This window comes from Geodermatophilus sp. CPCC 205761, from assembly GCF_051383655.1.
In the GTDB taxonomy this organism is placed as follows: Bacteria; Actinomycetota; Actinomycetes; order Mycobacteriales; family Geodermatophilaceae; genus Geodermatophilus.
This window is the reverse complement of the sequence record NZ_JALPKQ010000009.1, coordinates 57,672-145,454: the sequence shown is the minus strand read 5'-3', so window position 1 is coordinate 145,454 and position 87,783 is coordinate 57,672. Positions and strand designations below refer to the sequence as shown.

The 87,783-nt window shown below is 72.9% G+C and carries 85 protein-coding genes (1 of these 85 cut by a window edge); 37 read left to right on the top strand and 48 right to left on the bottom strand.

Translation table 11 applies throughout. From position 1 onward, the window contains the following. The first annotated feature begins 63 nt into the window (after positions 1 to 63). The 9 genes from MY526_RS07940 (at position 64) to MY526_RS07900 (ending at position 6,455) form a co-directional block, all read left to right on the top strand. Positions 64 to 663 carry an HNH endonuclease signature motif containing protein gene (locus MY526_RS07940; RefSeq protein ID WP_436703622.1) on the top strand — a complete coding sequence of 200 codons (600 nt, stop codon included), beginning with the start codon at positions 64 to 66 and terminating at the stop codon, positions 661 to 663. 140 nt (positions 664 to 803) lie between these two features. Next, a complete protein-coding gene (locus tag MY526_RS07935) occupies positions 804 to 2,069 on the top strand; it encodes a cytochrome P450 (protein WP_436703621.1) in 1,266 nt (421 codons plus the stop codon). Between the two features lie 147 nt (positions 2,070 to 2,216). Continuing rightward, positions 2,217 to 2,627 carry a nuclear transport factor 2 family protein gene (locus tag MY526_RS07930; RefSeq protein WP_436690905.1) on the top strand — a complete coding sequence of 137 codons (411 nt, stop codon included), beginning with the start codon at positions 2,217 to 2,219 and terminating at the stop codon, positions 2,625 to 2,627. A 28-nt stretch (positions 2,628 to 2,655) separates the two neighbouring features. Beyond that, positions 2,656 to 4,209: an AMP-binding protein gene (locus MY526_RS07925; protein WP_436690903.1), complete on the top strand. Its 1,554-nt coding sequence runs from the start codon at positions 2,656 to 2,658 to the stop codon at positions 4,207 to 4,209. Continuing rightward, positions 4,210 to 4,668 (top strand): hypothetical protein, encoded by a 459-nt coding sequence (locus tag MY526_RS07920; RefSeq protein WP_436690901.1) that lies wholly within the window; start codon positions 4,210 to 4,212, stop codon positions 4,666 to 4,668. Then, a complete protein-coding gene (locus tag MY526_RS07915) occupies positions 4,665 to 5,096 on the top strand; it encodes a MaoC family dehydratase (RefSeq protein WP_436690899.1) in 432 nt (143 codons plus the stop codon). The genes MY526_RS07920 and MY526_RS07915 overlap by 4 nt, the downstream gene beginning before the upstream one ends. Next, positions 5,093 to 5,515 (top strand): acyl-CoA thioesterase, encoded by a 423-nt coding sequence (locus MY526_RS07910; protein WP_436690897.1) that lies wholly within the window; start codon positions 5,093 to 5,095, stop codon positions 5,513 to 5,515. Before MY526_RS07915 ends, MY526_RS07910 begins: the two co-directional genes overlap by 4 nt. Then, a complete protein-coding gene (locus MY526_RS07905) occupies positions 5,512 to 6,108 on the top strand; it encodes a nuclear transport factor 2 family protein (protein ID WP_436690895.1) in 597 nt (198 codons plus the stop codon). Before MY526_RS07910 ends, MY526_RS07905 begins: the two co-directional genes overlap by 4 nt. A gap of 38 nt (positions 6,109 to 6,146) precedes the next feature. Next, positions 6,147 to 6,455 carry an EthD family reductase gene (locus MY526_RS07900; RefSeq protein ID WP_436690893.1) on the top strand — a complete coding sequence of 103 codons (309 nt, stop codon included), beginning with the start codon at positions 6,147 to 6,149 and terminating at the stop codon, positions 6,453 to 6,455. Positions 6,456 to 6,494: 39 nt separating this feature from the next. Here the strand turns inward: MY526_RS07900 and MY526_RS07895 are convergent, their stop codons facing one another. From MY526_RS07895 to MY526_RS07880, 4 genes are read right to left on the bottom strand one after another with little or no spacing between them, the layout of a single operon-like run. Next, on the bottom strand, positions 6,495 to 7,352 hold the full coding sequence (locus tag MY526_RS07895; RefSeq protein WP_436690892.1) for a mycofactocin-coupled SDR family oxidoreductase: 858 nt from the start codon (positions 7,350 to 7,352) through the stop codon (positions 6,495 to 6,497). 48 nt (positions 7,353 to 7,400) lie between these two features. Continuing rightward, a complete protein-coding gene (locus MY526_RS07890; protein WP_436690890.1) occupies positions 7,401 to 7,820 on the bottom strand; it encodes a nuclear transport factor 2 family protein in 420 nt (139 codons plus the stop codon). Next, on the bottom strand, positions 7,817 to 8,602 hold the full coding sequence (locus tag MY526_RS07885; protein ID WP_436703620.1) for an enoyl-CoA hydratase/isomerase family protein: 786 nt from the start codon (positions 8,600 to 8,602) through the stop codon (positions 7,817 to 7,819). Before MY526_RS07885 ends, MY526_RS07890 begins: the two co-directional genes overlap by 4 nt. Continuing rightward, positions 8,602 to 10,146 (bottom strand): AMP-binding protein, encoded by a 1,545-nt coding sequence (locus MY526_RS07880; RefSeq protein WP_436703619.1) that lies wholly within the window; start codon positions 10,144 to 10,146, stop codon positions 8,602 to 8,604. The genes MY526_RS07885 and MY526_RS07880 overlap by 1 nt, the downstream gene beginning before the upstream one ends. Before the next feature lie 94 nt (positions 10,147 to 10,240). On the opposite strand from MY526_RS07880, the gene MY526_RS07875 reads away from it, so the two are divergent. Next, on the top strand, positions 10,241 to 10,762 hold the full coding sequence (locus tag MY526_RS07875; protein ID WP_436703618.1) for a pyridoxamine 5'-phosphate oxidase family protein: 522 nt from the start codon (positions 10,241 to 10,243) through the stop codon (positions 10,760 to 10,762). A 30-nt stretch (positions 10,763 to 10,792) separates the two neighbouring features. Here the strand turns inward: MY526_RS07875 and MY526_RS07870 are convergent, their stop codons facing one another. The 17 genes from MY526_RS07870 to MY526_RS07790 all read right to left on the bottom strand — a co-directional run bounded on the left by MY526_RS07870 (position 10,793) and on the right by MY526_RS07790 (position 28,266). Beyond that, positions 10,793 to 11,578, bottom strand: coding sequence for an enoyl-CoA hydratase/isomerase family protein (locus MY526_RS07870; RefSeq protein ID WP_436690882.1), 786 nt, complete (start codon positions 11,576 to 11,578; stop codon positions 10,793 to 10,795). Continuing rightward, positions 11,571 to 12,407 (bottom strand): amidohydrolase family protein, encoded by an 837-nt coding sequence (locus MY526_RS07865; RefSeq protein ID WP_436690880.1) that lies wholly within the window; start codon positions 12,405 to 12,407, stop codon positions 11,571 to 11,573. Before MY526_RS07865 ends, MY526_RS07870 begins: the two co-directional genes overlap by 8 nt. Beyond that, positions 12,404 to 13,183, bottom strand: coding sequence for an SDR family NAD(P)-dependent oxidoreductase (locus MY526_RS07860; protein ID WP_436690878.1), 780 nt, complete (start codon positions 13,181 to 13,183; stop codon positions 12,404 to 12,406). The genes MY526_RS07865 and MY526_RS07860 overlap by 4 nt, the downstream gene beginning before the upstream one ends. Further along, entirely contained in the window at positions 13,180 to 14,409 is a 1,230-nt protein-coding gene (locus MY526_RS07855) for a CaiB/BaiF CoA transferase family protein (RefSeq protein WP_436690877.1), read from the bottom strand. The genes MY526_RS07860 and MY526_RS07855 overlap by 4 nt, the downstream gene beginning before the upstream one ends. 17 nt (positions 14,410 to 14,426) lie before the next feature. Continuing rightward, positions 14,427 to 15,899 (bottom strand): aldehyde dehydrogenase family protein, encoded by a 1,473-nt coding sequence (locus tag MY526_RS07850; RefSeq protein WP_436703617.1) that lies wholly within the window; start codon positions 15,897 to 15,899, stop codon positions 14,427 to 14,429. Next, a complete protein-coding gene (locus MY526_RS07845) occupies positions 15,896 to 16,426 on the bottom strand; it encodes a MaoC family dehydratase (RefSeq protein ID WP_436690873.1) in 531 nt (176 codons plus the stop codon). Before MY526_RS07845 ends, MY526_RS07850 begins: the two co-directional genes overlap by 4 nt. A gap of 2 nt (positions 16,427 to 16,428) precedes the next feature. Further along, positions 16,429 to 17,361: an HpcH/HpaI aldolase/citrate lyase family protein gene (locus MY526_RS07840; RefSeq protein WP_436703616.1), complete on the bottom strand. Its 933-nt coding sequence runs from the start codon at positions 17,359 to 17,361 to the stop codon at positions 16,429 to 16,431. Between the two features lie 2 nt (positions 17,362 to 17,363). Continuing rightward, positions 17,364 to 18,530, bottom strand: coding sequence for an acyl-CoA dehydrogenase family protein (locus MY526_RS07835; RefSeq protein ID WP_436690870.1), 1,167 nt, complete (start codon positions 18,528 to 18,530; stop codon positions 17,364 to 17,366). Positions 18,531 to 18,541: 11 nt separating this feature from the next. Beyond that, on the bottom strand, positions 18,542 to 20,260 hold the full coding sequence (locus MY526_RS07830; protein ID WP_436690868.1) for an AMP-binding protein: 1,719 nt from the start codon (positions 20,258 to 20,260) through the stop codon (positions 18,542 to 18,544). A 32-nt stretch (positions 20,261 to 20,292) separates the two neighbouring features. After that, the gene (locus tag MY526_RS07825; protein ID WP_436690866.1) at positions 20,293 to 21,009 is read right to left on the bottom strand and encodes an ABC transporter ATP-binding protein; all 717 of its coding nucleotides are present in this window, start codon (positions 21,007 to 21,009) and stop codon (positions 20,293 to 20,295) included. Then, on the bottom strand, positions 20,993 to 21,799 hold the full coding sequence (locus MY526_RS07820) for an ABC transporter ATP-binding protein (protein WP_436690864.1): 807 nt from the start codon (positions 21,797 to 21,799) through the stop codon (positions 20,993 to 20,995). The genes MY526_RS07825 and MY526_RS07820 overlap by 17 nt, the downstream gene beginning before the upstream one ends. Further along, complete coding sequence (locus tag MY526_RS07815; protein ID WP_436690862.1) at positions 21,796 to 22,749, bottom strand: branched-chain amino acid ABC transporter permease; 954 nt, start codon at positions 22,747 to 22,749, stop codon at positions 21,796 to 21,798. Before MY526_RS07815 ends, MY526_RS07820 begins: the two co-directional genes overlap by 4 nt. After that, on the bottom strand, positions 22,746 to 23,636 hold the full coding sequence (locus MY526_RS07810; protein WP_436690860.1) for a branched-chain amino acid ABC transporter permease: 891 nt from the start codon (positions 23,634 to 23,636) through the stop codon (positions 22,746 to 22,748). Before MY526_RS07810 ends, MY526_RS07815 begins: the two co-directional genes overlap by 4 nt. Before the next feature lie 64 nt (positions 23,637 to 23,700). Next, a complete protein-coding gene (locus MY526_RS07805) occupies positions 23,701 to 24,909 on the bottom strand; it encodes an ABC transporter substrate-binding protein (protein WP_436703615.1) in 1,209 nt (402 codons plus the stop codon). A 253-nt stretch (positions 24,910 to 25,162) separates the two neighbouring features. Continuing rightward, on the bottom strand, positions 25,163 to 26,623 hold the full coding sequence (locus MY526_RS07800) for an aldehyde dehydrogenase (RefSeq protein ID WP_436703614.1): 1,461 nt from the start codon (positions 26,621 to 26,623) through the stop codon (positions 25,163 to 25,165). A gap of 66 nt (positions 26,624 to 26,689) precedes the next feature. Continuing rightward, complete coding sequence (locus tag MY526_RS07795) at positions 26,690 to 27,133, bottom strand: nuclear transport factor 2 family protein (protein ID WP_436690852.1); 444 nt, start codon at positions 27,131 to 27,133, stop codon at positions 26,690 to 26,692. Positions 27,134 to 27,144: 11 nt separating this feature from the next. Continuing rightward, the gene (locus MY526_RS07790; protein WP_436690850.1) at positions 27,145 to 28,266 is read right to left on the bottom strand and encodes an NDMA-dependent alcohol dehydrogenase; all 1,122 of its coding nucleotides are present in this window, start codon (positions 28,264 to 28,266) and stop codon (positions 27,145 to 27,147) included. Between the two features lie 354 nt (positions 28,267 to 28,620). On the opposite strand from MY526_RS07790, the gene MY526_RS07785 reads away from it, so the two are divergent. The 3 genes from MY526_RS07785 to MY526_RS07775 all read left to right on the top strand — a co-directional run bounded on the left by MY526_RS07785 (position 28,621) and on the right by MY526_RS07775 (position 33,088). Then, positions 28,621 to 29,562: an alpha/beta hydrolase gene (locus MY526_RS07785; protein WP_436703613.1), complete on the top strand. Its 942-nt coding sequence runs from the start codon at positions 28,621 to 28,623 to the stop codon at positions 29,560 to 29,562. A 35-nt stretch (positions 29,563 to 29,597) separates the two neighbouring features. After that, the gene (locus MY526_RS07780; RefSeq protein ID WP_436690846.1) at positions 29,598 to 31,259 is read left to right on the top strand and encodes a flavin-containing monooxygenase; all 1,662 of its coding nucleotides are present in this window, start codon (positions 29,598 to 29,600) and stop codon (positions 31,257 to 31,259) included. 185 nt (positions 31,260 to 31,444) lie between these two features. Then, positions 31,445 to 33,088: a flavin-containing monooxygenase gene (locus MY526_RS07775; RefSeq protein ID WP_436703612.1), complete on the top strand. Its 1,644-nt coding sequence runs from the start codon at positions 31,445 to 31,447 to the stop codon at positions 33,086 to 33,088. 42 nt (positions 33,089 to 33,130) lie between these two features. Here the strand turns inward: MY526_RS07775 and MY526_RS07770 are convergent, their stop codons facing one another. The 3 genes from MY526_RS07770 to MY526_RS07760 are packed head-to-tail and all read right to left on the bottom strand — an operon-like array spanning position 33,131 to position 36,200. Next, positions 33,131 to 33,958, bottom strand: a complete 828-nt coding sequence (locus MY526_RS07770) for a mycofactocin-coupled SDR family oxidoreductase (RefSeq protein ID WP_436690842.1) — start codon at positions 33,956 to 33,958, stop codon at positions 33,131 to 33,133. Positions 33,959 to 33,986: 28 nt separating this feature from the next. Continuing rightward, a complete protein-coding gene (locus MY526_RS07765) occupies positions 33,987 to 35,033 on the bottom strand; it encodes an LLM class flavin-dependent oxidoreductase (protein WP_436690840.1) in 1,047 nt (348 codons plus the stop codon). A 33-nt stretch (positions 35,034 to 35,066) separates the two neighbouring features. Then, on the bottom strand, positions 35,067 to 36,200 hold the full coding sequence (locus tag MY526_RS07760) for an acyl-CoA dehydrogenase family protein (RefSeq protein ID WP_436703611.1): 1,134 nt from the start codon (positions 36,198 to 36,200) through the stop codon (positions 35,067 to 35,069). 143 nt (positions 36,201 to 36,343) lie between these two features. Between MY526_RS07760 and MY526_RS07755 the strand changes: the two genes are divergently transcribed. The 3 genes from MY526_RS07755 to MY526_RS07745 all read left to right on the top strand — a co-directional run bounded on the left by MY526_RS07755 (position 36,344) and on the right by MY526_RS07745 (position 39,139). Further along, on the top strand, positions 36,344 to 37,528 hold the full coding sequence (locus MY526_RS07755; RefSeq protein WP_436690836.1) for a thiolase family protein: 1,185 nt from the start codon (positions 36,344 to 36,346) through the stop codon (positions 37,526 to 37,528). 2 nt (positions 37,529 to 37,530) lie between these two features. Further along, on the top strand, positions 37,531 to 38,298 hold the full coding sequence (locus MY526_RS07750; RefSeq protein WP_436703610.1) for an SDR family NAD(P)-dependent oxidoreductase: 768 nt from the start codon (positions 37,531 to 37,533) through the stop codon (positions 38,296 to 38,298). Positions 38,299 to 38,368: 70 nt separating this feature from the next. Further along, positions 38,369 to 39,139 (top strand): crotonase/enoyl-CoA hydratase family protein, encoded by a 771-nt coding sequence (locus MY526_RS07745; RefSeq protein ID WP_436703609.1) that lies wholly within the window; start codon positions 38,369 to 38,371, stop codon positions 39,137 to 39,139. A gap of 91 nt (positions 39,140 to 39,230) precedes the next feature. Here the strand turns inward: MY526_RS07745 and MY526_RS07740 are convergent, their stop codons facing one another. Next, entirely contained in the window at positions 39,231 to 39,989 is a 759-nt protein-coding gene (locus MY526_RS07740; RefSeq protein ID WP_436690830.1) for a FadR/GntR family transcriptional regulator, read from the bottom strand. An 89-nt stretch (positions 39,990 to 40,078) separates the two neighbouring features. Here MY526_RS07740 and MY526_RS07735 point away from each other — a divergent pair, with 89 nt between their 5' ends. The 3 genes from MY526_RS07735 to MY526_RS07725 all read left to right on the top strand — a co-directional run bounded on the left by MY526_RS07735 (position 40,079) and on the right by MY526_RS07725 (position 42,765). Beyond that, positions 40,079 to 41,443, top strand: coding sequence for an amidase family protein (locus tag MY526_RS07735; RefSeq protein WP_436690828.1), 1,365 nt, complete (start codon positions 40,079 to 40,081; stop codon positions 41,441 to 41,443). A gap of 330 nt (positions 41,444 to 41,773) precedes the next feature. Then, positions 41,774 to 42,328: a hypothetical protein gene (locus tag MY526_RS07730; RefSeq protein WP_436690827.1), complete on the top strand. Its 555-nt coding sequence runs from the start codon at positions 41,774 to 41,776 to the stop codon at positions 42,326 to 42,328. A gap of 179 nt (positions 42,329 to 42,507) precedes the next feature. After that, positions 42,508 to 42,765, top strand: a complete 258-nt coding sequence (locus MY526_RS07725) for a hypothetical protein (RefSeq protein ID WP_436690825.1) — start codon at positions 42,508 to 42,510, stop codon at positions 42,763 to 42,765. A gap of 4 nt (positions 42,766 to 42,769) precedes the next feature. Here the strand turns inward: MY526_RS07725 and MY526_RS07720 are convergent, their stop codons facing one another. From MY526_RS07720 to MY526_RS07710, 3 genes are all read right to left on the bottom strand, one after another. Continuing rightward, a complete protein-coding gene (locus tag MY526_RS07720; protein ID WP_436690823.1) occupies positions 42,770 to 42,976 on the bottom strand; it encodes a hypothetical protein in 207 nt (68 codons plus the stop codon). Positions 42,977 to 43,094: 118 nt separating this feature from the next. Then, on the bottom strand, positions 43,095 to 44,444 hold the full coding sequence (locus MY526_RS07715) for an NAD(P)/FAD-dependent oxidoreductase (RefSeq protein WP_436703608.1): 1,350 nt from the start codon (positions 44,442 to 44,444) through the stop codon (positions 43,095 to 43,097). Positions 44,445 to 44,542: 98 nt separating this feature from the next. After that, entirely contained in the window at positions 44,543 to 45,280 is a 738-nt protein-coding gene (locus MY526_RS07710) for a GntR family transcriptional regulator (RefSeq protein ID WP_436690819.1), read from the bottom strand. Positions 45,281 to 45,491: 211 nt separating this feature from the next. Between MY526_RS07710 and iolC the strand changes: the two genes are divergently transcribed. The 9 genes from iolC (at position 45,492) to MY526_RS07665 (ending at position 55,956) form a co-directional block, all read left to right on the top strand. Continuing rightward, positions 45,492 to 46,454, top strand: coding sequence for a 5-dehydro-2-deoxygluconokinase (iolC, locus tag MY526_RS07705; RefSeq protein WP_436703607.1), 963 nt, complete (start codon positions 45,492 to 45,494; stop codon positions 46,452 to 46,454). Further along, positions 46,447 to 47,370 (top strand): class I fructose-bisphosphate aldolase, encoded by a 924-nt coding sequence (locus MY526_RS07700; RefSeq protein WP_436703606.1) that lies wholly within the window; start codon positions 46,447 to 46,449, stop codon positions 47,368 to 47,370. Before iolC ends, MY526_RS07700 begins: the two co-directional genes overlap by 8 nt. A 68-nt stretch (positions 47,371 to 47,438) precedes the next feature. Continuing rightward, positions 47,439 to 48,350 (top strand): 5-deoxy-glucuronate isomerase, encoded by a 912-nt coding sequence (iolB, locus tag MY526_RS07695; protein ID WP_436703605.1) that lies wholly within the window; start codon positions 47,439 to 47,441, stop codon positions 48,348 to 48,350. Then, a complete protein-coding gene (iolD, locus tag MY526_RS07690; RefSeq protein WP_436703604.1) occupies positions 48,347 to 50,296 on the top strand; it encodes a 3D-(3,5/4)-trihydroxycyclohexane-1,2-dione acylhydrolase (decyclizing) in 1,950 nt (649 codons plus the stop codon). Before iolB ends, iolD begins: the two co-directional genes overlap by 4 nt. 32 nt (positions 50,297 to 50,328) lie before the next feature. Then, positions 50,329 to 51,291 (top strand): sugar phosphate isomerase/epimerase family protein, encoded by a 963-nt coding sequence (locus MY526_RS07685; RefSeq protein WP_436690809.1) that lies wholly within the window; start codon positions 50,329 to 50,331, stop codon positions 51,289 to 51,291. Next, on the top strand, positions 51,288 to 52,376 hold the full coding sequence (locus tag MY526_RS07680; protein WP_436690807.1) for a Gfo/Idh/MocA family protein: 1,089 nt from the start codon (positions 51,288 to 51,290) through the stop codon (positions 52,374 to 52,376). Before MY526_RS07685 ends, MY526_RS07680 begins: the two co-directional genes overlap by 4 nt. Then, the gene (locus MY526_RS07675; RefSeq protein WP_436690805.1) at positions 52,373 to 53,311 is read left to right on the top strand and encodes a sugar phosphate isomerase/epimerase family protein; all 939 of its coding nucleotides are present in this window, start codon (positions 52,373 to 52,375) and stop codon (positions 53,309 to 53,311) included. The genes MY526_RS07680 and MY526_RS07675 overlap by 4 nt, the downstream gene beginning before the upstream one ends. Positions 53,312 to 53,329: 18 nt before the next feature. Continuing rightward, positions 53,330 to 54,823, top strand: a complete 1,494-nt coding sequence (locus MY526_RS07670) for a CoA-acylating methylmalonate-semialdehyde dehydrogenase (RefSeq protein ID WP_436703603.1) — start codon at positions 53,330 to 53,332, stop codon at positions 54,821 to 54,823. 131 nt (positions 54,824 to 54,954) lie between these two features. Next, the gene (locus MY526_RS07665) at positions 54,955 to 55,956 is read left to right on the top strand and encodes a DUF3500 domain-containing protein (RefSeq protein WP_436703602.1); all 1,002 of its coding nucleotides are present in this window, start codon (positions 54,955 to 54,957) and stop codon (positions 55,954 to 55,956) included. A gap of 56 nt (positions 55,957 to 56,012) precedes the next feature. On the opposite strand, the gene MY526_RS07660 is transcribed toward MY526_RS07665, so the two are convergent. Both MY526_RS07660 and MY526_RS07655 read right to left on the bottom strand, forming a co-directional pair. Continuing rightward, positions 56,013 to 56,798, bottom strand: a complete 786-nt coding sequence (locus MY526_RS07660; RefSeq protein ID WP_436690799.1) for a TIM barrel protein — start codon at positions 56,796 to 56,798, stop codon at positions 56,013 to 56,015. Beyond that, positions 56,795 to 57,814: a Gfo/Idh/MocA family oxidoreductase gene (locus MY526_RS07655; protein ID WP_436690797.1), complete on the bottom strand. Its 1,020-nt coding sequence runs from the start codon at positions 57,812 to 57,814 to the stop codon at positions 56,795 to 56,797. The genes MY526_RS07660 and MY526_RS07655 overlap by 4 nt, the downstream gene beginning before the upstream one ends. A 112-nt stretch (positions 57,815 to 57,926) precedes the next feature. On the opposite strand from MY526_RS07655, the gene MY526_RS07650 reads away from it, so the two are divergent. Next, on the top strand, positions 57,927 to 58,928 hold the full coding sequence (locus MY526_RS07650) for a LacI family DNA-binding transcriptional regulator (RefSeq protein WP_436703601.1): 1,002 nt from the start codon (positions 57,927 to 57,929) through the stop codon (positions 58,926 to 58,928). Between the two features lie 16 nt (positions 58,929 to 58,944). Here MY526_RS07650 and MY526_RS07645 read toward each other — a convergent pair whose 3' ends face one another. Continuing rightward, positions 58,945 to 61,200, bottom strand: coding sequence for a cytochrome P450 (locus MY526_RS07645; protein WP_436690793.1), 2,256 nt, complete (start codon positions 61,198 to 61,200; stop codon positions 58,945 to 58,947). A 114-nt stretch (positions 61,201 to 61,314) separates the two neighbouring features. Then, positions 61,315 to 62,304, bottom strand: coding sequence for a LacI family DNA-binding transcriptional regulator (locus MY526_RS07640; RefSeq protein WP_436690791.1), 990 nt, complete (start codon positions 62,302 to 62,304; stop codon positions 61,315 to 61,317). A gap of 247 nt (positions 62,305 to 62,551) precedes the next feature. On the opposite strand from MY526_RS07640, the gene MY526_RS07635 reads away from it, so the two are divergent. Together MY526_RS07635 and MY526_RS07630 are read left to right on the top strand one after the other, a co-directional pair. Beyond that, complete coding sequence (locus MY526_RS07635; RefSeq protein ID WP_436690789.1) at positions 62,552 to 63,529, top strand: substrate-binding domain-containing protein; 978 nt, start codon at positions 62,552 to 62,554, stop codon at positions 63,527 to 63,529. A 108-nt stretch (positions 63,530 to 63,637) separates the two neighbouring features. Continuing rightward, on the top strand, positions 63,638 to 65,917 hold the full coding sequence (locus MY526_RS07630) for a cytochrome P450/oxidoreductase (protein WP_436690787.1): 2,280 nt from the start codon (positions 63,638 to 63,640) through the stop codon (positions 65,915 to 65,917). A gap of 10 nt (positions 65,918 to 65,927) precedes the next feature. Here MY526_RS07630 and MY526_RS07625 read toward each other — a convergent pair whose 3' ends face one another. Then, on the bottom strand, positions 65,928 to 66,908 hold the full coding sequence (locus MY526_RS07625) for a LacI family DNA-binding transcriptional regulator (protein WP_436690910.1): 981 nt from the start codon (positions 66,906 to 66,908) through the stop codon (positions 65,928 to 65,930). Between the two features lie 188 nt (positions 66,909 to 67,096). On the opposite strand from MY526_RS07625, the gene MY526_RS07620 reads away from it, so the two are divergent. Beyond that, positions 67,097 to 68,329 (top strand): Gfo/Idh/MocA family protein, encoded by a 1,233-nt coding sequence (locus tag MY526_RS07620; RefSeq protein WP_436690785.1) that lies wholly within the window; start codon positions 67,097 to 67,099, stop codon positions 68,327 to 68,329. A 26-nt stretch (positions 68,330 to 68,355) separates the two neighbouring features. Then, positions 68,356 to 69,354, top strand: coding sequence for a sugar phosphate isomerase/epimerase family protein (locus tag MY526_RS07615; protein WP_436690783.1), 999 nt, complete (start codon positions 68,356 to 68,358; stop codon positions 69,352 to 69,354). 75 nt (positions 69,355 to 69,429) lie between these two features. Here MY526_RS07615 and MY526_RS07610 read toward each other — a convergent pair whose 3' ends face one another. From MY526_RS07610 to MY526_RS07585, 6 genes are all read right to left on the bottom strand, one after another. Continuing rightward, positions 69,430 to 70,245 carry an ATP-binding cassette domain-containing protein gene (locus MY526_RS07610; RefSeq protein WP_436690781.1) on the bottom strand — a complete coding sequence of 272 codons (816 nt, stop codon included), beginning with the start codon at positions 70,243 to 70,245 and terminating at the stop codon, positions 69,430 to 69,432. Between the two features lie 4 nt (positions 70,246 to 70,249). Continuing rightward, positions 70,250 to 71,311, bottom strand: a complete 1,062-nt coding sequence (locus tag MY526_RS07605) for an ABC transporter permease (protein ID WP_436690779.1) — start codon at positions 71,309 to 71,311, stop codon at positions 70,250 to 70,252. A gap of 68 nt (positions 71,312 to 71,379) precedes the next feature. After that, complete coding sequence (locus MY526_RS07600) at positions 71,380 to 72,354, bottom strand: substrate-binding domain-containing protein (RefSeq protein ID WP_436690777.1); 975 nt, start codon at positions 72,352 to 72,354, stop codon at positions 71,380 to 71,382. Between the two features lie 196 nt (positions 72,355 to 72,550). Beyond that, positions 72,551 to 73,615 carry a Gfo/Idh/MocA family oxidoreductase gene (locus MY526_RS07595; RefSeq protein ID WP_436690775.1) on the bottom strand — a complete coding sequence of 355 codons (1,065 nt, stop codon included), beginning with the start codon at positions 73,613 to 73,615 and terminating at the stop codon, positions 72,551 to 72,553. Between the two features lie 214 nt (positions 73,616 to 73,829). Continuing rightward, entirely contained in the window at positions 73,830 to 74,561 is a 732-nt protein-coding gene (locus MY526_RS07590) for an HAD-IA family hydrolase (protein WP_436690773.1), read from the bottom strand. A 29-nt stretch (positions 74,562 to 74,590) separates the two neighbouring features. Beyond that, positions 74,591 to 75,850, bottom strand: a complete 1,260-nt coding sequence (locus MY526_RS07585) for an aminotransferase family protein (RefSeq protein ID WP_436690771.1) — start codon at positions 75,848 to 75,850, stop codon at positions 74,591 to 74,593. 56 nt (positions 75,851 to 75,906) lie between these two features. On the opposite strand from MY526_RS07585, the gene MY526_RS07580 reads away from it, so the two are divergent. Continuing rightward, complete coding sequence (locus MY526_RS07580) at positions 75,907 to 76,596, top strand: GntR family transcriptional regulator (RefSeq protein ID WP_436690769.1); 690 nt, start codon at positions 75,907 to 75,909, stop codon at positions 76,594 to 76,596. Between the two features lie 58 nt (positions 76,597 to 76,654). After that, positions 76,655 to 77,053 (top strand): DUF6221 family protein, encoded by a 399-nt coding sequence (locus MY526_RS07575; RefSeq protein WP_436690767.1) that lies wholly within the window; start codon positions 76,655 to 76,657, stop codon positions 77,051 to 77,053. Positions 77,054 to 77,131: 78 nt separating this feature from the next. Here the strand turns inward: MY526_RS07575 and MY526_RS07570 are convergent, their stop codons facing one another. Next, the gene (locus MY526_RS07570) at positions 77,132 to 77,905 is read right to left on the bottom strand and encodes a DUF4386 domain-containing protein (protein ID WP_436690765.1); all 774 of its coding nucleotides are present in this window, start codon (positions 77,903 to 77,905) and stop codon (positions 77,132 to 77,134) included. Positions 77,906 to 78,095: 190 nt separating this feature from the next. Here MY526_RS07570 and MY526_RS07565 point away from each other — a divergent pair, with 190 nt between their 5' ends. Continuing rightward, entirely contained in the window at positions 78,096 to 79,418 is a 1,323-nt protein-coding gene (locus MY526_RS07565) for an MFS transporter (protein WP_436690763.1), read from the top strand. A 66-nt stretch (positions 79,419 to 79,484) separates the two neighbouring features. Here MY526_RS07565 and MY526_RS07560 read toward each other — a convergent pair whose 3' ends face one another. The 3 genes from MY526_RS07560 to MY526_RS07550 all read right to left on the bottom strand — a co-directional run bounded on the left by MY526_RS07560 (position 79,485) and on the right by MY526_RS07550 (position 84,056). Beyond that, positions 79,485 to 82,214: a LuxR C-terminal-related transcriptional regulator gene (locus tag MY526_RS07560; RefSeq protein WP_436690761.1), complete on the bottom strand. Its 2,730-nt coding sequence runs from the start codon at positions 82,212 to 82,214 to the stop codon at positions 79,485 to 79,487. Between the two features lie 133 nt (positions 82,215 to 82,347). Continuing rightward, positions 82,348 to 82,584 (bottom strand): hypothetical protein, encoded by a 237-nt coding sequence (locus MY526_RS07555; protein ID WP_436690759.1) that lies wholly within the window; start codon positions 82,582 to 82,584, stop codon positions 82,348 to 82,350. A gap of 248 nt (positions 82,585 to 82,832) precedes the next feature. Beyond that, a complete protein-coding gene (locus MY526_RS07550) occupies positions 82,833 to 84,056 on the bottom strand; it encodes a PucR family transcriptional regulator (RefSeq protein WP_436690757.1) in 1,224 nt (407 codons plus the stop codon). A 133-nt stretch (positions 84,057 to 84,189) separates the two neighbouring features. Between MY526_RS07550 and MY526_RS07545 the strand changes: the two genes are divergently transcribed. Next, on the top strand, positions 84,190 to 84,462 hold the full coding sequence (locus MY526_RS07545) for a DUF3040 domain-containing protein (RefSeq protein ID WP_436690756.1): 273 nt from the start codon (positions 84,190 to 84,192) through the stop codon (positions 84,460 to 84,462). An 88-nt stretch (positions 84,463 to 84,550) separates the two neighbouring features. Here MY526_RS07545 and MY526_RS07540 read toward each other — a convergent pair whose 3' ends face one another. The 5 genes from MY526_RS07540 to MY526_RS07520 all read right to left on the bottom strand — a co-directional run. Continuing rightward, complete coding sequence (locus MY526_RS07540) at positions 84,551 to 85,834, bottom strand: NAD(P)/FAD-dependent oxidoreductase (RefSeq protein WP_436690754.1); 1,284 nt, start codon at positions 85,832 to 85,834, stop codon at positions 84,551 to 84,553. Between the two features lie 30 nt (positions 85,835 to 85,864). After that, positions 85,865 to 86,200 carry a TraR/DksA C4-type zinc finger protein gene (locus MY526_RS07535; protein ID WP_436690752.1) on the bottom strand — a complete coding sequence of 112 codons (336 nt, stop codon included), beginning with the start codon at positions 86,198 to 86,200 and terminating at the stop codon, positions 85,865 to 85,867. Between the two features lie 74 nt (positions 86,201 to 86,274). Beyond that, a complete protein-coding gene (locus MY526_RS07530; RefSeq protein ID WP_436690750.1) occupies positions 86,275 to 86,472 on the bottom strand; it encodes a hypothetical protein in 198 nt (65 codons plus the stop codon). Between the two features lie 373 nt (positions 86,473 to 86,845). Beyond that, positions 86,846 to 87,286 (bottom strand): VOC family protein, encoded by a 441-nt coding sequence (locus tag MY526_RS07525; RefSeq protein WP_436690748.1) that lies wholly within the window; start codon positions 87,284 to 87,286, stop codon positions 86,846 to 86,848. Between the two features lie 64 nt (positions 87,287 to 87,350). Further along, on the bottom strand, positions 87,351 to 87,783 hold the end of the coding sequence (locus MY526_RS07520; RefSeq protein ID WP_436703600.1) for a trypsin-like serine peptidase. 710 nt of this gene lie beyond the right edge of the window; only the last 433 of its 1,143 coding nucleotides appear in the window; its start codon lies off the right edge, out of view; it ends in the stop codon at positions 87,351 to 87,353.

Below are 87,783 nucleotides of genomic sequence, written 5' to 3'. Positions count from 1 at the left end.
CTCTCCGAGCCATGAGGGCTCAGCTTCGGAGTCACGCACTTACACAGCAGACCTGACACGCCCGTGAGCGGGCTGCCGATCACCGCCGCCCACCTGCGCGAACTGGTGGCGCGGCTGGGCGCGCTGGGGCTGCGCGCGCCCGCCGGCGGATCGCTGACCCTGGCGCTCACCGACCCCGACGGGGCGCTGCGCGCCACCGCGACCGCGGCGGCGCTGGCCGGGCTGGCCCGCCGCGGCTGCCCGGAACACCGCGACGAACAGTGCCCGTGCCCGGTGCTGGACCGCCCCCGGGCGACGGACGGCTACCCGCCGACCGCGGCGCAGCGCGCCTTCGTCACGACCCGGGACCGAACGTGCCGGTTTCCCCACTGCGGGCAGCGGGCCGGCTGGGCCGATCTGGACCACGTGATCCCGCACGCCTGCGGCGGGAAGACCGACTGCGCCAATCTGTGCTGCCTGTGCCGCAGCCACCACCGGCTCAAGACCCACGCCCGCGGCTGGCGGTTCGTCATGGACGCCGACGGCACCCTGCACGTCACCACACCGTCGGGGGTCACCCGCAGCACCCGACCACCGGGCCTGGACCGCCGACCACCGGACCCGCCGACCACGGCCGAGACCCCGCCCACGGCCGACCCCGCCGACGACCCGCCACCGTTCTGACGCCGGACCGACCCCACGAGACGACCTGTCGACACGTCGACGTGCCGACGAGCCGACAAGTCGGCCCGTTGTGATCTGGACCACTCTCTGCGTAACGTGAGCATGGTTAGGCAGAGCCGCCTACCCCCGGGAGCGCTTCCATGAGCCAGCCCACCGTGGTCCCTTCGGCGCCGGACATCCTGTCCCCCGAGTTCGTCGCCGACCCGTATCCGTTCCACCGGGTGCTCCGCGACCACCACCCGGCCACCTACCACGAGGCCACCCAGAGCTGGCTGATCAGCCGGTACGCCGACGTCGCGCACGCGTTCCGCGACCCGGCGTTCTCCAGCCGCAACTACGACTGGCAGCTCGAGCCCATCCACGGCCGGACGATCCTGCAGATGGAGGGCAAGGAGCACGCCACCCACCGGTCGCTGCTCAACCCCTTCTTCCGCGGCAAGGGCCTCGAGGCCTTCCTGCCGGTCATCACGCAGAACGCCGCGCAGCTCATCGGCTCGACCGTCGAGCGGGCCGCCGGGGACCTCATCGACGGCATCGCCGCCGGCCGGGGCCGGGCCGACCTCGTCGCCGACTTCACGACGTGGTTCCCGATCAACGTCATGGTCGACATGCTCGGCCTGCCCAAGAGCGACCACGAGCGGTTCCACCGCTGGTACCACTCGATCATGGCCCACCTGAACAACCTGGCGGGCGACCCGGCGATCACCGCGCAGGCCGACCAGACCCGCGAGGAGCTGCGGGACTACATGTTGCCGATCATCCGCGAGCGCCGCGGCGGGGACGGCGAGGACCTGCTCTCCCGCCTCTGCCGGGCCGAGGTGGACGGCGAGCAGATGACCGACGAGGAGATCAAGGCGTTCGTCAGCCTGCTGCTGGTCGCCGGCGGCGAGACGACGGACAAGGCCATCGCCAGCATGGTGCGCAACCTCCTGGACAACCCCGACCAGATGGCCGAGGTGCGGGCCGACCGGTCACTGGTGGACGCCGTCATCGCCGAGACGCTCCGCTTCACCGGGCCGGTGCACATGATCATGCGCCAGACCGAGGCCGAGGTCCGGATCGAGGACACCACGCTCCCCGCCGGCGCCACCTGCATCCTCATGCTGGCCGCCGCCAACCGGGACGAGCGGCACTTCGCGAACCCCGACGTCTTCGACATCCACCGACCCGACCTCGACGTCGCGAAGGCCTTCAGCGGCGCGGCCAACCACGTGCAGTTCATCCTCGGCCGGCACTTCTGCGTGGGGTCGCTGCTGGCGCGCGAGGAGATGACCGTGGCGCTGAACCTGGTCCTGGACCGGCTGCCGAACCTGCGCTACCAGCCCGGCTTCACCCCGCAGGAGGCCGGCCTCTACACCCGCAGCGTCCCCAGCCTGCTCGTGGAGTTCGACATCCCCGCCACCTGAGGTCCGCCGCCCGACCGGCCCAGGTCGACACGCGGCCGAGGTCGATCATCGACCCCTAGGCAAACAGGCGAACCATGCATAGGGTAACCCCGGTCACACTCCCATCCCCGCCGACGCCGCCGTCGGCCTCTGATCAGGAGATCCGCCATGTCCGCTCGCGGTGCCATCGAGAACGTGCTCAACCGGTACTCCATCGCCTACGACGACAACGACATGACGGAGATGGCGGACACGTTCTGCGACAACGCCGTCCTGACCATGCGCATCGCCGGCGGCGACCTCATCGGCCCGTTCGAGGGCAAGGAGGCGGTCATGAAGCTGATGACCGACAGCCTGGCCAGCCAGACCGACCAGCGCCGGCACGTCACCACCAACATGGCCATCCGCAAGGAGACCGAGGACAGCGCCGTGGTCAGCTCCTACCTGACCCTCATCTCGGTCAAGGACGGCACGGCCACCCTGCTCTCCACCGCCCGCTACGACGACGAGCTGCACCGCGAGGCCGACGGCGCCTGGCGCTTCACCAAGCGGCACATCGAGCTCGACCTGCCGTACTGAGCGACCATCGCGAGCGAGGAGGACACCGGTGAACCAGGGCCTGATCCCGGCGAAGTGGGCGGCGCTGACGCCGCGCGGCGAGGCGATCGTCGACGTACCCAACAGCCGGCGGATGAACTGGACCGAGTTCGACGGCCTCGTCCGTCGCCTGGCCAACGGCCTTCGCGGGCTCGGCCTGGAGAAGGGCGACCGGTTCGCCGTCCTCTCCCGCAACTGCGCCGAGTACATGGCGCTCTACTTCGCCGCCGGCCGGGCGGGCCTGGTCCTGCAGCCGCTGAACTGGCGGCTGGCCGGCCAGGAGCTGGCCAGCATCGTCCGCGACGCCCTGCCCAAGGTCGTGATCAGCGCCGACGAGTGGTCCGACACGATCGAGCAGCTGCAGCGCGACGTCGACATCTCGCACTGGCTGGAGTTCGGCGACAAGAGCAACGGCAGCTTCGCCCGGTTCGTCGAGGCGGCCAGTGACGAGGAGCCGATCTGGTCGGCCTCGGTCGGCGACGACGACCCGTTCTTCATCCTCTACACCGGCGGCACCACGGGGAAGAGCAAGGGCGCCCAGCACACCCACCGCAGCGCGGGGGCGATGATGCTCGCGCAGACCGTGGCCGAGCGGATCGTGCCCAGCGACGTCTACATGCTGACCGGGCAGATGTACCACATCCCGATCGTGCTGGCGATGAACTACAACCGGCACGGCTGCCCGCTCGTGCTGGTCAACTTCGAGGCCCAGCAGGCGCTCGAGGTCATCCAGGAGGAGAAGGTCTCGGCCTTCCTCGGCATCACCACGATGATCAACTGGATGATGGCGGTCCCGAACTTCGCCAGTTACGACCTGTCCAGCCTGCGGAACTTCCAGTACGGCGGCGGCCCGATGCCCTCCTCCGTGGTCCGGGCGGCGATGGACAACTTCCCCTGCACGATGATCCAGGGCTACGGGCAGACCGAGGGCGCGGGGATGACCTTCCTGTCCCAGGAGGACCACATCCGCGCCGTGAACGGGGACCACCCCGAGCGGCTGCGCTCGTGCGGCCGGGAGGGCTTCACCGCCCAGTTGCGCGTCGTCGACGAGCACGGTCGCGACGTGCCGCAGGACGGCCGCACCGCCGGCCAGATCGTCGTCCGCGGCGAGCAGAACATGATCGGCTACCTCAACCAGCCCGAGCTCACCGCGCAGACGATCCGCGACGGCTGGATGTGGACCGGCGACATGGCCACCTGGGACGAGGACCGCTACGTGTTCATCGTCGACCGGGCCAAGGACATGATCATCTCCGGTGGCGAGAACATCTACTCGGTGCAGGTCGAGGAGGCCATCAACCAGCACCCCGCCGTCCTCGAGTGCGCGGTGTTCGGCGTCCCCGACGACGAGTGGGGCGAGTCGGTCAAGGCTGTCGTCGTCCTCAAGCCGGGCACGTCGGCGACCGAGCAGGAGATCATCGACGAGGCCAAGAAGCACCTGGCCAGCTACCAGAAGCCCCGCTCGGTCGACTTCGTCGGCGCGCTGCCCAAGGCGCCGACCGGCAAGATCCTCAAGCGCGAGCTGCGCCAGCCCTACTGGGCCGACCGCGACCGGGGGGTGTGAGTGCCCTCGGACGAGGCGGCACTGCAGGAGCAGGTGGGCCGCCGGTTCCCCGGCGGCCGGTACACCGTCTCCCCGTGGCGGGCCTGGCTGCTCGCCGACACCGTGCTGGCCGACCCGCCCTCGCTGCGGGACGGCGACCCGCAGGTCGCCCACCCGCTGTTCGCGTGGATGGCCGCGACCGGCGCCATGGGCATCACCTGGGACGAGCTGTTCTCCTGGTTCGGGGCCTCGGCCGCCGACGGCCCGGTGTTCGGCGAGCACGAGACGACGCTGCACCGGCCGCTGCTGGTGGGGGCCACCTACCGGGTGAGCGGTGGCATCGACTCCGCCGATCGCAAGGTCGGCCGGCGCACCGGCGTCTTCGACGTCGTGGGCTACTCGATGGACCTGCACGACGACGCCGGTGCGCACGTCGCCACCTGCTGGAACTCGATCGTCTTCCCCCGGAGGGACGCATGAGCGCCGCCACCGTCGAGGTCGGCACCGAACTCCCGGCCTACGAGGTGCCCGAGGTCAGCGCCGAGAAGATGAAGACGATGGCCGCCCTGCTGTCGGACCCCACGCCGATCCACTGGGACGTCGCGACGCTGCAGGCCCTCGGCATGGGCGACCGGCCGATCAACCAGGGCCCGCTGAACATGGGCTACGTCATGAACGCCCTGACCACCTGGGCCGGTGGCCCCGACAAACTGCGCCGGCTGCGGGTGCGCTTCCTCGGCAACGTGCTCGCCGGGCACCACCTGCGGGTGCGGGCCACGGTGACCGGCGTCCGGGACGAGGGCGGCGAACGGCTGGCCGACTGCGACGTCGTGCTGGAGGTCGTGGCCGCCGACGCGGACAGCGGGGGCAGCGTCCTGTCCGGGACCGCGACGGTGGTGCTGGCGTGAGCTACCAGCCGCTGTCCTTCCGGCTCGCGTACGGCGACTGCGACACCGTCGGCATCGCCTACTTCGCCATCTACTACCCGTGGATGGAGCGCGCGCAGACGCTGTGGCTGTACTCGCACGGCCTGCGCAGCGGCGAGCTGGTCGACCAGCTCGGCGTCGTCACCATGGGCGTGCACTCCGAGTGCACCTACGAGCAGATGGTCCGGGTGTTCGACGAGCTCACCATCGCACTCACCCTCGACCGGGTCGGGACGTCGTCCTACACCATCGGCTTCGACTTCCTCCGCGACGGCGAGGTCGTCACCCACGGCGCGATGACCTTCGTCTGCCGGACGCCGGAGGGCGGCAAGGCGGCGATCCCGGAGCGCCTGCTCGAGGTGCTGCGCACGCTGCCCGCCCCGGCGGAGGTGCCGGCGTGAGGCTGGACCTGCCGGCGGTCACCGCGGATCTCACCACCGTGGCCGAGCTCCCGGAGGGCGACTGGACCGCCCTGGCCGCCGCCGTCCGCGCCCAGGCCGACCTGCAGGCCATCCGCGACCTCGGCGTCCTGTACGCCCGCGCCGTCGACGACCACGACGTCGACGCCGTCGTGGCGATGTACACGCCCGACGGGGTCTTCGAGCGCCGCGGCGTCGCCGCCACCGGTGCGGCCGGGATCCGCGCCGCCTACGTGGCCAGCTTCGACACCTACCGGACGATGCTGCACACCCCGCACCCCGGCGTCACGCAGTTGCACGGCGACGGGACGGCGTCGGGCTGGTCGCACGGCCACGCCGAGCTGGCCACGAGGAGCACGCTGGTCCTCGCCTCCTTCCGGTACGAGGACGAGTACCGCTGCGTCGAGGGGCGGTGGCTGTTCGCCCGGCGCTCGCTGACGTTCATGTACGCGGTGCCGGCCGACCAGATGGCCACCGGTTTCGGCTCGATCGAGCGGATGCGGTGGCCGCGGACCGCGCCCGAGGCCGCGGACTACCCGGAGAGCTCCCCCACCTGGGACACCTACCGGGCTTGAGCACCGGGGCGCCGAGGCCCCGGAGGAGGAGGAGATCCGTGTACCGAGTGATCGTCAACTACCACCACCCGGAGGACCCGCAGGCCTTCCTCGAGCACTACCGCACCACCCACGCACCACTGGCGAAGAACCTGTCCAACGTGGCGTCCTACACCTGGGGCACCTGCGAGACCCCGGACGGGTCGCGGCCGGAGTACTTCGTGACCGCCGTCCTCGACTGGCCGTCGAAGGAGGACGCGCTGGCCGACCTGGGCTCCCCCCAGGGCCAGGCGGCCACCGCCGACATGGCGAACTTCGCGATGGCCGGCGCGTCGCTGGTGTCCTACGAGTCGGAGACGGTGATCTGAGCTGCGGCGGGGGCCCGGCCTGCGCCGGGCCCCCGCGTCTCACGCCTGGACCGGCGCCGGGTTGAACCCGGGCAGCGTCAGGTGGCCGGCGTCGATCACGATCGCCTGGCCGGTGACCGCGGCGGCGGCGTCGGAGGCCAGCCACGCGGCGGCCTCGGCGACCGTCTCCGGCGGCAGCGCACCCTGGCCGCCGAGGACGCCGAAGTGCAGCGCCGCCTGGTCGTAGCCCGCCCGGTCCCCACCGGGGTGGCCGACCATCTGGTCGTACATGCCCTGCCAGTTGGTCATGGGGGTGTCGATCAGACCGGGACACACGGCGTTGACCCGGACCCGGTGCGGCCCCAGCTCCAGCGCCGCGCTCTTCATGAGGCCGAGCACGCCGTGCTTGCTGGCCGCGTAGTGGGCCGCACCGGCGTTGCCGCGGAACCCGTTGACCGACGAGGTGAGCACGATCGAGCCGGCCCGGCGCTCGATCATGTGCGGAGCGACCGCCGACATCGTGCGCCACACGCCCTTGAGGTTGACGTCCATGACGTCGTCCCACGTCTGCTCGTCCATCTCCCAGAACGGCGCCTGGGAGAAGATGCCGGCGTTGGCCACCAGGACGTCGATCTGCCCGAAGGTGTCCAGCCCCTCCACGACGACGGCGGCCACGGCGTCGGCGGACCGCACGTCGGCGGTGCGCGCGACGATCCGGCGGTCCAGCCGCTCCACCTCGGCCACCGTCGCCCGCAGGTCCTCCTCGCGCGCGGTGCCGTAGGGCACCGTGTCGATCTGCCGGTCGATGTCGACGGCGATGATCGCCGCCCCCTCGCGCGCCAGGGTGACCGCGTGCGCCCTCCCCTGCCCCCGGGCCGCACCCGTCACCAGCGCGACCTTGCCCTCCAGACGTGTCACCTGGACTCCTCCTCCCGACGGCGCGAGGCCGTGTCCCCGGACGTGTGGTCAGGCCGGCATGGAGACGTCGCCGCCGAGGGCGACGACGAGCACCACCGGGTCGAAGAACTCCGCCAGGCGCACGATCCGGCCGTTCCGGATCGAGAACCGGGAGATGTAGGTGTTGCGGTACGGGCGGCCGGTCGGGATGACCGTGGTGTCGCTGGTGTACTCGGCGACCCACTCCCCCGGCCGGCCCTCCAGCGCGTCGATCCGGTAGTCGGCGAAGCGCATGGGCTCCATGACCCCCTCCGGGTACACCGCCATCGCCTCGCTGCGGCCGCGGGAGACCTTGGGGAAGCCGGGCGGCGCGTAGGGCAGCACGAGTTCGACGTCCTCGTCGAAGGTGGCCTCGATCGCGGGCAGGTCCAGGCGCCCGACGGCGTCCAGGTAGGCCACGACGACGGCGCGGTCGGCGTCACTGCTCATGCGGGGTCTCCTCCGGTGGGGTGGGTGTCCGCCCGGCCGCGGGCGGCGCGGAAGGCGGCGACGGCGGCCCGGTGCTCGGGCGTGCCGAAGAGCAGGGCGGTGGCCTCGACCGACTCGCTGAAGCCGCCCACGGCGTCGCGGTTGACGAACGCCTTGGCCACCTGGACGGCCATCGGTGGGCGGGCGGCCATGTCGGCGGCCAGCGCGACCGCCGCCGGGAGCAGCTCACCGTCGGGGTGGACCTCCTGCACGAGGCCGGCCCGCTCGGCGCGGGCGGCGTCCACCTCGCGGCCGGTGAGGGCCAGGTAGCGGGTCCAGTGCCGGCCCATCACCTCCGGCCCGCGGACCACGCCGTAGCCCGGCATCAGCCCGACGGTGGGCTCCTTGAACGCGAACCGCGCCGAGGCGGCGGCCAGGACCACGTCGCAGGCCAGCGCGAGCTCGGTGCCCCCGCCGTAGGCCAGGCCGTTGACCGCGGCGACCACCGGGACGGCGCACCGCTCCACCGAGCAGAACGCGTCGTAGACCAGCCGCAGGTGCGGGCGGACCCGTGCCACGTCGCCGGCCAGGCCCGCGAACATGTCGATGTCCCCGCCCGCGGAGAAGGCCCGCCCGCTCCCGGTGAGCACGACCGCGCGCACGCCGTCGTCTCCTCCGAGGCCGGTCATGAGCTCGCGCAGCTCGCGGAACCACAGCTGGTCCATCGCGTTGAGCTTCTCCGGCCGGCTCATGGTGAGGACGGCGACGCCCGGCTCGGGGTCGGTGCGGGTGAACCGCTGCATCAGGGCGCCTCCCGGTCGAACGTGCCCGGCGGCACGCCGTCGGCGCGCAGCTTGTACTTCTCCACCCGCTGGCTCGGGGTCAGGGGCAGCGCGTCGAGCACGCGCACGTAGCGGGGCACGGCGAAGGAGGTCAGCGCACCCCGGCAGTGCGCGACGAGGTCGGCCGGGTCGACCGTGGCGCCGTCGGCCGGGACGACGGCGATCGCGACGTCCTCCTCCGACAGCTCGGACGGCACGCCGTAGGCGGCGACCTGGCCGACCGACGGGTGCTCGGAGACGACCCGCTCGACCTCCCAGGAGGAGACGTTCTCCCCGCGGCGCCGGATGGTGTCCTTCACCCGGTCCAGGAAGGTGAGGAAGCCGTCGGCGTCGAGGACGCCGCGGTCGCCGGTGTGGAACCACAGGTTGCGCCAGCTGGCCGCGGTCGCCTCGGCGTTGCCGGCGTACCCGTCGAACATCCAGCCGGCCTTCTTCGGCCGGACGACGATCTCCCCGGGCGTGCCGGGCGGCACCGGGTCGTCCCGCTCGTCGACGACCGCGACCGTGTAGTTGACCGACTCGCGCCCCGCGGTGCCGACGCGGCGGACGCTCGGCGGCATGTCGGTGACGATCGAGACCTCGGTGCTGCCGTAGATCTCGGTGAGCCGGACGCCGAAGCGCGCCTCGAAGGACTCGAACACCTCCGGCGGGCAGGGCGCGCCGAAGGCCACCCGCACCGGGTTGTCGGCGTCGTCCGGCCGCGGGGGCTGCTTGTGCAGGATGCTCATCATCGCGCCCTGGTAGTTGAACGCGGTGATGCCGTGTGCCCGGCAGGTGTCCCAGAACCGGCTGGCCGAGAAGGTGCGGTCGAGCACGAGCCCCGCCCCGGCCTCGGCGGCGGTCATCACGCTGCAGTAGCGGGCGTTGGAGTGGAACAGCGGGAAGACGCTGTAGAGCCGGTCGGCCGCCGTGTAGCCCATGAGCCCGACCGTGTGCCGGGCGAGGTTGACGTTCGCGCGGTGGGAGAGGACGGCGCCCTTCGGCGGCCCGGTGGTGCCCGACGTGTAGAGGACGACGGCCGGCGCGGTCGGGTCGACCTCCGGCATCGGCTCGGGCGTCGCGGCGAGCACGTCGGCGAGGTCGGTGCGGTCCGGCCCGGCGGCCTGCCCGCTGCCGTGGACCACGACGCGGCGCACCCCCTCCGGCGCGCAGGCGCGCACCGCGCCCTCGAACTCGGCGTCGCAGACGACCACCGCGGCGCCGGAGTGCTCGAGCAGATAGCGGAGCAGGGTGCTGCCGCTCGCCGGGTTGAGCGGCACCTCGACCAGCCTGGCCCGGGCGAGGCCGAACCAGACCGCGAGGGTGGCGACGCTGCTGCGCATGAGCACGCAGACCGGGTCGCCGGCCCGCAGCCCCAGGGCGCGGAAGCCGGCGGCCGCCCGGTCGGCGCGGGCGTCGAGCTCACGCCAGGTCACCGGCTCCCCGGCCACGACCGCGCCCGCGTCCGGGCCGGCGCGGCCGGCGGCCTCGGCCAGCCACGTGCCGATCGACGGGGTCCCCGACATGCGAACCTCCCCAGCACCGGTGACGGCGGACGTGACCTGTGCCACCATCCAGTCAGAACATGCGCAGGATGACAAGAGTTTGCGGGAGGCCGCCGTGACCGGATCCGAGCCCGACCGCCAGCGGGTGGGTGTCCGGGACATCGAGGACCTGCGCGGCACGCACCTCGCCGCCGACGACCGGGACGAGCTGTTCACCGCACAGACCGAGTGCACCGTGGCCTACCTGTCCCGGGAGGGGTGGCCGGCCGCGGTCGTCATGAGCTTCCTGCGCCGGGACGGCCGGTTCTGGCTCACCGCGGTCGGCGGTCGCGACCACCTGGAGTCCCTGCGCGGAGACCCGCGGCTGACGATCGTCGTCGACAACCGCGGCACGGGGTTGCCCGGCCGCCGGATGGTCGCCGTCCAGGGCACCGTCGTCGTCCGCGAGGACCGCGCGACCAAGGACTGGTTCTACCCGGCGTTCGCGGAGCGGATGGCCGCCGACGACCCGGCCGCGTTCGTCCGGCTGCTGGACAGCCCGCGGCGGGCCGTGCTCGAGGTGACGCCGACCGGGAAGCAGGTCAGCCACGACAGCCGGAAGATCGCCGGTGACGGCCGCGGCGGCCCCCGCTCCTAGGGCAGAAATGGCCATTTCTGCCCCTCGCGGTCAGGCGTCCGGCGGGGGGAAGAGGGGACGGCGCTTCTCCAGGAAGGCCTGCGCGCCCTCGGCCATGTCCGGGCTCCCGATGGCCTGGACCAGCATGCCCAGCCCGGTGGTGAACGAGTCGCGGGCGGCGTTCCACCAGATGTTGGAGCTCACCTTGGCGATCTCGAGGTAGCGCGGGGACAGCACGGCCAGCTCCCCGACCAGCGCGTCGACGGCGCCGACGAGCTCGTCGTCGGGGACGACGGAGTTGACCAGCCCCAACTCCAGCGCCTGGGCCGCGGTGTAGCGCCGGCACAGGAAGGCCATCTCCTTGGCCCGCTTCTCCCCGATCTGCACGCCGAGCACGTTGGTGGCGCCGGTGACCGGGGCGCTGCCGACCCGGGGGCCGGTCTGGCCGAAGGTCGCCGACTCCCCCGCGATCGCCAGGTCGCAGGCGACGACCAGCTCGTTGCCCCCGCCGGCCGCCGGGCCGTTGACCGCGGCGATCACCGGCCGGGGGTGGGTGCGGATCGCGTCGAACAGCCGCAGCGAGGCCCGGTAGAGGCCGCGCATCGTCGTGACGTCGGGCTCCGAGAGGTTGCCCAGTGCGCCGCCGGCGCAGAAGCTGCCGGGCACGCCGGTGATGACCACCGCCCGGCTGCGGGTGCTGGCGTCGAGCGCCGCCACCACCGCCTCGGCCATGTCCGGGTCGTAGGCGTTGCGCCGGTCCGGCCGGTTGAGCGTGATCCAGGTGGCGTCGCCGCGCTGCTCGACCAGGACGCTGTCGCCGGCCCCGGGGTCAGCCACGCGGGGTCTCCTCCGCGACCAGCGGCCCCGGCGCCGGCTCGCCCTCGGCGATGCCCATGAGCCGGGCGAAGTTGCCGCCGAGGATGCCCGCGGTGGTGTCGTCGCCGTACCCGAGCGCCCGGATCGCGGCGATCTCCCGCGCCGGGTCGGCCATCGGCCAGTCCGAGCCGAAGACGATCCGGTCCGCGCCGTGCCGGTCGACGATCGCCCGCACCCGTTCCGGGGCCAGCTCGGCCATCGTGGGGGGCCAGGACGTCTCCAGGTACACGTCCTCCCCGAGCAGCTCGGCCTCGGCCTCCTCCAGCCGGTGGTAGCCGCCGAAGTGGCAGGCCACCATCCGCAGGTCGGGGAACTGCCGGACGATGTCGCGGACCATCCCGGGGGTGGCCCGGTCGTTGCTCGCCTGGTCGCCCCCGGCGCCGACGTGGGCGATGACGGCGATCTCCGAGCCGAACGCCTCGAGCAGGTCCCACACCCGCCGGTCGTCGTAGGCGAAGCCCTGGAAGAGCGAGTGCAGCTTCACCCCGGGGATGCCGTTGCGGCGCAGCGACGCCAGGTTCTCCTCGACCGGCAGGTCGGGGTGCACGGTGCCGAACCCCAGCAGCCGACCGCCGCGGGAGCGGGCCACGAAGCGGTTGACCCCGTCGACGTACTTGGCGGTGTCGGCGATGCCGAGCAGGACGCCGCGGTCGACGCCGGAGGACTCGAGCACCCCCGGCAGGGTCGAGATCTTCCCGTCGCCGACCCGCGGCAGCTGCGGCACCCGGGGCCCGAGCGCCTTCTCCGCGATGGCGTCGGGCCAGGCGTGGCAGTGGACGTCGATGATCACGGCTGACCTCCGTCGACGGTGAGAACCGAACCGGTGGTGAACGAGGACCAGTCGCTGGCCAGGTACAGCGCCGTCCCGACGATCTCGTCCGGCCGGCCGCCGCGGCCCAGCGCGAACGTCGCCGCGCGCCGGGCGAAGGCGTCCATGTCCCAGGCCGCGCTCACGTCGGTGAGGAAGGTGCCGCACATGATCGCGTTGACCCGCACCGTCGGCCCGAACGCGTGCGCCAGCCCGACGGTGACCGCGTTGAGCCCGGCCTTGGCTGCGGCGTAGGGCACGATGTCGGCCCGCGGTCGCACCGCGCCGGTGCTGGACACGTTGATGATCGACCCGCCGTTCCCGGCGGCCATCCGGGTGCCGACGAGCGCGGCGAGGCGGAACGGCCCCTTGAGGTTGACCCCGAGCACCTTGTCGAACAGCAGCTCGCTGACATCGGCCACGGTGTCGTAGCGCGGCGACATCCCGGCGTTGTTCACCAGGACGTCGACCGCGCCGAACTCCCCGTAGGCGGTCTCGACGAGCTCGTCGAGGGCGTCCCACCGGCCGACGTGCGCCGCGACCGGGAGCGCCCGGCGCCCGGTCAGCTCGCGCACCTCGGCCGCGGCCTTCTCGCAGCTGTCGAGGTCCCGGCTGGCGATGACCACGTCGGCGCCGGCCGCGGCCAGGCCGAGCACCATCTCCCGGCCCAGCCCGCGGCTCCCGCCCGTGACCAGGGCGGTCTTCCCGGTGAGGTCGACGGCCGGCCCGGGCCGGCCGGCCGGCCCGCCCTCGGTCACGCCGCGCGCACCGGCGTCGGCCCGACGACGTCGGCGCGGCCCAGTTCGTCGATCTCGGCGGCGGAGAGCCCGAGCAGGCCGGTCAGCCCGGTCAGGGTGTGCTCACCGATGCCCGGCACCCCGTCGTAGGTCGGCCCCGCGTAGCTGTCCATGTGCAGCACCGGACCCGGGACGAGCACCGTGCCCAGCGCGGTGCCGGCGAGCTCGACGAGGGTCCGCTCCCGGAAGTGCGGGTCCTCGACGATGTCCCGCGCGTCGTTGACCGCCGCGGCCACGACCTCGTGCGCGTCGAGGTCGGCGAGCACCTCGGCCCGCGGCCGCGCGGCCACCCACGCCTTGACGTGCTCCTGCAGCTCGTCGTTGTTGGCCATCCGCGCGACGTTGGTGGCGAACTTCGGGTCGTCGCGGAAGTCCTCCCGGCCCATCGCCTGGAACAGCCGCATCGCGATCGTCTGGTTCGACGCCGCGATCGACAGCCACTGCCCGTCGCCGGCCTGGTAGATGCCCCGGGGGGACGCCGACCCGGAGCCGTTGCCCACCCGCTCCTGGATGAAGCCGGTGGCGGTGTAGTTGAGGATCAGGTCGCCCAGGATGAACATGAGCGGCTCGTAGAGGGCGACGTCCACGACGTCCCCCCGGCCGGTGCGGGTCCGGTTGAACAGCGCGGTCGTCGTCCCGAAGGCCGCGGACAGCCCGGCGATCGAGTCGGCGAAGCCGAACGGCGGCGACGTCGGCGGCGTCTCGGGCCAGCCGTTGACGAACGCGTAGCCGCTGGCCGTCTCGGCCACGGTGCCGAACCCGGGACGCTCGCGGTAGGGCCCGGTCTGGCCGAAGCCGGAGACCCGGGTGAGCACCAGGCCGGGGTTCTCGGCCGAGAGCACGTCGTAGCCCAGGCCCCACTCCTCCAAGCGGCCCGGCCGGAAGGACTCGATGACGACGTCCACGCGGGCGGCCAGCCGGCGGACCAGGTCCCGTCCCTCGTCCCGGCGCAGGTCGATGCCGATGGACTCCTTGCCGGAGTTCAGCCGGGCGAAGCCGATGGACATGCCCTCGTGCTGCGGCGTCCACTGGCGCGCGAAGTCGCCGGTGCGCGGGTCCTCGACCTTGACCACCCGGGCGCCGAAGTCGCGCAGCATGCGCCCCGCGGTCGGCGCGGCGTACATGGTGCCCAGCTCCAGCACCGTGACCCCGGCCAGCGGCGGGGTGCCTCCTGTCGTGCCCGTCATGGTCTCCCCCTGCCCGTTCACGGCCGCCACTGCACGTGCTGCGCCTCGAGGTACTCCCGGATGCCCCACTCGCCGATCTCCCGGCCGACCCCGGACTTCTTGAAGCCGCCGAAGGGCGCGTCCGGCCGCATGTTGCCGCCGCCGTTGATCCACACCGTCCCCGACTGCAGCCGGGCGGCCAGCCGGCGGCCGTGCTCCACGTCGGGGGTGAAGATGTTGGCCGCGAGGCCGTAGTCGCTCTCGTTGGCCAGCCGGATCGCCTCGTCCTCGGTGGCGAAGGGCACGAGCACCCCGACCGGGCCGAACACCTCCTGCTGCACCAGCCGGTTGTCGTGCGGCAGGCCGGCGAAGACGACGGGGTTGACGAAGTACCCCTTCTCCGGCAGCGGGGTGTCCAGCGAGAGGACGATCTCGCCGCCGTCGGCCAGCGCGCCGTCGATGAAGCCCTGCACGCGGGCGCGGTGGTCCTCGCGGATCATCGGGCCGATGTTGACCTCGCGGTCCCAGGGGTCGCCGACCCGGAGCGCACCGAACGCCTCTCCGGAGGCGGCGAGGAACTCGTCGACCAGGCTCTCGTGCACCAGCATCCGGGCCAGTGCGGCGCAGCCCTGACCGCCGTTGCGGGCCCACCGCAGGTGGACGTCCCGGGCCAGGGCGGCGGCGTCGACGCCGGGCAGCAGGATGGTCGGCGACTTGCCACCCAGCTCCAGGGTGACGCCCTTCAGGTCGCGGGCGGCCTGCTCCATGATCCGGGCGCCGACGGCGTCGGACCCGGTGAAGGAGACCCGGTCGACCCACGGGTGGGTGGTCAGGCGCTGGCCGACCGACGGGCCGTCGCCGATGACGACGTTGAGGACGCCGGCGGGGATGCCGGCCTCCTCGAACAGCTCGCCCATCCACAGCGTGGTCAGCGGCGTGCGCGGCGAGGGCAGCAGCACGGCGGTGCAGCCGGCGGCCAGCGCCGCCCCGAACTTGAAGACGGCCAGGTTGATCGGGTAGTTGTAGCCGGTGATGCAGGCCACGACGCCGACCGGCCGGTAGGCCACCTCGGAGTGGGTCAGCACCGGGTCGTGCCACTCCCCCAGCTGCACGGTGCGGTCGACCAGGGCCGCCTCGGCCTGCCAGCGCAGGTGCGTGACGCCCAGCTTCACCTGCATGACCTCGGCGAAGGCCGCCGGCGTGCCCACCTCGTTGACGATCGAGGCGGTGAGCCGCTCGCTGTGCTTCTCGAAGACGTCGGCGAGCCGGTGGATGGCAGCGCTGCGCTCCCGCGAGCTGGTCGCCGCCCAGGCCGGGAAGGCCCGCCGGGCCGCGGCGACGGCCTGGTCGACCTGCTCGAGCGTCGCCGTCGGCACGGTCGCGGTGACCTGCTCGGTGGCCGGGTTGACCGCCTCGATGGTCGGCCCCGCACCGGGCACGAGCCGGCCGTCGATGAGCAGTTCCCGGGTCGCCGGGACCCAGGTGCGCAGGTCGGTCTGGGTGCTGGTCATGCTCGCTGCTCCTCGCCGGGGGTGGGGGTGGCGGAGTCCGGGCGTTCGCCGGTGACCGCCGGGTTGGAGCCCCCGTGCTCGGGGCTCTTGGCCATGAGGCCGACCCGGGTGCAGACCATGATCAGCTCGTCGTGCTGGTTGTAGCCGCGGTGCTCGAACCACACGATCCCGCTGTCGGTGCGGCTCTTGCTCTCCCGCTTGTCGAGGATCGTGGTCTCGCCGCGGAGGGTGTCGCCGTGGAAGACCGGGTGGGGGAACTTGACCGAGTCGTAGCCCAGGTTGCCCAGGGTCGTGCCGAACGTCAGCTCCAGCACGTGGAAGCCGCCGACCAGCGCCAGGGTGAAGAGGCTGTTGAACAGCGGCCGCCCGTGGATGGTCTTCTTGGCGAACTCGTGGTCCAGGTGCAGCGGCTGGGTGTTCATCGTCAGCGACGTGAACAGCACGTTGTCGGACTCGGTGACCGTCCGGGTGAACGGGTGCCGGTAGACCCGGCCGACCTCGAACTCCTCGAAGTACAGACCTCGCACGGTCAGTGCCCTCCTTCCGGGGCGTCGATGCCCAGGGCGTCGCCCGGGGCGGGGCGCGCGCCGGGAGTGGCGCGGGCGTGCGCCAGCCACTCCCGGGCGGTGTCGGCGTGCGCCTTGTCGATGTGCACGCCGCGGTAGCGGACGGCGCCGGAGCCGGCGGCCGCGGCCTGCTCGTAGGCGCCGACCAGGCCCTCGTGGAACTCGATCTCCTCGGCCGTCGGGGAGAACGCCTCGTTGACGACGGCGACGTGCGAGGGGTGGATCGCGATCATGCCGCGGAAGCCGAGCTGCCGGCCCTTCTCCGCGAAGGCCTTGAGCCCGGCGAGGTCGTCGAGCCGCTCCCACAGGCCGGTGAGCGGGTGGATGCCCGCCTCCCGGCAGCCCAGCAGGATCCGGCTGCGCAGGTAGAGGGTCTCCTCGCCCTCCGGCGTCCACCGGTACCCGACGGCGCGGGCGATGTCGGCGTGCTCGGCGGTCGGACCGATCATCGCGCCGACCCGCGGCGAGGCCAGCGCGATCTCCCGGGCCGCCTGGATCGCGCCGATCATCTCGACCGGCACGATGTACTCCAGCCCGCGCACCCCGTTGCGCTCCTCGAAGTGGTCGAGCAGCGCGTCGTAGCGCAGCACGTCGGTGGCCGTGCTGATCTTCGGCGCGAACACCCCGGTGAGCCCCTGGACGACGACCGCCTCGAGGTCGCCGCCGGTCAGCCGTGTGTCCAGCGGGTTGACCCGGACGAACAGCCCGACCCGGGTGTCGCGGGACCGCACCGTCCGGATCGACTCCGCGACGGTCTGCCGGGCGCCGGCCTTCAGGTCCGCCGGGACCGAGTCCTCCAGGTCCAGCACGATGCAGTCGGCGCCGGCGGCCAGGGCCTTGTCGATCCAGGCCGGCTTGTGGCCGGGGACGAAGAGGATCGAGCGGTACGGGACCATGCTCAGTAGCTCCGCGGCAGGCCGAGCACGTGCTCGGCGGTGTAGTTGAGCACCATCTCCTGGCTGATCGGCGCGATCCGCATGAGCCGCGCCTCGCGGAAGTAGCGCTCGACGTGGAACTCCTTGCCGTAGCCGAAGCCGCCGTGCACCTGGAGGGCGACGTCGGCGGCGTGGAAGCCGGCCTCGGCGCAGAGGAACTTCGCGGCGTTGGCCTCCCGCCCGCAGGGCAGCCCGCGGTCGACCATCCACGCGGCCTTCTGCACCACCATCTCGGCGGCGTCGAGCCGGATGGCGGCGTCGGCGAGCTGGAACGCGATGCCCTGGTTCTGCCCGATCGGCCGGCCGAAGACGACCCGCTGCTTGGCGTACTCGGTGCCGCGGCGCAGCGCGGCCTTGCCGATGCCCAGCGCGGCGTTGGCGCTGATCACCCGCTCGGCGTTGAGCCCGCCGAGGATGGTCCGGAAGCCGGAGCCGACCTCGCCGACGACGTCCTCGTCGGCGACGAAGAGGTCGTCGATGAACAGCTCGTTGGTGTCGACGGCGTTGCGGCCCATCTTGGGGATCGGCCGGATCTGCACCCGCTCGCGGTCCATCGGGGCGAAGAAGAGGGTCAGGCCCGCCGTCTTCTTCCCGTTCGGGTCGCGGGGGCTGGTGCGGGCGAGCAGCAGCATCCGCTGCGCCTCCTGCGCCTTGGTGATCCACACCTTCTGGCCGGAGACGAGGAAGCCGCCGTCGACCTTTCGCGCGAACGTCGAGAGGTTCGTCGTGTCGGTGCCGGCGTCGGGCTCGGTGACGGCGAAGGAGACGTGCAGGTCGCCGCTGGCCGCCTGCGGCAGGAAGCGGCGCTTGAGCGACTCCGAGCCGTGCTCGATGACCGGGTGGAACCCGAAGATCCCGATGTGGACGGCGCTGCAGCCGCCCATGCCCGCGCCGGAGGCGGAGATCTCCTGCTCCACGATGGCCGCCTCGGTCACGCCGAGGCCCCCGCCGCCGTACTCCTCGGGGATGGTCAGCCCGAGCCAGCCGGCCTTCCGGACCGCCTCGTAGAACTCCCAGGGGAACTCGTGCGAGGTGTCGTGCTCCATCCAGTACTCGTCCGGGAACTCCTTGCACATCGCCCGGACGGCCTCGCGGATGTCCCGGTGGACCGGGTCCTCGGTGTAGTCCATGGGGGGTCTCCTCAGCGGGCGCCGGCGCCGGCCGGGGCGGCGGCGAGCCGGTCGGCGGTGTCGGGGGTGATGCCGGCGGCCCGCAGCTGGGCCTTCTGCACCTTCTCCGACGGGGTCTTGGGCAGGGTGTCGACGAAGCGGATGAAGCGCGGGGTGGCGAAGCCGGGGATGCGGCCCTCGCACCAGGACCACAGCTCGGCGGCGTCCACCGGGTCGGCCGCGGGGTCGCGGACGACGCAGGCCATGACCTCGTCCTCGCCGGCCTCGGACTCGGCGGCGACCGCGACGACCGCGACCTCGAGGACGCGGGGGTGCGACAGCAGCCCCTGCTCGACCTCGTAGGAGCTGATGTTCTCCCCGCGCCGGCGCAGCGCGTCCTTGTAGCGGTCGACGAAGTAGAACCAGCCGTCGGCGTCCCGGCGCAGCGCGTCGCCGGTGTGGAACCACAGGTTCCGCCACGCCTCGACGGTCTTCTCCGGCATCCCGTAGTAGCCCAGCGAGCAGGTCCACGGGTGCCGGGGCCGCACCACCAGCTCGCCGATCTCGCCGACCGGCACCTCCCGGTCGGTCTCCGGGTCCACCAGCCGCACGTCGAACCAGTCGGCCGCCTGCAGGCCGGCGGCCCCGGCGGGGCGGTCCTCCCCGTACGGGGACAGGATCGGCGCGCTGGTCTCGGTCAGCCCGAAGACCTCGGTGAAGGCCTCGATCGCGAAGCGCTCCTTGAACTCCGCGAGGATCGACGTGGCGGTGGGTGCGGCGAACACGGTGCGCAGCACGTTGTCGGTGTCGTCCGGGCGGGCCGGGGCCTTCCAGATGAAGTCCATCATCACGCCGATGAGGTTGGTGGCCGTGACGCCGGAGGCCCGCAGGTGCTCGACCCACCGGCTGGCGCTGAACCGCGGGCGGCAGACCAGCCGGGCGCCGGCGATCAGCGCCGGGTAGGCCGCCATGAACTGGGCGTTGCCGTGGAACAGCGGCGTGCAGGTGAAGTAGACGTCGTCGGGGGTCAGCCGCTGCAGGCTGACGACCTCCTGACCGAAGAAGTACATCTGCGCGTGCGGCATCGCCACGCCCTTGGACGGGCCGGTGGTGCCCGACGTGAAGAAGATCGACGCCAGCTCCGACGGCGCCGGGGTGCCGAACTGCGCGCCGGCGCGGGCGCCCTGCGCGAGCTCCTCCCACGGCTCGGCCGCCCAGCCGGCGTCCCGCAGCAGCCGGAGCGCCTCCTCGCGGCTGCCCGAGTCGATCACCCAGAACTTCTCGATGACCCGCGCGGACTCGGCGACAGCGACGAACTTGGCGGCGTGCACGTCGTCGACGACCGCCCAGCGGGGGGCGGCGGTGACCATCTGGTGCTCGAGGAAGAGGCCCTCGTAGGCGGTGTTGATCGGCACCTCGACGGTGCCGCCGACGCCGGTGCCGAGCCAGGTCCGCAGGAACTGCGAGGAGTTGGCGGCCATCACCAGCACCCGGTCGCCAGGCGCCGCGCCGGCCTCGGCCAGCCGGTCGGCGACCGACTCGGCCTGGACCAGAGACTCGGCGTAGGTGAGGGTCAGCTCCTCCTCGGGCAGGTCCAGGAAGACCGCGTCGGGACGGCGGGCGGCGTGGTGCCGCAACACCGTCGTGAGGGTCCAGTCGTCCTGGTCCGGAAACACCGGGACGAGGTCCGTGTAGGTCCGCATCTCTCCCCTGCCGATCGCGTCGTGCTGGAGGTCCGGATAGCTAATCATGATCAGGGTTCTTGCCGCCAGGGGCGACTCGTTCAGTCGACGAGCGCGGCCTCGCCGAGGAAGGCCCGGAGCACCGAGCTGTTGGACCGGGCCTGCTGCGCCGGCCCGGAGAAGACGACCTCGCCCCGGGCCATGGCGACCACGTCGTCGGCGATCTCCAGGCCCATGTCGGCGTTCTGCTCCACGAGCAGCACCGCGATGCCGGTGTCGGCCATGGTGCGCACCGCGCCGAGCACCGACTCGACCATCGTCGGCGCCAGCCCCATCGAGGGCTCGTCGAGCATGATCACCCGCGGCGAGGACATCAGCGCCCGGCCGAAGGCCAGCATCTGCTGCTCGCCGCCCGACAGCAGCCCGGCCGGGCCGCCGCGCCGCTCGCGCAGGATCGGGAACATCCCGTACACCTGCTCGAGCACCTCGCGGGAGCGCTCGCGGGAGGCGGTGTACCCGCCCAGCACGAGGTTCTCCTCCACGGTCAGCGGCGCGAAGACCCGGCGCCCCTCCGGCACGAGCACCATGCCGGCCCGGACCACCTTGTGCGGCGCCCGGCCGGTGATGTCCTGCCCGTCGAGCTCCACCCGGCCGGCGTGCACCCGCACCAGGCCGGCTGCCGCCCGCAGCGTGCTGGTCTTCCCCGCGCCGTTGGCCCCGAGGACCAGGGTCACCCGCCCCGGCGTCGCGGAGAGGTCCACGCCGCGGACCGCCTCCGCCGTCGCGTAGCGGACGTGCAGGTCACTGATCTGCAGCACGGTGCCACCTCTTCCCCAGGTAGGCCTCCTGCACGGCCGGCTCCCGGACGACGTCGCGCGGGCTGCCCTCGGCGATCGGCAGTCCCTGGTTCATCGCCAGCAGCCGGTCGCAGGTGTCGACCATCATCTGCACGTCGTGCTCGACGAGCAGCTGGGTCAGCCCCTCGTCGCGCAGCCGGCGCAGCAGGCCGGCCACCTCCAGCCGCTCGGGCTGGTTCATGCCGGCCGTGGGCTCGTCGAGCATGAGCACCCGCGGCTGGGAGGCCAGCGCCCGGGCGATCTCCACCCGGCGGGCGGTGCCGTAGGACAGCTCGCCGGGCCGCAGGTCCAGCAGGTCGCCGAGCCCGGTCCGCTCGATCGCCTCCTGCACCGCGGGCGGGACGCTGCGCCGGAACACCTCGCGTACCCGCTCCCCCTGGCTCCGGCGGATGTCCGCGCCGAGCTGGATGTTGCCGAGCACGGTGAGGTCGGGCAGCAGCCGGACGGTCTGGAAGGTCCGGGCGATGCCGCGGTGGGCCAGCCGGGCCGGGGGGGTGCGGCTGTAGTCCTCGCCGTCCAGGAGCACCCGTCCCCGGGTGAGCGGGACGAGCCGGGTGATCGCCGCCAGCAGTGTGCTCTTCCCCGAGCCGTTGGGGCCGAGGATGCCGAGGATCCGGCCGGTCTCGAGGGTGAGGTCGATGCCGTCGACGGCCTTGATGCCGCCGTAGTGCACCGCGACGTCCTCGGTCTGCAGCACCGCCTCCGGCACACCGGGCCGCGGGCCCTCGGGCCGTGCGTCGAGCGCCGTCACGGCCGCACCTCCGCCGCCGGGCCGCCGAGGGCGGCGAGCTGCTGGGCCGGGTCCGCAGTGGCCGGCTCCGTCGGCGCCGTCGCGCCCTCGGCCGGTATCCGCCGGTGCCGCGTGCGCATCCGGCGCCACCCGCTCTGCAGCAGCCCGAGCAGGCCGTTGGGCACGTAGACCGCGGCGGCGGCGACGAGGACGCCGTAGACGACCAGCTGCCACTCGCCGACGAACTGCAGGACGCTGGGCAGCCAGGTGAAGATCACCGCGCCGATCGCCGCGCCCGCCCAGGACAGCGTCCCGCCGACGATGATCATCGTCAGGGCGGTGACCACGAGGTGGAAGCCGATGGTCTCCGGCGAGACGGTGGTCCGCAGCAGGCTGTTCATGCCGCCCGCGCAGGCGCCGAGCGCGCCGCTGACGACGAACACCCGCCGGCGCACGCGGTTGACGTCGATGCCGAGGGACACCGCCAGCTGCGGGTCCTCGCGGACGGCGTCGATCCGCCGGCCCATGGCCCCGCGCTCGCTGGCCGCCAGCAGCAGGATGACCACCACGGTGACCAGGACGACGTGGGTGGTGGTCAGCGTGCTGATCGCGCCGAACAGGCCGGTCGCCCCGCCGGTGAGCTCGCCGCCGTTGGTCGCGACCACCGCGAGGAACAGCGCGAAGGCGATGGTGGCCATGCCGAGGTAGAGGCCGGCCAGCCGGGCCACGAGCAGCGCCAGCAGGTACCCGGTGACCGCGGCGATGAGCATGCCGGCGCCGATCGCGAGGATCGGGGCCACCTGCAGCCGGATGGTGAGGATCGCCGCGGCGTAGGCGCCGATCGCGTAGCTGCCGATGCCGGCGAAGGAGAAGACCCCCGCCCGCAGCGGCACCTGGATCGACAGCGCCAGCAGCAGGCTGATGAAGGTCGACTGGATGAGGACCAGGTGGGAGAAGTACCACGCACTCATGTGCGCCGGACCTCCTGCCGGCCGAGCAGGCCGTTGGGACGGACGAGCAGCATCAGGAAGAGGACGCCGAAGGCGATGGCCGGCGCCCAGGTGCCCGACGTCGTCACCAGGACCAGCGTCTCGATCCCGGCCAGGACCATCGCCCCGAGGACGACGCCGGCGATGCTGCCGACCCCGCCGAGGATGATCGCGGCGAACGCCTTGAGCAGGAACGCGTCGCCGGTCTCGGGCGCGATCGAGCCCAGGTAGTAGGTGAGCAGCACGCCGGCCAGCCCGGCCAGGCCGCCGGCGACGGCCATGGTGAGCAGGGCCAGCCGCCGCCGGTCGACGCCCATCATCGACGCGACCTCGGCGTCGACCCCGATGGCACGCAGCGCCAGCCCGGGGCGGGCCGCCCGCAGCCACCAGCCGATGACCGCGGCCAGTCCCAGCGCGGCGACCAGGGTGACCAGCTGGACGTTGCTGACCCGGACGAAGCCCAGGTCGTAGGTGGTCACCCGGAACGTGCCCGCCTGGTACCCGAACGGAACGCTGCGGGTGAGGTACTGGGCGACCGCCAGCGGGATGATCGCGATGCCGATGCCGCCGACGAGGATCTGCATCTCGGCCTTGCGGTGGTCGGTCGCGCGCCGCTGGATCGGCTCGAAGGCAAGCACCTGCACCAGCAGCGAGAGCACGGCCCCCACGACGACGCCGACGGCGAGCATCACCGGCATCGGCAGGGCAACCTCGCGCACCACCAGGTGGGCGGTGAAGGCGGCGAACATGAAGATCGAGCCGTGGGCGAAGTTGAGGATCCCGATGGTCCCCCACGCCAGGCTCATCCCGAGCGCGAAGAGCAGGTACAGCGACCCGAGGGTCAGCGCGTTGAGCACGTCCTGTGCCATGTCAGGTCCTTCCGGGAGGCCGGTGCCGGCGGGTCGCCCCCGCCGGCACCGGCCGGCGGCCAGGTCAGGAGTCGGCGCTGTCCACCGGGACCTCCGCCGAGCCGTCCCAGCGGACCAGGACACCGGGGACGCGGGCGTCGTTGCCCTCGAAGGTGATCTCGCCCTGGGCGCCGGCGAAGCCCTCCTGGGCCACCGCCGCCAGCCCCTCCTGGAGCGCGGTGCGGTCGGCGCTGTCGGCCTCGGCCAGGCCGCGGGCGAGGAACCACGTCGCGTCGTAGGCCTCGGCGGCGTAGTTGTTCGGCACCTCGCCGTCGTACTTCGCCTGGTAGGCCTCGACGAAGGCCTGTGTGCTCTCGACGTCCTGGTCGGCGGTGAAGTTCGTCGGCCAGACGAAGCCGGCGGCCTCCTGCCCGGCCGAGGCCAGGTTGCCCGCGCCGGCGGCGCTCATCCCGATGAGCTCGCCCTCGTAGCCGGCCTGCCGCAGCTGGGTGATGGCCACCGGGTACTGCGGGCCCTGGACCATGAGGAACGCCGCATCCGGGGCGTCGCCCGCGATCTGCGACGCCGGGGTGGTGAAGTCCTGCTGGGTGGCCTCCACCCCGCCGGTGCTCACCACCTCGAAGCCGTGCTCGCCGGCCAGCTCCGGGATGGTCTGCTCACCGAGCTGCACCAGCGTCGGGTTGCCGCTGTTGAACAGCACCGAGGCGGTCGCGACGCCCTGCTGCTCGGCGTACTCCCCGGCCAGGTCGAAGTAGGACGCGGCGGGCGGGGTCATCCGGAAGGTGTAGTCACCGATGACCACGCCGTCGCTGCCGGCCTGCACGTAGACCGTGGGCATGCCCTGCTGGTCGACGATCGGCGAGACGGCCGTCGCCTGGGCGCTGGCCTCGGGGCCGATGATCGCGACGAACGAGGGGTCGGCGATCGCCTGGCTGGCGAAGCTGGCCGCCTCCTGCGGACTGGTGGCGCTGTCGCGGCTCTCGACCTCGATGGTCGTCTCCCCGAGCAGGCCGTCCTCCTCGATCATCTCCAGCGCGAGGTCGATGCCCTTCTGGGCGTTGAGTCCGGCGAAGGAGACGGGGCCGGTCAGCGCGCGGATCGACATGATCCGCACGGTGTCGGGCAGGCCCTCGCCGCCGCTCCCCTCGCCCCCGCCGCCGCCACTGGGAGCGGTGTCGGCGGGCGAGCTGCAGGCGGCGAGTCCGACGGCCAGCAGCAGGGCTCCGGCCCCGCGCAGGGCCGGGCGCCGACCGGTCCGAACGGCTCTGTCCATGGATGAGCTCCCGAAGGCTTGTAATGATGCGAAGGGTTAGGCGGACTGTAACGGCGCTCACAAAAGCTGTCCAGACCCGTCCCGCGGGCGTCCCGGCGGTGGAGTCGGCCCCGGACGCACCGCGGCTCCGGTCCCCTGGCGGGGGCCGGAGCCGCGCTACTCATCAGGGGGCGGCCCCGTCCAGAGGCTCACCGTGGCCCCGTCCCGGGTCCCGCCCTGAGCGTGCGAAGGGCGGGGAGGACGGGCTCCTTCTTCAGATGCCCTGGATCATCTTCGTCTCGAGGAAGGCGCTGATCCCCTCGGGACCGCCCTCCCGGCCCAGGCCCGACTGCTTGAAGCCGCCGAAGGGCTGGGTGACGCACATGCCCCAGTCGTTGACGTAGATCTGGCCGGTGCGGACCCGCCGGGCGACGGACTCACCGAGCTCCCGGTCGGCGCTGAACACCGCTCCGGACAGCCCGTACTGCGAGTCGTTGGCGATGCGGACGGCGTCGTCGACGGTGTCGTACGGGATCACCACGATGACCGGGCCGAAGATCTCCTCCTGCGCGATCCGCATGGAGTTGTCGACGTCGGCGAACAGCGTGGGCTGCACGTACCAGCCGGTGTCCAGGCCCTCGGGCCGGCCGCCGCCGGTGACCAGGCGCGCGCCCTCCTCGAGCCCGGTCCGGATGTAGCCCTCGACCCGGTCCCGCTGGCGTTCGGCGGCCAGCGGGCCGAGCACGGTGCCCTCCTCGCGGGGGTCCCCGACCTTGACCGACTCCATGATCGCCTTGACGCCCTCGACGACCTCCTCCTGCCGGTCGCGCGGGACGACCAGCCGGGTGAGCGCGGCGCAGACCTGACCGGAGTTGCCGATGCCGGCGAAGGTCACCGTCTGGACCACCGAGGCGACGTCGGCGTCGGGCAGCACGATGGCCGCCGACTTGCCGCCGAGCTCCAGGGTCACCCGGGCGATCCGCTCGCCGCACAGCTGCATGACCCGCCGGCCGGCCGCCGTCGAACCGGTGAAGGACACCTTGTCGACGTCGGGGTGCTTGACGAGGTACTCGCCGACCTCCCGGCCGCCGGGCAGCACGCTGACCACGCCGTCGGGCAGGCCCGCGGCCTCCAGCGCCTCGGCCAGGATCATCACCGAGACCGGGCCCTCGGGTGCGGGCTTGAGCACCACCGTGCAGCCCGCGGCGAGCGCCGGTGCGATCTTCAGCGACGCCGTGGCGACCGGGCCGTTCCACGGGATGATGACCGCCGCCACGCCGATCGGCTCGCGCACGATCGTGGCGGTGCCGCCGCCGGGCAGGTCCCGCCGCTCCTCCAGGATGATCGTGCCGGCGAGGGTGGCCGCGTCGTCCCAGATCGCCGAGGCGTTGGCGTGGAACGCGGTGCTGATCATCGCCGGGGCGCCGATCTCCGCGGTGAACGACGCCTCCATCTCCGGGATGCGGCGGCCCACCTCCTCGCCGACCCGGCGGAGGGCCGCGGCCCGCTCGGCCGGCGTCATCCGCGGCCACGGCCCCTCGTCGAAGGCCTTCCGGGCCGCCGCGACGGCGGCGTCCATGTCGGCCGGCCCGGCCGCCGGCACCGTGGCCACGACCTCCTCGGTGATCGGCGAGACCACCTCGATGACCTCGTCGGTGGCCGGCGGCACCCAGCGACCGCCGATGAACAGCTTGTCGAACGAGCGCACGCCGGCGCGCTCCTGTACCGCGGTCATGCCGGTCCTCCCAGGGACGGACGGGCAGAAATGGCCATTTCTGCCCTCGGGGTCGGGGTGGTGGGCTCAGGCATCGAAGCCCTCCAGCTCGGGCGGGGTGAGTGCGGAGATCCGGCGCTCGGCGATCCGCCAGCCGTCGGCGGTGCGCCGGTAGACGTCCTCGTTCAGGGCGATCGCCTTGAACGCGGCGCCGGACTTGGTGTGGCCCTCGGAGAACACGTAGTTCGTGCCGCGGGCCGTCGTCCCGTCCGCGTCGAGGTCGACGACGTGGTTGGTGATGATGTGGAACTGGTCGGCGATCGCGGCGGCGTCCCGCTCGAAGAAGCCGAGGATCGCCGCCCGTCCCTCGAGCCGCTCGAGGCCCACCGGGCTGGCGTCCCACACGGCGTCGTCGGTGAAGGCCGACAACGCCTCCTGCGGGTCGAAGCGGTCCAGCCCGCGGGCGTAGAGGTGGGTCACCCGCTGGATCTCGAGGACGTCGGCGGTGCGGTCGGTGTGGGTCAGGGTCACGGTCGCCGTCCTCAGTTGTCGTAGACGATGACGCCGCGGATGTTGCGACCCTCGCGGAGGTCGGCGAACGCCTCGTTGATGTCCTCGAGCTTGTAGGTCTTGGAGATCAGCTCGTCGAGCTTGAACTGCCCGTTCTTGTACATCTCCGCGATGAGCGGGATGTCGTTGCGGGAGTTCGTCGTGCCGTAGAGCGAGCCCTGCAGCCGCTTGCCCGACATCGCGAAGCTGAACAGGTCGAACTGGATGTCGCGCTGCATGACCGGCGCCGCCGACGTCAGCACGATGACCCCGCCGCGGCGGGTCAGCTGGTTGGCCTGCTCGACGATGTCCCCGCGGGCGACGTCCACGGTGATGATCACCCGGTCGGCGCCCTGGCCGTTGGTCATGCGCTCGACCAGCTGCGCGGCCTCCTCGAAGGACGCGACGGGGTGGGTCGCGCCGAACTCCTTGGCCTTCTCGCGCTTGAAGGGCACGGGGTCGACGGTGATGATGTTCTTCGCCCCGCGGTGGACCGCCCCCTGGACGGCGTTCATGCCCACGCCGCCGGTGCCGAAGACGACGACGGTGTCGCCCAGCTGCATGTCGGCGGCGTAGACCGACGAGCCCCAGCCGGTCGGGACGCCGCAGCCGATGAGGGACGCCGGCATCAGCGGGATCTCGGGGTCGATCTTGACCACCGCGTCGACGGGGACGGTGACATAGGGAGCGAAGGTGCCCAGGTAGCTCATCGCGCCGACGCCCTTGCCGCGGGCGTGGATGCGGTGCGTGCCGTCGGGGGCGAAGCCCGCCAGGACCCCGGAGCCGAGCTCGCACATGTTGGCCTTGCCGGCGACGCACATGCGGCACTTGCCGCAGGAGGGCAGGAACGACAGGACGACGTGGTCGCCCTCCTGCAGGTCCGACACCTCGGGGCCGACCTCGGTCACCACCCCGGCGCCCTCGTGGCCGCCGAGGATCGGGGCCCAGGGCAGCGGGATGTCGCCGGTGTCCAGGTGGTCGTCGCTGTGACAGATGCCCGACGAGGTCAGCTTGACCATGACCTCCCGCCGCTTCGGCGGGTCCAGCTCGATCTCCTCGACGCTCCAGCCGGAGTTGGTCCCCGGCTCCCACAGCAGTGCTCCCACGGTCTTCACGTGCGGCTCCTCGTATCGGGTGGACGGGCGCGGCCAGGCGCCCGGGACGTGGTCGGGGCACCGGCGAGGAGGAGAGATGCGGCCGGCGAGCCCGGACAGGAGTGACCCTAGCCACAATCCTGCGCAGGGATCCAGAGTCCCTGCGCATGTTTCTTGGGACGTGCCCGGACGCCGGCGGAAGGGCTTGTCGGGGCGCCGGAGCGGGTGCAGGCTGCGGGACACCCCACCCCCGCCCGCGCTCTGCAGCGGTGTCGGAGGCCCCTTGTACGGGGCGCATGGTGCGCCTAGTTTGTGGTCCACATCACAGCCGATGCGGCCGCGGAGCCGCTCGGCGTCCCGGCGGAAGGCGGACCCATGGCGTTGGACGAGGCGACGACGGCGTTGCTCACCCAGCTCGCCGAGAGCGGCACCAAGCCCTTGCACGAGATGACCCCGGAGGAGGCGCGCGGGCTCACCGCGGCGCTCGGCGAGATGTACGGCCCCGGTCCCGAGATGCACCGGGCCGAGATGACCAGCGCGCCCGCGCCCGACGGGTACGCGATCCCGCTGCACGTCCTCGTACCGACCGAGCGGCCGCGCGGCGTGATCGTGTACTACCACGGCGGCGGCTGGGTCATCGGCGCGCTGCCGGAGTTCGAGACGCTGGGCCGCACGCTCGCCGACCGCACCGGGTGCGCGGTCGTCCTCGTCGACTACCGCATGGCGCCGGAGAACCCCTACCCCGCGGCCGCCGACGACTCCTGGGCGGCCCTGCAGTGGGTCGACGCCCACCTCCAGGAGATCGCCGGCGCGCGGGTGCCGCTCGTCGTCGCCGGGGACAGCGCCGGCGGGAACCTCGCGGCGATCATGGCGCTGAAGGCGCGGGACGCGGCCGGGCCCGAGCTGGCGCTGCAGCTGCTGGTCTACCCCGTGACCAACTGCGACCTCGACAACGAGTCCTACCGCGACCCGGCCAACCAGCTGCTGCTCAGCCGCGAGTCGATGGTGTGGTTCTGGGACCTCTACGCCCCCGAGCACGCCATGCGGCAGAACCCGGACGCCTGCCCCTCGAAGGCCGCCGACCTCTCCGGTCTGCCGCCGGCGGTCGTGCTGCTCGCCGAGCACGACGTGCTGCGCCAGGAGGGCGAGGAGTACGCCGACGCCCTCGCCGCGGCCGGCGTCCCCGTGCAGACCCGCGTCCTCGACGGGCAGATGCACGGCTTCTTCACGATGGTCAACGTCCTCCCCGGGAGCGCCACCGGGATCGCGTACGTCGCCGAGGCCGTCGACCGGCAGCTCACCGCCCAGCCCGCCTGATCCCGCGCCCACTCCCCCGAGAGGAACCCGAGCACATGACAGAGACGCAACAACGGCCGTCGCCGACGGGCCTCCCCGAGGTCGACGTCGTCGTCGTCGGCGCGGGGCTGTCCGGCCTCTACCTGCTGCACAAGCTGCGCGGCCAGGGCCTGCGGGTCCGGGTCTTCGAGAAGGGCGACGGCGTCGGCGGCACGTGGTTCTGGAACCGCTACCCCGGCGCCCGCGTCGACGTGAAGAGCATGGACTACAGCTTCTCCTTCGACTCCGAGCTGGAGCAGGAGTGGGAGTGGACGGAGAAGTACCCGCCGCAGGACGAGCTGCTCCGCTACATCAACCACGTCGCCGACCGCTTCGACCTGCGCCGCGACATCTCGCTCAACACGAAGGTGACCGAGGCCGTCTTCGACGAGGACGTCGAGCGCTGGCACGTGCGCACCGACCAGGGCGACCAGCTCTCCGCCCAGTTCGTGATCATGGCGACCGGCTGCCTGTCGGCGTCCAAGGTGCCCGAGGTGCCGGGGCTCGACCTCTTCCGGGGCCGCTGGTTCCACACCGGGCACTGGCCGAAGGAGGGCGTGGACTTCACCGGCCGGCGGGTCGGCGTCATCGGCACCGGCTCCTCCGGCGTCCAGGCCATCCCGCTCATCGCCGAGCAGGCCGGCCAGCTGACGGTCTTCCAGCGGACGCCGAACTTCGTGCTCCCGGCGCGCAACCACGCGATCGACCCCGAGCACCAGCGCTCGGTCAAGGCGCGCTACGCCGAGGTGCGCCAGGCCGCGCGGGAGTCCGGGTTCGGCATCGCCGTCCCGACGCCCGAGAAGTCGGCCCTGGAGGTCTCCGAGGAGGAGCGCGAGGCCAAGTACCACGACATCTGGTACGACGAGGACAACAACCTGGTCGACCTGATGGTCAGCTACAACGACATGATCACGAACAAGGCGGCCAACGACACCGCCGCCCAGTTCGTGCGCGACCGGATCGCCGAGATCGTGCAGGACCCGGAGACCGCCGCGGCGCTCCAGCCGCACGACCACCCGATCGGCACCAAGCGGCCCTGCCTCGGGACGAACTACTACGAGACGTACAACCTGCCGCACGTGCGGCTGGTCAACGTGCGGAAGACGCCGATCGTGGAGATCACGCACCGGGGGCTGCGCACCACCCAGGAGGAGTTCGAGTTCGACGACCTGGTGTTCGCCACCGGGTTCGACGCGATGACCGGCGCGCTGACCGCGATCGACATCCGCGGTCGCGGCGACGTGGCGCTGGCCGACAAGTGGCACGCCGGCCCGCGCACCTACCTGGGCATCCAGGTCGCGGGGTTCCCGAACCTGTTCACCATCACCGGTCCGGGCAGCCCGTCGGTCCTCTCCAACATGATCACCTCGATCGAGCAGCACGTGGAGTGGGTCACCGACGCCATCGCCTCGATGCGGGAGAAGGGCATCGCGACGATGGAGGCCACCGTGGAGGCCGAGGACGCCTGGACGGCGCACGTCGACGAGGTGGGGCACATGACGCTCTACCCGACCGCCGACTCCTGGTACATGGGGTCGAACGTGCCCGGCAAGCCGCGGGTGTTCATGCCCTACATCGGCGGCGTGGGCAACTACCGGCAGAAGTGCGACGACGTCGCCGCGAAGGGCTACGAGGGCTTCGTCCTCACCGGCCCGCGGGTGCCGGTCGGCGCCGGCTGAGCGGCCGCCGGGGTGGGGCGCCGTCGCGGCGGCGCCCCACCCCGGCGTCTTGACCCCCGTCCGACCTGCCTCCTAGCTTGTGTGACCTGGGCCACACGGCCCGCGCACCACCCCGCTCGCTCACCCTCGGTCCCGGTGGCCGGCTCTCCCCCCGCCGGGACCACCACGCCGAGGAGGACTTCCCCGTGACGCAGACGCTCCCCGAGATCTCGCCCACCGGTGCCGCTGTACGCACCGTCGACGCGGTCGTGATCGGTGCCGGCTTCTCCGGCATGTACATGCTGCACCGGCTGCGCCAGCAGGGGCTGACCGTCCAGGTGTTCGAGCTCGCCGACGGCGTGGGCGGGACGTGGCACTGGAACCGCTACCCCGGCGCCCGCTGCGACGTGCGGAGCATGGAGTACTCCTACTCGTTCGACCCGGACCTGGAGCAGGAGTGGCAGTGGTCGGAGAAGTACCCGACCCAGCCGGAGATCCTCCGCTACGCCAACCACGTGGCCGACCGCTACGACCTGCGGCGGGACATCCAGTTCGAGACCCGCGTCGAGTCGACCGTCTGGGACGACGAGGCGGAGCGCTGGACGGTGCGCACCGACCGCGGTGAGGTGCTGTCGGCGAAGTTCGTCGTGCACGCCTCCGGCTGCCTGTCGATCTACAAGACGCCGGAGATCCCGGGCCTGGAGAGCTTCTCCGGGCCCTGGTACCACACCGCCCGCTGGCCCCGGGAGGGCGTGGACTTCTCCGGGCAGCGGGTGGGGATCATCGGCACCGGCTCCTCGGCCATCCAGAGCATCCCAGTGATCGCCGCCCAGGCCGCGGACCTCACCGTCTTCCAGCGGACACCGAACTTCGCCGTCCCGGCGCACAACCACGAGTTCCCGCCCGGCTACCAGGAGGAGATGAAGGCGCACTACCCGGAGTTCCGGCAGGACGCGAGGACCTCGATGCTCGGCATCCCGCACCCGCCGGCCGAGAAGGGCGCGCTGGAGGACGACCCCGAGGCCCGCCGCCGCCGGTACGAGAAGGCGTGGCACGACAAGGACAACACGCTGGTCGACCTGATGGCCGCCTACACCGACATGCTCACGGACAAGGAGGCCAACGACACCGCGGCGGAGTTCGTCCGGGAACGTATCCGGGAGATCGTCAAGGACCCCGAGACCGCCGAGGCGCTGTGTCCCAAGGACTACCCGATCGGCACCAAGCGGATCTGCGTGCACACCGACTACTACGAGACCTACAACCGGGACAACGTGCACCTGGTCGACCTGCGGAAGACCCCGCTGGTCGAGATCACGCGCGACGGCGTCCGGACCACCGAGCAGGAGTTCCGGTTCGACGCGCTCGTGCTGGCCACCGGCTTCGACGCGCAGACCGGCGCCCTGACGTCGATGGACATCCGGGGCCGCGCCGGCCTGCAGCTCAAGGAGCACTGGGACGAGGGACCGCGCAGTTACCTGGGCATCGCGGTCGCGAACTTCCCCAACATGTTCATCATCACCGGCCCGCAGAGCCCGTCGGTGCTGTCGAACATGATGGTGTCGATAGAGCAGCACGTGGAGTGGGTCTCTGACGCCATCCAGTACGTGCAGGAGCACGACCTACGCACCATCGAGGCCACCCCCGAGGCCGAGGAGAGCTGGGTCGAGCACAACGCCGAGGTCGGCAACTCGACGCTGTTCCCGACCGCCAACTCCTGGTACATGGGCTCCAACGTCGAGGGCAAGCCCCGGGTGTTCATGCCCTACATCGGTGGCGTCGGCCCGTACCGGGAGCGCTGCGACGAGGTGGCCGCCAAGGACTACGAGGGGTTCGTCCTCGCCGGCTGAGCGCGCGGGTGGGGTGGGGCCGGACCCCACCCCACCCGCCGCTCAGATCAGCAGCGTCCCCATGTCGACCGGCAGCGCGGTGCCGGTGACGAACTTCGCCTGGTCGGACAGGAGGAAGAGGACGGCGTCGGAGATGTCGCCGGGCTGCACCAGCCCGTGCTCCATCACGTTCGCCATCCAGCCGGGTGGGGCGTCGGCCTGCAGGTCCTTGGTGAAGAACTCGTTGTTGATCATCGGGGTGTCCACGCCGGCCGGGACGACGGTGTTGACCCGGATCCCGTACTTGCCCAGGGCCATGGCGTAGTTGCGCATCAGGGCCAGCACGCCGGACTTGGCCGCGCCGTAGGCCATGTGGCCGGGGTTGAGCATCTCCAGCTTGTAGGCGACGCCGCGGAAGCTCGACGTCGACCCGGTGATGCAGATGGCCCCGCCGCGCCCGCGCTCGACCATGCCGGGGGTCACCGCGCGCAGGGTGAAGAAGACGCCGGAGAGGTTGGTGGCGATGGTGTCGTGCCAGGCGCTCATGCGCTGGGCGTGCGGGCCGGTCGAGGGCAGGATGCCGGCGTTGGCGCACACCAGGTCGATGCCGCCGAACCGCTCCTCGACCTGGGCGACGGCGGCGCTCACCTGTTCCTCGTCGCGCACGTCGCCGGTGATGCCGAGGAACTCCCGGCCGTGGTCGCGCACCAGCTTCTCGGTCTCGGCCAGGTCCTCCGGCGTCGACATCGCGTACTGCACCGAGTCGAACTGGCGGGTGACGTCGATGACCGCGACGTCGGCGCCCTCGGCGGCCAGCCGCACGGCGTGCGACCGGCCCTGACCGCGGGCTCCTCCGGTGACGAAGGCGACCTTGCCCTCGAAACGTCCCATGTCTCCTCCTGTCGGATCGCTCGTGCGCTCAGACCGCGCCGGTGGGCACGGGCTCGGGTTGCGGGGTGGGCAGGGCCCGGATCGCCGGGACCACCCCCTTGCCCAGCCGCTCGATCGCGGCGATGGTCTCCGCGGCGCTCATCGACGGCCACTGCGGGCGCAGCAGCAGCGGGTCGACCGGGAACCGGGTGCACAGCTCGGTCAGCTGCGCGATGACCTCCTCGTCCGTGCCGAGCACGGCGTGCTGGGTGACCGAGGCGATGAAGTCGGCGTCGAGGTCGGCCGCGCTGCCGGCATGACTCATGCCCTTCTGGGCGTAGCTCAGGTACTTCCCCTTGGAGACCCGGGCGTACTCGACGATCGCCTCCTCCCGGGAGCCGGCGACCAGCACGTTGCGGCGCACCGGCTGCGGGCCGAACGGCTTGCCCCGGGCGGCGAACCCCTCCCGCACCGCGGCGAAGCGCTCCTCGATCTCGTCGAAGGTGGCCTCCGGGGTGACCGGGAAGGCGTCGCCGAGCCGGCCGGCCCGGCGGGCGCCGGCGACGCTCTGCGCGCCGACCCAGATCGGCGGGTGCGGCGACTGCACCGGCTTGAGGTGCGGGCGGACGCCCTCGAGCTGCCAGAAGCGGCCGGAGTGGGTGACCTCGTCCTGCGTCCACAGCTTCACCAGCAGCTCGAGGATCTCGTCGGTGCGGGCGGCCCGCTCCTTGAACGGGATCCCCAGGTACTCGAACTCCTCGGGCCGGTACCCGATGCCGGCGCCGAAGACCAGCCGGCCCTCGGTGACCACGTCGAGGGTCGCCAGCTCCTCGGCCAACAGCACCGGGTGGTACAGCGGCGCGATCATGATCTGGGTGGCCAGCCGGGTCTGCGGGTCGCAGTCGGCGGCCAGCCGCGCCAGCAGGGGCACCGGCTGGAGCCAGCGCAGCTCCCCGTAGAGGAAGTGCTGGCCGATCGCGATGTAGGTCATCCCGTTGCGCTGCGCGGCGTCGACGATGCGGCGCACGTCGTCGAACTGCTGGGCGGGGCTGACCGAGCTGGGGACGTCGGAGAGCAGCATGCCGACGGCGACCATGGCGGTCCTCTCTGTCGGGTGGGGAGCCGCGGATCAGCCGCGGGCCGGACGGGTCAGGGTCTTGGCGAGCTGGCCGAGCAGCACCTCGTTGCCGCCCTCGTAGATGCGCATGGGCCGGGCGTTGCGGTACAGCCGTTCGATCGTGGAGCCGGTGACGACGCCGAAGCGGCCCATCATCTGCACGCAGCGGTCGGTGACCCGGCCGGCGGCCTCGGTGGCCGCGACCTTCGCCATCGACGACCAGTGCAGCGCCCCGAGCGGGTCGGCGGCGGCGCGGGTGGCGGCGGAGTAGGTCAGCAGCCGGGCCTGCTCGATCTCCGTCCAGCAGGTGCCGAGCATCTGCGGGATGGGGCCGAGCCGGGCCAGCGTGCTGCCGAACTGCTCGCGGGAGGTGGTGTGCGCGACCGCCTCGTCCAGCGCCGCCTGGGCGACGCCCACCGCGGAGCCGGCCACGGACACCCGGAAGGTGGCGAGGGTCTGCAGCACCAGGGGGAAGGCCTGCCCGGGCTGCCCGACCCGCGAGTCGAGCGGCACGCGGACGCCGTCGAAGCGGACGTCGCCGATGATGTGCGGCGCGATCAGGTCGGGGCCGGACTGCACGTGCACGCCCGGGGTGTCGGCCGGCACGAACACCAGCGAGAAGCCGCTCTCCTCCTTGGCCAGGACGGTGAAGAAGGCCGCCGCCGGCGCGTTGGTGATGAACGACTTGTGCCCGTCGAGCACCAGCTCGCCGTCCCGCTCCACGACCGTGGTGGTGATCGAGCGCAGGTCGGAGCCGACGGCGGGCTCGGTGAGGCACAGGGCGGCGATCGCCTCGAGCGCGACCACCCGCGGCAGCCACTCCTGCTGCACCCGCGGAGCGGCCGCGACCGACAGGGCATAGCTGCCGATGCCCTGCATCGCGAACAGCGAGTCCAGGTGCGCCGACACACCCCCGAAGGCCTCGCGGACGACGGTCACCGCCAGGGAGTCGACCTGCTCGGTGGCGCCACCGTGCGCCGCGGGCACGGTGATCGCGGCCAGTCCGCTCTCCTGCAGCGCCTCGCGCATCACCGGGTCGACGTCGGTGGCGGCGTCGGCCTCCGTGGCCCGCCAGCGCACCTTGCCGGCCACCTCGCGGGCCTGCTGCAGCAGGTCGCGGTGGGCGTCGGGCAGCTCGAAGGTCATGGGGGTCCTCCCGGGTGCGCCCCGGCGCCGTCGCTCGGGGATCGACCGGCACGGAGACCGGGCCGTCTGCCCTATCCATGTTATTGGTGTTCATGGTTATTGTGTCAACGCCCACACTCGCCAGCCGAGAGGACGGCCCCCTGATGCCCTCCGCCGTGATCGTCGACGCCGTCCGCAGTCCCATGGGCCGCGGCAAGGCCGGGGGCGCCCTGTCCGGCGTCCACCCGGTCGACCTCCTCGCCCAGGTGCTGCAGGCCCTCGCCGGCCGCAACGACCTCGACCCCGCCGTCGTCGACGACGTGCTGGTCGGCTGCGTCGGCCAGAACGGGGAGCAGTCGGCCACCCCCGGCCGGCAGGCGGTGCTGGCCGCGGGCTGGCCGGAGACGGTGCCCTCGGTGACGATCGAGCGCAAGTGCGGCTCGGGGCAGCAGGCCCTCGACTTCGCCGTCCAGGGGATCGTCGCCGGCGCCTACGACGTGGTCGTCGCCGCCGGGGTGGAGTCGATGAGCCGGGTGCCGATGGGCTCGGCCCGTGGCGCCGCCGACCCGCACGGCCCGCAGGTCCTCGCCCGCTACTCCCCCGGCCTGGTGCCGCAGGGCATCTCCGCGGAGCTGGTCGCGGAGAAGTGGGGGCTGACCCGCGAGCAGCTCGACTCCTACGCCGCCCGGTCGCACGCCCGCGCGGCCGAGGCGGTGGGCGCGTTCGAGCGCGAGCTGGCCCCGATCACCACCCCCGACGGGACGGTGACCGCCGACGAGACGATCCGCGCGGGCACCACCCCGGAGAAGCTCGCCGGGCTCAGGCCCGCCTTCGCCGGCAGCCCGAACGCCGTCCGCTTCCCCGAGCTCGAGTGGAAGATCACCGCTGGCAACTCCTCCCAGCTCACCGACGGCGCGGCCGCGCTGCTGGTCATGAGCGAGGAGCGGGCCGCCGCGCTGGGGCTGACCCCGCGCGCCCGCGTCGCGGCCACCGCCGTCACCGGTGACGACCCGCTGCTGATGCTCACCGGGCCGATCCCGGCCACCCACAAGCTGCTGGCCCGCTCCGGGTTCTCCATCGACGACATGGCGGCGGTCGAGGTGAACGAGGCCTTCGCCTCGGTCCCACTGGCCTGGCAGGCCGAGTTCGGGGTGGACGACGCCCGGCTCAACCCGCGCGGGGGCGCCATCGCCCTCGGCCACCCGCTCGGCGCCTCCGGCGTCCGGCTGGCCACCACGATGCTCGGCTTCCTCGAGGACACCGGGCAGCGCTACGGCCTGCAGACCATGTGCGAGGCCGGCGGCATGGCCAACGCCATGGTGATCGAGAACCTCTCCGCGAAGGGCTGAACATGGACGTCACAGCAGGGTCCGCGGTCGTCACCGGCGGGGCCTCCGGCCTCGGGCTGGCCACCGCCCGCCGTCTGGTCGAGAAGGGGGTACCGACCGTCCTGGTCGACCTGCCCACCTCCGCCGGTGCCGACGTCGCCGCCGAGCTGGGCGGGAAGACCCGCTTCGTCGCCGCCGACGTCACCGAGCCCGACGCCGTGGCCGCCGCGGTGGCCGCCGCCGACGAGCTGGCCCCGCTGCGCACGCTCGTGCACTGCGCCGGCCGGGGCGGGGCGATGCGGGTGGTCGACAAGGAGGGCAACCCCGGCTCGCTGGAGTTCTACGAGTCGATCGTCCGGGTCAACCTGATCGGCACGTTCAACGTGCTCAGCCAGGCCGCGGCGCGGATGGCGGCGCACGACCCGGTGGACGGCGAGGAGCGCGGCGTCTGCGTGCTCACCGCGTCGGTCGCCGCCTGGGAGGGGCAGATCGGCCAGCTCCCCTACGCGTCGTCCAAGGCCGGCATCGTCGGGCTCACCCTGGTCGCCGCCCGGGACCTGTCCAGCCGGCAGATCCGGGTCGCCACGATCGCGCCCGGCACCTTCGACACCCCGATCCTGGCCCGGCTCCCCCAGAACGTCCGCGACTCCCTCGGCCAGATGACGCCGCACCCGCGGCGGCTGGGCCGACCCGACGAGTTCGCCCGGATGGCCCTGGCGATCATCGACAACCCGATGATCAACGGCGAGACGATCCGGCTGGACGGCGCGATCCGGATGCAGCCCAAGTGAGCGGGCATCGCAGCGAGCGCCGGCGAGCGAGGAGTGGAGCGACCGTGGCGCGGAGCGCCAGGGTGACGACGTGAGCGAGCAGCCGGAGGTCCTCGTCGAGCGGGACGGCGCCGTCCTCGTCGTCACCGTCAACCGGCCGCAGGCGAAGAACGCGATCAACAAGGCCGCCGCCGAGGGCATCGGCGCGGCGATGGACCAGCTCGACTCCGACGACAGCCTGTTCGTCGGGGTGGTGACCGGTGCCGGCGGCACGTTCAGCGCGGGGATGGACCTCAAGGCCTTCCTCGCCGGGGAGAAGCCGCACGTGCCCGGCCGCGGCTTCGCCGGGCTGGTCGAGCGGCCGCCGGCGAAGCCGCTGATCGCCGCCGTCGAGGGGTTCGCGCTGGCCGGCGGGTTCGAGATCGCGCTCGCCTGCGACCTGATCGTGGCCGGCGAGGGGGCGTCCTTCGGGCTGCCCGAGGTCCGGCGCGGCCTGCTCGCCGGTGGCGGGGGGCTGCTCCGGCTGCCGCGCAAGGCGGGGCTGCCGAAGGCGACCGAGTGGGCGCTGACCGGCGACCGGATCCCCGCGCAGGACGCCCACGCCGCGGGGGTGGTCAACCGGCTGGTGCCCACCGGCGAGGCGCTGCCGGCCGCGCTGGCGCTGGCGCGGCAGATCGCGGGCAACGGTCCGCTGGCCGTCCAGGGCACCAAGCGGATCCTCACCGAGGGCAGCGAGTGGCCCGCGGCCGAGGCCTTCGCCCGGCAGTGGGAGATCTACGCGCCGGTGCGCGCCTCCGAGGACGCCGAGGAGGGCGCCCGCGCGTTCACCGAGAAGCGGGAGCCGGTCTGGCGCGGTCGGTGAGTGGACTTTCCGCGCGGAAAGTCCGGACCGAGCCCGAACTTTCGGCGCGGAAAGTCGGGACCGAGCCCGGACTTTCCGCGCCGAAAGTCCGTCAGCGCCAGTTGATGACCTGGCGCATCAGGTCCGGGTGCCGCTCGTTCACCCAGTCCGCGTACTGCTGCATGTGCTCCCGCATCAGCCGCTCGGCCTGCTCGGCGTCACCCTCGGCGACGGCCGCGGCGATCGCGGTGTGCACCTCGAGCACGTGCTTGCGCTCCTCCTTGGGCGAGAGGGCGCCGCTGACCTGGTCGCGGAAGATGTCCTCGAGCGAGACGCAGAGCAGGTTGAGCACCGGGTTGCCCGACATGGAGGCGACGCCGCGGTGGAAGTCCTTGGTGGCGTCGAAGTAGGTGGCGTCGTCCTCGACGCGGGTGGTCTCCGGGTCGGCGAGCTGCCCGTCGAGTTCCTGCCCCCGGCGCTCCGCGGCCATCCGGGCCATCAGCGGCTCGAGCACCAGGCGGGCATCGATGAGCTGCTGGAACGTCATCCCGCCGAGGTGGAAGAACAGGGTCGACATGCGGCCGTAGTCACGCGTGCCGACCTCGATGACCATCGGACCGCCGTTGCGCCCCGGCTTCATCGTGATCAGACCGTGCACCTCGAGGATGCGCAGCGCCTCCCGCAGGGAACCCCGGCCCACGCCGTAGTCCTCGAGCATCTGCGCCTCGGACGACAACAGGGTGCCCGGCGCCAGCTTCCGGGAGACGATCTCGTGCACGATCTCCTGGGCCAGGGCCTCGGCGACCTTGGCGCCGCGCTTGATGGGCCGCGGAACCGACCCGTCTGCGCGGGAACGCATGCTCGCCGTCATGGCCCCAGGGTAGTGGCCGGTTCCGCTCCCGGCCGGAAAATCGCTGATATTGATGAGACTGGTACTCCGGCCCGACGAGAGGCGAGGACATGACGTTCCTGCAGGCCACGGGGATCACCCCGGTCCGGAAGCGCATCGACGGCTCGTCGCCCGGAGAGGTCGGAGCGGCCGCGCTCGAGCGGGCCCGGGCGATCGCCGAGCTCGGCGCGTTCACCAGCCTCGCCGACAGCCCGGCCGGCGGGGCGGGGCCGCTGGCCGGCGTCCCGCTCGCGGTGAAGGACAACCTCGACACCGCCGACCTCCCCACCAGCGGCGGGACCCCCGCGCTCCGGAACTCCCGGCCCGGCCGCGACCAGCACGCGGTCGGGCGGTTGCGCGCCGCCGGGGTCGCCGTCGTCGGCAAGACCAACCTGCACGAGCTGGCGCTGGGCATCACCAGCAACAACGCCGCCTTCGGGCCGGTCCGCAACCCGCACGACCCCGCCCGGTCGGCGGGCGGCTCCTCCGGCGGCTCGGCGGTCGCCGTCGCCACGGGGGTGGTCCCGATCGCCCTGGGCACCGACACCGGGGGCTCGGTGCGGGTGCCGGCCGCGCACTGCGGAGTGGTCGGCTGGCGCCCGACCGTCGGTCGCTGGGGCACCGGGCGCACGGTGCCGATCTCGAGCACCCGCGACACCGCCGGCGTGCTGGCCACCGGCGTCGCCGACGTCGCCGTCGTCGACGAACTGGTCACCGGGCAGGCGGCCGCCGGCAGCCATGACCGGGCCCTGCGGCTCGGCGTCCCCCGGATCGGGTTCTACGACGACCTGCACCCCGAGGTCGCCGCTGTCGCCCAGCGCTCGCTCGACCGGCTCGCCGACGCCGGCGTCGACCTGGTCGACGTCCGCGTGGCCGACGCCCACGAGCTGGACGCCGAGTGCGGCTTCCCGATCGTCTTCTTCGAGATCGCCCGCGAGCTGCCCGCCTACCTCGCCACCCTGCCCGGACCGGAGAACCGGCTGACCCTCGCCGACGTCCTGGCGCAGGTCGCCTCCCCCGACGTCCGTGCCGCGCTCGAGGTCGCCGCGGCGGGCGGGATCACCGAGGAGGTCTACCGGCAGCAGCTCGCCGTCCGCGACCGGCTGCGCGCCGCCTACGCCGACGCGCTGCGCGCCCCGGACGGCGGACGGCTGGACGCGCTGGTCTACCCGACGGTGCCGCTACCGGCGCCGCCGGTCGGGGACGACGAGACCACCGAGCTCAACGGCCGGCAGGTCCCCGTCTTCCTGACGACCATCCGCAACACCGGCCCGGGGTCGACCGCGGGCATGCCGTCGATCTCGCTGCCGGCCGGGGCCACCGCCGGCGGCCTGCCGATCGGCGTCTCCCTCGAGGCGCTGCCGGGGGACGACGCGGCGCTGCTGGCGACGGCCGGGCGCGTCGAGGCGGTCCTGGCCGGGGCACCCGGCCGTTGAGGCAGCCGCCCGGGACCGGCTCCTCCGACCCCGGGCAGGCGGCGGAACCACGGAGTTCCAGGAGGCCTTGATTCCGCCGGGCATCCCGAGGACCGTTGCTCCGGGCCGTCTCGCCGAGCCCATGGCGCGTCGACCTGGGCCCTCGTTCCCGGAACGGCCACCAGCGGGCCCCCGCCGCCCCCGCTGCTCGAACGTCGGCGGCCTCCGCGGTGTCCGGCCGGGCGATCGTCGGACCGGCGGTGCTGCACGGCCCGTCATCGGGTGCGGCACCGGTGCCGCGAGCGCGATCGCCTCCGAGGGGACATCCGCACTCACCCGAGGAGAAGCCTGATGCGACGTATCGCCGTGCTGTCCGCCGTCGTCCTGGCGGGCGGTCTGATCGGCACGAGCGCAGCCCTCGCCACCGCGGACGACCGGTCCGCGGATCCCGACGGTCGCTGGATCGCCGTGGAGGACGAGGTCGCGATCGTCCTGCCGAACGGGGACACCTTCACCGACGACGGGTCCATGGAGGAACCGGAGGGACTGCCTCCGGTCGGTGCCCGCGTGTTCATCAGCGAGGTGCTCTACGACACCGAGGACGGGACCACGCGCGGCGCCGAGGTCGGCCGCAGCCACATCGAGTGCACCGCCCAGGCACTCGTCGCGAACCTCCGGTGCGAGGCCGCGTTCGTCTTCACCGAGGGATCGCAGCTGCACGCGGCCGTGCTGGCCGACTTCGGCGCCGAGGAGAGCGCCGAGGCGTTCACGCTGGACGTCGCGGTGACCGGTGGGACGGGCACCTACGCCGGGGCGACCGGTGTGGTGACCCTGACCGACATCAGCACCTCCGCCGAGGAGACGGTGACGCGGTACGAGGCCGACCTCGACCTCCCGCGGCGGTAGCCCCTCGGCTCGTCGCCCGGCCCGGTCCCCGTCGAGGACCGGGCCGGGAGCGTCTGGCGGTCGGCCGCCGCATGGACCAGGGTCATGGACCTCGACCGGTTCGACCTCACCCGATCGGGAGGGTGCGGGTCGGTCCATCGTCGGCCGACCCGGGCCGGACCCGACCGGAGGTGGCAGTGGTGCGCCGTCCCGCGAACGACCTGCAGCGCGAGTTGCTGCGCATGCTCCTGCCGCGGAGCGCGCGCCGGGAGGAGCTCGTCAGCGAACGGGTGGCCCCGGCACTGGCCGAGGTGGGCGAGCGCCTGGCCGGCCGGCCGGCGGCAGAGGTCTTCGCCGCGCTGGAGGCCGTGGTGCGCAGCGCGGGCGCGGAACCCGACCAGGCGGCCCTGCGGGAGTTCGCCGCTCAGATCGAGGCGGGCGAGAACCCCTTCGCCTGACGCGTCAGCTGGCGCGGAACAGCTCCACGCGGGCCTGGCGGCTGAGGATCTCGGCGGTCTCGCTGTCGGCCGAGCCGCGGCCGGCGAGGAGGGCGGCGAGCTCGTCCCGGTCGGCGACGGTCGTGTAGTCGGCGAGCTCCTGCTCGAGGACGCGGCGGGCGCGGCGCTCGGAGCGGGTACGGCTGAAGGAGTCGAGGAGGCTGCGGGTCATGACTCCATGTTCGGACAATCTGCTTGGCAGATCTCGTCGTCAGCATGTGAGTGTCCCCACGACGGGGTAGCAGATGTGGCCAGCGCCACGGCCCGGCAACGGCCCCGCCCACCTCAGATCATGCCGAGGCCTCTCGCCGGCGCGGCATGATGTGCGCGGGCCGGCCCGAGGTCGTGCGATCGGCCGACCGGGCGGCCGAGTCGAAGGTGATCACCCGGTGGCCACGGTTCTCCGAGAGCCAGAGGGCGCGGATCCAGCTGAACAGGGTGGCCAGCCGGTTGCCCCAGCCGACCAGGTAGAGCACGTGCACGAAGGCCCACATCACGTATGCCGGGAAGCCGGTCACCGTCAGGCCGCGGACGTCGGCCACCGCCGACCGGTGCCCGATCGTCGCCATCGATCCCTTGTCGCGGTACCGGAACGGCCCCGGGACCGGCCGGCCGTCCAGCCTTGCGGCGATCACCCGGCCGACGTAGCGGCCCTCCTGCAGGGCCGGCTGGGCGACCGCGGGCACACCCTCCAGGGCGACCATGTCCCCGATCGCGAACACCTCCGGGTGCCCCGGCAGCGAGCAGTCCGGCAGGACGGGGAGCCGGCCGGCGCGGTCGGTGTCGACGCCGGCGCGCTCGGCGAGCAGTCGCGCCAGCGGTGAGGCTTGCACCCCGGCGGCCCAGATCCGCGTGCGGGCGCGGATCACCTCCCGGCCGGTGGGGCCCTCGACGGTGATCGAGTCGTGGTCCATGTCGACGGCCAGGGTCCGCACCCGCACCTCGACGCCCATCTGCTCCAGCCGCCGCTGGGTGTACGCCTGCAGCCGCGGCGCGAACGGCGGCAGCACCGCTCCCGCGCCCTCGAGCAGGAGGATCCGCGCCTCGTGCGTGTCCACCGACCGGAAGTCGCGGGGCAGCACGGTGTGCGCCAGCTCCGCCACCTGCCCGACCAGCTCCACGCCGGTCGGGCCGGCGCCGATGACGACGAAGGTCAGCCACTCCGCCCGCTCGGCGGGGTCGGTGGTGAGCTCGGCCATCTCGAACTTCGACAGGATGGCGTCGCGCAGGTACCGGGCATCCTCGACGGTCTTCATCCCGGGCGCGAACTCCGCGAAGGCGTCCTTGCCGAAGTAGGAGTGGGACGCTCCGGCGGCCACGACGAGCGTGTCGTAGGGCAGCTGCACGTCCTCCCCGTCCGGCGCGACGGCGTGCACGAGGCGCTGGTCCAGGTCGACGTCCCCCACCTCGGCGAGGACCACGCGGGCGTTGCGCTGACGCCGGACCACCCGGCGCAGCGCCGGCGCGATCTGCCCGGGCGGCAGGATGCCGGCCGCGACCTGGTACAGCAGCGGCTGGAACAGGTGGTGGTTGGTGCGGTCCACGATGGTGACGTCGACGTCGGCGCGGGCCAGTGCACGGGTGACGTTCAGACCGCCGAACCCACCACCGACGACGACGACGCGGTGCCGTGCGGGCATGGCTCTCCTCCGGAGGACGTGGGGGGCGCGGGACGTGACCTCCGCCACACCACTATGTCAGGACAATTCGCCCCGTGTCGAGAGACCACACGGGCGGGTCACCGGCCGACGAGCGTCGTCTCGAAGTCGTACCGGGAGGCGCGGTAGACGTGCCGGCCGTGCTCGATCGCCACGCCCTGGTCGTCGAACGCCGTGCGCTGCATGGTGAGCAGCGCCGACCGCGGCGGCTCGTCCAGCAGCCGGGCCTCCTCCGCGCGCGCCAGCCGCGCGCCGATGCGCTGGTGGGCGACCCGCAGGTGCACTCCCTGGGCGCGCAGGTACTGGTAGAGCCCGCGGGAGGTGAGGTCCTCGATCGTCGGGTCGAACCGGCCGGGCAGGTGGTTGGTCAGCAGCGCCAGCGGCTCGCCACGGGAGCGGCGCAGCCGGCGCACCACGACGACGTCGTCACCCTCGGCGATGTCGAGCTCCTCGGCGATGTCCGCCGTCGCGGGCACCCGGTCCAGCGACAGGACCTCGGTGGTCGGTGCCTCGCCGGCGCGGGACAGGTCGTCGTACAGGCTCGTCAGCTCCACCGACCGGCGCACGTGCGGCTGGATCACCTGCGTGCCGACCCCGCGCTTGCGGACCAGCAGCCCCTTGTCGACCAGCTCCTGCACCGCGCGCCGAACCGTCGGGCGGGACAGCCCGTAGCGCTGGGCCAGGAGGATCTCGTTCTCGAGCCGGGAGCCGGCCGGCAGCTCCCCACCGGCGATGGCGCCCTCGATCGCCTGCGCCAGCTGGAAGTACAGCGGCGTCGGGCTGGAGCGGTCGATGTCGAAGGTGAGCACGGGTGCCACGGGTCCCTCCTCGGATGGGGCACCCGGGATCGAACCGGCAGCCCGTGCACCCATGGTCGCACCTCGACCTCGGTCCGTCCTCACCTCAACGGGGCATCGCGACGTGACCACGTCCTGTTGGCGTTATGTCCTGACAAAGTATTGACAGCCGAGTGTGTCCCGGAGCACAGTCCCAGGGACACCGGCCGACGACGCAGGGGGATGGAGAGCTGTGGGAGACGCCCTCGACATGGTGGTGATGGGCCGCAGCGGGGTGGACGTCTACCCCCTGCAGGTCGGCGTCGGGCTGGAGGACGTCGAGACGTTCGGCAAGTTCCTCGGGGGCAGCGCCGCCAACGTCGCGGTCGCGGCGGCCCGCCTCGGCAACGCCACCGCCCTGGTCACCGGCGTCGGCGACGACCCCTTCGGGCGGTTCGTGCGGCGCGCGCTGCGCGACCTCGGGGTGGACGACCGGTTCGTCGTCGTCGACCGGGAGCACCCGACGCCGGTCACCTTCTGCGAGATCTTCCCGCCCGACGACTTCCCGCTGTACTTCTACCGCCGGCCGGCTGCCCCCGACCTCCAGCTGCGGCCGGAGCACGTCGACCCGGCCGCCGTCCGGGACGCCGGCCTGTTCTGGGCGACGGTGACCGGGCTGTCCGAGGAGCCGAGCCGGTCGGCGCACCACACCGCCTGGCAGGCGCGCGGACGCCGCCGGCACACCGTGCTGGACCTGGACTACCGGCCGGTGTTCTGGGCGTCCCGGGAGGAGGCGTCGGAGCAGGTCCGGGCCGCGCTCCCGCACGTCACGGTCGCCGTCGGCAACCGCGAGGAGTGCGAGGTCGCGACCGGGGAGACCGATCCCGACCGGGCCGCGGACGCGCTGCTGGACGCCGGGGTGGAGCTGGCGATCGTCAAGCAGGGGCCGAAGGGGGTTCTCGGCAAGACGCGCAGCGAGCGGGTCGTCGTCCCGCCCACGCCGGTGGAGGTCGTCAACGGCCTCGGCGCCGGGGACGCCTTCGGCGGGTCCCTCGCCTCCGGGCTGCTCGGCGGGCTGCCGCTGGAGCAGATCCTGCGCAACGCCAACGCCGCCGGCGCGATCGTCGCGTCGCGGCTGGAGTGCTCCACCGCGATGCCGACCGCCGCCGAGGTCGAGGCACACGTCGCCGCCACCCTGGAGGACACCCGTGTCTGACACCGTCCTGTCCCCCGCCGACGTGCTCGCGCCGTCGCCGGCGTGCCGGACCTACGCCGAGGTCACCGAACTGCGCAGCCGCGAGCCGGAGGCCATCGGGCGCGCGCTGGCCGCCCGGCGCCGGCGGAAGGCGTTCCTCCCGGAGGACGGGCGGCTGATGCTCGTCGCCGCCGACCACCCCGCCCGGGGCGCGCTCGCGGCCCAGGGCCGGGCCACGGCGATGTACAGCCGCACCGAGATGCTCGACCGGCTGCGCACCGCGCTGGCCCGACCGGGCGTCGACGGGCTGCTGGCCACGGCCGACGTCGCCGAGGACCTGCTGCTCCTGGGCGCCCTCGAGGACAAGGTCGTCGTCGCCTCGATGAACCGGGGCGGGCTGGCCGGCGCCACCTTCGAGCTCGACGACCGCATGACCGGCTACGACGTGGCCGGCGTCGTCGAGGCGCGCTTCGACGCGGCGAAGATGCTCAACCGCATCGACCTCGACGACCCGGGGACCGTGACCATGCTGGAGACCGCCGGCCGGGTGGTCAGCGAGCTGGCCCGGGCCGGGATCGTGGCGATGCTCGAGCCGTTCATGTCGCGCCGGGTGGAGGGCCGGGTCACCAACGACCTCAGCCCGGAGGCCGTCATCAAGTCGGTGCACATCGCCCAGGGCCTGGGCGCCACCTCCGCCTACACCTGGCTGAAGCTGCCGGTGGTGGCGGAGATGGAGCGGGTCATGGACGCCACCACGCTGCCCACCCTGCTGCTGGGCGGGGACCCCTCGCGCCGGCCGGAGGAGACCTACGCCAGCTGGCGGAGCGCCCTCGCCCTCCCGGCCGTGCGCGGCCTCGTCGTCGGCCGGACCCTGCTCTACCCGCCGGACGACGACGTGACCGCCGCCGTGGACACCGCGGTCGCCCTCGTCCACTAGAAGGACCCTCCTGCCCCCACCGGGACCCTGCAGGAGGGCCGCTCCGGAACGTCACCACGGAGGAGCCGATGACCGCGACCACGCACTCGCTGCACCTGCCCGCCGGCACCGCCGCCGCCGGTCCGTACGCGCTCGAGGTGACCCCCGAGTCGGCCCGCTGGGGGCACTCCGGCCTCCGGGTGCTGGAGCTGCCCGCCGGCGGCAGCGCGACCCTCGACACCGGCCCCGACGAGGTCGTCGTCGTCCCGCTGGAGGGCGGACTGACCGTCGAGTGCGACGGGGAGGTGCTCCCCCTCACCGGCCGCAGCGGCGTCTTCGCCGGGCCGACCGACTTCGCCTACCTGCCCCTCGGGGTCACCGCGACCCTGGCCAGCCGGGGCGGCGGGCGGTTCGCCCTCTGCAGCGCCCGCGCCCGCCGCCGGCTCCCGGTCCGGTACGGCCCGGCCGCCGACGTCCCGGTCGAGCTGCGCGGCGCCGGCCGGTGCAGCCGCCAGGTCAACAACTTCGCCACCGCGGGCGTCTTCGAGGCCGACTCGATCATCGCCTGCGAGGTCATCACCCCCGGCGGCAACTGGTCCTCGTACCCGCCGCACAAGCACGACGAGACGTCGGACGTGGAGAGCGAGCTCGAGGAGATCTACTACTTCGAGGTCGCCGCCGGGCCACAGGGCCAGCCGGGCCTGGCCTACCACCGCGTGTACGGCACCGCCGAGCGGCCGATCGACGTCCTCGCCGAGGTCCGGGACCGCGACGTCGTCCTGGTCCCCCACGGCTGGCACGGACCGTCGATCGCCGCGCCCGGCCACGACCTCTACTACCTCAACGTCATGGCCGGACCCGGTCCCGAGCGGGCCTGGCGGATCGTCGACGACCCCGCGCACACCTGGATCCGCGACACCTGGGCCGGCGAGGACGTCGACCCGCGCCTGCCCCTGCACTCCCCCGCCGGCACCGAGAAGAACGGAGCCCCCCGACCGTGAGCGAGTACCCGCCGCCGGCACGCGCCGAGACCGTGCGCCTGACCGTCGCCCAGGCCGTCGTCCGCTTCCTGGCGCAGCAGCACACCGAGCGCGACGGACAGCGGCAGCGGCTGTTCGCCGGCTGCTTCGGCATCTTCGGCCACGGCAACGTGGCGGGCCTGGGCCAGGCGTTGCTGCAGGCCGAGCTCGACGAGCCCGGCGCGCTCCCCTACGTGCTGGGCCGCAACGAGCAGGCGGTCGCGCACACCGCCGTGGCCTACGCCCGGGCCAAGGACCGGCTGCAGACCTGGGCGATCTCCACCAGCGTCGGTCCCGGCTCGACGAACCTGCTCACCGGTGCCGCGCTGGCGACCATCAACCGGCTGCCGGTGCTGCTGCTCCCCGCCGACACCTTCGCCACGCGCTCGGCCGGGCCGCTGTTGCAGGAGCTCGAGCGTCCCGACAGCGGCGACGTGACCGTCAACGACGCCTTCCGCCCGGTGTCGCGCTACTTCGACCGCATCTGGCGGGCCGAGCAGTTGCCCGGCGCGCTGCTCGGTGCGATGCGGGTGCTCACCGACCCCGCCGAGACCGGCGCGGTGACCCTCTGCTTCCCGCAGGACGTGCAGGCCGAGGCGTTCGACTGGCCGGTCGAGCTGTTCGCCGAGCGCACCTGGCACGTGGGGCGGCCCCTGCCCGAGCGCGCCGCCCTGCAGCGCGCGGTCGAGGTGATCCGCTCCGCCCGCCGGCCGCTGGTCGTCGCCGGCGGCGGGGTCATCTACTCGCAGGCCACCGAGGCGCTGGACGCGTTCGTCAGCGCCACCGGCATCCCGGTCGGCCAGACCCAGGCCGGCAAGGGGTCACTCCCCTACGACCACCCGCAGTCCGTCGGCGCGATCGGGTCGACCGGGACCACCGCGGCCAACGCCCTGGCCCGCGAGGCCGACGTCGTCATCGGGATCGGCACCCGCTACCAGGACTTCACCACCGCCTCGCACACCGCCTTCAACGACCCCGGCGTGCGGTTCGTCAACGTCAACGTCGCGGCGATGGACGCCGCCAAGCACGCCGGCGTCACCCTGCATGCCGACGCCCGGGAGGCGATCACCGCCCTCGCCGACGCGCTGGCCGGCTGGTCGGTCGACGACGCGTACCGGGCCCGCAGCGCGGAGCTGGCCACCGAGTGGGAGGCCACCGTCGAGGCCGCCTACCACCCGGAGACCCCCAGCGCGGGCGAGGGCGGCCGGCTGACCCAGAACGAGGTCATCGGCGTCGTCAACGAGGTCTCCGCACCGCGCGACGTCGTCGTCTGCGCCGCCGGGTCCATGCCCGGAGACCTGCACAAGATGTGGCGGGTCCGCGACCGCAAGGGCTACCACGTGGAGTACGGCTACTCCTGCATGGGCTACGAGATCCCCGGCGGCATCGGCATCCGGATGGCCAGCCCCGACCGCGACGTCTTCGTGATGGTCGGCGACGGCTCCTACCTGATGATGCCGACCGAGCTGGTCACCGCCGTCCAGGAAGGCGTGAAGATCATCGTCGTCCTGGTGCAGAACCACGGCTTCGCCTCGATCGGCGCGCTGTCGGAGTCGCTCGGGTCCCAGCGCTTCGGTACCCGTTACCGGTACCGGTCGGCGTCCGGCCGGCTCGACGGCGACGTGCTCCCGGTCGACCTCGCCGCCAACGCCGCCAGCCTGGGCGTGGACGTCCTGGTCGCCCAGGACGGCCCGAGCCTCGAGGCGGCGCTGCGCAAGGCCAAGGCCGGCGACCGGGCGACCGTCGTGCACGTCGAGACCGACCCGCTCGTGGACGCGCCGTCGAGCGCGTCGTGGTGGGACGTCCCGGTCAGCGAGGTGTCCACGCTGCAGAGCACCCAGGACGCGCGCGCCACCTACGAGCGGTGGAAGACCGTCCAGCGGCCCGCGTACCTCACGCCGTCCGAGACCGACACCCCCCGGCCATGACCCACCCGCCCGTTCCCCGAGGAGACGACGACATGACCGCGCAGCAGCGCCGCGCCCGCATCCGGGTGGGGTCCGCCCCCGACTCCTGGGGCGTCTGGTTCCCGGACGACCCGGAGCAGGTGCCCTGGCAGCAGTTCCTCGACGAGGTGAGCGCCTGCGGCTACGAGTGGATCGAGCTGGGTCCCTACGGATACCTGCCCACCGACCCCGCGCAGCTGGCCGACGAGCTCGGCTCCCGGGGCCTGCGGGTGTCCGCCGGCACCGTCTTCGAGCACCTGCACCGGCCGGACTCGTGGGACGCGGTCTGGAGCCAGGTCAAGGACGTCGCCGCGCTCACCAAGGCGATGGGCGGCACGCACGTCGTCGTCATCCCCGACACCTTCCGCGACCAGAAGACCGGCGCGGACGTCGAGTCCCGGCACCTCACCCCCGAGGCGTGGACGGCGAAGACGACCGGCGTGACGCAGCTCGGCAAGGCGGTGCAGGAGGAGTACGGCCTGTCCATCGCCTTCCACCCGCACGCGGAGACCCACGTGGGCTACCAGGCCGACATCGAGCGCTTCCTCGCCGACACCGACCCCGGGTTCGTGCCGCTGTGCCTCGACACCGGTCACGTCAGCTACTACCGCGGCGACAACCTCGACCTCATCCGCCGCTATCCGGAGCGGATCGGCTACCTGCACCTCAAGCAGGTCGACCCGGCCGTCATCGACCGCGTCCTGGCCGACGACATCGTCTGGCCGGAAGCGGTGCGGATGGGCGCGATGACCGAGCCGCCCAACGGCGTCCCGGCCTACCCGCCGCTGTTCGAGGCGATCGAGGAGCTCGGCCTCGACGTGTTCGCGATCGTCGAGCACGACCTCTACCCCTGCGCGCCGGACGTGCCCCTCCCCATCGCCCAGCGCACCCACCGCTACATCGGCAGCTGCGGGTTCCCCGCACTGGAGATCGGCTCCCCCAGGACCCGCTCGACCGTCGAGGAGACCCGGGCATGACCACCACCGAGACCGCCGCCGGCGTGCTGCCGGCCATGGCAGAGGTCCCCGCCGCCGAGCTGCGCGTGGCCGTGCTGGGCGTCGGCCTGATGGGCGCCGACCACGTCGCCCGCCTCTACAGCCGGATCTCCGGCGCGCAGGTGACCGTGGTCAGCGACGCGTTCCAGGAGAAGGCCGACGAGGTCGCCGCGTCCGTGCCCGGCTGCCGCGTGGTCGCCGACCCGCTGGCCGCGATCGCCGACCCCCAGGTCGACGCCGTCCTGATCGCGACGCCGGGGCAGTTCCACGAGGAGCAGGTGCTCGCCTGCATCGAGCACGGCAAGCCGGTGCTGTGCGAGAAGCCGCTGACCATGGACGCCGAGAGCTCGCTGGCCGTCGTCCGGGCCGAGGACGAGTACGCACAGCGGACCGGCCGGCGACTGGTCCAGGTCGGCTTCATGCGCCGCTTCGACCCGGAGTACGCGCAGCTGCGCACGCTGATCGAGTCAGGCGAGATCGGCGAGCCGCTGGTCGTGCACTGCGCGCACCGCAACGCCAGCGTCCACCCGCGCTTCACCACCGAGATGATGATCACCGACTCGGTGGTGCACGAGGTCGACGTCACCCGATTCCTCCTCGACGAGGAGATCGTCGCGGTGACCGTGCTGCAGCCTCGGGCCACCCGGCACGCGCGGGAGGGGTTGTCCGACCCGCTGCTCGTGCTCTTCGAGACCGCCGGCGGCCGGATGGTGGACGTCGAGTGCTTCGTCAGCACCGGCGTGGGCTACGAGGTGCGCACCGAGGTCGTCGCCGAGGACGGCAGCGCGATGATCGGCCTGGACGTCGGCCTGGTCCGGCACACCGGCGGCGCCGGCGGCGCGGCCCGCGGCACGGCCATCGCCCCCGACTTCCGGCAGCGCTTCGGCCGGGCCTACGACATCGAGCTGCAGCGCTGGGTGGACGCCGCCCGCCGCGGCACCATCGACGGCCCCGGCGTGTGGGACGGCTACGCGGCCTCGGCCGTGTGCGCCGCCGGCGTCGCGGCGCTGCGCTCCGGGCAGCGCACCGAGGTGGAGCTGGCGCCGCGGGGGGGCACGCAGCCATGAGAGTCGCCCTGGACCCGCAGATGCTGCGGACGACGCCCCTGCTGGAGCTGCCCGACGTCGTCGCCTCGATGGGCTACGAGTGGATGGAGCTCTCGCCGCGCGAGGACTTCATCCCGTTCTTCAAGCACCCGCGGGTCGACCTGGCCACGGTGCGGGCGTTCCGGTCGAGGCTGGCCTCGGCCGGCGTCGGCGTCACCTCGCTGCTGCCGGTCATGCGCTGGTCGGGCCCGGGAGAGGTCGAGCGGCAGGCCGCCGTCCGCTACTGGCGCCGGGCCATCGAGATCTGCCTCGAGCTCGGCGTGGACACGATGAACTCGGAGTTCAACGGTCGCCCGGAGGCACCGGAGCTCGCCGAGGCCATGTTCTGGCGGTCGATGGAGGAGCTCCTGCCGGTCTTCGAGCGGGAGGGCGTGAAGCTCGCCCTCGAGCCGCACCCGGACGACTTCATCGAGCTCGGGCACCCGGCCGTCGACATGGTCCGCGGCATCGACAGCCCCAACGTCTCCTTCCTGTACTGCCTGCCGCACACGTTCCACCAGGGCGACGACGCGGCCGGGATCATCGCCCACGCCGGCGACGCGCTCACCCACGTCCACGTCGCCGACTCGATGGACCACACCGCCTCCGACGGGCTGCGCTACATCACCAACCCGCCGGGCAACACCGTCCGCGTCCACCAGCACACGGAGCTCGGCCGCGGCGACGTCGACGCCGACGAGGCGTTCGCCGCCCTGGCGGGGATCGGCTTCGACGGCGTCCTCACCACCTGCGTGTTCGGGTGGGACGACGAGGCCCGCGAGTCCGGGATCCGCATGCTCGACGCCATCCGCGGGCTGGTCGCCAAGCACTTCCCCGGCGACACCCAGCGCGACGCCGTCGCCTCCGGGCGGCCGAACTTCCCCCAGACCCCGCTCCCCGACGACACCGCCCCCTAGAAGATCTGAGAGGCAGTCATGCCCACCTCCATCCCCCACTGGATCGACGGTGCCCGCCGCGAGGGCGCCAGCGGCCGCACCGGCCCTGTCACCGACCCCGCCACCGGTGAGCAGACCGGCGCGGTCGCGCTCGCCTCCCCCGAGGAGGTCGACGCCGCCGTCGCCGCGGCCACCGCCGCCTTCCCCGGCTGGCGGGACACCTCGCTGACCAAGCGGACGGCGGTGCTGTTCCGGTTCCGCGAGCTGCTCAACGCCCGCAAGCCCGAGCTGGCCGCGATCATCACCGCCGAGCACGGCAAGGTCCTCGACGACGCCCTCGGCGAGGTCTCGCGCGGCCAGGAGGTCGTCGAGTACGCCTGCGGCGTGCCGTCGCTGGTCCGCGGCGGCTTCACCGAGAACGCCTCGACCAACGTCGACGTGCACTCCGTGCGCCAGCCGCTGGGCCCGGTGGCGGTGATCAGCCCGTTCAACTTCCCGGCGATGGTGCCGATGTGGTTCTTCCCCATCGCGATCGCCACCGGCAACACCGTCGTCCTCAAGCCCAGCGAGAAGGACCCGTCGGCCGCGCTGTGGATGGCCGAGCTGTGGAAGGAGGCCGGGCTGCCCGACGGCGTCTTCAACGTGCTGCAGGGTGACAAGGTCGCCGTCGACGGCCTGCTCGAGCACCCCGACATCAAGGGCGTGTCCTTCGTGGGCTCGACGCCGATCGCCCGCTACGTCTACGAGACCGGGACGCGCAGCGGCAAGCGGGTGCAGGCGCTCGGCGGCGCGAAGAACCACATGATCGTGCTGCCCGACGCCGACCTGGACCTCGCCGCCGACGCCGCGGTCAACTCCGGCTTCGGCTCGGCCGGCGAGCGGTGCATGGCGATCAGCGCGATCGTCGCCGTCGGCGGGGTCGGCGACGACCTGGTGGCCCGCATCGCCGAGCGCACGGTCACCCTGCGCACCGGCGACGGGCGCAAGGGCTGCGACATGGGTCCGCTGGTCACCCGCGAGCACCGCGACAAGGTGCGCTCCTACGTCGACGCCGGCGAGGAGGAGGGCGCCAAGCTCGTCGTCGACGGCCGGGAGGTGCAGCCCGACGGCGGTGAGGACGGCTTCTGGCTGGGCCCCACCCTGCTCGACCACGTGCAGCCGCACATGAGCGTCTACACCGACGAGATCTTCGGACCGGTGCTGTCGGTCCTGCGGGTGGACAGCTACGAGCACGCCCTCGAGCTGGTCAACTCCAACCAGTACGGCAACGGCACCGCCATCTTCACCAACGACGGCGGCGCCGCCCGGCGCTTCCAGCACGAGGTGGAGGTCGGGATGATCGGCATCAACGTGCCGATCCCGGTGCCGATGGCCTACTACTCCTTCGGCGGGTGGAAGAACAGCCTCTTCGGCGACTCCCACGCGCACGGCGCCGAGGGCGTGCACTTCTTCACCCGGGGCAAGGTCATCACCAGCCGCTGGCTGGACCCGAGCCACGGCGGCCTGAACCTCGGCTTCCCGCAGAACGCCTGAACAAGGCCGCGAGACCGGCCGGCGCCGGCGAGACATGTCTCCGCCGGCGCCGGTCGCCCCGCTAGCGTTCGGGTCGCCATCGGGAGAGAGGGAGACCGCTGAACCCCGATCCTGGATCGCCGGACGCGGTCGTGGCCGCTGAGATGGCGGCGGCGGCGACGGCCTGGCTGGCCTCGCTCGACCCGGAGCAACGCCGGCTGGCGCAGCGACCCGGGCCGGCGGACGGGCCGGAGGCCGAGGCCGACCGGCTGCGCTTCGACTACGTCCCCACCGACCACGGTGGTCTGCCGCTGGGCCTCCAACGGCCGGCCCAGCAGTCCCTTGCGCTGGGACTGGTCGCCTCGGGGCTCTCGACCGCCGGCTACGTGACCGTGTGCGGCGTCATCGGCCTGGAGAACGTGCTCGACAACACCGAGGGCCTGCGGTCCTCAGCGGGCCGGGAGCGCTTCCGTGACCCGGGCCTCTACTACCTGCGGGTGTTCGGCGAGCCGGGCGGACCGGGCCCGTGGGCCTGGCGGTTCGGCGGCCACCACGTGTCCCTCAACAACCTCGTCGTCGACGGCCGGCTCCGTGCGATGACGCCCTGCTTCATCGGGACCAACCCGGCCGCGGCTCCGCTGCTCGGCGCCGGGACCCTGCGGCTGCTCGGCGCGACCGAGGACCTCGCGCGGGACCTGGTGCGGTCGCTGTCTCCCGGCCTGCGGGCCCGGGCGGTGCTGGCCGACACGGCCCCCGGGGACATCGTCAGCGGCAGCCGCCCGCGGCTCCCCGCGGCCGACGTGCTTCAGGACGACAGGCAGCTGCCGCTGACGGCGCATCCGCTGGGACTCCCGGGGCGGGAGCTGGACGACGGCCAGCGCCGACTCCTGGAGGCGCTGCTGGCGGCGTACCAGGGCCGGGTGCCGGACGGCCTGGTCCGGCCGGTGGACCTCGACACCGTGCACCTGGCGTGGGCCGGCTCCACCGAGCCCGGCCTGCCGCACTACTACCGGCTGCAGGACCCGCGCCTGCTCGTCGAGTGGGACAACACCCAGGACGGGGCCAACCACGCGCACTCGGTGTGGCGGGACCCGGAGGCCGACTTCGGCCTGGACGCCCTCGCCGACCACCGGGTACGGCACCACGGCGGTTGACCGGGTGGCGCCGGAGTGCTCTCCCGGCGCCACCCGGCCGACGGCCCGGGGGGGGGTCAGCGAGCGGGCGGAAAGGCGGCGCGGAACCGGTCGAGGGCCACGGCCGGGTCGCCGGACGCCCAGCCCTCCAGGGCGACGACCCCGGTGTAGCCGAGCCGGTCGAGGGCGGCGGCGATCGCCGGGTGGTGGATCTCCCCCGTGCCCGGCTCGCAGCGGCCGGGGACGTCGGCCACCTGGATCTCGCCCACCAGCGGCAGCGCCCGCTCCACGAGCTCGACGAGGTTCCCCTCGCCGATCTGCGCGTGGTAGAGGTCGAGGTTGAGCCGCAGGTGCGGGCTGCCCACGGCCTCCACCAGCGCGATCGTGTCGGCGGCGCGGGCGAAGGGCGTGCCGGGGTGGTCGACGGCGGTGTTGAGGTTCTCCAGCGTGAAGACCCGCCCGGCCCGCTCTCCCAGCGCGGCCAGCCGCTCCAGCGTGCGCGCGGCGGTCAGCCACATCGCCGGGGTCACGACCTCGCTCGCCACCACCGGCAGCCCCCGGCCGTCCAGGCCCGTCCCGTGCACGTTGAGCCGCGGGCAGTCCAGCCGCTCGGCGACGGCCAGCGACTGCTCGGCGGTCTTCAGGAGCTCCTCGGCGCCGTCGGGGTCGGCGAGCGTGCCGGTGACGTACCCGGTCATCGAGGAGAAGGTCGCGCCGGTGGCGATCAGCTCGTCGACGTCCTTGACCGTCCAGTCCCAGATCTCGACCTCGAAGCCGGCGTCCGCGATGCGCCGCACGCGCTCGGCGAACGGCAGGTCGAGGAAGAGCATCTCGGCCGAGGCCGCCAAGCGGTACGCCGTCACTTCTCCACCTCGGCGAGGCGCACCGGGCGGGCGGCGCGCACCGACTCCGCCGCGGCCAGCGCGATGGCCAGCGCCGCGCGGGCGTCCTCGCCGGTCACGGGGGCCGGGGACCCCGTGCGGACGGCGTCCACGAACGCGGCCAGCTCGCCGGTGTAGCCCTCGGGGAAGAGCTCCTGGTCGCTGCGCACGGTCTCGGCATGCCGGCCTGCGGAGCCCGAGAACACCATCCCGGTCCGGCGGCCGTCGCCCATGGTGGCCATGCCGCCGGAGCCCAGCACCTCGCCGCGGACGTCGTAGCCGTAGGCGGCCTCGAAGCACGCCTCGGCGACCGCCATGGCGCCGTTGTCGAAGCGGATCTGGACGACGGCGGTGTCCATCAGCCCGCGGTCCCGCCACTCCGGCTCGACCAGCGCGTCGGCGGTGGCGTACACCTCGACGGCCTCCGCGCCGGGGTTGAGGAAGCGCAGCGTGTCGAAGTCGTGGATGAGCGTCTCGAGGAAGATCGTGTCCGGCAGGACGCGGGAGGGGTCGAAGCCGCCCGGGTCGCGGGTCAGCGAGCGCAGCTGGCGCGGGGTGCCGAGCGTGCCGGCGTCGAGCAGCGCGCGGGCGGCCCGCCAGTCCGCGGCGAACCGGCGGTTGAACCCGACCTGGAGGACGACGCCCGCGGCGCGGGCGGCGTCGATCGCCCGGTCGGCGTCCGGCAGCGTGACGGCCATCGGCTTCTCGCAGAACACGTGCTTACCCGCGCCCGCGGCGGTCACCACCAGGTCGGCGTGCGACCGCGCCGGTGCGGCGATGACGACCGCGTCGACCTCGGGGTCCGCCCAGAGCTGCGCGAGGTCGGTGTACGCCCGGCCGGCGCCCAGCTGCCCGGTCAGCCGTTCAGCCGCTCCGGGAGCCGGGTCCGCGACGGCGACCAGCCGCGCCTGCGGCAGGCGCAGCGCCACCGTCTGCGCGTGGAAGGCGCCCATCCGCCCCGACCCGATCAGGGCCACACCCACCGTCTCGCTCGCCATCCCGACTCCCCTTCTAGAACGTTCTAGGCCGCTCTCAGCGTGACGCCCGCCACGCTCCCCGTCAAGGGGACGGGCCTAGAACGTTCTAGGGGATCGGCGCTACGCTGACCGCGTGACACCCGGAGGCCCCGACCGGAGGCCGACGCTCGCCGACGTCGCGGCCCGCGCCGGCGTCTCCACCGCGCTGGTCTCGATCGTCATGCGGGGCGTGCCCGGTGCCAGCGCCGCAACCCGCGAGCGGGTCCGGCGCGCGGCCGACGAGATCGGCTACTCGCCCGACGCCCGCGCCCGCCTGCTCCGCAGTTCCCGCAGCCGCCTCGTGGGCGTCGTGTTCGGGGTGCAGCACGCCTTCCACGGCGACCTGCTGACCGGGCTGTACGACGCGGCCGAGAAGGCCGGGTACGAGCTGGCGCTCAGCGCCGTCACACCGGGACGGGACGAGCGCCGGGCGGTGGACAGCCTGCTCCGCGACCGCTGCGAGGCACTGGTGCTGCTCGGCCCCCAGTCCCCCACGGCCACGCTCGCCGACCTGGCGGCCCGCCTGCCGGTGGTGGTCGTCGCCCGCTCCGTCCGGTCCACCGCGGTCGACGTCGTCCGGACCGCCGACGACGAGGGGCTGCACCTGGCGGTCGACCACCTGGTGGAGCTCGGCCACCGCGAGGTCGTGCACGTCGACGGCGGCCGGGCGCCGGGGGCCGCCGAACGGCGCCGGGGATACCACGAGGCGGTGCGCCGGCACGGCCTCGCGGCTCGCGTCGTGCCCGGCGGGCTCACCGAGGACGACGGCGCCGCCGCGGCCCGGGAGCTCCTCGGCGGACCGCTGCCCGGCGCCGTGACGGTGTTCAACGACCGCTGCGCGCTGGGGCTGCTCGACGTCCTCCGCCGCGCCGGCCGCGCCGTTCCCGGGGACGTGAGCGTCGTCGGCTACGACGACAGCCGGATCGCCCGGCTCTCCTCGGTCGACCTCACCTCCGTCGCCCAGGACGTCGAGCAGCTGAGCACCCTCGCCGTGCAGCGCGCCATCGGCCGGCTGGACGGGGCGGCCGTCGAGCAGCGTGAGCTCGTGGTCCCACCGCGGCTCGTCGTCCGGAGCACCACCGCCCCGCCCCGCTGAGGGAGGGCGGGGCCGCCTACAGGTCGAGGACCAGCCGCGGCGTCGTCGAGCGGGAGACGCAGATCATCATGCAGTCGTTGGCTCCCCGCTCCTCGCTGCTGAGCACCGAGTCGCGGTGGTCGGGCACACCCTCGAGGACGCCGGTCTCGCACGTGCCGCAGGTGCCCTCGGCGCACGAGGAGAGGACGCCCACGCCGGCCGCCTCCACGACCTCGAGGATGGAGCGCTCCGGGGGCACGGGCAGGGTGAGCTCACTCTGCGCGAGGACGACCTCGAAGGTGTCCGACCGCACCGGCTCGGTCAGCGGCTTGGCGGCGAACCGCTCGACGTGCAGCGCCCCCGCGGGCCACGCGGCACAGCGTGCCTCGACCGCCGCCAGCAACGGCTCCGGGCCGCAGCAGTACACCCTCGTGTCGGGACGCGGCTCGCCCAGCAGCCCGTCGAGGTCGAGCATCCCGACCTCGTCCTGCGGGTGGACGGTCACCCGGTCGCCGTGGCGCGCCAGCTCGTCGAGGAAGGCCATGGAGGCCCGGCGCCGGCCGCCGTAGGCCAGCTCCCAGTCGGCACCGGCGGCCTCCGCGGCCCGGATCATCGGCAGGATCGGCGTGATCCCGATGCCGCCGGCGATGAACAGGTACCGGGGCGAGTCGACCAGCGGGAAGTTGTTGCGGGGGCCGCGCACCCGGACGGTGTCGCCCTCCTGCAGGCGGTCGTGCACGAACAGGGAGCTTCCGCGGCCGTCCGGGTCGCGCAGGATCCCGAGGCGGTACGCGGAGTGGTCGGCGGGGTCGCCGCACAGCGAGTACTGCCGGGTGGGTGCCCCGTCGAGGACGAGGTCGACGTGCGCCCCGGGCTCCCAGCGCGGCAACGGGGCGCCGCCGACCTCCCGCAGCGTCAGGGTGACGACCCCGTCGGCGGCCGGGCGCTTGGCGACCACCCGGGCCTCGGCCTCGAACTCGGAGGTGGCGAGGGTGACGCTGGTCGTCCGGTGGTGCACCTCCTCGACGTGCGGACGACGTCCGGCGGCGGCCCGGGACGACCCGAAGGTCACCGGCAGGTTCTTCCAGACGTACATGTTCGGCGAGCTCGGGTAGAAGCCGGGCGGACCGGCGAGCTCGTAGTCGCCCAGGACCGGGAGCGCCTCCTCCAGCGCGATCCGCGCCTCCAGGCGGGCCAGCGGCGCACCCAGGCAGCCGTGCACACCCTCGCCGAAGCCCAGGTGGCGACCGCGGGGCCGGGTGACGTCGAACCGGTCGGGGTCGGGGAACTGGCGCTCGTCGCGGTTGGCCGCGCCGGGGATGAGGACGACGCGGCCGCCGGCCGGGATGGTGACCCCGTGCAGGGTGACCTCGCGCGACGTCGTCCGGGCGGTGAGCTGCAGCGGGGTGATGAGGCGCATCGCCTCCTCGATCGCATTCGGGATGAGCGACGGGTCCTTCCGGAGCAGCTCCCGCTGGTCGGGGTTCTCGGCGAGCAGCTTGAACAGCGTGCCGGTGAGCCCCGCGGTCGACTCCACGCCGCCCAGGAAGAGGATCATCATGAGGCCGCTGACCTCGGAGTCCGGCGTGACCCGGTCCTCCACGAACGGCACGCCGTCGATGTCGGCCTGCACGAACTTCGTGACGACGTCGTCGCGCGCGGACCGGCGGCGGTCGTCGAGCAGGTCGATGAAGTACTGCTGGACACCGGCGGTGGCCGCCCGCGCGACCGGGGTGAGGTGCGGCGTGCCGGGCACCCGGTCCTTCAGCTCGTGCGTCCAGTGCTCCAGCTGGTCGCGCCGCGCCCGCTCCACGGGGTCCTTCTCGTGCCGGCTCGGCAGGCCCATCAGGTGGAAGAACACGTCGAAGGGCATCGGCCAGGCGAGCTCCTGGGCCAGGTCCACCGCGCCGCGGTCCCGCCAGGAGGCGACCAGCTCGCGCACCACCGCGCGGATGCCGTCCTCGAGCCCGGCGATCCGGCGCGGCAGGAAGTACGGCTGCACCACCGAGCGCACCTGGTCGTGCCGGGGGTTGTCCATGCTGCCGATGGACCCCGGCGGCACCTGCTCCAGGCGGCTGTCGTCGATGTCCATGCCCTCGTAGCTGAGGAACGTCTCCGCGTCGAGCGCGGCGGCGCGCACGTCCTCGAAGCGGGTCAGGGCGTACCACCCCCACCGCTCGCTCCAGTACACGGGCGCCTCGTCCCGCATGCGCCGGTACACCGCGAACGGGTCGGACGTGTAGAAGTCGGGGGCGAACGGGTTGTAGTCGATGGCGGTGGCAGTGCTGGCCATGGCGGTCTCCGCGGGCGCGTGGGCGGCGAGGGGGGGCGTCGATCGACGCGTCGCGCGTTTAAAGCGCTTCAAGACCCAGCGTGACCGGTGACCGGCGTCACTGTCAACGGTTTGTCAGGACGAAGTCGGCCGATGCCGGCCCACCGCGCCGGTGGAGCTGCGGATGACCAGTCGGGGCGAGAGGACCAGGTCCCGCTCGGCGATCGGGTCCGCTGCGAGTCGCGCCGCGCAGCGGTCGACAGCCAGCCGGGCCATCTCCGCGGCGTCCTGCCGGACGGTCGTGAGGTCCAGGTGCGGCAGGCGGGACAGCGAACTGTCGTCCCACCCCACGATCGAGACGGCCCCGGGCACCGGGACGCCAGCCTGGAACAGCGTCTGGTGCAGGCCGGTCGCGACGTCGTCGTTGTAGGCGATCACCGCGCTCGGCAGCGACTCCTGCGCGAGCAGGGACCGCGCGGCCGTGACGCCGTCCTCCTGGTTGATGCCACCGCCGACGACGCGCACGTACCGGTCGAGGCCGTGCCGACGCATGGCGGCGCGGTAGGCGCGGCGCCGACTGGTCGACACCGAGCCCGGCCCGCCGTCGACGTGCAGGATGCGCTGGTGCCCCAGCTGGGTCAGGTGGTCGACCGCCAGGAGCATCCCCTCCGCGTCGGAGGTCCGGATCACGTCCACGGACGGGTCGTCCACCCCCCACCCGATCACGACGACGGGCAGCCGACCGGCGAGCACGGGGGCGCCGATCTCCGACGCGACCAGGACGACCGCCTCGCACCGGAAGTCGAGCAGGGTCTCCACGGCCCGGCGCTCGTCCCGACTCGGGGTCAGGGCGCTGAGGATGAGCTCGTAGCCGGCCGCGCCCGCGGCCACGTAGAGCCCGTCCAGCAGCTCGAGGTGGAAGCGGCCGGACATGCCGAAGACCACGCCGAGCAGTCGCGACTGCCCGCTCGCGAGGAGTCGCGCCCGCGCGTCGGGTCGATAGCCGATGTTCGCAGCCGCCTCCTGCACCCGTCGGCGCGTCTCGTCGCTGGCACCGGCCACGCCCCGCATCACGATGGAGACCAGGGCACGGGACACGCCGGCGTGCGCGGCGACGTCCTCCAAGGTGGGCCGTCTCCCCGCTCGCCTGTCGCTGCCGTCGCTCACGCCAACTCCCCACTGTCAGGATGTAAGAACAAACTCTTGACCCAGCCGTGTGCCTGCCGTCACACTTCCACACGCTAGAGCGCTCTAGCACAGGCTTGGTCCCGTGGCCGTCTTGCCGCCGTCCATCGGGCGAGGAGCGCAGCGAGACGCCATCCACCACGGCCGGGACCGCTCGACGAACCCCCGGCGCTACGAGAGGACAACGATGTTCGGTTCCCGGAAACAGCGTGCGGCCGCGGGCATCGCGACCGCCTTCGTGCTGACCACCGCCGCGTGCAGCAGCAGCGGCGGCGCGCAGGAGCAGGGCGCCACCGCCGACACGCCACGGATCACCATCGCGATGATCAGTCACGCACCCGAGGGTGACGCCTTCTTCGACGTCATCATCAAGGGGGCGGAGGAGGCGGCCGCGAAGGACAACGTGGAGTTCCAGTACTCCAGCTCCGGTTCGGTCCCCGAGCAGTCCACGCTGATCCAGAACGCGATCGACAGCGAGGTCGACGGCATCGCGGTGAGCATGCCCGATCCCGCCGCGTTGTCGCCGGTCGTCCAGAAGGCGGTGGACGCGGGCATCCCCGTCGTCGTCTTCAACGCCGGTGACCGGGACTGGCAGGCGACGGGGGCGCTCGCCTTCTACGGCGAGCCCGAGGTCCTCGCCGGCGAGTTCGCCGGGACCGAGCTGAACGAGCGCGGTGCGACCCACGCCCTGTGCGTGCTCCAGGCCCAGGGACAGATCCAGCTGGAGGACCGCTGCGCGGGCCTCGACGCGACGTTCAACGGGACCGTCGAGAAGCTCTACGCACAGGGCACCGATCTCCCGCAGTACGTCTCCACGGTCTCGGCCAAGCTGCAGCAGGACCCCACCATCGACGCCGTCGTCACGCTCGGCCCCCAGCTCGGCGTCGCGGTGTCCCAGAACGTCCAGGAGACGGGCAGCGACGTCGACGTGGTGACCTACGCCTTCAACAGCGACCTGATCCCGCTGCTCGAGGACGGCAGCGTCGCCTTCACCATCGACCAGCAGCCGTACCTCCAGGGTTACCTCTCGGTCGACACGCTGTGGCTGTACCACCGGAACCAGAGCGTCATCGGCGCTCAGCAGCCGGTGCCGACGGGGCCGGTCGTCATCGACCAGTCGAACATCGGCGAGATCGCCGAGGACATCGAGTCCGGACTGCGCTGACCCCCGGTGGCCTGTGGGCGCTCCCCCGGGGCGCCCACAGGCCGCGCCGCTCCCCCGTTCCCGATCCACCGCCACCGACCGGCGGAACCGACGAAGCCGAGGCCGCTCATGACGCTCACCCGCGAGTCCCTTCCGCCGTCCGCGACCACCCCGGGCACCCCTGCGGTGTACTACGACCCGCTGTCGTACCCGGTGTACGAGCACCCCTACGACCTCTACCGGCAGCTCCGGGACCACGCGCCGGTGTACTACAACGAGCGCCGGGACCTGTACGTCGTCTCCCGCTACGAGGACGTCTCCGCCTGCCTCAAGGACCACGAGCACCTCGTCAACGCCCTGGGCAACGACATCGACGGCACCCACGACTCCTACGGCACCGGGATGCTGGTCTGTTACGACCAGCCGCGGCACACCGTCCTGCGGGAGGCGATTCGGCGCTCGTTCGGTGCCCGGGAGATCCTGGCCATGCAGGAGGGCATCCGCGAGGAGTCCCGCCGACTGCTCGGCCTGATGCGCGAGCAGGGCCGCGGCGACTTCGTCCACGACGTCGCCCTGCCCCTGGTCTTCAACGTGGCGCTCCGGCTGGCCGGGGCCCCGCTGTCGGACACCCAGTACTTCATCGAGCACCTGTGGCGGGCCATGGCGCGCACCGTCGGCAAGTTCGGCATCCCCGACGACGCCGCGGCCGCCAACCGGGAGTCCGAGGAACACCTCGCCCAGATCGTCGAGCGCCGTCGCGCGGAGCTCGCGGCCGGCATCGATGCATCGGCTCCCGACGCGATCACGCAGATCCTCCAGAGCGTCGACAAGGGCAAGGTCGCCACGGCCGAGGTGGTCGGTCTCGCGCACCTGGTCCTCTCGGCCGCCACCGACGCGCCGGCCGCGCTGCTGTCGAACTGCATCGCCGTGCTGGACCGGTACCCGGTCCTGCAGCGGCACCTGGCCGAGCACCCCGGGAAGATCAGGAACTTCGTCGAGGAGGTGCTGCGCTACGACAGCCCCGCGCAGAACCTGTCCCGGCAGACGACGACCGAGGTCACCGTCGCCGGCGTGACCATCCCGGCCGACTCGCGCGTCATGGTGCTCATGGCGTCGGCCAACCGCGACGAGCGGGTCTTCGACGCCCCCGACACCTTCGACGTCGACCGGGTCTTCACCGCGGAGAACAAGATCCTCACGTTCGGCGAGGGCATCCACTCCTGCATGGGTGCACCGCTGGCCCGGCTCACGGCCCAGGTCATGCTCGAGACGCTCCTCGACGGCGGCGAGTTCCGGGTCGTGGGCATGCCCGAGCGGTGGGTCAAGCAGATGGTCCGCGGCTTCGCCCGGCTGCCGATCGAGTACGTGTCCTCGTCGCCGGTGCCGGAGCGGACGCGGGCGTGGGCCGCCCAGCCCCACCTGGAGGCCGTGCAGCACCGGAGCACCACGCTGACCCTCGCCGCCCGCGAGTTCGAGACCGATGTCCGGGTCGACGCCAAGGAGATCGTCGCCGACGGCGTGGTCGCCCTGACCCTGCGCGAGGTCGACGGCAACCCGCTGCCACGGTGGGAACCGGGCTCGCACGTCGACCTCGTGATCCCGGGCGTGCACACCCGGCAGTACTCGCTGTGCGGCGATCCCGGGGACCGCCACGCCTGGCGCCTCGGCATCCTGCGCGACCCCGTGGGGAGCGGCGCGTCCCTCCACGTGCACGACCGGCTCGAGGCCGGCGACGTCGTCCGTGTCCGGGGACCGCGCAACAACTTCCCGCTGGTCGACTCACCGCGCTACCTGTTCATCGCCGGGGGCATCGGCATCACGCCGATCCTGCCGATGATCGCAGCCGCCGAAGCGGCCGGCGCCGAGTGGGAGCTGGTCTACGGCGGTCGGCAACGTGCCTCGATGGCCTTCGTGGACGAGCTCGCCGCGTACGGCACCCGGGTCTCCGTCCGCCCCCAGGACGAGACGGGACTGCTGGATCTGGACGGCCTCCTCGGTCGTCCGCGACCCGACACGAAGGTCTACTGCTGCGGACCCGAGCCCCTCCTGGCCGCGGTCGAACAGCGGTGCACGGGCTGGCCGAAGGGGTCCCTCCACGTCGAACGCTTCACCGCCCGGCCGCTCGGCGAGCCAGTGCTCCACGAGTCCTTCGAGGTCCATCTTGCGCAGAGCGGGCTCACGCTGACCGTCCCGCCGGACCGGTCCGTCCTGTCCGTCGTCGAGGACGCCGGCGTCGGGGTCCTCTCCTCCTGCGCCGAAGGGACCTGCGGCACCTGCGAGACGCCCGTGCTGGACGGCGTCCCCGACCACCGCGACTCCGTGCTCGACGAGGAGGCCCGGGAGGCCAACGACTGCATGATGATCTGCGTCTCGCGGGCCTGCACCGCCCGCCTGGTGCTCGATCTCTGAGAAGGGCCCCTCAGGACCCGGGCGCCGTCCCGGTCGAGGCGCGGACGACGAGGTGCGGAGGAAGCACGATCTCCCGTGGCTCGTCGCGCCCGTTGCGGCGCTCCATGATCGCCGCGACCGCGTGCCGAGCCTGCTGCCCTGCGTCCTGGCTGACGGTGGTCAGCTCGATGTGGGCCCAGCGGGACTGCGGGCTGTCGTCGAAGCCGACGACCGACACCTCGTCCGGCACGCCGATGCCCGCACGGGTCAGCACGTCCATGAGGCCGATAGCACTCCGATCGTTGAAGGTCACGAAGGCGGTGGGCAGCGCGTGCTCGCGCAGCAGCGAGGAGGCTGCGGCCATCCCGGCCGCCTCGGTGTGGTCCCCGGGCAGGACTCTCGCGTGCGCCGCCAGTCCCAGCCGACCCATGGCCGTGCGATAGCCACGTCGCCGGTCGGTCGCGATGGTCCCGCGCCCGCCGTCGACGTAGGCGATGTCCCGGTGACCCAGGTCTGCCAGGTGGGCCACCGCCTGGGCGACTCCGTCGGCGTCCGCCGTCCGCACGACGTCGGCCACCGCCGACGGGATGCGCCGGCCGACGACGACGACGGGCATCGCGGACCCCAGCTGCGCCAACCGGTGCGGCGGAGACTCGGGGCCCAGGAGGACGACCGCCTCGCACCGGAAGTCCACCAGCGTCTCGATGGCGCGGGCCTCGTCCCGGGCCGGGGTCACCGTGCTCAGGACCAGGTCGAAGCCCGCCTCCTGAGCTGCCGCGTCGAGCTCGTCGACCAGTTCGGCGTGGAAGGAGCTGTGCACGTCGACGAGCACGCCGAGCAGCCCGCTCCGACGGCGGGCCAGCGAGCTGGCTCCGCGGTCGGGCCGGTACCCCAGGCGGCTCGCCGCGTCGAGGACCCGCTCGCGCGTGGCCTCGCTGGGGCCGGGCGCCCCGCGCAGCACGAGGGACGCCGTCGCCGCCGAGACACCGGCCTCGTCGGCGACGTCCTGCAGCCGCGGCCGCCGCGTCGACTCCTGCTCGGCCAGGACCCACCCCGCTCTCTTGACACCACCACGCCCGGCTGGTGCGATCGGCGTTCCGATTAAAGCGCTTTAAGCACCTCGAGGCCACCGCCGTCGCTCCGGCGAGCGTGCCGGTCCGGCGAGGCCGCCGTGCCCCGTCCACGCGAGAGGGGACCGCGATGTCGCAGCAGCCACTGTCCGTGGCCGTGATCGGCGCCGGGATGGCCGGGCGCAGCCACGCCGCCGGCTACCGCCAGGTGAACACCGTCTTCGGCGAGGGCCTGCCGCCCGTGCGGCTGGCCGCGATCGCCGACGCCAACGAGCCGCTGGCCCGGGACGGAGCCCGCCGGTACGGGTTCGAGAAGGCGGTGTCCAGCTGGCAGGAGGTCGTCGCGGACCCCTCGATCGACGCGGTCAGCATCGTCGTCGGCAACGCGCTGCACCGGCCGATCGCCGAGGCGGCCGTCGCCGCCGGAAAGCACGTGCTGTGCGAGAAGCCGCTGGCCGGCTCGATGGCGGACGGGCAGGCCATGGCCGCCCTCGAGGCCGGGGCCGACGTCGTCACCGCGGTCGGCTACACCTACCGCCGGTCGCCGGCGATCGCGGCGATCCGCGACCACGTGCGCAACGGGGAGCTCGGGGAGCTGTCGCTCTTCTCCGGCCGGTACTGGTGCGACTACGCCTGCGACCCCCGGAGTCCGCTGACCTGGCGCTTCCGCGGAGAGCCCGGGTCGGGCGCGCTGGGCGACATCGGCGCGCACGTGATCGACGCCGCGGAGCAGCTCTGCGGTCCGATCGTCGCGGTGTCCGGCGGCGCGCTGTCGACGCTGATCACCAAGCGCCCGCTGCCCCTCGGCGCCGTCGTCGGGCACGGCACCGCGCCGGTCGGCGACGAGGTCGGGGAGGTCGAGAACGAGGACACCGCCGTGTTCACGGCGCGGTTCGAGTCCGGCCTGTGCGGGTCGTTCTCCGTGTCCCGCACCGCGTTCGGCATGCCGAACGGCCTGGGGTTCGACGTCCACGGCCTGGACGGCCGCGTCGCGTTCGACGTCCACCGGCCCGCTGAGTACCTGTTCGACGACACGCAGCCCGACGCCCGCACCCGGGGTGTCCGCCAGGTGATCGTGGGGCCGCAGATGCCGTACTTCTCCGGCGGCTACCCGATGGAGGCCCCCGGTGTCGGCATCGGGAACCAGGAGACCTTCACGTACCAGTGCCGGGCGTTCCTCGACCAGATCGCCGGGACGCCCGACCCGCTGCCCGCCAACGCCTCGTTCGCCGACGCACTGCACACGATGCAGGTCATCCAGGCGGTCGTCCGGTCGTCCCGGTCCGACGGCGCCTCCGTCCAGGTGACGTCGGTGCGCCCGGACCCGCCCGCCGACCCCGCCGTCCCCGCGCCGCCCGCCTGACCACCACGACCGGAAGGCCGACCACCATGGCTCTCACGCTCGGCGCCTACACCGCCTGCCTGCACGACCGCCCTCTCGAGCAGGCCCTCGACGTGCTGCAGGCCGACGGCCTGACCTCCGTCGAGGTCAACACCGGGGGCTTCATCCCCTCCCCGCACTGCCACGTCGACCTGCTGCTCGCCTCCGAGCGGGCCCGCCGGGACTACCTGCAGACGTTCGCCGCCCGTGGCATGGAGCTGACCGGGCTGAACTGCAACGGCAACCCGCTCAACCCGCTGCCGGGCGTCGGCCCGAAGCACGCCGAGGACCTGCGCCGCACCATCGAGCTCGCCGGCCTGCTCGGGGTGAAGAACATCGTGACCATGTCCGGCACGCCCGGCTCGGACCCCGACGCCAGGTACCCCTCGTGGGTGGTCAACCCGTGGGACGGCGTCTACCTGGACGTCCTCGACTACCAGTGGGACGTCGCCGCCGGGTTCTGGACGGAGATCGACGCCCTCGCCCGCGCCCACGACGTCCGGGTCGCCATCGAGATGCACCCGCACAACCTGGTCTTCTCCCCGGTGACCCTCCGGAGGCTGGTCGAGCTGACCGGCGCCACGAACGTCGGCGCGGAGATGGACCCCTCGCACCTGATGTGGCAGGGCATGGACGTCGTCGCCTGCATCCGGGACCTCGGCCCGCTGGTGTTCCACGCCGCCGCCAAGGACGCGATGATCACGCCCGGGGTCGACGTCCGCGGCGTGCTCGACACATCCTTCACGCGCGTGCCGGCCGACGCCGCCGGCAAGGTCCCCACCGGCTACGGGTACTGGTGCACCGCCTGGCCGGAGAACCCCGCATGGCGCTTCGTGGCCGTCGGGCTCGGCCACGACGTGGACTGGTGGACCGGGTTCCTCCGCGCCCTCGCCGAGGTCGACCCGGACATGGCGGTCAACATCGAGCACGAGGACGCCGCCTTCGACCGCCTGGAGGGCCTCGCCCTCGCCGCGGAGAACCTGCGGGCCGCCGCCGCGAAGCTGTAGGCGCGAAGACCGGCGCACGACGACGGCGCCCGCCCTCCCGCATTCGGGAGGACGGGCGCCGTCGTCGTGCGGCCGTTACCGCTTGAGCTCGTGGGAGAGCTCGGCGAGCTCCTGACCGCCGGCCATCTCGGTGGTGAGCTCCTCCAGCGTGACCTCCGAGCGCTTCTTGTCCAGCACCCGGCGGCCGAGCTTGAGGATGATGAAGTGGTCGCCCACCAGATAGGCGTGGTGCGGGTTGTGGGTGATGAAGACGACGCCGAGACCGGCGTCCCGCGCGGCGGCGGTGTACTTCAGCACCACACCGGACTGCTTGACGCCCAGCGCCGCCGTCGGCTCGTCGAGGATGAGCACCCGCGCACCGAAGTACACGGCCCGGGCGATGGCGACGCACTGCCGCTGGCCACCCGAGAGCGTCCCGATGGGCTGGTTGATGTCCTTGACGACGATGCCCATCTTCTGCAGCTCGGCGTCGGCGACCTCCCGCATGGTCTTGATGTCCAGCGGCGCCATCGGGTACTTGCCCTTGCGGATCTCCGACCCGAGGAAGAAGTTCCGCCACACCTCCATGAGGCCCACGACCGCGAGGTCCTGGTAGACCGTGGCGATCCCGACGTCGAGGGACTCGCGCGGCGAGCCGAAGCGACGCTCCTGGCCGTCGACCTTGAGAACGCCCTCGCTGTGCGGGTGCAGCCCCGAGATGATCTTGATGAGGGTGGACTTCCCGGCGCCGTTGTCCCCCAGCACGCAGGCCACCTCGCCGGCGTTGACCTTCAGGTTGATGCCCTCCAGCGCCCGGATGGCGCCGTAGCTCTTGCCGATGTCCTCCATCTCGACCAGGGGCTCGCCCCTCTGCAGGTCGGGCGCGGCGTGTTCGGCGATCGTGTCCGTCACGTCGTCATCTCCTCTGGGCGGCGTAGTTCTTGATGTAGAGGTTGACCATCACGGCGAGCAGCAGCATCACGCCGAGGAAGGCCCGGAACCAGTTCGGGTCCCAGCCGGCGTAGACGATGCCCTGGGTGGTCATCCCGAAGATGAAGGCGCCGAGCGCCGAGCCGACGGCCGACCCGTAGCCGCCGGTGAGCAGCGCTCCGCCCACGACCGCGGCGATGATGTAGATGAACTCGTTGCCGACGCCGAGCCCGGCCTGCACCGTGCTGAAGTTGAAGAGCAGGTGCATGCCCAGGAACCAGGCCAGGAACGACACGCCCATGAACAGGCCGATCTTGGTCGCGCGGACGGGCACGCCGACCGCGCGGGCGCTGGCCTGGTTGCCGCCGACCGCGGTGATCCAGTTCCCGGTGCGGGTGCGCAGGAGCAGCCAGGTGCCGACGGCCACGAAGACGATCCACCAGAGCACGGTGACCTTGACGGTCATGAACCCGAGCGGGACGTCGGAGGCGAAGACGGCCTTCGCGGCGTCGAACCCGTCCAGCGCGCTGGTGTTGGGCGTGGCGACCGTCCCGGTGACCAGCTTGGTCACGCCGAGGTTGATGCCCTGGAGGATGAAGAACGTACTCAGCGTGATGAGGAAGCTCGGGATCCCCGTTCTCATCACCAGGTAGCCGTTGACGAACCCGATCGCCAGCGCGATCAGCAGGCTGACGATGACGCCGACCCACATGTTCAGGCTGAGCTGGTAGCAGATCATCGCCGACGCGAGCGCCGTCGTGGTCACCGCGACACCGGCGGACAGGTCGAACTCGCCACCGATCATCAGCAGTGCCACGCCGACCGCGACGATGCCGATCGTGGAGGAGGCGTACAGGACCGTCGCCAGCGCCGGGAGCGTCCGGAACGGCGGGGCAACGGCCCAGAAGAAGGCGAAGATCACGATCGCCGCGGCCAGCGCGCCGATCTCGGGCCGGGAGAGGACTCGGGAGATCAGGGAGCGTTCGGCACGCCCCGGCGGGGCGCCCGAGGGGGCGGTGGACGGCTTCGCCGCCACGGATGAGCTCATGGCTTGCTCCAGACTCGGCGGGGTGGGTGGCGGGGGGAGCCGGGACGCCCCGGCTCCCCCGAGCGGGCTTACCGGGTGTTGTTGTTCGCGTACTCCACGATCGGGCCGATGTTGGACGAGTCGACGACCGACGGACCGGTGAGCACGGGGCCGCCACCGCCGATGTCGTTGCCGTTGGTGAGGTTCAGGTACAGCGAGGTCACCGCCATGTAGCCCTGCACGTAGGGCTGCTGGTCGACCGAGAAGAGGATGCCGCCGCTCTCGATCTGCTCGGCGACGTCGGCGTTCAGGTCGAAGGTGATGATGTTGGTCTGGCTGCCGGAGTCGGTCTTGGACTGCTGCGCGGCCAGCGCGATGTCGGCGCCGAGGGCGACGACGTTGGTGATCGACGCGTCCTGCTGCAGCTTGGCCCCGATCGTCTGCTGCACCGCCGGGAGGTCGCGGCCGTTGACGTAGAGGATCTCGGTGTCGGGGTTGGTCTTGGTCACGCCGGCACAGCGGGCCTCGAGCTGGACCTGCCCCTGCTCCTGGATGACGCACACCGTGTGGCCCGGGCTCTCCTGGCTGATCTTCGTCCCCACGGTCTGGCCGGCGAGGTCCTCGTCCGAACCGAAGTACATCCCGATGCCGTAGTTCCGGTAGTCGTTGATGCCGGCGTTGAACGCGACCGTCGGGATCCCCGCGTCGACCGCCTTCTGCACGGTCGGCCCGATCGCGTCGGGGGTCGGCAGGGTCGTCGCGAGACCGTCCACCCCGCTGTCGATGGCGTTCTGGACGAGCGTCGACTGCTCGCCGGCGTCCTGGTTGTTGGAGTAGTTCAGCGTGATGCCGAGGTTCCCGGCAGCCGCCTCGGCCCCGGCCCGGATCTTGTCCCAGAACGTGTCGCCGGGTGCCTCGTGGGTGACCATCGCGATGGTGAGATCCTCACCGCCGCTGGGGGCATCGGAGTTCTGCGCGCCCCCCTCGCTGCTGCACGCGGCCAGAGCCGTGGCGGCGGCGGTCACGGCCACCGCCACCTTCAGCGACCTGCGGCTGGTCCTCATTCGCGTCTCCTGTCGGGTTGGCCACCGGGCTGGTGGCCGCTGGCGTGCTCGGTCCGGGACTCGGGTGGAGCGTCGGCCGGGAGGACCGGGGCCCTGCGGCTTGGTATGTCCGGACATAGTGACATGGGCCAATGTGACACGGCTCACCAAGAGCGTCAAGGGTCCTCCTCGGCGACCGGGCTGCCCAGCGGCTGCGCTACGACGCGCCGGGCAGCGGGCGTCCGGCGCTCCCCCGGGCCGGCTCCTCCGCGGGGGAACCGGCCACGCGCACCGGCCGCCCGGTGCGCAGCGACTCCTGGGCGGCGTCGGCGACGCGGGAGGCGGCGACCGCCTCCTCGGGCGTGCACGGGTTGTCGCGCTCGCCCCGGACGAGCTGCACGAAGGCCTCCGCCTCCGCGCGGTAGGCCGCGGCGAAGCGCTCGGCGAACGTGGCGTGCGGCCGCCCGGCCGGAAAGGTCACGCCGGGCTCGGCCGAGCGCAGCGCGGCGTGCTCGTCCAGCCCCACGACAAGAGTGGCCCGCGAGCCCTGGAGTTCCAGCCGCACGTCGTGTCCGGCGCCGTTGTAGCGGGACGCGGTGACGGTGGCGACGGTCCCGTCGTCGAGCGTGCAGACGGCCACGGCGGTGTCGACGTCCCCCACCTCGCCGATGGCCGGGTCGCCCGTGTTGCTGCCCCGCGCGTAGACCTCCGCGATCCGCCGGCCGGTGATCCAGGCGATCACGTCGAAGTCGTGCACACTGACGTCCCGGAACAGCCCTCCGGACGTCGCCAGGAAGGCCACCGGGGGCGGCGCCGCGTCACAGGTGACCGCACGGATGCTGTGCAGCCAGCCGAGCTCGCCGGCCAGGTGCGCACGCCGGGCCTCGAGGTAGCCGGGGTCGAACCGGCGCTGGTGGCCCATCTGCACCACCCCGCCGGCCGCACGGACGCGGTCCAGCACGGGGAGCGACGTGGCGACGTCCGGCGCCACCGGCTTCTCGCACAGCACGGGGATGCCCGCGTCCACCCCGGCCGCGATCAACGGCGGGTGCGCGGGCGTGGCCGCGGCCACGACGAGCCCGTCGATGCCCGAGGCGATCAGGTCGTCCACGCTCGCGGCGTGGGCGACGCCGAGCTGTTCGGCCACCCGGTGCGCCCGCGCGGAGTCGGCGTCGACCAGCGTCAGCCGCTCGACCTCCGGCAGCGCCGCCAGGGTGTGGGCGTGCATCAGCCCGATGCGCCCCACTCCGACGAGGCCGAGGTGGACGCCTGTGGTCGTCATCGGACGACCCGCGCGACCGGTCCCCAGCGCGCGCCTGCCGGGACTCGCAGCTGTCCTTCGTGGGCCATCCGGCGCTCTCCTGCCGGGCTCGGGCGCCGTGATCGACGCGACCCGACCACGATGACCCCCGACATGCCGGTTCCACCACCCCGGCGGTCGGCCCCACCACGCCGACGTCGAGGCGCTCGGCGACGGTGGACGCCGGGGAGCCGGTTCAGCCGCGGGCGGCGAAGGCCTTCTCGACCGCCGCGGCGAAGTCGCCCATCGAGCGGTACTCGGCGTCGTAGCTCCACTCCTCCGACGGCTGGGGGGTCGCGCCCCAGCCCGGGCGGTCGTGCCGGCGGTTGATCCACACCGACGACAGCCCGGCCTTGCGGGCCGGCACGTGGTCGTGGAAGAGGCTCTGGGCGACGTGCAGCAGGTCGTCCCGGGCGACGCCGAGCCGCTCGAGGGTGGCGTCGAGGGCGGTGAAGTGGTTCATGGCCGGCTTGTACGCACCGACGTCCTCGGCGGTGATGATCGCGGCGAAGTCCCCCCGGAGCCGCTCGTTGCTGCCGGCGAACCCGGCCCGGTGCACGTTGGACAGGATGATCAGCCGGTAGTGCCCGGCGAGGTCGGCGAGCGCCCGGGCGGAGTCGTCAAAGGCCGGCCACTCCGGGACGGAGTCCCCGAGGCGGCGGGCCCACTCGTCGGGAACGGGCCGGCCCAGCTGCTCGCCGGTGCGGCGGAACGCCTCGGCCAGGACGACCGGGTACGGGCTGGTGGGCTGCTCCCGCTCCACGGCGGCCTCGTTGTCGGCGTAGGCGAGCAGCAGCTGCTCGTCGTCGACGACGAGTCCGGACTCGACCGCCCAGGGGCGCAGGACGGCGGCGATCCCGGCCTCCCAGTCGATGAGGGTGCCGTAGCAGTCGAAGCTCAGTGCCCGGAACTCGGTCAGGTCCTTCATCTCGGCTCCTCGATGCGCACGGCGGGTGGTCAGAGCTGGTAGGCGTTCAGCGCGTCGGTGATGGTCGAGGCGATGAGCGCGACCTCGGCCTCGGTGCACACGAACGGCGGGCAGATCTGCAGCGTGTTGTCGTGGACGGTGCGGAGCAGCACGCCCGCGTCGGTGCAGGCCTCGGCGACGGTGTCGCCGACCACTCCGTCGCGCAGGCGCACCCCGGCGAGGAACCCGGCGCCGGCGCGGACCTCGTCGACCAGCGGGTGGTCCGCCAGCGGCTCGAGCACCTTCCCCAGGACCGTCTCCAGGGAGGCTGCGGCAGCGACGAGGTCCTCCTTCTCGAGGACGTCGAGGTTGGCCTGGGCGACCACGCAGGCGGTGGCGTGCCCGGAGTAGGTCAGCCCGTGCCGGAACACCGGCGCGTCGTCGCCGGAGAAGAAGCGGTCGGCGATCCTGGGGGCGACCAGCACACCACCCAGCGGCGCGTAGCCGGAGGTGATGCCCTTCGCCATCGTCACCATGTCGGGCTCGATGCCCCACCGCCGGCTGCCGAACATGTGGCCGGTCCGTCCGAAGCCGGTGATCACCTCGTCGGCGACGAGCAGGATGTCCAGCTCCCGCGCCAGCGCCTGCAGGCCCGGCAGGTAGCCGTCGGCCGGGGCGATGACGCCTCCGGTGCCGATGACGGGCTCGGCGACGACCGCCGCGATCCGGTCCGCGCCGATGGCCTCGACCTGCGCGCGCACCTGCGCGATGTCGTTGGTGGCGATCCGTGCGGTCTCGGGCACCAGGGACTCCGAGCCGTACCCCTCACGGTTGTAGGCCAGGCCGGCGATCGACGTCCCGAAGGCGTGCAGCCCGTGGTAGGCGCCGGTCCGCGACAGGATCACGACCTTCTCGGGACGGCCCTCCAGCTGCCAGTGGCGACGGGCGAGCTTGCACGCGAGCTCGACCGAGTCCGAGCCCCCGCTGGTCAGCATCACCTTGGCGCCGGGCACCGGTCCGATGGCGGACAGCCGGTCGGCGAGGTCGAGCGCCGGCTCGTTCGCGAACCGTCCGAACAGGTGGTAGGTCTCCAGCATGGTCATCTGCTCGTAGGCGGCCCGGGCGATCTCCTCGCGGCCGTGGCCCACGTTGGCGTGCCAGAGGCCGGCGGTCGCGTCGAGCAGCCGGCGGCCGTCCACCGTGGTCAGCCAGGCGCCGTCGCCCCGGGAGATGGTCAGCCGCTTGGCCCGGGAGGTCGGCATGTGCGCCTGGGGGTGCCACAGGGCGTGTCCACGGTCGGTGTCGGCCATGGTCGCAGACTGTAGAGCACTTGAACTGTAGCTCGCAACGTCGCTACGCTCGCCGCATGTCAGACCTGCAGGGACTGGTCCTGCGCCGCACCACGACCGCGCAGCAGGTCGCCGACGCCCTCTCGACCCGGATCCTCGCCGGCGGGTTCCCCCCGGGCAGCCGGCTGCGGGAGAGCGCCATCGCCGGCGAGCTCGGCATCGCCCGCAACACGGTCCGCGAGGCGGTGCGGATCCTGGAGCTCGGCGGCCTGGTCCGCCACGAGGTCAACCGCGGGGCCGTGGTCATCTCCCCCACGCCGGAGAAGGTCGACGCGCTCTACACCGCACGCCACCGGCTGGAGGCGGCCGCGGTCTCGCACCGCCCGACCGAGCACGACCTGGCCCGGCTGCAGGACGCGTTCGACCGGCTCGTCGACGTCGCCCGCACGCACGACGCGCGCGAGATCGTCCCCGTCGACCTCGACTTCCACGCCGCGATCGTCGCCATGCTGGGGAGCGTGCGGATCGACGAGTTCTTCGCCGACCTGACCAACGAGCTGCGGTACTACCTCATGGTGCTCTCCGTCGCGGACCGCGAGTACGAGAAGCCCGAGGAGGTCGTCGCGGAGCACCGCCGCATCCTCGACGCCGTCGTCTCCGGCGACCCGGCCGCCGCCGTCGAGGCCGTCACCGCCCACATCCAGGTCAACGCGGCCCGGGTCCAGGAGATCCTCGTGACCCACCACCGGGCCGCGGGGACCGGTTGACCGAGCCCCCGGAGTGCGGCGGTCGGCGTCCGGGAGCGCGAGGGTCGAGCATGGACCAGTGGCTGTGAACCTCGCCGACTTCCTCCTCGCCCGCATCGACGACGACCAGCGCCAGGCCGAGCAGGCCACGCCCGGCCCCTGGCACACCGTGCGGATCGACGGCACGACCGGCGGCTGGGACGTCGAGGCCCGCGGCCGGGACGGGACCCGCGCCGGGGTCGCCGTCGACCACGCCGAGCCACGCCAGGGCGCCTGCCGTGCGGCCGATTCGGGCCACATCGTCCGCTGGAACCCGGCCCGCGTCCTCGCCGAGTGCGACGCCAAGCGGCACATCATCGAACTGCAGCGCAGCGACCTCCGGGACGACCCCCAGGACTGGGAGGCGGACGAGGTGCTCCGCCTCCTCGCCCTCCCGTACGCCGACCACCCGGACTACCGCGCGGAGTGGCGCCCCTGACCGACCCCGCCGCTCAGCGGTGCCCGGCACCGTCGCCCCGCGATGTCGGGGCGGCGGTGCCGGGTGGGACGTCGGGCCTCACGCAGGGATCGGTTGCGTCTCCCGCTCGATCGAGGAACTCGTGCCGGCGGTGATGGGCGCGGGCTTGAAGCCCTTGACGACCAGGTAGAGGCCGAGTGACAGCTCCCAGACGAAGATCGGGGCGGCCGCGATCACGTGCACGCCGGAGCTCAGGTCGTGGGTCCCGAAGACCACTCCGGACACGGACGCCAGCAGGAGGGGGCCGGCGACGAGTCCGATGGTCGGGATGGCCCGTGGCACCAGGCCGGACCGGTAGAGCAGGGTGCCCAGCAGCAGGGCGTTCACGGCCCCCATGACGTTGGGCCCGACGACGAACGTCCACTCGTAGACCGCGACCAGCGACGAGCCCACAGCGACCAGCGACGCTTCGTCCGCTCCAGCCGATCCGCCCAGGTCCTGCCGCAGGGTCACGACCGCGAGGAGGCTGACGACGCCGACGGAGATGATGGCGGCCTCCAGGAGACGGGAGGCGACGAAGCCGAGCGCCAGGGTCTCGTTCTGCCGTCTCACCACCGTGAAGAGCACGACCGCGGTGCCGACGCAGGCGAGCGCGTTGACCATGTCGAGGAGGCCACCGACGAGGATGTGCGCGTCGGCGCCCGGGCCGACGACGTACGCCGGGTCGCTCAGGACCGGGTCGAGGAAGAAGAACCGGGCAGGGATCGAGGAGGCGAACGTGAGCAGGTACAGCCCGCCACCGAGGAACGCGGTCCTCCTCAGCGGGTCCATCGGGACCCTGCCCGTCGTCGCGGTTCGTCCGGGAATGGTCATGACGGTCTCCTTGGGCGGGTCGATCAGCGATCGAGGGTCGAGGCACGGCGGGTGGTTCGGGGTGACCCGCGGTTGCCGGGATCAGCAGCGGGCCGCCTCTGTGGTGCGCTCGAAAGCTACGAGCCGAGGTGAGGAGCAGGGATCACATGAACTGGTGATCGCTGAGGTGATCTGACCGGAGGAGAGCGGCATGCCGGACGCGTCGCGTCCCGGGCGTCGCCGCCCGAGGACCGGGCCGGCGGCGTCGGAGGACGACACCGCCGTCCGGGCAGGACCGGGACCTGGGTCCGGCCCGGTCCACCGGGTCGGCTGGGGGTTCATCTCGCTGTACGCGTCGGCGTACACGGGCACCGTGCTCATGCTCCTCGCGCCCGTGCTGGTCACCCTGGCGCTGAAGGTCAACTCGCTGGTGGGGAGCGAGCGGGCGCCGAGCAGCCTGGCCGTCGTCACCGCGACCGGCTCGCTGCTGGCGATGGTGAGCAACCCGTTCTTCGGCAAGCTGAGCGACCGCACGACGTCGCGCCTGGGCATGCGGCGACCCTGGATGCTCACCGGTCTGGCAGGCGGTTGCCTCGGCATCCTGGTCGTCGCGCTCGCCCCGAACATCCCGGTCGTCCTCGTCGGGTGGTGCACCGCGCAGCTGTTCTTCAACGCCCTGCTCGCCGTTCAGGCGGCGGTGCTGCCGGACCAGGTCCCGGCCGCTCAACGGGGCCTGGTCTCCGGGGTCCTCGGGGTGTGCCTGCCCATCGCGTCGGTGAGCGGCACCTTCCTGGTCCAGCTGTTCAGCGGGAACCAGCTCGCCATGTTCCTGGCCCCGTGCGCGTTCGGGGCCTTCTTCATCCTGCTCTTCGTGATCACGCTCAGAGACCGCCGGCTCGCCGCGGCGGACAGGCCGGGCTGGTCGCTCCGGGAGCTCGCCGGCACCTTCTACGTCAACCCGCGGAGGAACCCCGACTTCGCCTGGGCGTTCGTCAGCCGCTTCCTATTCGTCACCGCCTACGCCTTCCTGACCACCTACCAGGCGTACTACCTGCTGGAGAGGATCGGCAGCGCCGAGGCGGACGTCCCTCGGCAGATCTTCCTGGGCACGCTCGTCCAGTCGGTGGCCGTCGTCGCGGCGTCTCTCGTCGGTGGCCGGCTCTCGGACCGGACCGGGCGACGCAAGGTCTTCGTCCTCGGCGCGGCGACCGTCTACGGCCTGTCGATGTTCGCGATCGCGATCGCCGGCGACTTCGACGCGTTCCTGGTCGGCCTGGCCATCAGCGGGCTCGGCTTCGGGCTGTACGTGGCCGTGGATCTCGCGCTGGTCGCCGACGTGCTGCCGGGCGAGGACAACGCCAAGGACCTCGGCGTGTTCAACATCGCCAACGCGCTCCCGTACTCGATCGCACCCGCGATCGCGCCCACCGTCCTCGCGGTCGGCGGCGGCGACTACGGGGTGCTGTACGCGGTGGCCGGGGTCAGTGCCATCTGCGCGGCCGCCGCGATCCTGCCCGTGAAGCGGGTCCGATGACTGCTGCCGCCGACCGAACCCGGGAGCCCTCGGGCGCTCCCCCACCGGAACCGCCCGAGCCCGTGGTCAGCGGTTGCGTGGGCGTGCCGTCAGGTGCAGTTCCTCGGCCCTCCGGACCGCTGCTCGCCGGGTGTTCACGCCGAGCTTGGCGTAGATGTTCTTGGTGTGCGTCCGGACGGTGTTGAGGGACACGAAGAGCTCGCGGGCGATGTCGCGGCCACTCAGCTCGGTTCCGAGCAGCCGCAGGACGTCCAGCTCACGCGCGCTCAGGGGGTCGATCACGTGCTCGCGGGCGGGCCCGTCGTCCTGGGTCGGATCGACCGCGGCCAGCAGCCGGCGGGCATGGCCGGACGACATCCCCGGTCGCGCGGCCGCTCGCAGCAGGGCGACCATCGGCGCCCCCTCGTCCACGAAGGTCCGGACGTAGCCCTGCGGCTCGGCCAGCGTCAGCGCGCGTCGCAGGCTCGCCAGGGCGGCGCCGTCCACCCCCCGAGCGTGCTCGGCGAGCGCCTGCAGCACGAGGATCTCGATGACGCTGCCGCTGCGCTCCCCCTCCTCAGCGGCGCGGAGGAGTCGCTCGAGGAGGACGGTCACCTCGTGGATCGGGCCCGGTGCACGCTCCGCGGCGCACCGGGCCAGGAGCACTCGGGCGAGGGTGATGTGCTCGTACTCGCGCAGGTAGCTGAGGTGGTCGTCGGCGGACAGACCGCGCTCACGGACCCAGTCCAGGGCGTCGTCCAGTCGGCCGTGCGTGACCCACAGCCGGGCCCTGACCGCCGGGATCGGCCGGACGTCCGGGGAGAAGTCGCTGTCGAACAGACGCTCGGCCTGGTCGATGAGGTCGAGCGCCGCGTCGAGGTCTCCGTCGAGCTCGTGCAGGCGGGCCATCGCGAGGCGGCGGCGACACGGGTGCTTCGGCAGCCCGGCGTGCTCACCCAGCTCCTCGGCCCGCGCGAGGTGGTGCCGGGCCGCACCGAGGTCGTCGCGCTCGACGAACAGCTGGCTCATGCCGACGTGGATGTCCGCTGCTCCCCTCAGCACGGGGTCGGCCTGCTCGGCGAGCAGCAGTGCGCGGCGGTAGGTGCTCATGGCGTCGCGGAGGCGGCCCTGGGCGATCCGGATGTCGGCCAGGGTGACGGCGCCCCCGACCACGTCCGAGCGGTACCCGCCCTCGTCCAGGCTGGCCATGCCCGCGGCGTACCAGCGATGCGCCTCGTCGAGGTCCCCGGTCGTCCAGTACGCGAGGCCCAGGAGCGCTGCCGGCCCTCCGCGCCCGAGATGGTCGTCGGCAGCGGCCAGGTCGAGCGCCCGCCGGGCGTGCCGCATGGTGCCCGCCACATCGCCCCGAACCAGCGCCAGCCCGGCGCGGTGCTGGGCGATCGCGGTCGGTAGCCGGCGGAACTCGTCGTCGTCGACGACGACCATCTGCGCCGTCAGGCCGCCGGGGTGCTCGGCTGTCGTCGGGTCGAGCCACCGCTCGGCGTCCCGCAGGCGCGCCTCGACGCCCGTGAACTCGCCCGTGGACATGAGTGCCCCGACGTACCCGTTGCTCAGGACGGGTCTCATCCGCAACAGCTCGTCGGGGAGGGCCTCGAGCCAGCGACGGATCGTGGCCTCCTGCCGACCCTGGCGCAGCGCGGGCAGCGCGAGTTCCACGAGGTCCGCTGCTCGAGGGAAGTCCTCCGCGGCCAGGGCGTGGTGGATCGCCTCGGATCGTTCGCCGTTCTCCTCGTACCAGTCGCCGGCCCGCCGGTGCAGGTGGGCGACCTCGGCCGGCTGCTCGTCGAGGAGGCGGGCCCGGAGCACGTCGGCGAAGAGGTGGTGGTAGCGATACCACCGGCGCCGGTCGTCGAGCGGGACCAGGAAGAGGTTGTCCCGGTCGAGGGCCTCCAGCATGGCCTTGCCACCGCCTCGGCCGGTGACGGCATCGCACAGTGCGCCGGTCAGCCGGCTCAGGACGGAGGTCTGCAGCAGGAAGCCGCGCACCTGCTCGGGCTGGCGCTGCAGGACCTCCTCGACCAGGTAGTCGACGATGTAGCGGTCGTCCCCGGCGAAACCGGCGATGAACGCCGGAACGTCGTCGCGGCCCTGCATCGACAGCGCCGCCAGCTGCAGCGCGGCGATCCACCCCTCGGTGCGGTCCTCCAGCGCTGCGACGTCCGCTGCCGTCAGCTGCAGTCCCATCGCGCCGTTGAGGTACGCCGCCGCCTCCCCCGCCGTGAAGCGGAGATCGGCGGCGCGGACCTCGACGAGCCGGCCCCGCCCCCGCCACCGCGCGAGCGGCAACGCCGGGTCGACCCGGCTGGCGATCACGAGCTGGACCTGCGGAGGCAGGTGCTCCAGCAGATGGGCCATCCCCTCCTGCACCTCGGGCGCGTCGATGACGTGGTAGTCGTCGAGCACCAGCACCACGTCGTCGGGGATCCCGTCGAGGTCGTTGAGGAGAGTGGCGAGGACCGATTCGATCGGTGGCCGGGACGACTGCAGGAGAGCACGTGCGCGCGCAGCGACGCCGGGCACCGCCGCCTCGAGAGCGGCGAGGACGTACGTCCAGAACAGCGCGGGATCGTTGTCCCGCTCGTCGAGCGAGACCCACGCCACCGACCGTCGTTCGGCCGGTGCCGTCGCCAGCCAGTCGGTCAGCAGCGTCGTCTTCCCGAACCCGGCCGGAGCGGACACGAGGGTCAGCGCCGCATCGGCCCCACCGCCGAGGCGCCCGGTCAACCCGGGACGTGACACCACGCCGCGTCGGCGCCGGGGGACGTGGATCTTGGTCTCGAGCAGAGGGCCGGCCATGCCCACCTCCCCGGGGACACCACGGTGGGCTCGAGCGCATCGTCCCAGCAGGAACGGGTGGCCGTCGATGGTCCGCGCGAGCGCGTCCCGGATCGCCGGAGCCCTCGAGGCAAGCGGCGACCGTGACCGGAGGTCACCAGGTCGGTGGCGGGTCACTGGCGGGGAACGACTGCTCCCCCCACTGGTCGACGATGTCGGTCAGCGGGCCGGCACCCGTTCCGGCGCCGTCGCGCACCACTCCGCTGACGCGCCCGGGTTCGCCGTCGCGCTCCACCCGTGACCGGCCGGCCGCGACGATCCCTCCGACGGCCTGTACCCCGCGCACGTCCCGGATCTCCGGCTCAGCAGCTCGGTGCAGAAGTGTCGTCACGCCGGCTCCCCTCTCCTCGTGGTGGTCATGCGTCCACCGTGACACCGATCCGCGTCGCTTCCCACGGCCCGGGCCGGTCAACTCCGGACGCCGTGCTTGCCGACCCCCGGCAAAGCGACTCGGCCGACGGTGCACCATTCCACTGGGGTGGCCGACGAGGACGCGGACCTTGATGCGTTCACGTTGCCGGGCCCCGGCACGCCGCCCGGCCCGGGCCCGGGTCACGTGACCGTGCGCTCGGCCGCCCGTCACGGGTCGACGGGCAGCGGCCTCGCCGGCCACTCGAGGAGCCGGGCCCCGAGCACGGCCGCGTGCAGCGAGAACCGCTGGTCGGGCCGGGAGACGCTGTACCCGGTCAGGTGCGCGACGCGGGCCAGCCGGTAGGTCACCGTGCGCACCGAGACGTGCAGGCGCCGGGCGGCCTCGGTCGCGACGTCGCCGGCGTTGAAGTACTCCAGCAGGGTCTCCAGCAGCACCTCGGCGCCGCTGCGGCTCTGGTGCAGCGGGCCCAGCACGTCGCGCACGAGGTCGACGATGGCCGCCTGGTCCCGGCCCAGTACCCGGTAGATCAGCAGGTCCCGGGCGTGGACCACGTCGGAGTGGAGGCCGAGCCGGTCCGCGACGACCAGGGCCTCGCGCGCCTCCTCGTAGGAGCGCGCGACGCCGTAGGCGCCGGGGAAGGCACGGCCGGCCGCCACCCGCCAGCGCCGGCCGCCGTCGATCCGGTCGAGCTCGGCGTGGATCAGGGAGCCGAGGTCCACGTCCCGCGTGGCAGGGGCCGCCGTCGCGGCGGGTACGACGACGACCACGCGGCCGTCCTTGGTCGCCACCAGCACCTCCCGGTCGCCGAACCGGTCGACGACGACCCGCTCCAGCACGATGGCCGCGCGGTCGGTCGGACCGTCGGCGCTCCGTGCGGCGGCGAGGGCCACCCGGTGCGACTTCCCCAGGTCGATGCCGAACGGCTCCGCGCGCTCGACCATCCGGGCGACGTCGGCGTCCCCGCGGAGCAGGTCGTCGACGAACTCCGCCCGCAGCGCCTCCTCGTGACGGATCATCTCCCGCCGCTCGGACTGGTGGCCGTCGACGAGCACGCCGATGGCGTCGTCGAGCACCCGCAGCACCGCCTCCGCAGCCCGCCGCACCTTCTCCGGATCACTGGAGCGCACGACGACCGGCAGTTGCCGCCACAGCCGCCACGACGCCGACAGGTACAGGTCGACCGAGCGGCGGGCGCCGACGCCCTGCACGGCCGCCCGCCGCCCGAGCTCCCGGACGGCGTCGAGCTCCCACCCGTCGGGACGGCGGCCGTTGATGGCGGCGTCGGCCAGCATCGGCAGGTACCCGCCGAGCAGCTCCACCGGCGCCTGGCAGGCGGCGGCCGCCGACGCCGCGACCGCGGCCAGCCAGTCGTCGCCCGTCGCCGCCGCACCGGACTGCTCGGGGACCCTGCCTTGCCGGTCGCCGCTCATCTGGCCTCCTCACCCGGTGATCCCCCGCACGGTGCTTGCCGACGGTCGGCAAGCCCAGCATGCGCCAGGTGACCGGCGGTGTCCCTGGCCGGGCCGGCCTCCCGCCGGGATGGTGGTGGTCAGGAGGTGGACCGTGCTCAGCAGCCACGAACAGCAGATCTGGGACGACATCGAGCGGCTCTACGCCGCCGAGGCCGAGGAGCCCGACCCACCGGGCCGCCACCCGGCGCAGCGGCATCGGCGCGACGCCCGGGACCTGGACGACCTGCCGGTGGCCGCGGTGGCCGGCGCCCGGATCGCGGTCGTCCTCATCCTGCTCGGCGTCGTGGCCGGCGGCCTCGCGGTCGGCGCGGCCACCGCACTGGGCTGGCTGCTGTGGCGCTACTGGCCGGTGCGGTCCAGCTAGGACACGGCCTCGGAACTGGTGGACGGTGACCTGCTCGAGGTCGACGACGAGTTCCCCCGGGTCATTCTGGTCCTCCGGTGGAGCGCGGTCAGCGCAGCGGGTCGAAGGGGGCCAGCTCCGGCGGAGCCTCGCCCTTGAGCAGCGTCTGGGCCAGCAGCATCCCGCTGATCGGGCCGAGCGCGATGCCCCACATGCCGTGGCCGCCGGCGACGAACACCCCCGGGGCGGCGGTGGCGCCGATCAGCGGCAGCCCGTCAGGGGTGCACGGGCGGGACCCGACCCACTCGTTGCGCCGGTCGTCCAGGTCGGCCCCGGACAGGAACGGGCGGACCGCGTCGACGATCGCGGTGATGCGGCGGGGGTCCAGCGGGTCACCGGGGCGGCGGAACTCCATCATCCCGGCCACCCGCAGCCGGCCGCCCAGTGGCGTGCAGGCCACCCGCTCGGCCGGGAAGTACAGCGGGCCGCGGGGCATCCGCTCGGTCGGCACGCTGAAGCTGTAGCCGCGACCGGCCTGGACGGGCTGCCGCACACCGAACCGGCCGGCCAGCCGGCCGAGTTCGGCGCCGCTGGCCAGCACGACCGCGTCGTGCCGCTGCCGTTCGCCGGTGGTGGTGACGACGGTGATCCCACCGCCGTCGTGCCGCACGTCGGCCACGCCGGTCCCTTCGACGACCTCGCCGCCGCGGGCGCACACCCCCTGACCGAGGGCGCGCACGTACTCCGGCGGGTGCAGGTACCGCTGGCCGACGATCTGCACGGCGGCGCCCACCCGCTCGGTGATCGCCGGCTCCTCGGCCCGAGCCCGCCAGCCGGTCACCGGGGAGAAGCGGACGTCCTGGCCGGCGTCCCGGATGGCCTCCAGCTCCGCCAGCAGCGCCGCGGCCTGGCGCTCCCGGCGGAAGCAGGCGAGGAACGGCCGCGCCGGGTGCGTCCCGGCGAGCACGCCGCCGGCAGCGAGGCTGTCGAACGCCTCCAGCGCCCGCTCGTTGAGCGACACGTAGGCGGCCATGCCGGCCCGCCATCGCCGCGCGGTGCTGTGCGCGACGAACCCGGCCAGGAAGCGCAGCAGGGTGCGGTCGGCGCGCAGCGGCAGGTACACCGGCGATCGAGGATCGGCCACGGCCCGCAACCCGTAGCGCAGGACCGACGGCTCGGGCAGAGGCGCGGTCAGCGCCGGAGTGAGCCAGCCGGCGTTGCCCCAGGAGGCACCGGCGCCGACGGAATCGCGCTCGTAGACGGTCACGCGCACGCCGGCGTCCTGCAGGAACCAGGCGGTGGCCAGGCCGACCATCCCGCCGCCGACGACGGCCACCTGTCGTGGTGCGCCGTGCACGAACGCCGGACCTCGCCGGGCGTGGTCAGCAGGCATGTCTGCTCCTCCTGTCGCGGCGCCGACTGCTCAGCCTGCCTGCTGCGAGCAGGAGACGCAGCGGGCCGCGTACGGGCGGAACTCCAGCCGCTCGATGGGGATGGCCCGCCCGCAGTGCACGCAGCCGCCGTAGGTGCCGTCGGTGATCCGGTCCAATGCGGCGTCGATCTCCTCGATGGTGCGGAGCAGGGTCGCCGCGCGGCTCATGGCCACCGGCTCGGGCATCGAGGTGGCCGCCTCGGCCAGGGCGAGCTCCCGCTGGCGGACGCAGTCGGCGCGCTGGTCGTCGAGCAGGACGCGGAAGGAGTCCCACTCGGTGGCGGGAGTAGCGACGGTTGCTGCCTGCGGGCTCAGGGTGACGGACATGGGTGTTCTCCTCCTGGAAGGCAGAAGGCACGCCCACCGGTCGGTGGGACGCGCCTTCGGACGTGGGCGTGGGGTCAGCGCACTCCCGGAGGCGCCCGGTCCTGACTGGGTCGCAGCACGTCGAGGCCGCGCAGGCCACGAGCCCGCCGGCTCATCGCCAACGCCAGCAGCCCACCGCCGGTCACCGCGTGGCGGGCGGGCCCGGCCGGCTGCGCGACGCGGCCGCCGGCCGCGGTGGCGCAGCCGGGTGGAGCCGGTGTACGGGTGTGCATCCCTGACCACCTCCTCCGCAGCGGAGCCTCCGAAGCCGTGACCCGAGCATCCCGCCGGGCAGCGGGCGGAACGAGGGCGGCGACCGGCGAACCCGCGCGGTTCCACGTTGCCGACGCCCGGCAACGGCGGCGCGCGGGTGGAGGCGGTTGCGCGCCCCGCCTGGGCACTGCCCACGGTGCCGAGGTGATCGCGAGGATCGGCTTCGACCTGCCGCCCGACGGCTACCGCACGGGCCTGCGCCGGGTGCCGTCGGTCGACGACCCGGTGCCGGACGCCTCGCTGCCGGGCCACGTGGCCCGGCGGATCACCGAGCTGATCAACGCCGGCCTGCGGTACACCTCCGGCCAGTGGTCCCGACCGCGGCTGCGCACGTCAGCCGAGCTCTTCAGCGAGCGCGACGATGATGCCGTCCGGGCCACGGACGTAGCAGAGCCGGTACGTGTCCTCGTACTGCGCCACCTCGCCGACGAGTTCGCCGCCGTGGGCCCGCAGGCGGGCGACGACGTCATCGATGTCGTCGACGGCGAACATGATCCGGCGGAGGCCGAGCGTGTTCGGTGTCGTCGACTCAGCCCTGACCGCAGACGGCGCGTGGAACTTCGTCAGCTCGAGTCGGCCGTGGCCGTCCGGGGTGCGCACGAAGACGATCTCCACCCGGACGCCCTCGAGCCCGACGACGCGGTCCACCCACCGTCCCTCGACCGATGCCGGTCGCTCGCCCTCCACCTCCAGGCCGAGCTCGACGAAGAACGCGACGGCCGCCGCGAGGTCGTCGACGACGACGCCGACGTGGTCCATCCGCCGGACGGTCATGTCCGCGAGTCCAGGTGTGTACGACCCCTCCGCCATCCGTTCGCGTGCTGCACGGCTCCCCGGCTCACAGCCGCCAGTTGTCCAAGCCGAACTTGATGAGGTCGATCATGGCCGTGTACCCGGCGTAGACGTCCCGTCGTGGGTCCAGCACGTCCGTCTCGGCACCGCTCAGGACGCCGACGATCGTCGGTCTCTGGCCGGCGAAGAACCAGAGCGGCCCGCCCGACCACCCTCCTGCCGTGTACTCGACGGTCTCGAGTTCCTTGCCCGGACTGTCGTTGTCGATGTCCCGGATCCCGACGCTGAACTGAACGGCAGGTCGCCCGCCGAAAGTGGCCGGATACCCGGAGGACGTGTAGTCGCGAGCCTCGTACTCGTCCTCGTTGCCCCACGACTGGGCTCCCATCCAGCCGAGCGCTTGACCGAGCGGCCGGTAGAGCTGGCAGATGACGTAGTCGTAGCCGAACACGTCGCGCGGTCTGTTGTAACCGCGGTAC

Coding starts and splice junctions, on each gene's coding strand:
- MY526_RS07935 (WP_436703621.1), top strand. CDS start 804: ATGAGCCAGCCCACCGTGGTCCCTTCGGCGCCGGACATCCTGTCCCCC.
- MY526_RS07930 (WP_436690905.1), top strand. CDS start 2,217: ATGTCCGCTCGCGGTGCCATCGAGAACGTGCTCAACCGGTACTCCATC.
- MY526_RS07915 (WP_436690899.1), top strand. CDS start 4,665: ATGAGCGCCGCCACCGTCGAGGTCGGCACCGAACTCCCGGCCTACGAG.
- MY526_RS07890 (WP_436690890.1), bottom strand. CDS start 7,820: ATGAGCAGTGACGCCGACCGCGCCGTCGTCGTGGCCTACCTGGACGCC.
- MY526_RS07885 (WP_436703620.1), bottom strand. CDS start 8,602: ATGCAGCGGTTCACCCGCACCGACCCCGAGCCGGGCGTCGCCGTCCTC.
- MY526_RS07880 (WP_436703619.1), bottom strand. CDS start 10,146: ATGTCGGGGACCCCGTCGATCGGCACGTGGCTGGCCGAGGCCGCCGGC.
- MY526_RS07855 (WP_436690877.1), bottom strand. CDS start 14,409: ATGACGGGCACGACAGGAGGCACCCCGCCGCTGGCCGGGGTCACGGTG.
- MY526_RS07850 (WP_436703617.1), bottom strand. CDS start 15,899: ATGACCAGCACCCAGACCGACCTGCGCACCTGGGTCCCGGCGACCCGG.
- MY526_RS07840 (WP_436703616.1), bottom strand. CDS start 17,361: ATGGTCCCGTACCGCTCGATCCTCTTCGTCCCCGGCCACAAGCCGGCC.
- MY526_RS07835 (WP_436690870.1), bottom strand. CDS start 18,530: ATGGACTACACCGAGGACCCGGTCCACCGGGACATCCGCGAGGCCGTC.
- MY526_RS07830 (WP_436690868.1), bottom strand. CDS start 20,260: ATGATTAGCTATCCGGACCTCCAGCACGACGCGATCGGCAGGGGAGAG.
- MY526_RS07815 (WP_436690862.1), bottom strand. CDS start 22,749: ATGAGTGCGTGGTACTTCTCCCACCTGGTCCTCATCCAGTCGACCTTC.
- MY526_RS07810 (WP_436690860.1), bottom strand. CDS start 23,636: ATGGCACAGGACGTGCTCAACGCGCTGACCCTCGGGTCGCTGTACCTG.
- MY526_RS07805 (WP_436703615.1), bottom strand. CDS start 24,909: ATGGACAGAGCCGTTCGGACCGGTCGGCGCCCGGCCCTGCGCGGGGCC.
- MY526_RS07800 (WP_436703614.1), bottom strand. CDS start 26,623: ATGACCGCGGTACAGGAGCGCGCCGGCGTGCGCTCGTTCGACAAGCTG.
- MY526_RS07785 (WP_436703613.1), top strand. CDS start 28,621: ATGGCGTTGGACGAGGCGACGACGGCGTTGCTCACCCAGCTCGCCGAG.
- MY526_RS07780 (WP_436690846.1), top strand. CDS start 29,598: ATGACAGAGACGCAACAACGGCCGTCGCCGACGGGCCTCCCCGAGGTC.
- MY526_RS07770 (WP_436690842.1), bottom strand. CDS start 33,958: ATGGGACGTTTCGAGGGCAAGGTCGCCTTCGTCACCGGAGGAGCCCGC.
- MY526_RS07765 (WP_436690840.1), bottom strand. CDS start 35,033: ATGGTCGCCGTCGGCATGCTGCTCTCCGACGTCCCCAGCTCGGTCAGC.
- MY526_RS07760 (WP_436703611.1), bottom strand. CDS start 36,200: ATGACCTTCGAGCTGCCCGACGCCCACCGCGACCTGCTGCAGCAGGCC.
- MY526_RS07755 (WP_436690836.1), top strand. CDS start 36,344: ATGCCCTCCGCCGTGATCGTCGACGCCGTCCGCAGTCCCATGGGCCGC.
- MY526_RS07750 (WP_436703610.1), top strand. CDS start 37,531: ATGGACGTCACAGCAGGGTCCGCGGTCGTCACCGGCGGGGCCTCCGGC.
- MY526_RS07740 (WP_436690830.1), bottom strand. CDS start 39,989: ATGACGGCGAGCATGCGTTCCCGCGCAGACGGGTCGGTTCCGCGGCCC.
- MY526_RS07735 (WP_436690828.1), top strand. CDS start 40,079: ATGACGTTCCTGCAGGCCACGGGGATCACCCCGGTCCGGAAGCGCATC.
- MY526_RS07730 (WP_436690827.1), top strand. CDS start 41,774: ATGCGACGTATCGCCGTGCTGTCCGCCGTCGTCCTGGCGGGCGGTCTG.
- MY526_RS07720 (WP_436690823.1), bottom strand. CDS start 42,976: ATGACCCGCAGCCTCCTCGACTCCTTCAGCCGTACCCGCTCCGAGCGC.
- MY526_RS07715 (WP_436703608.1), bottom strand. CDS start 44,444: ATGCCCGCACGGCACCGCGTCGTCGTCGTCGGTGGTGGGTTCGGCGGT.
- iolB (WP_436703605.1), top strand. CDS start 47,439: ATGACCGCGACCACGCACTCGCTGCACCTGCCCGCCGGCACCGCCGCC.
- MY526_RS07685 (WP_436690809.1), top strand. CDS start 50,329: ATGACCGCGCAGCAGCGCCGCGCCCGCATCCGGGTGGGGTCCGCCCCC.
- MY526_RS07680 (WP_436690807.1), top strand. CDS start 51,288: ATGACCACCACCGAGACCGCCGCCGGCGTGCTGCCGGCCATGGCAGAG.
- MY526_RS07675 (WP_436690805.1), top strand. CDS start 52,373: ATGAGAGTCGCCCTGGACCCGCAGATGCTGCGGACGACGCCCCTGCTG.
- MY526_RS07670 (WP_436703603.1), top strand. CDS start 53,330: ATGCCCACCTCCATCCCCCACTGGATCGACGGTGCCCGCCGCGAGGGC.
- MY526_RS07655 (WP_436690797.1), bottom strand. CDS start 57,814: ATGGCGAGCGAGACGGTGGGTGTGGCCCTGATCGGGTCGGGGCGGATG.
- MY526_RS07645 (WP_436690793.1), bottom strand. CDS start 61,200: ATGGCCAGCACTGCCACCGCCATCGACTACAACCCGTTCGCCCCCGAC.
- MY526_RS07635 (WP_436690789.1), top strand. CDS start 62,552: ATGTTCGGTTCCCGGAAACAGCGTGCGGCCGCGGGCATCGCGACCGCC.
- MY526_RS07630 (WP_436690787.1), top strand. CDS start 63,638: ATGACGCTCACCCGCGAGTCCCTTCCGCCGTCCGCGACCACCCCGGGC.
- MY526_RS07620 (WP_436690785.1), top strand. CDS start 67,097: ATGTCGCAGCAGCCACTGTCCGTGGCCGTGATCGGCGCCGGGATGGCC.
- MY526_RS07615 (WP_436690783.1), top strand. CDS start 68,356: ATGGCTCTCACGCTCGGCGCCTACACCGCCTGCCTGCACGACCGCCCT.
- MY526_RS07605 (WP_436690779.1), bottom strand. CDS start 71,311: ATGAGCTCATCCGTGGCGGCGAAGCCGTCCACCGCCCCCTCGGGCGCC.
- MY526_RS07600 (WP_436690777.1), bottom strand. CDS start 72,354: ATGAGGACCAGCCGCAGGTCGCTGAAGGTGGCGGTGGCCGTGACCGCC.
- MY526_RS07595 (WP_436690775.1), bottom strand. CDS start 73,615: ATGACGACCACAGGCGTCCACCTCGGCCTCGTCGGAGTGGGGCGCATC.
- MY526_RS07590 (WP_436690773.1), bottom strand. CDS start 74,561: ATGAAGGACCTGACCGAGTTCCGGGCACTGAGCTTCGACTGCTACGGC.
- MY526_RS07585 (WP_436690771.1), bottom strand. CDS start 75,850: ATGGCCGACACCGACCGTGGACACGCCCTGTGGCACCCCCAGGCGCAC.
- MY526_RS07580 (WP_436690769.1), top strand. CDS start 75,907: ATGTCAGACCTGCAGGGACTGGTCCTGCGCCGCACCACGACCGCGCAG.
- MY526_RS07570 (WP_436690765.1), bottom strand. CDS start 77,905: ATGACCATTCCCGGACGAACCGCGACGACGGGCAGGGTCCCGATGGAC.
- MY526_RS07565 (WP_436690763.1), top strand. CDS start 78,096: ATGCCGGACGCGTCGCGTCCCGGGCGTCGCCGCCCGAGGACCGGGCCG.
- MY526_RS07560 (WP_436690761.1), bottom strand. CDS start 82,214: ATGGCCGGCCCTCTGCTCGAGACCAAGATCCACGTCCCCCGGCGCCGA.
- MY526_RS07550 (WP_436690757.1), bottom strand. CDS start 84,056: ATGAGCGGCGACCGGCAAGGCAGGGTCCCCGAGCAGTCCGGTGCGGCG.
- MY526_RS07540 (WP_436690754.1), bottom strand. CDS start 85,834: ATGCCTGCTGACCACGCCCGGCGAGGTCCGGCGTTCGTGCACGGCGCA.
- MY526_RS07535 (WP_436690752.1), bottom strand. CDS start 86,200: ATGTCCGTCACCCTGAGCCCGCAGGCAGCAACCGTCGCTACTCCCGCC.
- MY526_RS07530 (WP_436690750.1), bottom strand. CDS start 86,472: ATGCACACCCGTACACCGGCTCCACCCGGCTGCGCCACCGCGGCCGGC.
- MY526_RS07525 (WP_436690748.1), bottom strand. CDS start 87,286: ATGACCGTCCGGCGGATGGACCACGTCGGCGTCGTCGTCGACGACCTC.